This is a genomic window from Methylomonas albis, from assembly GCF_014850955.1.
Classification (GTDB): Bacteria; Pseudomonadota; Gammaproteobacteria; order Methylococcales; family Methylomonadaceae; genus Methylomonas; species Methylomonas albis.
In genome coordinates this window covers 979,299-1,094,641 of record NZ_JACXSS010000001.1, presented here as the reverse complement: position 1 = coordinate 1,094,641, position 115,343 = coordinate 979,299, and the positions used below count along the sequence as shown (strand labels likewise).

The 115,343-nt window shown below is 51.9% G+C and carries 94 protein-coding genes (2 of these 94 cut by a window edge); 49 read left to right on the top strand and 45 right to left on the bottom strand.

Annotation, left to right across the window (positions count from 1 at the left end; translation table 11 throughout):
- From EBA_RS05180 to EBA_RS05155, 6 genes are all read right to left on the bottom strand, one after another.
- Window positions 1-65 carry the start of a TonB C-terminal domain-containing protein gene (locus EBA_RS05180; protein WP_192373666.1) on the bottom strand. 610 nt of this gene lie to the left of the window's left edge, so only the first 65 of its 675 coding nucleotides appear in the window; it begins with the start codon at window positions 63-65; its stop codon lies beyond the left edge, outside the window.
- A 108-nt stretch (window positions 66-173) separates the two neighbouring features.
- Window positions 174-578, bottom strand: a complete 405-nt coding sequence (locus EBA_RS05175; protein WP_192373665.1) for an ExbD/TolR family protein — start codon at window positions 576-578, stop codon at window positions 174-176.
- A gap of 3 nt (window positions 579-581) precedes the next feature.
- On the bottom strand, window positions 582-2,357 hold the full coding sequence (locus tag EBA_RS05170) for a DUF2341 domain-containing protein (RefSeq protein ID WP_192373664.1): 1,776 nt from the start codon (window positions 2,355-2,357) through the stop codon (window positions 582-584).
- 41 nt (window positions 2,358-2,398) lie between these two features.
- The gene (locus tag EBA_RS05165; protein ID WP_192373663.1) at window positions 2,399-2,923 is read right to left on the bottom strand and encodes an aspartate carbamoyltransferase; all 525 of its coding nucleotides are present in this window, start codon (window positions 2,921-2,923) and stop codon (window positions 2,399-2,401) included.
- A gap of 433 nt (window positions 2,924-3,356) precedes the next feature.
- Window positions 3,357-4,988, bottom strand: a complete 1,632-nt coding sequence (locus EBA_RS05160) for a hypothetical protein (protein ID WP_192373662.1) — start codon at window positions 4,986-4,988, stop codon at window positions 3,357-3,359.
- A 32-nt stretch (window positions 4,989-5,020) separates the two neighbouring features.
- Window positions 5,021-5,875: a hypothetical protein gene (locus tag EBA_RS05155; RefSeq protein ID WP_192373661.1), complete on the bottom strand. Its 855-nt coding sequence runs from the start codon at window positions 5,873-5,875 to the stop codon at window positions 5,021-5,023.
- A gap of 366 nt (window positions 5,876-6,241) precedes the next feature.
- Here EBA_RS05155 and EBA_RS05150 point away from each other — a divergent pair, with 366 nt between their 5' ends.
- The 6 genes from EBA_RS05150 to EBA_RS05125 all read left to right on the top strand — a co-directional run bounded on the left by EBA_RS05150 (window position 6,242) and on the right by EBA_RS05125 (window position 21,827).
- Window positions 6,242-16,612, top strand: a complete 10,371-nt coding sequence (locus EBA_RS05150; RefSeq protein ID WP_192373660.1) for a filamentous haemagglutinin family protein — start codon at window positions 6,242-6,244, stop codon at window positions 16,610-16,612.
- Window positions 16,613-16,800: 188 nt separating this feature from the next.
- Window positions 16,801-17,604: a sulfite exporter TauE/SafE family protein gene (locus EBA_RS05145; RefSeq protein WP_225615921.1), complete on the top strand. Its 804-nt coding sequence runs from the start codon at window positions 16,801-16,803 to the stop codon at window positions 17,602-17,604.
- Window positions 17,605-17,795: 191 nt separating this feature from the next.
- A complete protein-coding gene (locus EBA_RS05140) occupies window positions 17,796-19,295 on the top strand; it encodes an alginate export family protein (RefSeq protein WP_192373658.1) in 1,500 nt (499 codons plus the stop codon).
- A 36-nt stretch (window positions 19,296-19,331) separates the two neighbouring features.
- Window positions 19,332-20,102 carry a molybdate ABC transporter substrate-binding protein gene (gene modA / locus EBA_RS05135; protein WP_192373657.1) on the top strand — a complete coding sequence of 257 codons (771 nt, stop codon included), beginning with the start codon at window positions 19,332-19,334 and terminating at the stop codon, window positions 20,100-20,102.
- 57 nt (window positions 20,103-20,159) lie between these two features.
- Window positions 20,160-20,588, top strand: a complete 429-nt coding sequence (locus tag EBA_RS05130) for a TOBE domain-containing protein (RefSeq protein ID WP_192373656.1) — start codon at window positions 20,160-20,162, stop codon at window positions 20,586-20,588.
- A 57-nt stretch (window positions 20,589-20,645) separates the two neighbouring features.
- The gene (locus EBA_RS05125; protein ID WP_192373655.1) at window positions 20,646-21,827 is read left to right on the top strand and encodes a molybdenum ABC transporter ATP-binding protein; all 1,182 of its coding nucleotides are present in this window, start codon (window positions 20,646-20,648) and stop codon (window positions 21,825-21,827) included.
- Between the two features lie 10 nt (window positions 21,828-21,837).
- Here the strand turns inward: EBA_RS05125 and EBA_RS05120 are convergent, their stop codons facing one another.
- The 3 genes from EBA_RS05120 to EBA_RS05110 form a co-directional block, all read right to left on the bottom strand.
- Complete coding sequence (locus EBA_RS05120; protein WP_192373654.1) at window positions 21,838-22,605, bottom strand: HAD family hydrolase; 768 nt, start codon at window positions 22,603-22,605, stop codon at window positions 21,838-21,840.
- Between the two features lie 265 nt (window positions 22,606-22,870).
- The gene (locus tag EBA_RS05115) at window positions 22,871-24,685 is read right to left on the bottom strand and encodes a S8 family serine peptidase (RefSeq protein ID WP_225615918.1); all 1,815 of its coding nucleotides are present in this window, start codon (window positions 24,683-24,685) and stop codon (window positions 22,871-22,873) included.
- Between the two features lie 293 nt (window positions 24,686-24,978).
- Entirely contained in the window at window positions 24,979-25,704 is a 726-nt protein-coding gene (locus EBA_RS05110; RefSeq protein ID WP_192373653.1) for a PEP-CTERM sorting domain-containing protein, read from the bottom strand.
- A gap of 676 nt (window positions 25,705-26,380) precedes the next feature.
- Here EBA_RS05110 and EBA_RS05105 point away from each other — a divergent pair.
- Both EBA_RS05105 and EBA_RS05100 read left to right on the top strand, forming a co-directional pair.
- Complete coding sequence (locus EBA_RS05105) at window positions 26,381-26,980, top strand: RodZ family helix-turn-helix domain-containing protein (protein WP_192373652.1); 600 nt, start codon at window positions 26,381-26,383, stop codon at window positions 26,978-26,980.
- 320 nt (window positions 26,981-27,300) lie between these two features.
- Window positions 27,301-27,810 carry a glutathione peroxidase gene (locus EBA_RS05100; protein WP_192373651.1) on the top strand — a complete coding sequence of 170 codons (510 nt, stop codon included), beginning with the start codon at window positions 27,301-27,303 and terminating at the stop codon, window positions 27,808-27,810.
- On the opposite strand, the gene EBA_RS05095 is transcribed toward EBA_RS05100, so the two are convergent.
- The 5 genes from EBA_RS05095 to EBA_RS05075 all read right to left on the bottom strand — a co-directional run bounded on the left by EBA_RS05095 (window position 27,800) and on the right by EBA_RS05075 (window position 31,993).
- Entirely contained in the window at window positions 27,800-28,981 is a 1,182-nt protein-coding gene (locus EBA_RS05095; protein WP_192373650.1) for a flagella assembly protein FlgT middle domain-containing protein, read from the bottom strand. The genes EBA_RS05100 and EBA_RS05095 overlap by 11 nt on opposite strands.
- Window positions 28,971-29,657: a hypothetical protein gene (locus tag EBA_RS05090; protein ID WP_192373649.1), complete on the bottom strand. Its 687-nt coding sequence runs from the start codon at window positions 29,655-29,657 to the stop codon at window positions 28,971-28,973. Before EBA_RS05090 ends, EBA_RS05095 begins: the two co-directional genes overlap by 11 nt.
- A 114-nt stretch (window positions 29,658-29,771) precedes the next feature.
- Window positions 29,772-30,113, bottom strand: coding sequence for a ribosome silencing factor (gene rsfS / locus EBA_RS05085; RefSeq protein ID WP_192373648.1), 342 nt, complete (start codon window positions 30,111-30,113; stop codon window positions 29,772-29,774).
- Entirely contained in the window at window positions 30,114-30,755 is a 642-nt protein-coding gene (gene nadD, locus EBA_RS05080; RefSeq protein WP_192373647.1) for a nicotinate-nucleotide adenylyltransferase, read from the bottom strand.
- Window positions 30,755-31,993, bottom strand: a complete 1,239-nt coding sequence (locus tag EBA_RS05075) for a glutamate-5-semialdehyde dehydrogenase (RefSeq protein ID WP_225616472.1) — start codon at window positions 31,991-31,993, stop codon at window positions 30,755-30,757. Before EBA_RS05075 ends, nadD begins: the two co-directional genes overlap by 1 nt.
- Window positions 31,994-32,234: 241 nt before the next feature.
- Here EBA_RS05075 and EBA_RS05070 point away from each other — a divergent pair, with 241 nt between their 5' ends.
- On the top strand, window positions 32,235-33,347 hold the full coding sequence (locus EBA_RS05070) for an NADH:flavin oxidoreductase/NADH oxidase (protein ID WP_192373645.1): 1,113 nt from the start codon (window positions 32,235-32,237) through the stop codon (window positions 33,345-33,347).
- Between the two features lie 217 nt (window positions 33,348-33,564).
- Window positions 33,565-34,782 carry an MFS transporter gene (locus EBA_RS05065; protein WP_192373644.1) on the top strand — a complete coding sequence of 406 codons (1,218 nt, stop codon included), beginning with the start codon at window positions 33,565-33,567 and terminating at the stop codon, window positions 34,780-34,782.
- Between the two features lie 7 nt (window positions 34,783-34,789).
- Here the strand turns inward: EBA_RS05065 and EBA_RS05060 are convergent, their stop codons facing one another.
- A complete protein-coding gene (locus EBA_RS05060) occupies window positions 34,790-34,933 on the bottom strand; it encodes a hypothetical protein (RefSeq protein ID WP_192373643.1) in 144 nt (47 codons plus the stop codon).
- A 224-nt stretch (window positions 34,934-35,157) separates the two neighbouring features.
- Between EBA_RS05060 and EBA_RS05055 the strand changes: the two genes are divergently transcribed.
- The 6 genes from EBA_RS05055 to EBA_RS05030 all read left to right on the top strand — a co-directional run bounded on the left by EBA_RS05055 (window position 35,158) and on the right by EBA_RS05030 (window position 44,179).
- Window positions 35,158-36,327 carry an FIST signal transduction protein gene (locus tag EBA_RS05055; protein WP_192373642.1) on the top strand — a complete coding sequence of 390 codons (1,170 nt, stop codon included), beginning with the start codon at window positions 35,158-35,160 and terminating at the stop codon, window positions 36,325-36,327.
- On the top strand, window positions 36,317-38,179 hold the full coding sequence (locus EBA_RS05050) for a putative bifunctional diguanylate cyclase/phosphodiesterase (RefSeq protein WP_192373641.1): 1,863 nt from the start codon (window positions 36,317-36,319) through the stop codon (window positions 38,177-38,179). Before EBA_RS05055 ends, EBA_RS05050 begins: the two co-directional genes overlap by 11 nt.
- Before the next feature lie 312 nt (window positions 38,180-38,491).
- Window positions 38,492-39,001: a sigma-70 family RNA polymerase sigma factor gene (locus EBA_RS05045; protein ID WP_192373640.1), complete on the top strand. Its 510-nt coding sequence runs from the start codon at window positions 38,492-38,494 to the stop codon at window positions 38,999-39,001.
- Between the two features lie 6 nt (window positions 39,002-39,007).
- A complete protein-coding gene (locus EBA_RS05040) occupies window positions 39,008-39,973 on the top strand; it encodes a FecR domain-containing protein (RefSeq protein WP_192373639.1) in 966 nt (321 codons plus the stop codon).
- A gap of 218 nt (window positions 39,974-40,191) precedes the next feature.
- Window positions 40,192-42,717 (top strand): TonB-dependent siderophore receptor, encoded by a 2,526-nt coding sequence (locus EBA_RS05035; protein WP_192373638.1) that lies wholly within the window; start codon window positions 40,192-40,194, stop codon window positions 42,715-42,717.
- 19 nt (window positions 42,718-42,736) lie between these two features.
- Window positions 42,737-44,179 (top strand): PepSY-associated TM helix domain-containing protein, encoded by a 1,443-nt coding sequence (locus EBA_RS05030; protein WP_192373637.1) that lies wholly within the window; start codon window positions 42,737-42,739, stop codon window positions 44,177-44,179.
- Window positions 44,180-44,304: 125 nt separating this feature from the next.
- Here the strand turns inward: EBA_RS05030 and EBA_RS05025 are convergent, their stop codons facing one another.
- Window positions 44,305-44,712, bottom strand: coding sequence for a type II toxin-antitoxin system VapC family toxin (locus EBA_RS05025; protein ID WP_192373636.1), 408 nt, complete (start codon window positions 44,710-44,712; stop codon window positions 44,305-44,307).
- Window positions 44,709-44,981 (bottom strand): antitoxin, encoded by a 273-nt coding sequence (locus EBA_RS05020; protein ID WP_225615916.1) that lies wholly within the window; start codon window positions 44,979-44,981, stop codon window positions 44,709-44,711. Before EBA_RS05020 ends, EBA_RS05025 begins: the two co-directional genes overlap by 4 nt.
- Window positions 44,982-45,263: 282 nt before the next feature.
- On the opposite strand from EBA_RS05020, the gene EBA_RS05015 reads away from it, so the two are divergent.
- The 3 genes from EBA_RS05015 (at window position 45,264) to EBA_RS05005 (ending at window position 47,605) form a co-directional block, all read left to right on the top strand.
- The gene (locus tag EBA_RS05015; protein WP_192373635.1) at window positions 45,264-45,521 is read left to right on the top strand and encodes a sigma-70 family RNA polymerase sigma factor; all 258 of its coding nucleotides are present in this window, start codon (window positions 45,264-45,266) and stop codon (window positions 45,519-45,521) included.
- A gap of 458 nt (window positions 45,522-45,979) precedes the next feature.
- Window positions 45,980-46,501: an RNA polymerase sigma factor gene (locus EBA_RS05010; protein WP_192373634.1), complete on the top strand. Its 522-nt coding sequence runs from the start codon at window positions 45,980-45,982 to the stop codon at window positions 46,499-46,501.
- 48 nt (window positions 46,502-46,549) lie between these two features.
- Window positions 46,550-47,605 (top strand): FecR family protein, encoded by a 1,056-nt coding sequence (locus EBA_RS05005; protein WP_192373633.1) that lies wholly within the window; start codon window positions 46,550-46,552, stop codon window positions 47,603-47,605.
- Window positions 47,606-47,650: 45 nt separating this feature from the next.
- On the opposite strand, the gene EBA_RS05000 is transcribed toward EBA_RS05005, so the two are convergent.
- Window positions 47,651-47,869, bottom strand: a complete 219-nt coding sequence (locus tag EBA_RS05000; RefSeq protein WP_192373632.1) for a ribbon-helix-helix protein, CopG family — start codon at window positions 47,867-47,869, stop codon at window positions 47,651-47,653.
- A gap of 139 nt (window positions 47,870-48,008) precedes the next feature.
- Here EBA_RS05000 and EBA_RS04995 point away from each other — a divergent pair, with 139 nt between their 5' ends.
- The 4 genes from EBA_RS04995 to EBA_RS04980 all read left to right on the top strand — a co-directional run bounded on the left by EBA_RS04995 (window position 48,009) and on the right by EBA_RS04980 (window position 52,137).
- A complete protein-coding gene (locus tag EBA_RS04995) occupies window positions 48,009-48,323 on the top strand; it encodes a transposase (protein ID WP_192373631.1) in 315 nt (104 codons plus the stop codon).
- On the top strand, window positions 48,320-49,189 hold the full coding sequence (locus EBA_RS04990; RefSeq protein ID WP_192377165.1) for an IS3 family transposase: 870 nt from the start codon (window positions 48,320-48,322) through the stop codon (window positions 49,187-49,189). Before EBA_RS04995 ends, EBA_RS04990 begins: the two co-directional genes overlap by 4 nt.
- Before the next feature lie 15 nt (window positions 49,190-49,204).
- Complete coding sequence (locus EBA_RS04985) at window positions 49,205-51,349, top strand: TonB-dependent siderophore receptor (protein ID WP_192373630.1); 2,145 nt, start codon at window positions 49,205-49,207, stop codon at window positions 51,347-51,349.
- Window positions 51,350-51,636: 287 nt separating this feature from the next.
- On the top strand, window positions 51,637-52,137 hold the full coding sequence (locus tag EBA_RS04980) for an RNA polymerase sigma factor (RefSeq protein ID WP_192373629.1): 501 nt from the start codon (window positions 51,637-51,639) through the stop codon (window positions 52,135-52,137).
- Between the two features lie 28 nt (window positions 52,138-52,165).
- On the opposite strand, the gene EBA_RS04975 is transcribed toward EBA_RS04980, so the two are convergent.
- Complete coding sequence (locus EBA_RS04975) at window positions 52,166-52,393, bottom strand: DUF2835 domain-containing protein (RefSeq protein WP_192373628.1); 228 nt, start codon at window positions 52,391-52,393, stop codon at window positions 52,166-52,168.
- A 42-nt stretch (window positions 52,394-52,435) separates the two neighbouring features.
- Window positions 52,436-53,311: a protease HtpX gene (htpX, locus tag EBA_RS04970; protein WP_192373627.1), complete on the bottom strand. Its 876-nt coding sequence runs from the start codon at window positions 53,309-53,311 to the stop codon at window positions 52,436-52,438.
- 112 nt (window positions 53,312-53,423) lie between these two features.
- Here htpX and EBA_RS04965 point away from each other — a divergent pair, with 112 nt between their 5' ends.
- Entirely contained in the window at window positions 53,424-54,533 is a 1,110-nt protein-coding gene (locus tag EBA_RS04965) for a PQQ-dependent sugar dehydrogenase (RefSeq protein WP_192373626.1), read from the top strand.
- Window positions 54,530-55,138 (top strand): NUDIX domain-containing protein, encoded by a 609-nt coding sequence (locus tag EBA_RS04960; protein WP_192373625.1) that lies wholly within the window; start codon window positions 54,530-54,532, stop codon window positions 55,136-55,138. Before EBA_RS04965 ends, EBA_RS04960 begins: the two co-directional genes overlap by 4 nt.
- A 150-nt stretch (window positions 55,139-55,288) precedes the next feature.
- Here the strand turns inward: EBA_RS04960 and EBA_RS04955 are convergent, their stop codons facing one another.
- Window positions 55,289-56,524: an alpha/beta hydrolase gene (locus EBA_RS04955; RefSeq protein WP_192373624.1), complete on the bottom strand. Its 1,236-nt coding sequence runs from the start codon at window positions 56,522-56,524 to the stop codon at window positions 55,289-55,291.
- Window positions 56,525-56,758: 234 nt separating this feature from the next.
- Window positions 56,759-60,652: a PAS domain S-box protein gene (locus EBA_RS04950; protein ID WP_192373623.1), complete on the bottom strand. Its 3,894-nt coding sequence runs from the start codon at window positions 60,650-60,652 to the stop codon at window positions 56,759-56,761.
- A 500-nt stretch (window positions 60,653-61,152) separates the two neighbouring features.
- Between EBA_RS04950 and EBA_RS04945 the strand changes: the two genes are divergently transcribed.
- Both EBA_RS04945 and EBA_RS04940 read left to right on the top strand, forming a co-directional pair.
- Complete coding sequence (locus tag EBA_RS04945; protein WP_192373622.1) at window positions 61,153-61,461, top strand: ribbon-helix-helix protein, CopG family; 309 nt, start codon at window positions 61,153-61,155, stop codon at window positions 61,459-61,461.
- Window positions 61,461-61,802 (top strand): type II toxin-antitoxin system PemK/MazF family toxin, encoded by a 342-nt coding sequence (locus tag EBA_RS04940; RefSeq protein ID WP_192373621.1) that lies wholly within the window; start codon window positions 61,461-61,463, stop codon window positions 61,800-61,802. The genes EBA_RS04945 and EBA_RS04940 overlap by 1 nt, the downstream gene beginning before the upstream one ends.
- Window positions 61,803-61,869: 67 nt before the next feature.
- Here EBA_RS04940 and EBA_RS04935 read toward each other — a convergent pair whose 3' ends face one another.
- The 8 genes from EBA_RS04935 to hsdR all read right to left on the bottom strand — a co-directional run bounded on the left by EBA_RS04935 (window position 61,870) and on the right by hsdR (window position 69,777).
- Window positions 61,870-63,231: a restriction endonuclease subunit S gene (locus tag EBA_RS04935; RefSeq protein ID WP_192373620.1), complete on the bottom strand. Its 1,362-nt coding sequence runs from the start codon at window positions 63,229-63,231 to the stop codon at window positions 61,870-61,872.
- On the bottom strand, window positions 63,228-63,845 hold the full coding sequence (locus tag EBA_RS04930; protein WP_225615914.1) for an endonuclease domain-containing protein: 618 nt from the start codon (window positions 63,843-63,845) through the stop codon (window positions 63,228-63,230). Before EBA_RS04930 ends, EBA_RS04935 begins: the two co-directional genes overlap by 4 nt.
- Window positions 63,842-65,080: an HsdM family class I SAM-dependent methyltransferase gene (locus tag EBA_RS04925; RefSeq protein WP_192373619.1), complete on the bottom strand. Its 1,239-nt coding sequence runs from the start codon at window positions 65,078-65,080 to the stop codon at window positions 63,842-63,844. The genes EBA_RS04930 and EBA_RS04925 overlap by 4 nt, the downstream gene beginning before the upstream one ends.
- Window positions 65,081-65,339: 259 nt before the next feature.
- Window positions 65,340-65,558, bottom strand: a complete 219-nt coding sequence (locus tag EBA_RS04920) for a type I restriction-modification system subunit M N-terminal domain-containing protein (RefSeq protein ID WP_223146648.1) — start codon at window positions 65,556-65,558, stop codon at window positions 65,340-65,342.
- Window positions 65,555-65,989 carry a putative toxin-antitoxin system toxin component, PIN family gene (locus EBA_RS04915; RefSeq protein ID WP_192373618.1) on the bottom strand — a complete coding sequence of 145 codons (435 nt, stop codon included), beginning with the start codon at window positions 65,987-65,989 and terminating at the stop codon, window positions 65,555-65,557. The genes EBA_RS04920 and EBA_RS04915 overlap by 4 nt, the downstream gene beginning before the upstream one ends.
- A 125-nt stretch (window positions 65,990-66,114) precedes the next feature.
- Window positions 66,115-66,339 carry an AbrB/MazE/SpoVT family DNA-binding domain-containing protein gene (locus EBA_RS04910; RefSeq protein WP_192373617.1) on the bottom strand — a complete coding sequence of 75 codons (225 nt, stop codon included), beginning with the start codon at window positions 66,337-66,339 and terminating at the stop codon, window positions 66,115-66,117.
- 58 nt (window positions 66,340-66,397) lie between these two features.
- The gene (locus tag EBA_RS04905) at window positions 66,398-67,735 is read right to left on the bottom strand and encodes a type I restriction-modification enzyme R subunit C-terminal domain-containing protein (protein ID WP_223146647.1); all 1,338 of its coding nucleotides are present in this window, start codon (window positions 67,733-67,735) and stop codon (window positions 66,398-66,400) included.
- Between the two features lie 98 nt (window positions 67,736-67,833).
- Entirely contained in the window at window positions 67,834-69,777 is a 1,944-nt protein-coding gene (gene hsdR, locus EBA_RS04900; protein ID WP_223146646.1) for a type I restriction-modification system endonuclease, read from the bottom strand.
- Between the two features lie 510 nt (window positions 69,778-70,287).
- Here hsdR and EBA_RS04895 point away from each other — a divergent pair.
- From EBA_RS04895 to EBA_RS04885, 3 genes are all read left to right on the top strand, one after another.
- Entirely contained in the window at window positions 70,288-71,652 is a 1,365-nt protein-coding gene (locus EBA_RS04895; protein WP_192373616.1) for a cytochrome P450, read from the top strand.
- A gap of 82 nt (window positions 71,653-71,734) precedes the next feature.
- Window positions 71,735-72,160 carry a VOC family protein gene (locus tag EBA_RS04890; RefSeq protein ID WP_192373615.1) on the top strand — a complete coding sequence of 142 codons (426 nt, stop codon included), beginning with the start codon at window positions 71,735-71,737 and terminating at the stop codon, window positions 72,158-72,160.
- 117 nt (window positions 72,161-72,277) lie between these two features.
- Window positions 72,278-72,757, top strand: a complete 480-nt coding sequence (locus EBA_RS04885) for a hypothetical protein (RefSeq protein WP_192373614.1) — start codon at window positions 72,278-72,280, stop codon at window positions 72,755-72,757.
- A gap of 135 nt (window positions 72,758-72,892) precedes the next feature.
- On the opposite strand, the gene EBA_RS04880 is transcribed toward EBA_RS04885, so the two are convergent.
- The 3 genes from EBA_RS04880 to EBA_RS04870 form a co-directional block, all read right to left on the bottom strand.
- On the bottom strand, window positions 72,893-74,146 hold the full coding sequence (locus EBA_RS04880; RefSeq protein ID WP_192373613.1) for a glutamate-5-semialdehyde dehydrogenase: 1,254 nt from the start codon (window positions 74,144-74,146) through the stop codon (window positions 72,893-72,895).
- A 124-nt stretch (window positions 74,147-74,270) separates the two neighbouring features.
- Window positions 74,271-74,579, bottom strand: a complete 309-nt coding sequence (locus EBA_RS04875; RefSeq protein WP_192373612.1) for a hypothetical protein — start codon at window positions 74,577-74,579, stop codon at window positions 74,271-74,273.
- A 201-nt stretch (window positions 74,580-74,780) separates the two neighbouring features.
- Window positions 74,781-75,626, bottom strand: coding sequence for an HNH endonuclease (locus tag EBA_RS04870; RefSeq protein ID WP_192373611.1), 846 nt, complete (start codon window positions 75,624-75,626; stop codon window positions 74,781-74,783).
- 398 nt (window positions 75,627-76,024) lie between these two features.
- Between EBA_RS04870 and EBA_RS04865 the strand changes: the two genes are divergently transcribed.
- The 8 genes from EBA_RS04865 (at window position 76,025) to EBA_RS04830 (ending at window position 88,066) form a co-directional block, all read left to right on the top strand.
- The gene (locus EBA_RS04865) at window positions 76,025-78,253 is read left to right on the top strand and encodes a spermidine synthase (RefSeq protein ID WP_192373610.1); all 2,229 of its coding nucleotides are present in this window, start codon (window positions 76,025-76,027) and stop codon (window positions 78,251-78,253) included.
- Window positions 78,254-78,261: 8 nt separating this feature from the next.
- Window positions 78,262-79,290: a UDP-3-O-(3-hydroxymyristoyl)glucosamine N-acyltransferase gene (gene lpxD / locus EBA_RS04860; RefSeq protein WP_192373609.1), complete on the top strand. Its 1,029-nt coding sequence runs from the start codon at window positions 78,262-78,264 to the stop codon at window positions 79,288-79,290.
- 74 nt (window positions 79,291-79,364) lie between these two features.
- Entirely contained in the window at window positions 79,365-80,042 is a 678-nt protein-coding gene (rpiA, locus tag EBA_RS04855) for a ribose-5-phosphate isomerase RpiA (protein ID WP_192373608.1), read from the top strand.
- A gap of 594 nt (window positions 80,043-80,636) precedes the next feature.
- On the top strand, window positions 80,637-81,722 hold the full coding sequence (locus tag EBA_RS04850) for an efflux RND transporter periplasmic adaptor subunit (RefSeq protein WP_192373607.1): 1,086 nt from the start codon (window positions 80,637-80,639) through the stop codon (window positions 81,720-81,722).
- A 21-nt stretch (window positions 81,723-81,743) separates the two neighbouring features.
- Window positions 81,744-84,920 (top strand): efflux RND transporter permease subunit, encoded by a 3,177-nt coding sequence (locus EBA_RS04845; RefSeq protein WP_192373606.1) that lies wholly within the window; start codon window positions 81,744-81,746, stop codon window positions 84,918-84,920.
- Complete coding sequence (locus EBA_RS04840; protein ID WP_192373605.1) at window positions 84,907-86,346, top strand: TolC family protein; 1,440 nt, start codon at window positions 84,907-84,909, stop codon at window positions 86,344-86,346. Before EBA_RS04845 ends, EBA_RS04840 begins: the two co-directional genes overlap by 14 nt.
- 258 nt (window positions 86,347-86,604) lie before the next feature.
- Window positions 86,605-87,093: a peroxiredoxin gene (locus EBA_RS04835; RefSeq protein WP_192373604.1), complete on the top strand. Its 489-nt coding sequence runs from the start codon at window positions 86,605-86,607 to the stop codon at window positions 87,091-87,093.
- A 331-nt stretch (window positions 87,094-87,424) separates the two neighbouring features.
- The gene (locus EBA_RS04830) at window positions 87,425-88,066 is read left to right on the top strand and encodes a hypothetical protein (RefSeq protein WP_192373603.1); all 642 of its coding nucleotides are present in this window, start codon (window positions 87,425-87,427) and stop codon (window positions 88,064-88,066) included.
- 57 nt (window positions 88,067-88,123) lie between these two features.
- On the opposite strand, the gene EBA_RS04825 is transcribed toward EBA_RS04830, so the two are convergent.
- The 3 genes from EBA_RS04825 to EBA_RS04815 form a co-directional block, all read right to left on the bottom strand.
- Window positions 88,124-89,941 carry an ABC transporter ATP-binding protein gene (locus EBA_RS04825; RefSeq protein WP_192373602.1) on the bottom strand — a complete coding sequence of 606 codons (1,818 nt, stop codon included), beginning with the start codon at window positions 89,939-89,941 and terminating at the stop codon, window positions 88,124-88,126.
- A gap of 91 nt (window positions 89,942-90,032) precedes the next feature.
- On the bottom strand, window positions 90,033-90,791 hold the full coding sequence (locus EBA_RS04820) for a YdcF family protein (protein ID WP_192373601.1): 759 nt from the start codon (window positions 90,789-90,791) through the stop codon (window positions 90,033-90,035).
- Between the two features lie 121 nt (window positions 90,792-90,912).
- On the bottom strand, window positions 90,913-91,926 hold the full coding sequence (locus EBA_RS04815) for a tryptophan--tRNA ligase (protein ID WP_192373600.1): 1,014 nt from the start codon (window positions 91,924-91,926) through the stop codon (window positions 90,913-90,915).
- Between the two features lie 249 nt (window positions 91,927-92,175).
- Here EBA_RS04815 and EBA_RS04810 point away from each other — a divergent pair, with 249 nt between their 5' ends.
- The 3 genes from EBA_RS04810 to EBA_RS04800 are packed head-to-tail and all read left to right on the top strand — an operon-like array spanning window position 92,176 to window position 93,383.
- Window positions 92,176-92,475 carry a PilZ domain-containing protein gene (locus EBA_RS04810; protein ID WP_192373599.1) on the top strand — a complete coding sequence of 100 codons (300 nt, stop codon included), beginning with the start codon at window positions 92,176-92,178 and terminating at the stop codon, window positions 92,473-92,475.
- Between the two features lie 36 nt (window positions 92,476-92,511).
- The gene (locus EBA_RS04805) at window positions 92,512-92,916 is read left to right on the top strand and encodes a 6-pyruvoyl trahydropterin synthase family protein (protein WP_192373598.1); all 405 of its coding nucleotides are present in this window, start codon (window positions 92,512-92,514) and stop codon (window positions 92,914-92,916) included.
- A 2-nt stretch (window positions 92,917-92,918) separates the two neighbouring features.
- Window positions 92,919-93,383 (top strand): DUF1249 domain-containing protein, encoded by a 465-nt coding sequence (locus EBA_RS04800; protein WP_192373597.1) that lies wholly within the window; start codon window positions 92,919-92,921, stop codon window positions 93,381-93,383.
- Here EBA_RS04800 and recQ read toward each other — a convergent pair.
- Window positions 93,352-95,484, bottom strand: coding sequence for a DNA helicase RecQ (gene recQ, locus EBA_RS04795; protein WP_192373596.1), 2,133 nt, complete (start codon window positions 95,482-95,484; stop codon window positions 93,352-93,354). The two genes, EBA_RS04800 and recQ, sit on opposite strands and share 32 nt — an antisense overlap.
- A 245-nt stretch (window positions 95,485-95,729) precedes the next feature.
- Here recQ and gshA point away from each other — a divergent pair, with 245 nt between their 5' ends.
- From gshA to EBA_RS04780, 3 genes are read left to right on the top strand one after another with little or no spacing between them, the layout of a single operon-like run.
- Window positions 95,730-97,316: a glutamate--cysteine ligase gene (gshA, locus tag EBA_RS04790; RefSeq protein ID WP_192373595.1), complete on the top strand. Its 1,587-nt coding sequence runs from the start codon at window positions 95,730-95,732 to the stop codon at window positions 97,314-97,316.
- Between the two features lie 4 nt (window positions 97,317-97,320).
- Complete coding sequence (locus tag EBA_RS04785) at window positions 97,321-98,043, top strand: phosphoadenylyl-sulfate reductase (RefSeq protein ID WP_192373594.1); 723 nt, start codon at window positions 97,321-97,323, stop codon at window positions 98,041-98,043.
- Window positions 98,044-98,080: 37 nt separating this feature from the next.
- A complete protein-coding gene (locus EBA_RS04780) occupies window positions 98,081-99,091 on the top strand; it encodes a hypothetical protein (RefSeq protein WP_192373593.1) in 1,011 nt (336 codons plus the stop codon).
- Between the two features lie 35 nt (window positions 99,092-99,126).
- Here the strand turns inward: EBA_RS04780 and EBA_RS04775 are convergent, their stop codons facing one another.
- Window positions 99,127-100,164, bottom strand: a complete 1,038-nt coding sequence (locus EBA_RS04775) for an IS110 family RNA-guided transposase (protein ID WP_192373592.1) — start codon at window positions 100,162-100,164, stop codon at window positions 99,127-99,129.
- 692 nt (window positions 100,165-100,856) lie between these two features.
- On the opposite strand from EBA_RS04775, the gene EBA_RS04770 reads away from it, so the two are divergent.
- Together EBA_RS04770 and fae are read left to right on the top strand one after the other, a co-directional pair.
- Window positions 100,857-101,513: a pyridoxamine 5'-phosphate oxidase family protein gene (locus tag EBA_RS04770; protein ID WP_192373591.1), complete on the top strand. Its 657-nt coding sequence runs from the start codon at window positions 100,857-100,859 to the stop codon at window positions 101,511-101,513.
- A gap of 56 nt (window positions 101,514-101,569) precedes the next feature.
- Window positions 101,570-102,118, top strand: a complete 549-nt coding sequence (gene fae, locus EBA_RS04765) for a formaldehyde-activating enzyme (protein ID WP_192373590.1) — start codon at window positions 101,570-101,572, stop codon at window positions 102,116-102,118.
- 59 nt (window positions 102,119-102,177) lie between these two features.
- Here the strand turns inward: fae and EBA_RS04760 are convergent, their stop codons facing one another.
- The gene (locus EBA_RS04760) at window positions 102,178-103,044 is read right to left on the bottom strand and encodes a CvfB family protein (protein WP_324615332.1); all 867 of its coding nucleotides are present in this window, start codon (window positions 103,042-103,044) and stop codon (window positions 102,178-102,180) included.
- 231 nt (window positions 103,045-103,275) lie between these two features.
- Here EBA_RS04760 and EBA_RS04755 point away from each other — a divergent pair, with 231 nt between their 5' ends.
- Window positions 103,276-103,788, top strand: coding sequence for a hypothetical protein (locus EBA_RS04755; RefSeq protein WP_225615911.1), 513 nt, complete (start codon window positions 103,276-103,278; stop codon window positions 103,786-103,788).
- Between the two features lie 564 nt (window positions 103,789-104,352).
- Window positions 104,353-105,552: an ATP-binding protein gene (locus EBA_RS04750; protein WP_225615909.1), complete on the top strand. Its 1,200-nt coding sequence runs from the start codon at window positions 104,353-104,355 to the stop codon at window positions 105,550-105,552.
- A 378-nt stretch (window positions 105,553-105,930) separates the two neighbouring features.
- Here the strand turns inward: EBA_RS04750 and EBA_RS04745 are convergent, their stop codons facing one another.
- From EBA_RS04745 to EBA_RS04735, 3 genes are all read right to left on the bottom strand, one after another.
- On the bottom strand, window positions 105,931-106,497 hold the full coding sequence (locus tag EBA_RS04745; protein ID WP_192373589.1) for an ADP-ribosyltransferase: 567 nt from the start codon (window positions 106,495-106,497) through the stop codon (window positions 105,931-105,933).
- Window positions 106,498-106,605: 108 nt separating this feature from the next.
- Complete coding sequence (locus EBA_RS04740) at window positions 106,606-107,451, bottom strand: hypothetical protein (protein ID WP_192373588.1); 846 nt, start codon at window positions 107,449-107,451, stop codon at window positions 106,606-106,608.
- Window positions 107,452-107,746: 295 nt separating this feature from the next.
- Complete coding sequence (locus EBA_RS04735) at window positions 107,747-108,292, bottom strand: hypothetical protein (protein ID WP_192373587.1); 546 nt, start codon at window positions 108,290-108,292, stop codon at window positions 107,747-107,749.
- Between the two features lie 472 nt (window positions 108,293-108,764).
- Here EBA_RS04735 and EBA_RS04730 point away from each other — a divergent pair, with 472 nt between their 5' ends.
- Window positions 108,765-109,235, top strand: coding sequence for a hypothetical protein (locus tag EBA_RS04730; RefSeq protein WP_223146645.1), 471 nt, complete (start codon window positions 108,765-108,767; stop codon window positions 109,233-109,235).
- 653 nt (window positions 109,236-109,888) lie between these two features.
- Here the strand turns inward: EBA_RS04730 and EBA_RS04725 are convergent.
- From EBA_RS04725 to EBA_RS04715, 3 genes are all read right to left on the bottom strand, one after another.
- Window positions 109,889-110,479: an ankyrin repeat domain-containing protein gene (locus EBA_RS04725; RefSeq protein ID WP_192373586.1), complete on the bottom strand. Its 591-nt coding sequence runs from the start codon at window positions 110,477-110,479 to the stop codon at window positions 109,889-109,891.
- 229 nt (window positions 110,480-110,708) lie between these two features.
- Entirely contained in the window at window positions 110,709-114,953 is a 4,245-nt protein-coding gene (locus EBA_RS04720) for an RHS repeat-associated core domain-containing protein (RefSeq protein ID WP_192373585.1), read from the bottom strand.
- 79 nt (window positions 114,954-115,032) lie between these two features.
- Window positions 115,033-115,343, bottom strand: partial view of a hypothetical protein gene (locus EBA_RS04715; protein WP_192373584.1) — the 3' portion only. The gene runs 307 nt beyond the window's last position; the window shows 311 of its 618 coding nt (coding positions 308-618); its start codon lies off the right edge, out of view; the stop codon is at window positions 115,033-115,035.

Sequence of the window (115,343 nt, the reverse complement as noted above, 5' to 3'; positions counted from 1 at the left end):
AAAAGGCCAAAACCGATGCCAACCAACACGGGCAAACGGCGTAGCCAGGCATATTTGTTTTTCATTTCGTTATGTCTATTCGTTGTTACGCGACCCAAGCGCCCGCGATCTCAAGCCGCAGCCGGTCCGGGAACCGGCATTCAAGCAGCCTCCGCACCAGCGACACCCTTGCCCTACTTCACCAGCTTCTGCGTCACCAAGCCCAACTGACTGATCTGCAAGCGCGTCACCACATCCAACACTTCAATCACTTTTTGATACTGCACGCTGGCGTCGGCTTTGACGATGACCGGTAAATCCGGAATCGCCGCCTTGTATTGCGCCAAGCGAGTTTCCAGCTCCTGGATCGACACCGGATAGGTATCCAAATAAATGCTGCCGTCCGGCGTGATGGAGATAGCCTTGGTTTTGGGTTTGGATAAGGACGGCGTGCTACTGGCTTTGGGTAGATTGACGGTAATGCCCTGCACGGTGGCGGTGGTCATAATGATGAAAATCAACAGCAGCACATAGGCCACGTCCAGCATCGGCGTTATGTTGATGTCGTCGTAAACTTTGCCTTCTTCTTCGACTCGCATGATTTAAGCTCCACGCTGTGCTTGGGCGGCGCGCATAGCCAGCACGGCCAGAAACTCGTCGCTGAACACCCGCATGCTAGCGGTGATGTCCTTGATCCGGGTCAGCAGGTAGTTGTAGGCAAACAAAGCCGGAATCGCCACGGCCAGACCGGCCACGGTAGCCAGCAGCGCGGCGGCGATGCCGGGGGCAATGGCGTTGATGTTGACATCGCCGCTGGCGGCGATGGCGGCAAAGGTAATCATCACCCCCACCACGGTACCCAGCAGCCCAAGGAACGGGCCGCCGGCGATGGCAATGGTCAATAGCACCATATTGCTGTTCAGACGCTGGCTTTCAGTGACGATTTGCGAATCCAGCTTGACGCGCAGATAGTCCCAGGCTTCGCGGGTCACCGCTTGGCCGTCGCCACCTTGCAGTTTGCTGAGCTCGTGGATTGCCGTGTGATATAAGTGATACAAAGTCGAGCTTTGAAAATGGTCGTGTTTCCCCACCAAAGCCGTCAATAAATCGGAATCTGCCAGCGCCTGTTCCTCACTGGTTTCATCCTGATCAAGCGCGCTGAGTTTATTCGGGTCGAGCTGGCGGTATTTTTCCAGGAAAGCGCGATTGTCTTTGCTAACGCGGTTGATGACCAGGGTTTTGCTGACCATCACCAGCACAGCCACGATCAGCATGGTCAAGGTCAAGCCGATTACTACCCAGCCGTCGACGGTGACGTTCTGCACGATGACCATGAAATGCCCGTCGCCGCTGCTATTAGTTTCGTCCTGACCGTAACTCAAGACCGAAAAATCCGGGCTTTGGCTGCGAAAACTCAACTTCAGCCAATCGGCACTGCGGGCGGTGGCGGCGATTTGCACTTCGTCGAGCAAACCGACCAGGTTGCGGCCGATGACGATAGCGGGGTTAACAGCGGTTGGCGAAATGGCGGCATTACCGACCGGCACACCATCAACAAACAACAGCAATTGATCGGCTTTGACGGTGACCGCGACATGTTGCCAACGGCCCAGAGCCAGATTAACCGAGACTGGGACGGCACCGTTCGCCCATTTCGCGCTCAACGCCGAACCTTGAATACTCAGATCGATGCCGTTGCCGGCTTCGCGTGCCTCCAACAAACTTGCGCCGTTCTGCGGCTGATCGATCTTCAGCCAGGCCGAGAAAGTCCAACCTTTATCCGGGGCTATCGCCAGTTGCGGCGCAGGATTGATCAGAATCGGCCCGGCACCGCTGAACTGAGCGGCGGCACCAATCCAGCCGGCCGCTTGCACAGTGGCTTTGGAATCGGCGGCATGCGACCCATAGGCAGTGGCGTCGCGCGGCAGCGCTTCGCCGTCTTTGAAGTGATACACCAAGCCCTGCGCCACGTCGTACAAATTCTTCGGATCGGAACCGTCCGGGGCATTGGCGTTGCCGTAATACAACCAGAAGTCATCGCTGCTCACCCCGCCGCGCACCTGCGGCAACTTCACCCAGACCAAACCGATCTCGCTCAACACGTCGATTTGTTCGACGTCATAGACCAGCGGGGTTTTGTCGTCTTTTAAAAAGCGCAAATCACGGCCGTTCTCGGCCAGTTCGGCAAAAAAACCGAAGTTACCGGCATGCAGCCGTACCAACAACGGCACATCGTTTAGAGTCTCCCGAATGTCGGCACCGGTCGCAGCCGCATCCACGGCGATTTGCCGATGCGAATCCCAGTCGTCGTTCCACCAGGCATGGCAAAGCGCAGGCAACATCCACAGGCATAAGCCCAGTTTTAAAGCATTCGGCATCACGTGTTTCCGGGTAAGTTGGGGTAACAATTTTCAAGCGTTTATTGATGTTGAGGACAATGCATTGCCGTGGCATCGCCACCGTGGTCACGCAATTGCGCGTCGAACCAGTCGTGAACGGCGGCGATCAATTCAGGGACGCCGCTGGCGAAGGTCAGGCTGGCGCCGGCCGCTTCGGCTGTATAGTAAATTCGCAAGGCACCTGACTTGGCGCTACGCATTACGGCCAGACCCGGCATATCCGCGCCGTGAATCGTCTCAGGCGCGGAGAAATCGCCTCGGTTAAAACTGTCCGCCAGTTGTTCGAGATGCTGTCTGATTAACCAGACTTGTTCCAGATCCAAATCATCCCGGACAATGACCCGCTGGATGCCGCCGGTTTCGGTTTTAGTGAATTGATGTTGAGTTTGCGCCAACGAGAACGGCATGACTTTCGCGCCGCGCACGGCCACTTCCGTCTGTCGGACCTTGTCGTCGGCCAGTGCCGGCGGACTTAAAAGCCCCCACACCAACACGATCAGAACCAGGCAACACACTAGCTTTACATCTTCGTTGCTGAGTTTCATATGCTCACCGCTTTCAAGCTCATACCAGTCGAACTAGTCAAAATCAAAGCCAAAACCATTGAACGGACGCAATAAGCTTTAGGATCGAACATGAATGACACCTCGGGTTTGAATGAACTACGGCCTTATCAAGCCACACCCATCGGCGGAAGGCGGCACATCCTTGTGCCTTTTCAAGCCGGCCAAATCCTTATGGCATCAACTTGAGGTTTTGCTTGTTAACGCTATCTTGTATGTTGGATAGCCTCGACAACCGCCCGCGACCTCCTGTGACTCGGCGGCATAAAACTGGTTTGCTTTGCTTGTACATCTAAGAAGGGTGCACATCCTTGTGCGATCCAAGCCCACCAAATCCTTATGGCATCAACTTGAATTTCCAGACAGTGTGGCTACCGTTGCGGTAACCGGGGACTCGCTCCTTTCATACCCATCCCTAGCGCAGCTCAACCGTGCCGTAATCCGGATTGACCACCGGAATCGCACAAGCGTCGGGCGCACCATTTAGAGAGCGCGTGTAGGGCGTAACTGGGTTAGCTGCGCTCCAGGTAGCAGGCGGGGTATGGCCGTTTGCACTCAATGCGATATAACCGGCTTGTCCCCAGCTATGGTTACTCAAGGTGCCGTTGCGGCTAACGATGGTGGAAGGCAAACTGCTGTAGTCTTTCAAAGCCACCAAAGCTTTGCCCTGATTTGCGCTGACATTGTTTTTCCAGGACAACGCATATTCGCCCACCAAGGGATAATGGCCCAGATAGACTTGTTCACCGGTCGGCAACGCGCCGTCGATTTTAATGAACCGGTAATTCGCACCGCGGCTGGCATTGCGCTCGGTAGTTTGAATACTAATTGCCCACTGATTGCCATGCGGAATGCCGGTAGCCGGCGGATTGGGATACGGCGCCGGGTTGGTGGTACCAAACCAACTGTTAGTGCCATCGTTAAAATCTTTCAGGCAGTTATCCACAGCCCCCAGGCTGGTAGCGTACTGCACATCGGAAAACACCAATCCAGGCTCAACCAATTTTGGCGATGAAGTCCCCCCCAAACACGGGGATTTCAGTACACTAGCTAATAAAGCAACTTGCTGGCCGGCGCCGTTTTCGCGGCGGCAGACATGCACGGTGCTATCCAGAGGATTGGATAGCCCGCTAACACCTGCCGTGACGCCGTCCGCTACAACTTGCGTCAAATCCTTGGCGACACCGCCGACTTTGACTTTAAGCGTACTCCAATCGGAAATCGTACCGCTGAACAAGCTGACCAGAATTTCCTTGGACAGACTGGGAACGCAAGCCGCCGTTTCGTCGCCAACCGTGCAAGTAACGGGTAACGAACCGCTCTGAATTTGCGCATATTGCAAGGCGTTACGCAGTTTCAAGGTCACCGGCGTACCGATGATATGGCCACCCAATGCAAAGCTGTTATTCAGCGTGTTGGCGTCGATATCGGTAAAACCCGGCGTTACGTTGTCCACACCGTGAAACACATCCGCCGTGACATCTGAGGTCGCCGCTGTTGCGGTAATTCCAGGCGTGGCCGTGGTGCAGGAATAATTCCATTGAAATGTCGATCCGCCGGATGATTGCGAGCCGTTGAATGCGCTACAACCCGCCGTGGTCGGGCCTTGCAGATAAGTCAAAGGCGTGCCGTTAGCGACCGCATCCAAGCCAACGAAAGAAGCGCCGAGCCGCCGCCTGGAAATCCACAACCGGGTAGTATGGTGCGCCCCGGTACCGCCGGTTAAACCGGGGATTTTGGTGTCGTCGGTATTGCAGTAAATTGCCGAATATTGGTCATTGACGGCTTTGTCGGCAGTCGAGGGGGTGTAAAAATAGATATGTGTGGTTGTGCCGGCACCGGTAGTAGTGGCGTTATCGAGACATAAGGCATTGGCAACCGTGGTGCTGCCAACCAAAAAGCCGAAGGCCGGATCGTTGGATTGCGAACCGGGAATGTACAGACTAAGTTCCGGCGCGCCGGCGGCCGGCGTCAAAGCCCAAGCCTCGGCCATCGCCGCCAGCATAAGCCCGGCAGCCACCAATCGGGTTGGAAATGATGTAGACATTTTAAACTCCTAGATATAGATAATAGATACGGTCAAACTGCAGCAACGGCGCGTTTTTGCAGCCTCAATAGGCTGACCAAACCGCCCAGGAATAACCAGACCGCACCAGGCAACGGCACGGCGGTGACCGTGGGCGTCCAAACCAGTTTGGCATCAGCTATATCGAGGCTGAACTTGCCCTCCAACTTTTCGAATATAGCTCGTGTACTGGTACCGACAGTACCGCCCGGAGAATGAACGAAGTAGAAATCCAGTGTTTCATCTTCCACACCGCTATTTCTGACCTTTGCGCTGCCGTTCCAACCGCTAATACCCATGTTTTGGGTCCAAAACGTATAACCAAAATAAGAGGATGCACCGGTCGTCGTTACCTCACTGAGGTTGGCGGCATAGTCTGTCGCGGTAGCGCCGGGGTTTTGCGCAACTTCGGCGATGTTCAGTGCATTGGCTCTATCTCTGACCCGGCTTTCCCAAGTTCCCAGAGTACTCAGCGTAATGCCGCCCGGTTCGGTGGCACCGGTTCTACGGCTTAACAAAACGCCATTGGCAGAATTTGCAAAAGGCACATACGAATTGTTACCGGCTACATTGAATATCAGCGGATCGCTGGTGGTAGCCGCCCAGTTGATAAAACGCTGATCGAGCTGCCCGAAAGTAGTTGGCAAGTTACCGCTCAAGAAATTGCCTACCGTCACGCCCAAGTCGATACTGTAAGACGTTGAGGCAGCTTGATCCCAGACGTTCAAATACAACTCGCCAGCCGAACCGGTACCGCCGGCTTGAATTGACGAGGCACCATTGTTAATCGCCGCCTGCGCATTACTGATACCGGCCATCAGACATATAGCCGCCGCCAACTGATAACCTTGCCGTTTCACATTTTTCATACATATCCTCAAATTTAATGTAGTGGGACATCTGTCCCGTTAGCCACTCATCACCCAAACGCCTCTCGACATATCCTTGTCGTTCGAACAACTCCACCCATTTCGATCAGTATTAGCCATCCAACCGTTATTTCCCTGTGGGCATAACGTAATCGAGTTTTGTGATGCAGGTCAAATTAAATCCGTAAATTTATTATTCACCAAAAGGAAACAATATTTGTAATTTAAGAGTAATTATTAGTCATAATAGCGCTACATAATTTAATATCCTTGTCAATTGGCTGTTTTAAAGCGCTTCGATGGCTTGTAATTTCGATGTAAACGAGTAACCATATCGATAGTTCCAATACATATCGGCAATTCTTGATGAATCCGCTAGCTATCAGCATACCCATCGATGAAACATCGCTTCGCGTCAGTATCCGCAGGATTTTGACAGGCAGTGTATTGCTGGTGTCCGGCGTAATGGATGCGGTGGCGGACACTAGCCTGCCGGTTTCAATAAATGCCGGGGCCGGTAATCCCGCCGCCATTGCCGACCTGACCAGCCCGGCGCTACACCCCGGCATCAATGTCGGTCATGCCTCGGCCAGCTATAGCGCTGACGGCGAAAAATTAACCATCAACCAAACCACCGACAAAACGGTTCTGGATTGGCAAAGTTTCGATATTGCCGCCGGTAAAAGCGTGCAATACGCGCAACCGAGCAGTTCGTCGGTTGCGCTGAATAACATTCACCAGCTGGATGCCAGCAAGATTTACGGCAACCTGAGCGCTAACGGCCAAGTGTATTTGGTCAATGCCAACGGCTTCGTATTCGGCAACGGCGCTTCGGTCAACACCAACAGCTTGGTGGCCACCAATCTGAAAATCGCTGACGAGGTGTTTGCCCAAGGTATCAGCAAAGTGGTCGACGCCAATGCCAGCGCCAACAACACTGAACCGGTCGCGGCACTGGCTGGCGACGGTACCGTGTATCGCAACACCGGGAACGGCAATCGCGAGAAAATCCGCATATTGGTGGAGCCCGGCGCGCAAATTGCCGCCGCCTCCGGTGGCAGGGTGATTTTGGCCGCGCCGCTAGTGGAAAATCACGGCACCATCTCAGCGTCGGATGGACAGGTGATTTTGGCGGCAGCCACCGACAAGGTGTATTTGCAGGAAACCGACGACGACAATCTGCGGGGCCTGCTAGTGGAAGTAAAAACTGGCGGTGACGTAAAAAACGTCGGTAAGATTCTCACCGAACGCGGCAATACCACGTTGATGGGATTTGCGGTGACCCAGCAAGGCGTGATCTCGGCCAGCACCTCCGTGGCATTGAACGGCAGCGTTCGCCTGCTGGCTCGAGAAGGTGCCAATTTGGAGGCCAGCAACAATCGTTATCGACTCAAGCCACTCAGCACTTCCAGAGCATCGGCCACGGACGACGGCTTGGGCATACAGGCCAGCGTGACGCTGGAATCGGGCAGTCTAACGACGGTAACACTGGACTCCAGCGCCGGTGGCGCTGTTATCGGCCAAGCCCAGCCAAAATCCAAAATAGACTTGGCAGCTGGGCAAATCCGGATGAAATCCGGTGCGCAAATCGTTGCTCACAGCGGGGACGTCAGTCTAACGGCCAGCGCTACTCCATACAATCCGCTCAACGAAAGCTCAGCCAACAATGCCAGCCGCATCATCTTGGATGCCGGCAGCAAGATCGATGTATCCGGCGTGAAAAATGTTGAATTGCCGATGTCGGCAAACATCGTGGACGTGGAACTGCGCAACAACGAACTGCGCGACGCCCCGCTGCAAAAAACCGGTTTTCTGCACGGCAAAACCGTGCAGGTGGATAGCCGTATCGGCACCACTTTGGCGGATATTTCCGGCGCACTGGAGAAAGTGCAACATAGCATCGAAGAACGCAACATAGACGCCGGTAGCGTCAAATTGCAATCGGAAGGCGAAGTCATCGTCCAACAAGGCGCGGACATCGATATTTCCGGCGGCTCCATACACTATCTGGCCGGCAAGGTAACGACCAGCAAACTGCGCTCCAATAGCGCCATCTTCGACATCGCCACAGCCGATCCCAACCGCACCTATCAACAAATCCTCAGCAGCACGTTTTACCAAAACGAATATTACCAAGGCGGCGATGCCGGCAGTCTGATTATCAAAACCCGCGACCTGGGTTTATCCGGCAATTTACTGGCCGACACCGTCAACAGCGCATACCAGCGTACCGCCGATAAATGGGCAAGCGGTGGCACCTTGAGCATAGACACCGCCTGGTCCAATCAACACCAACAAGATATCGTGTTTATTAACGGTGCCGGCTACGCCTATGGCGCCGCATTAGATACCGCTGTGCCAATGTACCTAAGTAGCGCATTGTTCGCCCAAGGCGTAAACCACTTGACCGTCAGCAGCGGCGGCAAACTAAGCATACCGCAAACCACTAGCTTAAGCCTGTCCAAGGCGGGCAGTCTGTCGCTGCAAGCCGGCGAAATAGAGGTCTTGGGAAATATCCAGGCCCAAGCCGGCAACATAGCATTGATAACCCGGCGCGGCCTGGACCCCACCCGTGAGTTGAGCGGCCGATTACATCTGGCCACCGGCAGCGTTATCGACAGCAGCGGCAGCTGGATCAACGACCTTATCGATAGCAAAAGTGCGCAAACACTTAAGCCCTTGACGATAGATGGCGGGGATGTTCTGCTGCAAGCCCAGGGTGATCTGCTGCTGGATGGCGGCTCTAAAATAAGCGCCAACGCCGGCGCGGCATTGAACGCCACCGCCAAGACCCAAAATGGCCAAGGCGGTAATATCGACTTGGTCAGCGCCGGCCTGGCGCCCAGCGTGTTAAGCCTAGGCGCGACTTTGTCCGCGTACGCATTGCAGCAAGGCGGCGTGCTGAGCATTACCACCAACGGCATCCAACTGGGCGGCACCAGTAGCGACCCGCATGTCCTAAATCTGTCGCCGGCACTATTGCAATCCGGAGGCTTCAGCGGCTATCGGCTGACCGCCAACGCCGGCGATTTAACTATTGCCGCCGGCACCCAAATCCATTTACAACAAAGCAACTGGCAACTAAAAGCCACGGCTATCAAGGCCGTCAGTGGCAGCGACTTAAGCTCGCTGGTGCAACTAGCGATCTTGCCTGACGATATCCGCGATGCCGTCGATCTCAACTTAACTCTAAGCCATAACGCCAGCATAGCCGGTGGTTACGTTGCCGACCGGGCCATTCGCATCGACAGCAATGCCGCGATCATTGGTGATCCGGGCGCCGATTTTTCGTTACTGTCGGACGCCAACATATCTATCGACGGCTCTTTGATTGCACCGGCAGGAAAAATAAGCTTACAACTAAGCAGTCCGCCCAGCGCGCTGGATACGGGTTACAACCCTAAGCAGGCAATCGCCTTGGGCCATAACGCCCTTCTGAATACCGCCGGCGCCACAATCTGGACGACCAATGCGCAAAAACTGGCGTTAGGCAATGTGCTGGCCGGCGGCACGATAGACTTAAATGCCGAGCGCGGTTATATCCTGACAGCCGCCGGCAGCCGCATGGACGTATCAGGTAGCCAGGCGACGGTAGATATTGTGAATGCCAAGGGCAAAAGTAGGCAAACCCTGGCCTCCTCCGGCGGCACGATAAATCTGACAGCCGCTGAAGGCATGCTATTGCAAGGCCAACTACTGGGACGGGCCGGCCAGGGCAGTACAGCAGCCGGAACCGGTTCGGCCGCCGCCGGCGGCACGCTAAGCCTGACATTAAACGCCCAACACCGCGGCGAACCGGAAGGTCAAATCTTCACGACGGCAGATCGGGTGATCCATTTTTCCGCCGAACTACCCGGCTTAGCGGACGCTGCGCAACTGACCGCCAACGGCATTCCCGATACTTTTGAGGGCCAGGCCTATCTATCCGTCCGGCAAATTCAGCAAGGCGGCTTTGACTCGCTAAGCTTAGCCGCGTCAGTGATAGAACCCGACCAATATGCCAATACCCCTGATCGCCCCGAGCGTGGCGAGATCCGTTTCGAAGGCGAGCTTAGCCTGACGTTGGCGCAAAATATTAAACTGGATGCGCCGTTGATTAGCCACGTCGGCAACGGCCAAGTGATTTTAAACAGCAACACCTTTAGCCTGGGCTCCAGCTGGAACCGCGCCGCTCACGGTAATCTAGGCGCCGCAATCGGCAATGCCGGCCTAAGCATCAACGCCAAGCTCATCGATTTGTTCGGCTCCAGCGAAATCGCCGGCTTTGCCCAAACCAGCCTGAACAGTAGCGGCGACATCCGCTTAACCGGCATCAATCCCAACAGCGAAGCCGACTTGATCGGCGGCCTGAGCCTCAGCGGCAATCTTAGTTTGAGCGCCCGGCAAATCTATCCCACCACGCTCAGCAAATACAGCTTGAAGCTGGATGCTGCGCTAAACCCGAACGGTCTGATCGATATTCTGCCGGGCGTCGGCGATTGGTATACGCCGCTGTCGGCAGCCGGCCAGTTAAATATCACCGCGCCTAACATCTCCAGCCGCGGCGTATTATTGGCGCCGTTCGGCAACATCGCTCTCAAGGCCGACAAGTCCTTGACCTTGGCCGCCGGCAGCGTCACATCGGTCAGCGACGACGATGGTATCGTGATTCCGTTCGGCCGTACCCAGGGCGGGCTGGATTGGATTTACCCGCTGGGCACGTACAACAACATCCAAAACGGCACGCCGCAAAAAGCCATTACCCTATCCGCACCGGACATCGATCTGGCCGGCGGCGCGCTCGTCAACTTAAACGGCGGCGGCGATTTGTCGGCTTTCGAGTTCATCGCCGGGCCGGGTGGCAGCATCGATACTTTGGATTCCGCAGCGGCGGGCTACCAACAAAATTACGCGGTGCTGCCCAGCTATCACGCTGATTTTGCCGCCTTCGATCCGCTGGAATTCGCTAAGTCCGGACTGAACCCCGGCGACAGCATTTATCTCAGCGCCGACTCCGGTTTGGCGGCCGGATATTACCTGTTGCTGCCGGCGCACTATGCCTTGCTGCCCGGCGCCTACCTGATTACCCCGCAAGCCAATACAACCGATATGGCGGCCGGCACCAAGAATTTACGTACCGACGGTGCCAGTATCGTCGCCGGCTACCGTTATTCGGCCGGGACGAATATCGCCGACAGCCGCTGGTCGGGTTTTGCCGTTGAATCCGGCGCTATCGCCCGCAGCCGTTCCGAATATCAGGAAACGACGGCCAGCAATTTCTTCGCGAACGACTCGCTACCGCAAGACGCCGGCAATCTCAGCCTGTTAGCCGGCAACAGCCTGCAAATGGCCGCGCAAATCAGTGCCACCGCCGCGCCGGGCGGACTGGGCGGCATGTTGGACATCAGCGCGGATAGATTGGCCGTGGTGAGCAGCCGAAGTGTCGGCGTCGATCCCGGCACGGTACTCTTGCTCGCTGACGAATTGAACCACCTGGGTGTAGACAGCCTGTTACTTGGCGGCCGGCGTAGTCGCGGCAGCGCGCAAACCCAACTAACAGTCAGTGCGCAAACCGTGACAATAGCGGCTGGCAGTCATTTGCAAGCCCCGGAAATTCTGCTGGCAGCGAGCGATACAATCTCGGTAGCTAGCAACGCAACGCTAGCCAGCGCAGGAACACTCGGCCGCACCGACACCGATCTAAATGTCGTCAATACCGATGGCAGCAGCGATGGCGCCTTATTAAGGGTGTCGGCGGGTAGCCAGGCCAGCGTGGTGCGCGCCGCCGACGTGTTAACCCGCCAGCGCGGCACACTGGAGATTGCCAGTGGCGCAACCCTGACCAGTGCCGGTTCGCTATTACTGGATGCCAGCAAAGACACACGTTTTTCCGGCAATATCGCCATGAGTCAAGGGGAATTAACCCTGAGTTCCAGCCGCATCTCCCTGGGTGATACCGGCGGCACCGATGGACTGCGATTGTCGGCAGACACCTTAAACAAGCTGGGCGTAGACAAGTTGACGCTGAACAGCTTCAGTACCATAGATATTGCCGGCGACTTGAATCTGCAATTAAAAGATTTGGTTTTAAATGCCACGGGGCTTTACGGCTACGGCAACACCCAGCAGATTGCCGCCATCAATGCAGATAGCATCACCCTTAAAAACAGCGGCAGTGCGGCTGCGGCGTTGGCCGCCACCGGCAGCGGCCAACTCAATATGACCGCCAACAGCCTAACATTAGGTGGCGGCGACTACGTCTGGTCCGGTTTCCAAAACGTGGCATTGACCGGCCTAAACGCCATCGTCAACAGCAGCACCGCACATATCACTGCCGACAGCGATGTGACAATCGCCGCCCCTATTTGGACCGCTACCGCCGGCGCCAATACCTCGTTAAACCTAGGCAACCATGATCTGACCACACTGGCCGCAGGAAATGCCGCGAGCAGCAACGCTCTCGGCGCCAGGTTAAGTGTCACGGCCGAACAGATCAACCACCAAGGCCACATTGAACTGGCCTCCGGTATCGTTAAACTGGAAGCCGCTCAAGATCTAACGATCTCCGGCAGCATAGACACCAGTGGCCGCAACGTCGATCTGGCCGGCCACCATGTCTATACCGGCGGCGGCAGCATTTTCTTGAAATCCGCTAGCGGCGATCTATCGTTGACTGCCGATTCGCTGCTCGATGTATCCGGTAGTCTGCTCGGCGGCGATGCAGGCAGCTTATCGCTGCTTGCCGGATTGGGACATTTAAACTTGGCCGGCGAGATACGCGGCACGGGCTATCAAGGTGCGAGCGGCGGCAATATCAACATGGACGACACAAGCGTTTCGCAGGCTAATTTCTCCGCGTTGAACAGCTATCTGGCGAATGCCGGCTTTAACGGCGACTGGAACATCCGCCAACGTAGCGGCGACCTGACTGTCGCCGCAGGCGATTACGTCAAAGCCGGCAATCTCAATCTAAGCGTCGATACCGGTAAGCTGGACGTGTTCGGCACTTTGGATGTGGGCGGCCAGCAGGCCGGCAACATGCGGTTATCGGCTGGCGACAGCGTGAATATCCTGGCCGGCGCCAAACTCAATGCGGCATCAACCGCAACCGGCAAGCAAGGTGGTTCGGTGGTTTTAACATCTTTGGATGCTGATAAGGACGGCGATCAAGGCGTGACTGTCGCCACCGGCGCCACGATCGATGTCTCCGGCGGGGCGAATGGTGCCGGCGGCAGCGTCGAAGCCGTGGTCAACCAGCTCGGTAACGATGATGCGGCGGTATCGATAGCCACCGGCAGTGTGCTGGGCGCCCATACGTTGAATATCATCGCGACCGCACACTACCAAGACATACCGCTAAGCAATAGCCAAATTGGCACATGGCGCGGAGAAACCCAGCAATACCTGAACGCGGCGGCAGGAAATGCCGACCTACAACAACGCCTGGGCGGTTTTAATTTACAGCCGGGTGTGGATATAGTCAGCAGCGGCGATTTGACCTTGGATTTGAGCGAATCGCTGACCGGCAGGAGCTGGACGCAACAGTCAGGCTCGATATGGACAAGCTCGCTACAGGATGCAGCCGGCGTGGTGAGCGCCCTACAGCAAACCGGCAGTAACGGTGTGGTCCGCAATTTAACCGCAGCCACCAGCAGTTTGTTAACGGTGGATGGCAGTTATTATTTCGATGCCAACCCGCAATCAGCCACTTTCCGTACTCTATTTGTGCGGATTTTTCCGAACGCCGGCCCGGCCAATGGCAGATACAACCCCGGCAATATTGCCGGCAGCCTGATTTCTCATAACGGCTGGGACCTGGCCTTTCCTGACTCGCAAGGCCAAAGTTGGCATTTCGATAACGGTAGTCATGTCGGCGCACTCTCTCTGCGGGCTGCCGGCAATTTGCAGATAAACCAAACGCTCAGCGATGGCTTTGCCTTGTACGACGCCAGCCAGCTGGCCAACATGCTGGGTGTGAACGGCAATTGGCTGCGAACACTGGTATTGCAAACCGGCCAATCGTGGAATTACAACCTGGTGGCCGGCGCCGATCTAAGCAGCGCCGATCCGTTGGCCACGCAAACGTCGGCCGAGGCCGGTTCGTTAACCGTCGCGGCAAATACCAGCATCCGTACCGGCACCGGCGACATCGCTAGCGCCGCAGCCGGCGATATTACCCTGAGCGATGCCACATCGACCATTTACACCGCCGGCCGCGCCACCGACACCGAGCGCTGGGGCAGTTTCAGCAATGCCTTGGTCGCCGCGGCGTTTTTTGTGGAATATCCGTTCGATGGTGGCGACGTCAGCTTGAATGCCGGCGGCAATATCGTCGGCGCGGCCAGTCCGCAATTCATGTCCGACTGGCTGCAACGTACCGGGAACTGGGATCCCAGTAATGGGATTACCAGCCAAGACAGAGCCACAGCCTGGGGGATAATGTTCGACGGACTGGTCGTGCAAAATAGCGCAAACGCCCGCATTCAAAACTTGAAATTCGGTTTTAGAGAGAACATCGGCGCGTTGGGCGGCGGTAATGTCAGTATCAAGGCCGGCGCGGACATTCAAGATTTATCGGTGATGCTGCCCACCTCGGCAAAACCGGTCGGCGCTACGGAAAACGGTTTGATCGTCGAAAATCGTTGGCAACTGCAAGGTGGCGGCAATTTGGAGGTACGCGCCGACGGCGACATTTCCGGAGGGGTGTTTTACGTCGATAAAGGCACTGCCGATATACAAGCCGGCGGTGCCATCACCGGGGGTAGCCAATACACGGCCGGCCCGGTGTTTGCGTTGGGTGACGCCCAATTCAAGGTCCATGCCGGCAGCGGTATCGACGTGGGGACGGTGCTGAATCCGTTTTCATTACCGGCAGCCAAATTCCTGGACAAAACATCGTACTTCAGCAGTTATAGCGCCGACAGCGCCATCGAGTTGCAAACCCTGGCCGGTAATTTGGTATTGCATAACGATGTAGAGCCACTTGCTGAAGCCTACCAAATATTCGACCAGGCATCGCCCACCGGCCGGGCAATCTCGACGAGCGAGGACTATCCGCTGCTGAGCTTATACCCAGGCAATCTTAGCGCTACGGCGCTGAGCGGCGGTTTAAACATCATCAACTCGATGACCCTATATCCGGCTGCCGAGAGCAGCCTGGATTTACTGGCGAATAGCGATATTACCATCGGTAACGACAATAGCGGCACCCGCGTCAATCAATTGGATGTCGATCCGGCGCGATTACTGTCTGCCGCCCAACCAACCACGACAGTCTCCGGTGCAACCCGTTATCTATTTACCACGCCTTTCGGTGGCGATGCTGCCACCGTACACGCCACCCAAGCGATCCACCGTAACGACACCAGTCGCAACCGCATCATTGCGGCAAACGGCAACATTACCGGGATTGGCGACACGTTAGTAGCGGCATCCAAGGCTACCGAGATTTGGGCCGGACAGGATTTGTACAACCTGAGCCTGGCTATCCAGAATATCAATGCCGGCGATGTCACGACTATCAGCGCTGGCCGCGACATTGTGTTTCCGATTTTGCGCGATCCTGTCACTGGCGCGGTGCAAGGCTCTCCCGGCGGCATTCAGTTGGCGGGTCCGGGTTTGCTGAATATCTGGGCGGGACGCAATGTCGATCTAGGTAGCTCCGAGGGCATTACCACGGTCGGGCCTTTATTGAACTCGGCCCTACCGCAAACCGGCGCCGACGTGATTGTCCTGGCCGGCAGCCGCTTGCAGCGCGACAACCGGCCCTTGGAGGATTTTCTGAATGTCTATGTCGCCAACGGCGCTTACCGGGATCGCCTGGCCGAACTGAACGGGCAAACCAGCACAGCCGGCCGGCTGGCGCTGGCATTAGATATTTTGTTCACGGAAATTAGGGCCACGGCCGTCACCGCCGCCAGCTTGCCGGACAACGAAAAAGCCGCCGCCTACCAACGCGGTTACGCTGCCATCGCCCGCCTGTTTCCGAACAGCCCGTCGGGCGATATCCGGATGTTTTTTAGCCGCATCCAGACGCTGTACGGTGGCGACATCGATTTACTAGCGCCCGGCGGCATGATCAACGTGGGCTTGGCTTCGGCATTTACCGGGCAGAAAAGCGAAGATCAGTTGGGCGTAGTAGTACAAGGCGAGGGTAACGTCAATATCCTGGTCAACAACGACTTGCAAGTCAATCGATCCAGAGTGTTTACGCTGGACGGCGGCGACATCACGGCCTGGTCGTCGGAGGGAAATATCGACGCCGGCCGCGGTGCAAAATCGGCTATTTCAACACCCAAACCGACCATCAGCCTGGACGCCAACGGCAATCTGGTCGTGGTATTTCCGGCCACGGTGTCGGGCAGCGGGATTCGCGCGCAATCCGGATTTAATCGCAAACGCATCGGTAATGTTTATTTGGTGACGCCGCGCGGATACGTCGATGCCGGCGAGGCCGGAATCGGCGGCGGCAAAGTCATTTTGCCCGGTGCGGTTAGAGGCATAGATAACATTCAAATCGCCAACCCAGCGCCGGCCGCCGCTGCCCAAGTCAGCAACCCGATGATCGCCGGTGATGCCGCCGCTGCGGCTGCGGCGAAATCCGCGGCCGGCAAACCGTTTGCCGACGAGGAGGAGGAAACTATCGATAAACGCGCAAAAAAAACCGCGAAGGTGGCGGTTCTTGACAGCCAAGTGGTTGGCTTTGGCAAATGCAGCATTACCGATATACGCAACGGCGTACCAGGATGCGGCGGTTAAACCGATTTAGGCGATTTATGGAAATAAACGTACCCAAACCAAGCAATTTTCCGTTGACTGAGCGGAGCCGAAGTCAACCGTTTACTTTGGCTACTCCGGCTTCGCTCAGCACAAGTCCGCTCAGCGAACGACATATTTGGCATTACCAATGTTCTCAAAAATCACCTTATTTAAGAATGGAAGACACTATGTTGAACACAGAAGCCAAACACCCTAAACCCTATTCCGCCTTTACCGGCGGTGCGGCAATAGGCACTCTGGGCGGGTTGATAGGCCTGGGCGGCGCGGAGTTTCGCTTGCCTTTGTTAATCGGCCTGTTTGGTTTCGGTGCGCTGGAAGCGGTGATTTTAAACAAAGCCATGAGTTTAATCGTGGTCGCCAGTGCTTTGCCTTTCCGTACCGCGGATGTGCCGTTGCGCGAATTGGCTGCACACGCCGACGTGATCGTAACCTTGTTATCCGGCAGCCTGATCGGCGCCTGGCATGGCGCGAGCTGGGCCAGCCAATTGCAATCCAAATCCTTGTACCGGATCATCGCACTGGCATTGCTGGGTATAGCGGCGGCTTTGCTAAGCGCTCACGATGCATCAACGGCCACGGCTTGGTTAATTGGCTGGCAACAAACGGTAGTGGGCTGTATCGCCGGTTATGGCATCGGCATAGTCGCAGCACTACTGGGCGTGGCCGGCGGCGAATTGCTGATTCCCACTATCGTGCTGTTATTTGGGGTGGACATCAAAATTGCCGGCAGCCTGTCGTTGGTAATCAGCCTGCCGACTATGCTGGCTGGTTTCGGCCGTTACAGCCGCCATCAAAGCTTTTCGGTACTGGCGCAGCAAAAGGTTTTTATCGCACAGATGTCATTGGGTTCGATAGCGGGCGCCTTTTTCGGTAGCGAGCTATTATTCTATGTTTCCGTTAACATGCTATTACCCATATTGGCGGCCATTTTACTAATCTCGGCCTTTAAGATTTGGAGGAATGCCACATGAGGCAGACGATATATCCATGATCACACCGGACATTGTTTACCCAAACGTAATAAGCTCTTTGTCGATTTCGTTATTTACTTTTATACACAACGAATTAAACTACGTCCTTATCTACACAAATCGCCATATTCGTTTATGGAAACAGCAGCCCCGTGAATCCGATAATTTCCTGAAACGATTTGGTCATAACCATGCGAAAAAACAACTTAAGATCAGCCGGCGTTAAACGCGTATTCGGTGCCATGGCCGCCACCGGCTTTTATTTGATTGGCACCCCTATACAAGCCGCAGAAGTCAAAACCTACAGCAAGCCGTCCATGGCCGCATTTTCCAGTCAGATGCAAGATGCCCTGCTGGGCAACGACAAATACGAAAAGCCGGTCTGGAATCTGCACGACGCGCTACATCTTCCCAAATGGCTGGATGCATCTGTAGAGCAACGGACTCGTTACGAAAATATGGACGGCAACTTCAAAGCCAACGGCCGGGGCGGTGATCAGCAAATTGCCTTGCAAACTGCGCTATGGCTGCAAGCGCACATCGCTAAATTCAGAATCGGCGCAGAATTTCTCGATGCGCGCGCTTTAGGTGCTGATAGTGGTTCCGGCGTAAATAACACCCACTCCGATGAAGCGGATTTTCTGCAAGGTTACCTGGCCTGGGCAGACCAAAACCTGTTTTACAGCGGTATCGGCGCTGAAATTGTGGCCGGGCGGCAAACTCTAAACTTGGGCAGTCGCCGCTTAGTTGCCCGTAACGCGATGCGCAACGATATCAACAGTTTTACCGGGATCAAGTTGAGGCTGCTGGGCTACGATTCTTGGCAATTTACCGGCTTTGTAACAATGCCGGTCAACCGCTATCCAACCGCCGCAGCCGATATTCTTAACGAGGTCCACGAATTCGACGAAGAAGACACCCACACCTGGTTTTCCGGCGGCTTTCTCGAGCTATATAACGTGGCTTGGGGCGTCAATAGCGATATTTATCTGTATCATCTCGACGAAGGCGACAGTATCCGCAATCCTACCCGCAACCGCCGCTATTTCACACCCGGCGTGCGATTTTACCTGAAACCCAAAAAAGCCAATTTCGACTTTCAAACCGAAACCATAGGCCAACTTGGTACCGTCCGCTCAACCACTGCTGCCAATAACGGCCGCGATCTGAACCACGCTGCCTGGTACCAGCATGCCGATGTCGGCTACACCTTCGATATACCTTGGTCACCGCGTTTTGCGTTTGAATACGACTACGCCAGCGGCGACAACAATCCCAACGATAACGAAGATCAGCGCTTCGACACCTTGTATGGCGCGCGGCGTTTCGAGTTTGGCGCCACCGGCATTTACGGTGGGTTCGCCCGCGCCAACATCAACACCCCCGGCTACCGCATCACTGCCGCGCCACGCAACGATGTGCAGCTTGGCCTGAGTCACCGTTTTTATTGGCTAGCATCCAAAAAAGACAGCTGGACCGCCGCCGGTTTGCAAGATACCAGTGGCCGCAGCGGTGATTTTGTCGGTCAACAATTGGAACTGACTGCGCGTTGGGATTTCAATAGCAGCCTGAACTTCGAAACCGGCTGGGCGCATTTGTTCAAGGGCGAATTTGCTAAAAGAGCGCCATCGGCACCAACTGTTAAAGACGACGTCGATTATGTTTACGTGCAGAGCCAATTACGCTTTTAACGGCTACCGATCAGTTTATTATTAAGGAGAAATACCATGGCGTTTATCGCTTTAAACCGGATTATTTTGACCCTATCGCTGGCCGCACTGAGCGCGATAGCACAAGCCGAAACCACCTTGGTGGCGGTGGCGGCTAACTTTACCAAACCCATGACCGAGATCGCCGAGGCGTTCGAAAAAGCCAGCGGCCATAGTGCCAAGCTGTCATTCGGCTCGTCCGGTAAATTCGTCGCCCAATTTGAGAACGGTGCGCCGTTTGAGGTGTTTCTGTCGGCCGATGACAAAAGCCCACTGAAACTGGAGCAATCAGGTTTGGCCGTGACCGGCACCCGCTTTACTTATGCCATCGGTAAATTGGTACTCTGGTCCGGCAACCCAAGTTATGTGGACGAGCAAGGCCAAATTCTCAGCAAAGGAGACTTCAAGCATTTGGCTCTGGCTGATCCGAAATTGGCACCTTACGGCGCGGCAGCGGTGGAAGTCCTGAAAAACCAAGGTTTATTGGAAAAACTGCAACCCTTATTCGTACAAGGCGAAAACATCGCCCAAACTCATCAATTCATCAGTACCGGCAACGCCGAGCTGGGTTTTGTGGCTTTGTCGCAAGTGATCGAGAACGGCAAAATTGGCTCGGGCTCCGGTTGGATCGTCCCGAAAAACCTGCATAGCCCCATTCTGCAAGACGCTGTACTGCTGAAAACCGGCGCCGAAAACCCGGCAGCTCAAGCTTTGCTGGCGTTTCTAAAATCACCGCCGGCATTGGCGATCATCGAAAAATACGGTTATGCCTTACCGGCTGTAAATTAATTTTCCGTTCAATACCGTTATGATACGGACTCCCCCCACAATTCACTAGGAATTACTATGAAAACAAGTGCACGTAACCAATTTTCCGGCACCGTCAATCAAGTCATCATCGGTGCCGTCAACGCCGAGGTGCATGTTGGCTTAAAAGGCGGCGAAACCATCGTCGCCTCGATCACTAAGGACTCCGTTGAAAACTTGGCAATCGAAACCGGTAAGAAAGTCATCGCGCTGGTCAAAGCACCACAAGTGATCGTCGTCACCGATTTTGGCGGTTATCGGATTTCCGCCCGCAACCAGCTGGAAGGCACAATAACTGACGTCAAGCCCGGCGCGGTCAACACCGAAGTGGATATTGCCCTGCCCGGTGGCGACAAAATAGCGGCTACCGTCACAAACGATAGCGTGGAAACCCTGGGGCTGCGCAAAGGCCAAACCGCCACAGCGGTATTCAAGGCCGGCGCGGTGATCCTCGGCGTGCAAGGCTAATTAGAGTGTTCGACCCGGCCAAGTAGGCCGGGTTGGCTTTAACCACCGGAGGTGGTCATGCTGCTGGAAATGAATGTCAAACTGCGTCGCGGTCATTTCGACCTCAGTACGCAATTATCGGTGGGCGACATCAGCGTCGGCCTGTTCGGGCAATCCGGCGCCGGCAAAAGCACATTGCTGGGGTTGATCGCCGGTACCATCCAGCCGCAAAGCGGGCATATTGCGCTGGACGGCAAAATCTTGTTCGACAGCCGCAAAGGTATTGTGATGCCGCGCGAACAACGACCGATAGGCGCGGTATTGCAGATCGATTGCGCCGACGCCACCGAAACCGTGCGCGACAATCTAACTGCCGCCTATTACCGAACCCTCAAGCAGCGCCGACTGTTCAAACCGGACCATTTAATCAATTTATTGGAGTTGGGCACCAACCTGGATCAGCCTATCGAACGGCTCTCGGTTGGCGAACGTCAGCGCGTGGCGCTCGCCCGTTCCCTGCTGAAGTCGCCAAAACTCTTGTTATTGGATGAGACCTTTGCCGCTATCGGCCATGGTTACCGCTCGCAACTACTGCCGATTTTGAAACGCCTGCAAGACGAATTCGGCTTGCCGGTACTGTATGCCAGCCAGTCGCTGGGTGAAATTCTGGAATTGACTGACCAGTTGATCGTGCTGGAACACGGCCAGGTGCTGCGCAGCGGTTCCTTGCGCGAAGTAGCTAAACAACAAGGTATCTTGCGTTATCTCGGTATCCGCCAGATCGACAATATCCTGCCAGTCAGCATACGCAGTCACGACTACCAGGCGGGTTGCAGTATGGGGGACAGTTTCGGTCTGCCGTTGGCACTGCCGCTACGCCCGCAGTTTGCAATTGGCAGCCAAAGCCAGGTATCGATTCGTGCCAACGACATTGCGCTGTCGCGGGCTTATATCGATGGCATATCCATTCAAAATCAGCTCAAGGGCCGGATCTGCGCGATCATCCCCAGCGGCGAAAGCCTGATTGTGCAAGTCGATTGTGGTGGGACCTTATTGGTGGAAATTACGCCAGGTGCCTGTCAGAGTATGGCTTTGCGGGAAGGCGACGTAGTGTATTGCCTGATTAAAACTCACGCCATCGTCTATCTGGCCGAACTGGACACCCTACCTTACCAACGCATTGTCAGCCACGGCGACGGCTACTATTATTTGAACAATGCCGGCGTCGACACCAACAGTGTTTTGGAATACCGCTACTGAATTCGGCGGCTTATACGACACCCAAACTGTCGCTGAGAAAAGTCTCTAACTGCTGCAGCACAATTGCTTGCCCCGCTGCTGCGGAGTGGTCTGCGGCAAGGTTGTAACCCCATAGCGCAAAGAATAATTTCACATCGGCCAACTCCGGGTGTTTTTGCACACCCTCCAGAGCAGGCAGGCGATCCTCAATGAAGTAAATCGGTTGACCCGGATGCTGGGCTTTCAAACCTTTCAGGACTTCCGGCTTGCTGAGCTTGCGGTCCATCCCGAAAATCCGTTCTCCAGCCAATTCGATGTTGTTGGCACCGAGGATTTCCTTTACGAAGCGCTCTTGCTTGGTGGTAATCACACACCACAAATGCCTCTGTCCCAATCGACGCAGTTTTTCAGCAACACCCGGATATAAGGGATTCTTGGCTATCCACTCGGCACGGTCACAGGCAATCCAATTGTCGCGGGTCTCACCGAACAGTTTTTTCAAATCGTCGACGCTTAAATGTATTTCGTCCAGCATCCTTTGAACTTTTGCGGCGTAGTTGGCGTAAATAGCGGCAGTACTCTTGCCCAGATACATTAGCCGGATAATCAGAATCGCTTCGTAGCCGGTTTCGATAATCGGCCGCACCTCGCGAAATTGTTCAACGATAGCGTGTGGCGCAACGTCCGGCATATCGTGCCAAATAGTAGTGCCGGCTTTCCAGCCGGTGATCGCGGTTTCAATCGCACTGTCGCAAATCACACCGTCAAAATCCAGCGTATAAATAATAGAGTCGTTCATTGATATAGGGAGAATCGGGGTCAGGAACAGTGGCTATTGTAACGGATGACACGGCGGATAATCTTGATTGCGTCGCAAAACCTTGCAGTACGACTAGTCTCAATGATAGGCATCGAATCGCGAATAGACGTGCCGGAGTTGATTGATGCGTGTGCTTGCTCTGTATGGCAACGTGTTCGATAACAAGACAGGGGCAGAAACGCCCCTGTCTTGATTAGACTCATAACGCCGCCAACAAAACTGTTAGCAGCTTTTTATACGAAAGCTACTTACTTACTTGAATGCTCGCGGCACCCGTTTTATTGGAGGTATCGGTGGCAATCGCTTGGATAGAATGACTGCCAGTAGCCACTTTTTTGACATTCCAGCTATAACTCAAGGTTTTGCTCGTCGTAGACGACACCAATTTGCTGTCGATATAGAGCTGTACTTTAGCGATTGCAATATCGTCATTAGCAGCAGCAGAAATATTCACTACACTCCCACTCAGTTTTGCACCATTCGTTGGGTTAGAAATAGCCACGGTTGGAGGTGCTTGATCGGTTATTACAGTCGTTTGATTTTGCACACTCACCGTCACTACGGTTGATGAGCCCTGATTCCCAGATGAATCAGTAGCTACCGCTGTTAAATTGATATTGCCGTTTGCCACACTCGTTGAATCCCAGCTAAATGTGTAAGGCGCTGTGCCATCTGTTCCCACCAATTTACCGCCCACGTAAAACGAAACCTGACTAACCGCCACATTATCGCTAGCGTTCACAGCGACCGAGGTCAATCCACTTACCACAGATCCGGCACCAGGTGATGATATGGCAGCCATAGGTGCCAAAGTATCTTTAGCCACTGTATTGAGAGCCAATTGCACCGCTGCGTTAGCATTGATACGGCCATAACCATAGTTTGGATCAAAATTAACGCCAGATACTTTATCTGCAGAATTCTTTAATACTTTTTCCACATCCGCAGCGACCAAATTGGGATTCGCAGCTTGAATCAGCGCGACGACACCTGCAGTTACAGGACTAGAAAACGAAGTCCCGTTCCAATTGGCATACCCACCACCTCTTAAAAGCGTGGCGATAGAAGTGCCAGGCGCCGCGACATCAATAAACGCTCCGTAGTCAGACCAACTGGCTTTAACATCATTACCATCTGTAGCGGACACAGAAATCATGTAAGGATTATCTACATAGCCGGGGTCTACACCATCATTAGCGCCCGCGACAACCACTAATCCACCTTTGGAATTCATATACTGCGCTGCGGATGACACGGCCGAACTACCGCTCACCCCGTAACTGATATTCGCGACATCGGCCCCATTATCTGCTGCCCAACTCAAGCCACGTGCTATATCGCTCCAATAAGCGTATCCCGTGGAATCGTTGGTAATCCTTACTGGCATCACTTTGGCATTCCAGGCTACACCGGCAACCCCCACAGCGTTATCGGTGACAGCTGCTGCTGTACCAGCAACAGCTGTACCATGACCATTAATGTCAGTGGTATCAGAGCCGCCGTCCACAGCATTCCAGCCCGGAATCATATGATTCACCAAATCCGGATGCAAACCATCAACGCCGCTATCCAATACAGCTATCGTAATGCCATCAGCTTTGGAAACATCCCATGCGCCAGGCATTTGAATTTTTGCTAAATGCCACGCGCCGGCAAAGTTTGGATCATTGGGGGTAGTCGTACTCATTGGCTGAGCCATATCCAGCTCCGCGAACTCGATATGGGGATTTTTTGATAGAGCCCGCACCACCGCTTCTTCCGCTTGCTCAGGAACGCTAACGACATGAACCGGCAAATTACCGATTCTTTCGCTACTTTTACCTTGATTACCACGCAGAATTTTCTCAAATTCCGCATCGGACAGACCTGCATTGGGCTTAACTAAAATTTGCCCCGGCTTCCAGGTTTTAGCGACGTTACCAGCAGACGCAGGCAACTGTTGCATATCCTGATTTATTTGCAAAATTTCTTGTTCGCGCAAATATCTGTCAAGATAAATGATCGCAGGCACTGCCAGAAGTGCAACGCCTAAGCTTAGGTATAAATTTTTTTTGTTCATAGCTGTTCCCCTGGTTTTATTTTAAATATTCAATTCTCAAAAACCTCATCCCTAGCTTTTTGCCTTGAGGCTTTCAGACGTCAGCTGATTTTTTATCTTAAATTCAGTTGCTGAATCAGCTTTCTGTTTGGAAAAAAGTCTAAAAAAAATGGGTAGCCATTACTGTGACGTTGCTTTCATAATCACAATCGCAAAAATGGGATAACCCATATTGATCAATCTATAAAACAATTAGTGGATAAAAAAAACGCCGGTTTAACCGGCGTTTTTAAGCATGTAAAAAAACCAGACAATCAGGCTTTAGCTTTACGAGATAAGCCCATACCCAACAATCCCATGCCTAACAAAGCCACAACACTCGGTTCCGGCACACTACCTTGACCGCCACCGCCACCATCACGTGTGTAGTTACCTACCAGGAAGCCACTATCAGAACAGCCGGCGCAACCAACAGTACTCAGTGACTGCAAATGAGCGCCTAATTGACCTGCAGGTAAAGCTGCTTCCGAACTTTGCAATGCCGCTGCAGTATAGAAGTCATCTAAAGTCCAATTGCGGCTCAAGGTTGCAGTAAACAACAAATTCACGGCATTGGTTACATTCGCAGCATTTACTTGCGGTCCCGGTTGTTCAACTGGATCGAGCGCTTGAAACGAAAAAGTAGGAACGAAATTTCCACCGCCAGCGACTGTTGCCGGGGTTTGAATCTCCCAACCAGTTGGGTTGTATCCCCCAAAAGCTACACTTGCAACATTGACCGAGGACCCCAGGTTGAAATAAAACTCGTCAAGCTTTGCATTTGGATGCAGAGGCGAATTAATGTCCACTGTCCAACTGGCTACGTTGTTAACGACACTGATTCCCACGTTGATGAATAAATTATCCGGATTAGTAGTTCTCGGATCGCCTGTTAAGCTACCCGTTACGTTGAAAGACGCTGCTTGCGCAACTGCTCCAAAAATAGCTGTTGACGATAATAACCCCGCCAAAAGCATGTGTTTAATAATGTTGTTTTTCATAGCTCCCCCTAAAATAAAATTTCCGTACAACCTTTGAATGGTTTCTTTGGTTGAGTTTTCGTAAGAAAAACCACGAAACCATAAAAAAATGAAGGCAAATAAAAGGCCAAAACAAAATTTACATTAAAAAACATAATCTTGACAATGACATGCCATCTCAAAACAATCCAAAACAAAGGGAGCTGTAAATTTTTACGTCAGCATTTGATTACAACTATTACATTTCTATTAATAGCCAACCTCAACACGAAACCAATAAAATACGAATATTATCATTAAGTTGTCTACATTTATGTCAGCCACAGCTCCGCCAAATCCAAAATATAGAGACTCTTGCAAGGCAAAATCCCTTTACCATGTGGTCAAATGCTTACAGAACCATCTAAAAGTCCATTGATCCGGTAATTCGTCATTTTTGATTGTAAAAAAAACTGACAATCGCAAAACTCTAAGGCTACTGCCTATCTACCCACCGGAAACATCGACCGCATACCCCTCTCACATTACTCCATGCATCAACTATTTCAACGATCTATGGTATAAAGCGCTGCGATTTAATCGCATCGCTACCACCATTCTGCGGAATGTAAGTACTGAAAACTAAAACCTAAAAAGCCAATCGGTAACGCACAGGTGTTACTCAATTGGATTAATAACCGTATTCGGGGGACAAGTCATGATAGAACTTCTAATAATTGTAGGACTGGCAGTGTTGAGTTGGCTAGCCTGGAAAGGCAAGCTCAAACCTTTAATCAAGATGCTCGACAACAATCACGCATCGCCTTCCCAACAAGTAACGTCAAGTACTGCGGTTACGGATTCGCAAACAAATGCACCGGGCACAACCCCGACGCCTATGCCGGAACCGATTGCCGAACCCGCACCACAAGCTTCAATCGCAACTTCCGTTGTCGAAGAACCGGTAGCTCCGCTTACAGTGGAATCCACGGCCATCAATCCACCCGAAGACTCCGTATTAAAACGCCATTATCTAACTGGCTTGCAAGCAGAAAAAGACGCCATTAGCAATCCCTATCCAACCGATTCCGTGCTGCGCCGTCACCACGAAACCTTGGATAAAATTGCAACGGCCCGGCAAGAAAGTAGCGCTAAAGCAGATCTTCCTGAAGATTCGATAGTACAGACCCTCGACCAGGATCAGTTACGCAGCGAGATTGAAGCTGAACTACCCGCTCCACCTACCGATTCTGTCTTGAAACGCCACTACGACAGTTTGCTACAAGCCAAACTACAAGAAGGGCTATCCGCACAATAAGTGTTTAGAAATCACCGGCGATTTCTAAACACTGCCTGTACAGTCAAGCAACTATGGGCCCGGTCGGCCCGCAAGAGAATAACCGAGGCCCCATATTTTGCATGATATTGAAGCTCATCAAGCCTAAAACCGTTCCAAATGCCAAACGGCGCGAATAGCGTGTCTTCTGTCAAAATAATATTTTTGACAATTTCATGAACGAAGGTAAGCTCGGGTGAAATTCGCCTATCCGTCTTGAGCAGGGTACCGATACTTCAAGAAAAGCGCCTGTAACGGGTGCTCTATGAACGCAAATAATGCCATAACGGACCATAATCAGTATGAATGACATATACCAATTCTCGGCCACTAACATTAACGGCGAAACTGTATCTTTAGAAGATTATCGCGGCAAAGTGCTGCTAATCGTCAACACGGCCAGTCAGTGCGGTTTCACGCCACAATTCCGTGGATTGGAAGCCTTATATCAGACCTACAAAAGCCGCGGACTGGTGATTCTGGGGTTTCCGTGCAATCAATTTGGTCAGCAGGAGCCCGGCGACAGCCAAGAAATCGCCAGTTTTTGCGAGCTTAACTATGGCGTCAGTTTCCCGATGTTCGAAAAAATCGATGTCAACGGTAACAACGCTCACCCGCTCTTTGAGTATTTGAAAACCGCTGCGCCGGGGATTTTGGGTTTTAATGCGATTAAATGGAATTTCAGCAAATTTCTGGTCGGCCGAGATGGCAAGGTTTTCAAACGCTATGCGTCGATAGATACCCCAGCCGGCATGAGCAAGGACATCGAGCGTTTGCTTGGTTTGAGTGATGCGCCCGTCATCAAGGCGTAGCGAAACTTTTCACCCAGTCGCCCGGCCTTACCGTCCCGCTAACAGCCGTTGAATCCAAAGTACCCGCCGCAGTAGTCGCACTAACGTCGGTGATCGTCAAGATACCTTGCGATTCCCCCAAGCCCGCTCCCGCTGCACCACCGGCTGACGCAGAATAAATCATCAACTTATCGCCGATTTTGATTTTATCCTGGGCGCCAGCTGCAATCACGATCCGATTGTTGCCAGCCTGTATTACTCTAGTGGTAAAAGGATAGCAGCCGAATAGTTTATGAATGTCTTCGCTGGCTTGATGGATAATCTCGCTGATGGTATGCCCGGCCGGCGTATCATTGAAACGCTCGCTGCCAACGGTATATCCGTTGGGTAACGATACATCGCCAACAATCGATTCGGTGTAACGGTGTTGAAATAACAGCGCGCCACTGAATCCGTCGTGAACATATACATCAATCCCAACACTGCGTCGGCCAACGAAATCCCGGACCATGGATTTTAAATCCGCCAACGCGCCGCTACCGCGCACATATTCGGTAGACTCCACCCGAAAATCCCGAATCACACCGGACAACACAAACTGAGCATTCTGCTGTTTGGCGATATTCTGAATAACCGCTTCGCCGGTGCTCTCGGCAAAACGTATCTCCGGCGCCGTATCGGGGCGACTATACAACGAGATATTGGTCAAATTACGGCCGATAAAATCGCCGGTTTCCATCAAGTGGTTATTAATTTCTCTGGGGATGCCGCTATATAAATCCTGGCTTTCGGTCCCACTGATTTGATCGGAATTCATGACTGGAAAGCCGGTGGCGACGATTTTCTTCCGATACGGCGAACCGCAACGCTGCTTGTCGGACAACACGGCCAGCACTTGTACATGATAGAAATCAGCATCCTGCCATTCGTCGACCACCTTAATGTCGCTGACCAACATCGCTGAACTATTGTTGCGCTTAAGTTGCAGGGAGGCATTACTCACCGCCACGTCAATAGCGGCACGACGGGCTTCTTCAATACCACCACCCACTATTGGCGCACTGCCTTGCACACTAAGCTGCTGGCCGGATACTGCCACGCCATTTTCGTCGCCGCTCCTCTTACTGTTGCCGCTGCTGCATGCAACCAAGGAAGCGATCATTACCACGGTTAGCAAGTTTTTATAAGGCACTATAAAATCCGTTGATCAACAAATACTGAAATATCGTCCGCAAGCCGGTATTGGCAATCCATTCCACATCGTAAAGGCCGGCATCCAGCAAAGTATCGTCCACGACGTTAGGCTTTTTGGAAAAGCCAGACACGTAATATTGATCGCTACAATCGCGTGCCCCGCAAGCCAAGTTAGCCGATGTCACCGTTGCCGTTTTATAGCCCAGTCTGGTAAATGCCAGCTTGTTATCCTCCTGCAGACACTGACCAGCCAAAGCAGTATCGCCAGACATGCAACGGTAAAAACGTGGACTAAGATGCAATTCCAAAGTCGTTTTTAAACTGTCTCTGACCGTCCGATAGTCGGCAGCGCGCGCTTCGCGCAAGTAACTATCCAGGTAAACCCGGTAGACCTCGTCACGCATCACCTGAGTGCCGACAGTAGTTTGATTGCCCAATTTTTCTTGATACAGCAAATCCGCCAAACCGCGATAGGCATCCAGTTTTGCAGCTTGTTGCGCCTGTAACCAGCGTTGATTGACCGCCAGTTTACCGCTATCATCGAAACGACTGTAGCCCGTGGCGCGCAGCGTTTTTCCGGCAGACGGCACTTCGGCACTTTTACCGCCCACGGACGCGCAACCCGTCATGGCTAACACCATCAACATCAAACAGATTGATTTAAACGCTTTCATGACCACTCCTCCTACTCGCCTAAGTCATCGACTACTTAGGTGTTTTCTTGAGGGCGGATGACAAATTCTGCCCTTGGGCCGCTTGAAATTTCTTTCGGCAATTCGCGGGAAAAACTAACTATGCGTCTTATCGCCGGCCACTGACCAAAGTTTTTCCAGCTGATACAGTTCGCGGGCTTGACCGGTCATCACATGCACGATCACATCGCCCAAATCCAACAAAATCCAATCGGAACTTTGATCGCCTTCCATACCCAGCGGCTGCTGCCCCTGCTCCTTGACCTTTTCCATCACATAATCGCACAGCGATTTGGCATGCCGAGACGAGGTACCGGTGGCGATGACCATATAATCGGTAATACTGGTTTTGCCGCGCACATCGATAGTCTTGATGTTAAGGCCTTTGCGGTCGTCGAGCTCGGTTTCGACCAGCTTAAGTAATGCTTCTGTTTGCATTCAATTTCCTGTGTGATGAATGAGGGGTTGATAGAGATGATGCCTTCGAATCAATTCGATGACCCGGTCAGGCAGTAAATATTGTGGATCGCGTCCGGCCGCCACCAGTTCGCGAATAGCGGTAGCGGAAATCGCCAGCGCGGTGACTTCCTGGAAGGTTAACAGTCCGGCCATCTGCCGGCTTAATTGAGCTCGGTCTTCGGCGATTCGCTGCTGCAAAAACGCCGATAACGCCAATTCGGCATAACCGGGGCGGGTCATCACCACGATGTGCGCATAATCTAATAAGCGCTGCCATTGGTGCCAGCGCTCCAAACCTGCAAAGGCATCGGCGCCGATAAACAACAGCAAGGGCGTATTGCCTATTTCGTTGCGTAAGGAATGCAGCGTATCCACCATATACGATGGCCCCGCCCTATCCAGCTCGCGCCGATCAACGCTAAAGCCGTGCGTATCGGTGACGGCGGCTTCCAGCATTTGCAAGCGTATATGCGCCGGCACTTCAGGTTCCTCACGGTGTGGCGGAAACCGGCATGGAATCAAACGCAGCTGTTCCAATTCGAACAGCTCTTTCACTTCCAGCGCGGTGCGCAAATGGCCGTAATGGACCGGATTAAACGTGCCGCCGTAAACTCCAATCATTATTGGCGGATATGCCCGTCGCCCAACACGATGAATTTCAACGAGGTTAAACCATGTAACCCGACCGGGCCGCGCGCGTGCAGCTTGTCGGTACTAATGCCAATCTCCGCACCCAAACCGTATTCAAAACCGTCAGCAAACCGAGTCGAGGCGTTGACCATCACCGAGCTGGAATCCACTTCCCGCAAAAAGCGCCGCGCCAAGGTGTAATCCTCGGTGACAATGGCCTCGGTATGCGCGGAGCTGTAGGTATTGATATGCGCTATCGCCTCGTCGATGTCGGCAACGATCCTGATCGATAAAATCGGCGCCAGATATTCAGTATGCCAGTCTTCTTCGGTAGCCCGTACGGCGCTTTTGATCAAGGAACAGGTTTTCAAGCAACCGCGTAGTTCCACGCTTTTTGCCGCGTATTGCTCGGCCAGAATTGGCAACACCGACGCGGCAATACTTTCCGCCACCAACAAGGTTTCCATGGCATTACAAACGCCGTAGCGATGGGTTTTCGCGTTCATCGCAATTGCCACCGCTTTGTCGAGGTCGGCTTTGCCATCGATATAGACATGGCAAATGCCGTCCAGATGCTTGATCACCGGGATGGTCGCTTCGCCGCTGATGCGTGCGATCAAACTTTTGCCGCCACGCGGCACGATCACATCCACATAATCTTTCAACGTAATCAACTCACCGACCGCCGCTCTATCGGTGGTTTCCACCACTTGCACAGCCTGCTGCGGCAAACCAGCAGCGGCCAAACCGCTAGCGATACACACCGCAATGGCTCGATTAGAGTGAATCGATTCGGAACCGCCGCGCAAAATACAGGCATTACCCGACTTCAAGCACAAAGCCGCCGCATCGACAGTCACATTGGGACGCGATTCGTAAATAATGCCGATCACACCTAAGGGCACCCGCATTTGTCCAACCTGAATACCGCTGGGCTGATAGTTAAGATTGGTAATTTCTCCGACCGGATCGGGTAAGGCCGCAACCTGTTTCAGACCTTCTATCATGGCTTGGATACGGGCCGGCGTCAGCTCCAGACGATCCAACGATGCCGGATCCATACCGTTCTGTTTACCAGCATCCAAGTCTTTGCGATTTTCGCTGGCTATCTCGGCACTACCTGCGGCGATAGCCTCGGCAATTTTCAATAAAGCGCTATTTTTTCGTCCGCTCTCGGCCTTGCTGATCTCGCGGCCGGCTGCTCTGGCCTGTTGACCCAATTGCTGCATGTACTGTTTGACGTCCACAATTATCGACCCGATGAATTGGAAAAGCCGGCATTATAGCAAGCTGGGCTAACTTACAGCGAAAACAGCAATTAACGCCGTCGTTCCAAGCGATTTACCTTCATCTTCCGCCTCGTTGCAACTTCGAGTTCATCCGCATTAACCCGGCAATTGCCAAGCGCGAATTGACCTCGTAGACTGCATCTCAACAGTTGAGACCCACCCATTCCCTAAGGACATCTGTATGAGTCAGCTTTTTTCTCCGTATTTCATCGGTTCGGTGACGCTGCCCAACCGCATCGTCATTGCGCCGATGTGTCAATATTCGGCGGTTAACGGCGAAGCCAACGACTGGCATTTAATGCATCTGGGCAATTTGGCAATGTCCGGCGCCGGTTTATTGATTATCGAGGCCACGGCGGTGGAACCGGCAGGCCGGATTTCCCCGGCCGATCTTGGCTTGTGGTCGGACGCTACCGAAGGGGCGCTAGCCAGAGTTTTGCAGGCGATACGCCAATACTCAGCCATGCCTATCGCCATTCAATTGGCGCACGCCGGCCGCAAGGCCTCCACCACCGCTCCTTGGGATGGTGGCGGCTTGGTCGATGCCGAGCACGGCGGCTGGCCCACGGTTGCCCCCTCGGCACTAGCCTTTATGCCGGACGACCCGGCACCGACCGCACTGGATGCAGCCGGTTTGCAACGCATCCTGCAAGCTTTCGTTTCCGCCGCACAACGCGCACATAAATTGGGTATCGATGCTATCGAGATACACGCCGCCCATGGCTATTTGCTGCACCAATTTCTCTCGCCCTTATCGAATCAGCGTAAGGACCAATACGGCGGCTCTCTGGAAAACCGTATGCGCTTCCCGCTGGCGGTGTTCGAGGCGATGCGAGCAGCAGTGCCGGCCGAAATGCCAATCGGCGTGCGCATATCAGCAACCGACTGGGTGGATGCCGGCTGGGATTTAGCGCAAAGCGTGGCGTTTTCTCAGGCCTTACAAGCGTGCGGCTGTGCATTTATCCATGTCTCCAGCGGCGGCCTGTCGCCACTGCAAAAAATCCCGGTTGGTCCTAACTACCAAGTGCCGCTAGCGGCAAGCATTCGGGCGGAAACCGGCCTGCCCACCATCGCGGTCGGTTTGATCACCGAAGCCGAGGATGCTGAAGCCATCATCGCCGACGGCAAGGCCGATATGGTGGGCTTGGCGCGCGGCATACTCTACGATCCGCGCTGGCCCTGGCGTGCCGCCGCCAAACTGGGCGCGCAAGTCGAAGCGCCGCCGCAATACTGGCGCTGCCAACCGCGCGAGCAAAAGGCTTTATTTGGCGATATTCGCTTTCGCCAGCGCTAAGCGTATCGTTGTTAAGGAACCTCTGATTAATTCAGTTTTCAAGAAAAGCCAATGCACAAGTCATTGATTTAATTAGTCATGAAATTCATGCCAACGAATTAATCAGAGGTTCCTTAAATAACCGGCTTGCCTAATACTAATAACAGAGTCAATCGCCAGTAACACATACACCCTTACCCTGCAGCCACCAACTGTCGCATTGCGACTATGGACATTCATGCATTTTTTAAGTAATTCAAACCCGGCTTTTCTAAAACTGTTAACTTTTCGCGTATTGATCGTATTGGCCTATCAAATCGTGGCGATTGTAGTGGGATGGCATATCTACGAAATCACCCACGACACGCTGGCGCTGGGCTTAATCGGTCTGGCCGAAGTCATCCCGTATTTTTGCAGCGCACTCTTCGCCGGTTATGCTGTCGATCATTATTCGCGGCGCTGGTTTGCAATCCTGGCTTGTTTACTGTTGGCTCTTAACGCGTTGACACTGACTGCCGTGGCAGCGCAATGGATTCCCGGCAGTCCGCTGTTATTGATTTACGGCTCCGTAGCGGTGACCGGCGTGGCGCGGGCTTTTATCGGCCCATCTTATAGCGCGCTATTCGCGTTGGTATTGCAACGCGAGAATTATGCGCGAGCAGCCGGCTTAGGCAGTTCTGTGTTTCAGTTCAGTTTGGTGGCCGGCCCGGCAATCGGTGGGATTTTAGTCGGCTGGGCAGGCAAAACGACGGCTTACGGCATCGCCGGCGGTTTGTGTGTACTAGCAGCACTGGCTTTGCTGTCGTTGCGCATCAAGGAACCGCCGGCGGCGGAAAGCGCGCCCATATTCACCAGTATTGCCGAAGGCTTGCGCTTTGTGTTCGGCAACCAGATCATTCTCGGCGCCCAGTCGCTGGATATGTTTGCGGTGTTGTTCGGCGGCGCGGTTGCCATGCTACCGGCTTTCATTCACGACATATTTCATTACGGCCCGGAAGGACTGGGGATTTTACGCGCCGCGCCGGCCGTAGGCGCCGTCATCACTGGGTTATTCCTGGCCAGGTATCCGCTTAACAAGCACGCCGGACGCTGGCTACTGCTTGCCGTGGCCGGGTTTGGCCTGTGCATGATCGGCTTTGCGGTTTCGACCAACTTTTGGGTAGCGGGCCTGGCTTTGCTGGTGTCCGGCATTTGCGACGGTGTATCGGTGGTCATGCGCACCACCATTATGCAATTGGCCACGCCGGACGCCATGCGCGGCCGAGTAGCGGCCATTAACGGCATTTTCATCGGCTCGTCAAACGAACTCGGCGCCTTTGAATCCGGGCTTGCTGCAAGCGTCTTGGGCTTAGTGCCTTCGGTACTGTTCGGCGGCGGCATGACGTTGCTGGTGGTCGCGGTAACCGCCAAACTGGCGCCCAAATTACGCCGCTTGGAACTCAGCCAGCTGCAATAACACTACCTTATTCCGACTTCTTGCCGCGCAACATAAAAAAACCGGCGGCAACGGTGCCGACCGCCAACAACAACATCAAAATTGGATGCTGGTAAAACATGTCGAAAAAAGCGCCTGTGCTTTGCGATGTGCCACGATAATACGGTCCCATAATGCCCCCTGTTTTTAGATTTATCCACCCAGATTCCGCCGGCGAATCCGCGAAAACAGCTCGGCCTGCAATTTACCCTGAGAATCGGCGATGTCCAGGCTTTTAAAGAATGATAGTGCGCCAGCAATCACGTTAAATACGTCATATCCAGTAAGAATGCGAAGAGCTTTTTGCTTTTTCCCTTATGATCTGTATGCTTTCCAAAAAAGCTAAGGAGACACCAAATGAACCGGGAAAGTTGTGTGTATTTCCCCAACGTCGATCTATCGACAATCGAAAGCCTGCTTTTGTCTTGGCGCTTGTCATTCCCGGAAATGGGCGTTCTGGCCTTGCTACCGGAATCGGAAAAACTCTCAGTCGCCAATCTACAGGCGCTATGCAACCGCCTTGGTCTGCCAGTTTGTGGTGCAATTTTTCCGCAGTTGATCTACGACACGTCTTTTAAACAAGCGGGAATTTGCCTGTTACGTTTCGATTCCATGCCTTACGCCACTATTTTTACCGGTGTTGCCCCGGACTCAGCCGGAGCGGAACAAGTGGCGGAGGCGATTACCACCGAGATCGTTACCCATCTGGACGACGACACGCCGGCCACGCTGTTTTTGATGCTGGACGCGATGCTACCCAACATTAGTACCTTGTTGGACGAACTTTATTTGCGTCTGGCCAACCGCGTTCACTATGCAGGGGTCAATGCCGGCAGCGAAACCTTTCAACCCATGCCCTGCCTTTTCGATAATACCCACACGGTTGGCAACGCCATTTTGCTCATACTGCTAAAACCGCATCACGGTGCTATTTTGGAGCATGGCTATCAACACGAAATGCACTCACTGCCTGCCACATCGACCGATCGGAATCGCATTATCAACATAGATTGGCGGCCCGCATTCGAGGTATATCAAGAATTGGTACAAACTAGATTCGGTGTGAACATAACCAGGGACAATTTTTACGAATACGCCGTGCATTTCCCGTTCGGCATCCTCAGGGCCAACCACTGCACCTTGGTGCGTATCCCGGTGATGCTGGATGATGAAAATGCACTGTATTGCATAGGTGAGGTGCCCGCCCACTCGATGCTAACCCTGCTGGATGCTCCGCAAGTCAACTCGGTAAGCACCGTGGAGACCTTGCAACAAGGCTTGACACAACTGAACGGTCAGCTAACCGACAAAACCCTGCTGCTGTTTTATTGTGCCGGTCGTCGGCTACACCTGGGGGATGCGCGCGCCACTGAAGAATTGCACTTATTTAAGCAATTGAGCCAGGCGTCTTCGGTGGCTGGCGGCCTCGCGCTGGGAGAAATCGGCGATACCACTTTATGGGGTTATCCCTTGTTTCATAACGCAACATTAGTGTCCACGGTTTGGCCAAATTCCCATGAAACATGACGATGTAATTCCCATTCTTTATGAGTTGGCGATTACCATTGGTAGCGAGGTCAGTTTAGCGCCATTATTGACTCGAACACTCCAACGCTTTTTATATTTCACCTCATTTCCGGTTGGTCTGATCTGTCTGGACTTACCTTCGGCACAAGATGATGACGGCGCCTATTTATCCGTCAAAATGAACACCGCCATCGGCGATTACAAACTCATCCGGCATATCGGCGAGCAGGTCAGATTGCCCCAATCGCTGCTTTTGGGCGCAGCGGCCAGAGAAGACAATCAGGCGTCTTTGTTGGCCAGTTTGCCCGGCACGAAAACCACTTATCGCGCATTTCTGCGCTTGCCAATCGGCAAAATCGGCGTTGTTATTCTAGTAGCGCCGGTGATGCCGGATACCAACTTGCCGCTCACCCGCATGTTCGATCCCATCATGGCACATCTGGCAAGGGCGATAATGCTTTGCCGCCACCATGATCAATATACATCGCAATTGATCGAGGATAGACAGCAAGCGGATAAACGCGCCGATTTTCTAGCATTGCACGATGCCTTAACAGGCCTGCCGAATCGCGCGTTGCTACTGGACCGTGTCGAACAGACCATGGCAATAGCCACGCATAGCGGACAATATGGCGCCTTGCTGACCTTAAATGTCGATCATTTCAAGCAACTGAACGATATATACGGCTACGAAACCTGCGATAAAATTCTGATTGAAACAGCACGAAGACTGGAGCGGTGTATTCGTGAGGGAGACACTGTGGCGCGATTTGGCGGTGACGAGTTCATGCTGCTAATCTGGCCGCTACCCACCTCGCCCAAAAATGCGGCAATTCAAGCGGAAATGATCGCGCAAAAAGTGCAAGAAACGTTGCTTGTCCCGTTTCAACTGGATTCGCGTGGTCTGCTGGCGACTTTTAGTATCGGCATCAGCCTATTCCGCGCTCATGGCGAGAATATAGAAAGTTTGCTGAAAAATGCTGAAACCTCGGTATATCAAGCCAAAACCGCAGGCCGCAATACCATCCGTTTTTTCGATCCGAGCATCCAGGCCGACATCATGGAACGACTGGAATTGGAAACGGATTTACTCAACGCCATAGACCGCGATGAACTTGAACTTTACTATCAAGTTCAAGTTAACGATCAAACCCAAGCCACGGGTGCCGAGGCGCTGCTGCGCTGGCACCATCCCAACCGGGGTATGATTTCGCCGGCGATATTCATCCCACTGGCCGAAGAAACAGGCTACATCGTCAAACTCGGAGATTGGGTGCTGCGTTCAGCATGCCGGCAACTTCAAACTTGGCAACGTGATCCTACCCTGTCTCGCCTACAACTGGCGGTGAATGTCAGCGCTATCCAATTTCAGCAAGCTGACTTCACCCAAAAAGTCTGTGGCTTATTATCGGGACACGACGGTATTTCATGCATGCTGAAAATCGAACTGACCGAAAGCGTATTGTTGGATCATGCTGAGGATTCCATCCAAAAAATTCAGGCGCTGAAAAGTTTGGGCATCCAATTCTCGATGGACGATTTCGGCACAGGCTACTCGTCATTGGCTTATATAAAACGGCTGCCGCTCGATCAACTCAAAATCGATCAAAGCTTCGTCCGCGATATTGCTACCGACCCTAACGCCGCGGTAATTACCAGAACAATTATCGCCATGGCACAAACGCTGGGATTGGAAGTGATTGCCGAAGGCGTAGAAAACCAAGACCAACTAACACTTCTAAAACGCTTCGGTTGCCACCACTTTCAAGGCTACCTCATAAGCCGACCACTACCGCTTCAGGCGTTTGAAACCTTGATTTGTCAGGATACTGTGCTGTTGCCGTCACTTTAACTCCGACTCGCAATGCATTCAGTTAGCCGCCATTCAGTCAGAGTCGCCCAACAACTGTCTGCATAATTCAGCCGTTTCACACAATCAGAAGCAAAAATACGGCATATCACACAACTCATCTTCCGGATTTGGATATTAGTCCGGCAATCATAGGGGCGTAAGCCAGCCAAAGCTAAAATATAACAACATGATATTAATAAATTTTTTCCAATAAACATGCCTACCGGAAAATGGAATCCGGCCAATAAGGAGTAATTCTTGCTTGTGACTTGAATTTGGAATCAATATAAGCCGGTGAAGCAAGGTTTAAGTATGAACACGGGGTTGACAGGCCACGATGAACGGGGGCTGACCCAGCTATATCACGAGCACCACCCCTGGCTGCTGCAATGGCTGGAAAAACGGGTGCAGGACCGCCTACAGGCGGAAGATCACGCCCAAGACACGTTTTTGCGCGTCATCACGGCTAAGGAAACGCCAAACCTGAACGAACCCCGCGCTTACCTGACCACCATCGCCAAACGCCTGCTGAGCAATCACTGGCGGCGCAACAGCATCGAACAAGCTTACTTGGCACGACTCGCAGCCTATCCCGAGGAGAGTGTCATTTCGGCGGAGGATAGCGCCATCGTTCTCGAAGTCTTGCGGGAAATCGACGAATTACTCAATCAACTACCGGCAAAAGTGCGCAAGGCCTTTTTGTTGGCGCAACTCGACGACCTCACTTATGCCGAAATTGCTCGGCAATTGGGCGTTAGTGACCGGATGGTCAGAAAATACATGGCGCAAGCCATGTTTCAGTGCCTGAGCGCCGGCTATTAAACGCCGATGCAGCACACACACCACTCGGAAATCGACCCGCGCATCCTGGCCCAAGCGGCCGAGTGGTTTGCGCTATTCCGCTCCGGACAAGTGCAACCCAATGAAACCGCACAATGGCAAGCCTGGTTAGTCGCGCATCCCGACCATCAAGCCGCTTGGGCCAGAGTGGAATTTCATATTGATCGCTTCAAATCGCTGCCGCCCAAAGCCGCGTTAGCAGCCTTGACGGCACCGGATTTGCAGCGCAGACGCGCCATTAAACATTTGGCATTGCTCGGTGGCGTCGGCTTGGCGAACTGGCAGTTTTCGCGTGCCGGCTATTGGCAAGCCTGGACGGCGGATTACCATGTCGCGCAAGGCCAAATCCAAACAATCACCTTGGTGGACGGCTCGACAGTCGTCCTAGATAGCGGCAGCGCCTTGAACGTAGCATTCAGTGCTGATTTACGGCGCTTGCAACTGGTGTCTGGAACCATTTATATCGAGACAGCCAAAGATAATTCGGGTTGGCAGCGACCCTTTGTGGTCGATACCCAGGAAGGCCGGGTTCGAGCGCTGGGCACCCGTTTTAGCGTCAGCCAACAAACCGACCACAGCGAGATCACGGTGTTTGCCGACAGCGTAGAAATCCAGCCAGCCCATCCTAACAGCGCCAAACAGCGGCTACATGCCGGACAAAATACCCGGTTTGCAGCCGATCGCATCGAACCCATAAAGCCAAGCAAACTCGACAAACCCGCCTGGAGCCAGGGTGTCATCGTCGCCGACGACATCCCGCTCAGCGAGTTTCTGCTGCAACTGAATCGTTACCGGCAAGGTTACGTCACCTGCGCGCCGGAAATTGCCGACATGCGCATCATCGGCTCTTTCCCGCTCAAGCATACCGACAAAATCCTGGCTTCGTTGGCTACCAACTTGCCGGTCAAACTTTCCTATCCGCTGCCTTTCTGGGTGAAAGTGTTGCCGCGGTAGGCTCGTCCCTTTCACTAAATCCTGCCCATGCAAGTTGACGATGGTTTATGGCTTGTAGAACGGATTGCGCACAGCGTTTTCCTGACGGAATCGTCCAGCGGCGGAATTTCACTGTCATCATTGTCCGGCCTTTCAGCCAACGCATTGAGATGATGATGCGTACCATCTCAATGCCGTTATCTTCGAAGCGCACTATGCGCCGCTAAAAAAACACCATTTTGTTATTAGCAAAACTGCCACATAAAAATTATTTAAAAAAATTTTCAATCTCCGGTTCCGCTTTTTCAGTCTCGATTGACATAGGTAGTGACAACAGCCATTTTTTAAAGGAGATAAAACCGATGTCATCGACGCTACGCATCAGCAATTCAGGCTTGGCACCCTCGCGATTGCACCTAGCCATACAAGGCATTCTGCTGGCCTCCGCACTGACCGTGTTTGGTCCCGTCCATGCGGAAAGCGGTAACGACCATGCCAGCGTCAAGCGCAGTTACCATATTGCGGGCGGCTCGTTGAGTCAGGCCTTAAGGCAGTTTGCAACTAGCTCCGGCTTACTATTTTCAGCGGAAGCCAAGTTGACCGATGGCAAAACCTCTGGCGGATTGAACGGCGAGTACACTGTCGAGGAAGGTTTTAGAAAATTGCTGGCTGGCAGCGGGTTGACTTTTACGTTTACAGCGGATGATGCGGTAGCGATCAAGACAGAGATTCCGAACGACACGTCGACGAAGCAAGTAACGGAGCTACCGGAAGTAACCGTCAAAGCTTACCGCTATCTGGATGAGGAAACGAAAGACATCACCAACCTGCCACTGCCTGTCGAGAAGGTACCGCAGTCTATAAGCATATTGAACAATGATTTCGTCAAGTCGGCGGACCTAAAGACCTCGGGTGAGATTGCGCAATACACGCCAGGGGCGCTCTGGGCCAGTTTCAGTCCAAGTTATGGCAACCAGATTTGGTTGCGCGGCTTCGCTGCAAACTATGCCATCGACGGCGTAACGGTCGGCGATCAAATAACCGAACCTGACGTCGCGATGCTGGATCGGTATGAGATGGTGAAGGGACCTGCTTCCGTTGTGTACGGCCCGCAGAGCCCGGGCGGTATCGTTAACCTGGTTTCAAAAAGGGCGAACCCCGACACGCCCAGCTATATGTCCATGCAATATGGGTCATGGGACCGCTACCGGGTCGATGGGCAGATCTCCAAACCCCTCAATGACGCAGGTACGATTCGTGGCATCGGTGCCGTTGCTTATCAAAATGGCGGCAGCTTCATAGATTTCGTGCAACAAAACAAGTCAGTCGTTTACGGCGGACTTGATTTCGATCTGGCCAAAGGCATGACTGCTTACCTCCGGGCAAGCTATCAACGTACGGAGAATACGCCTTATAACGGCCTTCCCACCTACTCGAACGGGGTGCAAATACCGGTTAGTCGTTCTTTTTTTATCGGCGGCTCGAATTTGGACAATGTCGCCGATGCCATGCGCCTTAATGCAGGATGGTCGTGGGATGTGAATAACCTATGGAATGTCGGCCTGAAAGCCATCGGTCAGGACACCATTCACTCGGGGGGAAATGCCTACCCTTACAACACTATTGCCAATGATGGAAGTTTTCCCATTGGAGGGGAGGTTTTCAACAACTGGAATACTGCTGATTACTCGTTTGCAGGCTCCGCGACCCGAAAGCTCGACGACTTCGGCCTGACCGACAGCTCGATATCGGCTAACCTCCGTTACCAGCACTATCGTTATTCCATTAAAGAGGGCAATTATAACTTTGGAACAGCAAACATCTTCGACGGCGACCGAGCGGTCAGCAACGCTTTCAACGCATTAATACCCGGCCCTTCAGGGACATACCAGCAAGATCAGAAGATGGATTATTTAACCGCTTCCTCCCAGGCTGTTATTAAAGTGGCGAGTCCGTTGACCGTTGTTGGCGGCATCTCCGTTTCCAATCCCATGATCGACTTACAGGTCTACAATGGACCTTTTAAGAATTTTGATCCGGGTACTCAGGTAAATTATCGTGGCTCCCTCATCTACGAGCCGGTAAAAGGGCTAAACCTTTATGGCTCTTACAGCCAATCCTATCAACCGAACTTGCGGGTCGACGTCAATCAGAACGTGCTGGCGCCGATACAAGGCGAGCAATATGAAGTCGGAGTAAAGGCCTCTCCAACTGATCAGCTTCTGCTTACTGCAGCCCTGTTCCAAATTGATGAGCGCAATGTTGCGGTGTATGACTCGTTTGTAAACGGCGAGGCTTTGTATAAAGCTGCAAACGTTCGTCACCGCGGCGTCGAAGTTGAGGCAACCGGACGTATAACCGATAACTGGCAGATCAAGGCGGGGGGCGCCATGCTCGATCCCAAGATGATGTCAGATCCCACGAATCCATCGAGCGTCGGGCAGACGAGGACATGGTTGCCGCAGACTACCGCCAACCTGTTTTCGAGCTACGACTTTGAGAACGGCATTTCTATTGGCGGTGGCGGGCGCTACGTCGGCTCGGTCAAGACCTCCTACGACGGCTCTACAGGCCCCCTTAAATCTTATATCGTGTTCGACGGCTTCGCCAGCTATACATACGGCCCATGGCGCCTTCAGTTGAACGTGAAGAACATCCTTGACGAGCATTATGCTGTTCCGTCCCCAATCTTCCAGGCCCTGTGGGCAGGTGTATACCCCGGTGAGCCACGAAGCTTTGGGCTTTCACTGCGTAGGGACTTCTAATGAGATCGGAAAGAATGAGATGGCGATAAAGTCCCAATCCGGCGATGCCCGCCGATCCTGGCCGGACTATGCGGCGGTCTGGCGCTGGCATTTTTACGCCGGGCTGTTCTGTCTGCCATTTTTCTGTTGGCTCGCCATTACGGGTTCCGTTTATCTGTTCCGACCCGATATTGAGACGTGGCTCGATAGCCCCTACGAAGCGCTTCACATCGATGGGCCGCGCTCGGCCCCGTCTAGCGAGGTCCGGTCGGCCGTTGCCGCCGTGCCGGGCTCAACGTTTAGCCGATACGAGCCACCGGCAACAGTCACAGGCGCTGCCCAAGTCGTCGTCGCTAGAGATGGGCGACTTTTCCGGGTCTATATTCACCCAGGCACTCTACAAGCGATGAACGTAGAGCAGGACGACCATCGCCTCATGGAACTCGTCTCTCACCTGCATGGACAGCTACTACTCGGCACTGGAGGGTCGATGCTCGTGGAATTGGCGGGCTCTTGGGGAGTGGTTATGATTCTAACCGGCCTCTACCTCTGGTGGCCGCGCGGAAGCAGTGGGCTGGGCGGGTTACTCTATCCGCGGCTCGGGCTGCGTGGCCGGCTTTTCTGGCGCGAACTCCACGCGGTCACCGGCCTGTGGGTCTCGATGGTGACGCTGTTTTTGCTGTTGAGCGGAATGCCCTGGTCGGTTAATTGGGGAAACTATCTCACTTGGGTGCGTAACCACTGGGCGGTCACGGCTGGAGCGCCCGACTGGCCGATTGGCGGGCAAGATCAGCTTACCCCGGACATCGTGGCATCGGCTGCGCCAAGCAGCAGCATGCCCGGCATGTCTGCCGACGAGATGATCGCAATGTCGCCCGCCGCCACGCACGAAGGTCAACCCGAAGAACGACTGGCCGCAGATTTGCAAGCTCTCGACAAATTAATACCCGTCGCCACAGGCTTGCGCGTACCGCCCCCGATCTGGATCTCACCGCCCGCTGAGGGTCTTCGGGACTGGACGATTTCATCACATATACAGAATCGGCCTTTGCGCGTGACCTACACCGTTGCCCCTGATAGCGGTGTCGTGACCGGAACCGATGACTTTGCTGCTAAGAATATAGTCGACAAGGTGGTAAACGTCGTAATCGCAGCGCACGAAGGGCAGCTATTCGGACGGCTCAACCAGGCCATATTGCTGCTTAATGCTGCGTGTCTGATGCTAGTCACTATCAGCGCTGTGGTGATGTGGTGGCGTCGCAGGCCCGGTAATATGCTCGGAGCACCACCGCCAGCAGCTCAACCGCACCGCTCGACACCCTTCGCCGTCGCAATCGCTGCCCTTGCTCTGTTGCTTCCGCTGTTCGGATTATCGCTGCTGTTGATGCTTGCGATCGATAGAACGCTGCTGCGGCGGCTTCCCGCAGTCCGATGCTGGCTGGGACTTGCACCACGCGAGGTCCGAGAACCGAAGGTCAGGTAACGAACCCCAATATTTTCAATCGGTTTGGCCTTTGCTGGTTGCACTTGGTTTTATTGGTCGCGATCTAGGTTGGCTGGCGGCTCAACGGTTGTCGTGTTGAGGTTCCTGTCGTTACCTCAACGCTTTTACAACACCCAATCCTCCAGCCTTAAACCTTGAATGCGCTCAAACTCCCGCAAATTATGGGTTACCAAGGTGGCATTTTGGGCCAGAGCATGACAGGCATTCCAGAGGTCATTGGCGCCGATTGGCGTCCCGGCGGTTTTCAGCAAGGTGAATTGAGTGGCGTAATGTTGGCATAGCTCTGCGTTGACCGAGTAACTAACCGGTATGCTCCGCATCAATTGTCGGAGTTGAGCCAATACTTGCTCTTTCCGGGTGCTGCGCTCAGCCCCTTTCAGCAGTTCGGCATAGGTCAAAAAAGACATACTCAATTCATCCCGCTTATCCAGTGCGTTGATACGGTCTGCAATGCCGGGCGGCTTATTTTTGATCAGATAAATCAGGATATTGGTGTCCAGCATGTAAATCATAAGGTCTCGCGATCCTGCATCATGGCTTGCTCGTCGCGCTCCAACTGATCGGCAAATTCGCCATCAAAGGCAGAGAGCGCAGACATTAACGCGGCGCCCCGATCAAGCGGCAACGGATGAATGATCAGGTCACCGTTGGCATTGCGGCTGATTTGAACTTCGCTGACCTCCAAACGAAACTCTTGGGGAATGCGTACGGCCTGACTGTTGCCATTTTTAAAAATTCGGGTGGTTAAGGCGGTCATCGACGGCTCCGGATGTGTGTACATTGATGTATGTATTTTAAGCTTGCCATAGCCTTGAGGCAATATCTTCGACATGGCCGCCCGATTTCCCTTGGGCTAAGTCAGCCAGTTACTTCAGTAGAAAAGGACATTACTTTAGATGAACAACCATCCCCCACCCTTGACTGCCCGCGTATTTACGGCATCAAACCGAGCTACAACAATTTCTCTGGCGCCAAGTCCATTGCCGGGCATTTTTATACCGGGTGGCGGGCAATCTGACTACGGATTATTTACGTAGCCAAGCCCGACAACAAGCATGGGACGGTGGGCCGCGGCGAGGACTGGCAATGTCCCTGCCCGCTGCCCGAGCGGTTGGTGCAAGGCCAGCTGCAATGGTTGGCGGTCGAACGCTGGCCGCACGATTTGCCGGCAATCTGCCAGCATATATTGTGTTTGCGTCGGCTTGACGGCAAGCGCCATCAGCAAATTGCCGCTGAATCACAGATCTCGGAACGCCAGGTCGAATACATATTGTACCGAACCGGAAAAATGCTGGCCGCGACCAGTCCGGACACTTTTTGACGCCGCGAAAGGGGCTAAGAATAAGCAAAATGATGGTCTTGTGGAAAGGTCTTTAGCGCCACGAAAGTTTTAATTGGAGCTGATGCGGCGACTAAAAGCCCTATGCCGTTACGCATTGATCTGTCATGTATGGCTCCAAGCCACTGCACATTGCTGTGTGCACTTTAAACTTGATGCTGAGCGTTTAAGAGTTTTCACTTACTTTTCTAAGCAAATAAGTTATATGCCACGATTTTCGTTAAAACATTGCTTGCCAGCACTGGCCGCATTGTTCAAATATCGGCTTGACTAGCGTTTTAGCTAAATCCCAAGCACATGATTTAATTAGGCTTGTATGAAATACACATACTAAGACCAAACCCGAAACCGGTTTAATGGAATATTTTTTGCTGGCCGATAAGGTTTTCTACTAAAAATAGCCCGATTGACTGCGTTAAGTCTGCCGCGATCAAAAACGCATGAATAACTTACTGGACATACTATTCCGCAGGCATAAAAAGGAGCTTCTGGCATTCGCTGAACGCCAAAGCAATGTCAATATCGCCGAAGACATTACCCAGGAAGCTTTTTTGCGCTTAATGCAACATCCCAATCTGGCGGCTATCGAAAACCACCGCGCCTATTTATTCAAAACCGCTGCCAATCTAAGCAAGAACGCCTACGACCATGAACAGGTCAGGTCGCGTTACGCGCCAAACGAAGCAATAGATCTGGAGCAACTGATTTGCCCATTACCCCCGCTGGAATCGGCTATCGCCGCACAACAGCAAATTGAGTGCTTTCTAGCCGTTTTGACTCAACTACCGGAAGTCGTGCAGCATGCTTTTATCTTGAGCAAACTGGATGGCTTAAGTTACCCGGAAGTTGCTGAAGCGTTAGGCATTTCCGGCAAATCGGCCCAACGCTATGTGTTCAAAGCTTGGCAACATCTTATACAGCATCTAGGGAATGATTTTTTGGGTGATAATCTGACCGGATAAGCACTGCTCAACTGTCTTATTAGGTAAAGATCTAACAAACCGCGCCAGATGAAATCCAAATCTTACAAACTCACCGGTACGCCGCAGGAACAAGCAGGGTTCTGGGTATTTACTCAACATTCGGACGAGTGGACAACCGCTGCCGAACAGCAGCTACAGGATTGGCTGGCGCAACATGACAGCAACCGCCTGGAATATGAGCGCGCGCTCAAGCTTTGGCAACAGTTGGATCAACTAAAGCCTGCCTCCTTTCCGGCTCGGCAAGCGGCCCAGCAAATTCGGGCAAAGCGCATGCAACGCAAACAACTTGTCCGCAAAATTAAAGACACCGGGTTGATGGGCTTGCTGGTGCTGACCACGATTTTTGGTTTGAATGAATATCGGATGACTGATTGCTATGCCACCGCACTAGGCGAACGCAAGTCGATTGATTTGGCCGATGGCTCGCAAATCATCCTCAACACCGACACCCAACTGTCCGTGAAAATGACTGACAACCATCGGGTGCTTAGTCTGGCAAAAGGCGAAGTTTATGTGAGTGTGGCTCATGAAGTGGACCGGCCCTTCGATGTAATAGCCGGCAATGGCCGTATACATGACATTGGTACCCGCTTTAATGTCTATTCGGCCAACAACACAACACAAGTAACTGTCGCCGAAGGTAAAGTACAGATCATTCCGGACAGCAAAATAACCGGAGCGCGCTGGCTGGATCACGTCATCAGCCGATCGGCATTTTGGCTGCAACTGAGCAGCACACCGAGTAACGACGAAAGCCCTACATTGGTAGTAGGCCAGCAAATTAGCTACGACGACCAAGGCGAAGTCAATGCGCCGATTGCCAATGCCGCCAACGTCATTGCCTGGCGAAGTGGCCGGCTGGTATTTGAGATGGCGCCTTTGGAAGCCGTCTTAAGCCAGGTGCAGCGTTATCACAAAATAAGCTTCCAATACAGCGGCGAAGCAATTAAACAAATTCGCGTATCGGCCAGCTTCGAAATCGACAACCTGCCCAAAATACTCAACACCTTGCAAGCGGCATTGCCGATCAAAACCCAGCAATTGCAAGACGGCAAGATTATGGTTTCGTTTACCAGAGGCTAGCAAATAGCTCGACGTCGAATTCTCAGTAAACGGTTCGTTTCGGGATTAAAGCCCCATAGCATCCAATTCATCAAGCATTTTCAAAGCCTGTTTCGCATTGCCGCGCACCCGTGCAGCCATAAACCGTTGCTTGGCTTCATCTTCCGCCAGTGCTTGTGCAGAAAACTCAAACATCAATTTGTTAAGGCTAATGCCTCTGACTTTGGCAATATCTTTCAGTCTTTCCGCCATGTCTTCAGGTAAACGAATTGATAAGGTAGTCATGATTCTAATAACCTCAATAGCTGTTGCGGTGTAACGACTTCAAAACCAATGTGCCTAAGTTCCGCATTGGCGAAGTAAAATGGTCTAATAATCCCGGACACTTCTAAAGGCAGAATTTATACTGCTATCAGAGGTGACCATGAGTAACGACAAAAAACACAATAGACCCAAATACAGCCTGGAATTCAAACAAGATGCCGCTAGATTGGTTCTTGAAAAAGGCTACAGCCAGCAGCAAGCGGCCGATCATTTGGGAATATCGTTAAGTGCCCTGGGGCGTTGGGCACGAGCGGAACGCAAGCCATCGCCCAACGACTCGTCGACTAAAAAGTCTGGCCTGAATCTGGGGGATCATGACGAATTGATACGATTACGCAAGGAAAATGAACAACTGCGAATGGAGCGCGAAATCTTAAAAAAGGCCGCCGTCTTCTTTGCGAAAGAAACCGAATAAAGTACGGGTTTATTCGAGAGCAACAGAAGACCTATCCAGTGACCGTGCTGTGTCGAGTGATGCAGGTGAGCACCAGTGCTTATTATGCGTGGTGTAACAGCCCGCCAGACGACGATAAAAAACATCAAGATCAACAGCTTGCCGATAGCGTGCGGCAGATTTTTACCGACAACAAGCAGTGCTTCGGTTCGCGTCGTTTAGCGGATCGATTGCAGAAGCAAGGTTTAGCCGTTGGCCGCTTTAAAACGCGGCGGATCATGCAGGAGTTGAAATTAAAGGTTCGCTATCCCAAACGCTTTAAAGTGACCACGGACAGCAACCACAGTGAGGCCATATCCCCCAATCGGCTAGATCGGCAGTTTAAGGTCGCTCAGCCGAACCAGGTGTGGACGACGGATATTACCTATGTCTGGACGTTACAGGGCTGGCTGTATGTTGCGGTCGTGATCGATCTGTTCTCCCGCCAAGTAGTGGGCTGGGCCATTGATGACCATATGCGGACCTCGCTCTGTGTCCAGGCATTACAAATGGCCTTCTGGCGTCGTAAACCGCCGCCTGGACTGTTGCATCATTCCGACCGTGGCAGCCAGTATGCCAGCCGGGAATATCGGCAACATCTGGCGGTGATGAAGATGGAGCAGAGCATGAGCCGCAAAGGCAATTGTTGGGATAATTCGCCGACGGAACGATTTTTTCGTAGTCTGAAACATGAACAGCTCAACTACGAAAAATTCAAAACCCAAGAGGCGGCGAAACTGAGCGTGATCGATTATTTGGCTTTTTACAATGGCCGTCGATCACACTCAACATTGGGCTATCAATCCCCGATCGAATTCGAGCGGAAGTTTTCAAGAGACGCTGCCTAAACAGGTGTCCGGTTTTTGTTGACCATTACAGATGCGGTGGCGATAAAGGCGGCGGAAACAGGAAGCAATGCAGCATCGACTTTGCCGGCTGTTACGGTGTTGGGCCAGGCGATCTACGACACCACCGATCCTTACAACGAAGACTACCGGCTAGCCAACGCTAACACGGCCACCAAAACCGATACACCGATTATGGAAACGCCGTATTCGGTCAAGGCGGTGCCGAAACAGGTCATGGAAGATCAGCAAGTGGTCAGGATCGAGAAAGCCTTAGAAAACGTCGCTGGAGTGGTGCAAGAACCCTCGAGCGCGGGTTTACGCGATAGTTTTAATATCCGGGGGTTCTCGACCGGCAACGACATTCTGTTTTACCGCGACGGCAATCCGGTTCCGCAAAACGGCGGCAACGCATTTTCCAGTAAGCGCGATACCGCCAATCTGGAACGAATCGAAGTATTGAAGGGGCCGGGATCGCTGTTGTTCGGCCGGGTCGAACCGGGCGGCATCGTGAATTTGGTTACAAAACAGCCCTTGGCAACCCCGTATTATTCCTTGCAGCAACAATTCGGCTCGTTCGACTTTTACCGGACCACGATCGACGCCACAGGCCCTATTAGCAAAGGCGGCGATGTGTTGTATCGCCTGAACGCCGCCTACGAAGGGGCAGGCTCCTTTGCCGATTTTGTTGATAGCGACCGCTTCTTCGTCGCGCCCACCTTAAAATGGCTTATCGGCCCGCGCACGCAACTGACTGCGGAAATGGAATACCAACGTTTCGATGAAACGCCGGGGGCCGTCGTCACCGCGCTTTCCAATGGCACGTCCGCTTATCTCCCAAAGTTTTCCCGAAATTTGACGGCCAGGGAGCCCGGTTGGAATTCGAATAAAGGTGACCGCATTCTGGCTGGATTCAATTGGTCGCACGGTTTTAACGACAACTGGACGCTATCTCACCGCTTTTATTACACCGGCATTAACGCCGATGTTCGTGACGCTTGGTTAAGAGGGTTCGCTGATGCCGACGGCAATGTATCGCGCGGTTACGAACGCCAGCTGGCCTCGACCGACAACTACTTTACCTCAATGAATTTAAGCGGTAAGTTCGATATTTGGGGTTTGAAAAACACCCTGCTCCTGGGCGGCGATTATTACCGGTCTGACGCCAAGGATCCTTTCGACGTGCGCTTCATTCCGGGCACCTTTAACTTATTTAATCCGGCTTATAACACGGTCGGTTTTGACGGTATCGATGTGAATAATCGGGTCACCTTCGGGGTCGATAACACCACATCCTGGCACGGCTTGTATTTTCAGGACCAAATCGAATTGCCACTTAACGTGTTTGCCTTGGGCGGGTTTCGTTACGACCAAGCCGACCAGTTCGATCATCTGACCCATGCCAAAGCCGGCAACGAAAATCGGGTGAGTCCGCGCGGTGGCCTGCTCTGGCGACCGATTCCGGAATTATCGTTTTACGGCAGTTACACCGAAAACTTCGGCGCTCAAAACGGGATTAACGGCATGGGCGGCATTCTGCCGGCGCAAACCGCGCAGCAGTGGGAACTAGGAACAAAAACCGAACTGCTGGACGGAAAATTTAGCGCCACGGTAGCGTATTTTGATTTGACCAAGCAAAACATGGCGACGCCGGATCCCAATAACGCCTTGTTGATGCAATCGATAGGCGAAGCGCAAAGCCGCGGCGTGGAATTGGATACTTCCGGCGAATTGTTGCCCGGTTGGCGGGTGATCGGCGGCTACAGCCACTTGTTTTTCGCCAATACCACGCGCGACATTGGTTGGGACGGCGGCACGGGCTTTCAGGGCAAACGCATGCCCAACGCGCCGCACAACATGGGCAGTTTGTTCAGTTCTTACGAGTTTCTCGACGGCGATTTGAAAGGCTTTAAATTCGGCGGCGGCATTACCGCTTTGAGCGAGCGCCAGGGTAATTGGGCCAACGGCTACCAAATACCGGGTTATGTGCTGGTCAATCTAATGACTAGTTATTCGATGAAGGTGGGCAAGGCTAAACTAACCACGCAACTGAATATCGATAACCTGACAGACAACTATTACTTTGCCGGCAGCAATACCGGAAACGCTGTTTCAATTGGGGCTCCGCGGTCGTTTTTAGGATCGGTCCGAATCGAGTATTGAGCTGATAATAAAGGACCGTTGGGGTGAGATAACGAACCCCAACATTTTTGACCGGTTTGGCCCCTGACTACCATTGACCCGAATATCTCGCTTTCACGGTCGGTTGGTGGCTGGGCGCTTGTCGTGTTGGGGTTCGTGCCTCACCCCAACCTACGTTCGTCCAAAAGGGATTATTTTTAAATCATTGCTGCATTGCCGATGACTTGCACTCCAGCCGAATGGTTTGTTCCGCGTTCACAACTGCTGAGGCACAGCTTTAAAAGCGGCAAATTTTTTGATACAAGCCGATGAACAACCATTCCCAGCCCTTAACCGCCGCGTACTTGCGCCACCAAACCGAGCTACAACAATTTCTATGGCGCCAAGTCCATTGCCGGGAAGCGGCAGCGGACTTGCTACAAGATACTTTTCTGCACATCGCCGACTATCCGGGGCAAGATACCATTGCCAACTGCCGGGCGTTTTTATACCGGGTGGCCGTTAATCTGGCCTTGGATTATTTGCGCAGCCAAGCCCGGCAGCAACTGCGCGATGGCGGCACTGTGGAGGAAGACTTGCAATGTCCCTGCCCGCTGCCCGAGCGGTTGGTGCAAGGCCAGCAGCAATGGTCAGCGGTCGAACGCTGGCTGCACGATTTGCCGGCAATCAGCCAGCAGATATTGTGTTTGCGTCGGCTAGACGGCAAGCGCCATCAGCAAATTGCCGCTGAATTACAGATCTCGGAACGCCAGGTCGAACGCATATTGTACCGAACCGGAAAAATGCTGGCTGGCGCGAACTTGACCTGATGGCGAGTTACCGGAAAGATTTAAGCGCTCACACTAGCTTTTTGATGCCAATAAACTTATTCCCAGCCCCCAGTTCCATTTCAAAATAGCCTTGTATGCCGGTCTTGGTCAGATAACGTTGAATATTGCCGGCCGGGAACACCAGACGGCGACCGTCGTCAGCAAGAGTAACCACGTTTTTGGCGACGCCTTGATAGACGGCCAGATATTGGTCGTAACTCAGATTGAGTTTGAAGCGGATGAATTGATTAGCCATAAAAAAGCCGCGCCGGTTGATCCGGCACGGCAAGGGAGCGTCCTAACGAGCGTTTTGCAAAGCGGCGATGCGTTCGTCCAAGGGCGGGTGACTCATAAACAAGCGTTGTACGCCGCCGCCGTTGATACCAAATGCCGCCAGTTCGCCGGGCAATTCGGCCGGTTCATGCGAACGCTGTAATGCGCGCAAGGCGCCTATCATTTTCTGGCGACCGGCCAAGTTGGCGCCGCCGGCATCGGCGCGGAATTCGCGGTAACGCGAGAACCACATCACTAGCATCGAAGCCAATATCGACAAGGCGATTTGCGCGACCATCTGCGTCACGTAATAGGCCGGGCCGTAACCGCGTTCGGTTTTAAAGACCAACCGGTCCACCAGGTGACCGATAATCGTCGCGAAAAAATAAACGAAGGTGTTTACCACGCCTTGCATCAAGGCCATGGTGATCATATCGCCGTTGGCGACGTGACTGATCTCGTGGCCGACCACGGCTTCCACTTCATCCGCATTCATGCTGCGCAACAGACCGGTGCTGACTGCCACCAAGGCGCTGTTGCGGCTGGCGCCGGTGGCGAAGGCGTTGGCTTCCGGCGCATCGAAAATACCGACTTCCGGCATGCCGATACCCGCTTGTTTAGCTTGTTGGGCAACGATGCCAAGCAACCATTGTTCGGTTTGATTTTGCGGCTGTTCGATAACGTGCACGCCCATCGCGCTTTTAGCAGACCATTTCGACATAAACAACGAAATCACCGAACCGGTCATACCGATTACCGCAGACATGGCCAGCAAGCCTTCGAGATTTAAATTAACGCCTTGAGCATCTAGCGCGCCTTTCAAACCTAAGACATTAAATATGATGCTGATCGCAATCATGATGGCCACGTTGGTAGCCAGAAATAGCAATATTCTCATCATGGCGTAACTTTCCTGTGTTGTTATAAAGTGGGTTTAATTTGGGGAGTCGAAAGATTAAATTCAAGACTATAGAGTGTTAACATCTGCCAAAGTTTACTTGAGGGACATAAAAATGAGAATTATAAAGTCGCTATTGATGCTGTTTGCCGCCGCACCGCTATGCCTGGCAGCCACTCCGGAACAAGAAGCCGTGCTAAAACAATTGCGCTTGCCACCAGGTTTTAACATTAGAATTTTCGCCGACGATGTTCCCAATGCCCGACAAATGGCGCTGGGCGACAATGGCGTGGTCTATGTCGGCTCGCGGCAAGGCAGCGTCTATGCCGTTCAGGATAAAGATGGCGACGGCGTCGCCGAACAAAAGTATCTGGTCGCCCAACAACTCAATCTGCCCAATGGCGTGGCCTACAAAGACGGCACACTTTACGTTGCGGAAATTCAACGCATCATTCGTTTCGACGAGGTCGGCCAACGCTTGGCCAGCCCACCCAAGCCGGTTACAGTATTTGATCAATTCCCGTCCGACCGGCACCATGGCTGGAAGTATCTGCGTTTTGGCCCGGACGGCAAGTTATATACCGGAATAGGCGCTCCTTGTAACGTCTGCGACCCGGAGAAACCGATATACGGCTCGCTAATCCGCATGGATCCTGACGGCACCGACATGGAGATCCTGGCGCGCGGCATCCGTAACACGGTGGGTTTCGATTGGGAAACCCGTAGCGGCCATCTGTTTTTCAACGACAATGGCCGCGATTATCTAGGCGATGATGCGCCAGCCGACGAGCTGAACGAATGGAACCAAAAAGGCGAGCATTTCGGCTTCCCTTACTGCCATGCCGGCACCATACCCGACCCCGAATATCCCGGAAATAAGGAATGCTATAAATTCAAGGCACCGGCCTGGAAATATAAAGCCCACATTGCACCGCTGGGCATGCGTTTCTACACCGGCACCCAATTCCCGGACGTCTATTTCCGCCAATTATTCGTGGCCCAACACGGCTCCTGGAATCGCACGCAACCGCAAGGTTATCAGGTTAATGTGGTCAAATTCCGCGAAGGCCAAGCCTACAACGAACAGCCCTTCATCAGCGGCTGGCTGACCGCGCAAGGCACCGTCTTGGGACGCCCGAACGACATTATTCAAATGCCGGACGGCAACCTATTGATCAGCGACGACAGCTTGGGCGTCATCTACCGGGTAAGCTACGGCCGATGAGCGACAAACAATTTCAAATACTGGATACGCAGGTTGTGTATGAAGGCTTTTTCCGGCTGGAGCAATACACCCTGAAACACACGCTGTTCAACGGCGGATGGAGCCCCCCTTTAAAGCGGGAATTGTTCCGCCGCGGCAATTGCGTGGCCGTGCTGCTGTATGATCCGGACCGCGACGAAGTGGTGTTGATAGAGCAGTTCCGCGTCGGCGCGGTCTTGCAACCCGAGCGGGCCTGGCAGCTGGAAATCGTCGCCGGCGCCATCGAGGAAGGCGAAACCGCCGAAGAAGTGGCTTATCGCGAAGCCCGCGAAGAAGCCGGCTGCGAGATTGAAGAACTCATCGAAATAAAACAGTTCTTCACCACCCCCGGCGGCTCGTCGGAGTGGATTACCCTGTTCTGCGGCCGGGTAGATAGCAGCCGGGTAGGCGGCATTCATGGTCTGGCCGAGGAAGATGAAGACATCCGTGTCACAGCCGTCAAATTCGACGAGGTATTTCGAATGCTGGAAGACGACAAAATCGAATCCGGCATTCCCATCCTCGCTATTCAATGGCTGTATATTCATCGCGAGAAGTTGCGTAGCCAATGGTCGACTGGGGCTTAATAGGGCTGCTAGTTTGAAGACAAGAGAGTTGGCCTCTGGAAATAAACCCATCCCAACCGGTCGTGGGTGGGGGTTTATAGAATGTTTCAGCGATTGAGCCGGCGGCAACCAGTCTTGATAGATGCCGCCCCAAAGCACTGAATACCCCCTCTACCTGGTTTGTAAAGAACCCGCCCGATCCAGCCATTTGCTGGCTTTTTCATTCAGCCAGGCCAGAGCAAACTCGTCTTTTTTGATCAGCATATCCAGAAACGCACTGGAAACGCTGGCGATGGCCGCGACTTGTTTGTAGCCCAAGTTCGGATCGCGGCGCTCGGCTTTGCCAAACAGACCGCCGCCCGGACCGCCACCGCTCATACCTCGACGTCCACCACCATGCCCACCAGCACCGCCGCCGGCATCCATCCCGCCCATGTCCGATTCCCCGCGCCTCGATCCACTCAAGCCAAAACGCCCACCCAACTCATTGCCCGCCAACAATCGATGCCCGGCACCGCGCAGTAGCAACAAATATTTGCCGCCGGCCGGAGCCTGCTCCCAAACCGCCGTGCGCACGGCAGCCGAACTAATCGCATACGGGTCGTTGTCCTCGCTACCGGTAATCGTCAGCATCGGCAAGCGCAAGGCCTGAAACCGACTGCGAACATTGCCTTCGGCCAAATCCACCGACGGGCTTAACACTATCGCCGCGACCGGCCTGAGCTCGTCGCTATGCGGCAAACCGACACCAAAACTCTCACCCAAGGCCGCCGCCACGGTTTGCGCTCCCAAATCGTAGCCCGCCAGAATCACCTTGCTTAAATCGGCAGACCCGTACAAAGGCTGCCGCAAACCGGCGCGGGTTTGCACTTGCCGATAGGCCCAAAACAGCTGCTCCAGGCGGATTTTCAAGTTTTCGGTGGCAAAATATTGATGACCAACATAGTGCAACTCACTTTCGCGAGCGCTCCGCGATTGCCGACGCGGCTTGTCGCCGAACCAACCGCCGCGCGCCTCGTCCGGCCGTAGCGCCATATTCTCATCAGCCAGCTCGACATTCTCGTCATCCGGCATCTCCTCCGGGTCATCGAAGCGGCGTTCCGCCTCCAACGCTTTCAGTGCCCGACTAAGCACCACCGGCTGCATACTAAACACCAGATAACCGGCCTTAGCCCAGGTTTCCCGCCACAAACGCCCGGCTCCGGCGTCTTCACCCAAGCTGGGCAGATAAATAATCAAGGGGTAGCTGCCCGGCGTGTTCGGCCCGATCAGTTCCACTTCCAGTTCCGTTTGCTGATAAATCCAGACATCGTGACTCACATCGATAGCAAAATTCCGTGCGGTTTTGTAGGCACCAGAGCCCAATGCCTCGGTCAATTTTTCCTGCTGATCTTCCTGACTGGGCATTGGCGGTCTTGACGAACAGGCGGCGAACAACAGCAGCCAACAGCACAATAGCCATCGGCTCGATTTAAAGGATTTATAGCGTTGAGGCATGACTTTGCAACTCCGGCAAAAGATCGGATACAGGTTATCGATATCGCCATTATCGCCGACAGACGGCCAAACCGGCTCTAGCAAATTGTAAAATTGGGTAAACAAATCCGCGCTGGCGAAATGGCGCGCTGGAAGCCATGAAGATTAGCCGGGTTGACGCTGCAAAATTTCCAATGCTTTATCAAAAGCAAACACTTCGACATGCCGCGTCAAAAATGCCAGGCCTTCGCAGCCCAAGGCCTGCAGCAATTGCTGACGGTGATTTGCTAAATAGACTTGGGACTGAATATTGCCTTCTTCCAGCAATATCCTCAGGCCTTCGACGACTGCGTGCAGGACATCCGCAGAATATTTAGGCTGCGGATTCTCTTTGAGCACGGGCTCATTCGGCAACGCGGCGCGGATCTCGGCAATTAAAGACGCCAGTTGTTCGGTCAATTGCGTGAGCGGAAGCGCCAATGAAGCAACCGCATCGGCTGCGCCCGTTTTTAGCATCATTTCTATGCCTTCGGCGGTCTGCCGGATGTGGGTTATTCCCAAGGTCGCCGCACTACTTTTTAAGGAATGCGCGGCTCTTTGCGCTGATACCCAATCGCTAACCGCCAATAACTGCCTGATATTGTCAGCCTCGGCGGCATGCCGCTCGGCAAAATGCCGCAGCTGGCGCAGATAAAACGGCAGTTTGTTTTGCACATTGTACAAACCAGCCTTGAGATCCAGGCCGGGGATGCTCGCTAAGCGCTCATGTAACAAAACTGTGCCATCACCCCGCCCCGACGGACTGGCAACCCTAACAAGCTCACCAGCCTCCGCCTGGGGCGGCATCCAGCGTAATATCGCATCGTACAGCACCTCGGGATTGACGGGTTTGGGGATATGGTCGCTCATCCCAGCGTTAAGGCAATTTTGCCTATCCTCGTCAAATGCGTTGGCAGTCATCGCTAGTATCGGGGTTTTTTCCCGTCCCGGCATACGTCGAATCGCCAGGGTTGCGGCGATACCATCCATATCCGGCATCTGCATATCCATCAGGATTAGGTCATAAGCATTTTTGGCCGCCATCTCGCAAGCGATCCGGCCATTTTCAGCCAGATCGACTAATAAACCCGCCTCCTGCAACAGCTCCAACGCCACTTCCTGATTGATCGGATTGTCTTCGGCCAACAACACCCGCCGGCCTTTCAGGGCTGAGAGATCCGGATGCTGTAAGTCCGCAGTGGCTTTTTGCCGCCACCCCGAGAGCGCGCCAGCGATCACATCGTGTAAGGTCGATAGTGTCACCGGTTTAGCTAAATGTCCGACAACTCCCGCCTTTTGTAATTCTTCGGCGCTGTTGTCGTAACTATACGCCGTCACCAGCACAATTTTTGGTAAGGACTCGCCAAGCATTTTGCTCATCCTCTGCGCGGTTTGAATCCCGTCCATTCCCGGCATCATCCAGTCCAGCAACACCAGGTCGAACGGTGCATTGGCCAGCTGGGCATCTGCAACACTTTGTAAGGCCGCCGCGCCGGAATCGGCAGTACCAACCCGTGCCTCGAACCTGGTCAGCATGTGCGCGATGGCTTCACGGGCCTCGCTCACATCATCTACCACTAATACTTTTAAACCTTTGCGTATCTCCGGCGCAGGCAATGGTTGCGGAGAGCCCGCTGCGTAGCGGAACGGTAACTCCAGCCAAAACGTACTGCCCCGCCCCAGTTCACTTTCCGCGCCCACTGTGCCACCCATCATTTCGATAAGGCGTTTACTGATGGCTAATCCCAATCCGGTACCGCCGAAGCGCCGCGAAGTCGAAGAATCGGCCTGCTCGAAAGCTTGAAATAAACGGCTGCATTGCTCGGCATTCATGCCTATGCCGGTGTCGCTGATTTCAAATCTAGCGACAATGCCCTCCGGGTTTTTGTCTATTAATCGCGCCCGAAACACTATGTGCCCAGCATCGGTAAACTTGACCGCATTGCTGGCAAAATTAATCAGAATCTGCCCCAAGCGTAAGGCGTCGCCGCGTAACACCACGGGCAAAGCCGGATCGATACGGTTAATCACTTCCAGGCCCTTTTCAGCGGCTCGGTCGCAAATCAGGTCATTCAAAGTTTTGAAAACCTGGTCAAGATCGAAATCGTTGATGTCCAAAATCAACTTACCGGCTTCGATTTTGGAAAAGTCCAGGATGTCGTTGATGATGCCCAGCAAATGCTGCGCGGCGGCGGAAATCTTGGTCAGCTGCTCACGCTGTTTAGCATCCAACGCGGTATTTTGTAACAAATGCGTCAAACCGATGATGGCGTTCATTGGGGTACGGATTTCGTGGCTCATATTTGCCAGAAATGCACTTTTAGACACATTGGCCACTTCCGCCGCTTGCATCGCATCAGCCAACTGTTCGGTGCGATCAACCACCAATTCTTCGAGATGTTCGCGATAGTTTTCCAACTCTTCGAGCATCTGTTTCTTTTCGGTAATATCGTCCTTGATAGCCATGTAATGACTAATCCGGCCATCTTGCTCACGCATCGGCACGACGATAACCGATTCTACAAATTCACGACCATCCTTGCGTTTATTGATAAATTCGCCTTGCCAGGACCGACCACTCGTTAAATTATCCCAAAGCGCTACGAAATACTCAGGCTTGGTCTTGCCCGATTTCAAAAGACTGGCTTTTTGGCCCAATAGCTCGGCGCGCGTATAGCCGGTAGTTTGAATTACCGCTTCGTTGACGTACTCGATGCGCGCATCCAGATCGGTGATAACGATGCTCTCAGGGCTTTGCTCGACCACCAGCGATAATTTGCGCAGCTCTTCCTCCGCATGCTTACGCTCAGTGATGTCCATCAGCGATGCCAGTAAATTGTCGCCCATCGTAATACCGGTGATGATAGCGGTGCGCACCTCGCCATTTTTACAGGTCACCTGATATTCCTGCGATTCTATAGGGACATTCTCTTCGGCCGCGCGCCGCTGCAAGCCTTGCCAGACTTCGAAAACTGCTTGCCGGTAAACCGGATCGGGATAGGCATTGCGCCACCAATCGGCCACGGTCGGGATGTCCGACAAGGTATAACCAAAAGTGCGGGTAATAGACTGGTTCAAGGCCAGCATGGTGCCGTCGGCGTCGATCAGTCCCATTGGTACCGGCGCCACATCGAACAACTTGCGGAAATTAGCTTCGCTTTCCCGCAACGCCGCCTTGACACGTTTGCGCTCGGTAATGTCACGTACTATTTTCGAAGCACCGATGACCTTGCCGTCGCGATCTTTTATCGCCGAAATCGTCATGGCAACCTCGATTCGGCTACCATCCTTATGCAGCCGTTGCGTTTCGTAATTGCTTATCCGCTCGCCACTGACAATACGCTGCAGCAGGTTAGCTTCGGTTTCAAATAGTTCGGATGGAAGCAGCGACGTAATCGGCTGGCCGATAATTTCAGCTGCGTTATAACCGAACATGCGTTCGGCCGCGGCATTCCAACTGGTAACCATCCCATCCAGGTTTTTGCCGATAATGGCATCGTCGGAAGAATTGACTAGTGCCGCCAACTGAGTACGTTCCGCCACCAAACCCTGCTCCAGCAACTCATTCGCCGCTTTCAGAGCCTGCTCGACCCGTGCGCGTTCGGTTACTTGCTGTTGCAACTGTTCGTTGGCGGCGCGCAATTGCGCGGGGCTGGGTAATTGCAGCGCCTTGGGAATCAACGGAATCAACACCGCCACCGTCACCACCGAGACTATCGCCGTCACCACTTTGGTGAACGCATCCAGGCTGTAAAGCGGCTCCCAGATCACCACCACATCCATCAAATGCGTCGTGCCGCAGGCCAGAATGAACACCACAAACAGCCAAAGCACCCGGATGTACGGAAAATCCTGCCGACGCCGCGCGAAATAACCCAAGGCAACCGGCAGCAAAAAGTAGCACAGGAATATCAAGCCATCGCTAATCACGAACGTCCACAACAAACCCGGCGACCAGCTTAGGCAATAACCATGCGGCATGAAATTATTGTCGGTCAAGAATTTGAGAGTTTCATTCATAGCAGCGGTGTCGGTTAAGAGTTAAATCGGCAAGTCGACGTCCTGAACCGCATGCCACCAATAAACCACCTCTTCCCGATGTAAGAGACGGCTAGAGCGTTCTCGATAAAAACCTGTACATGCAAAAATAGCAGCTAGCCAAAACAGCGTAAGATTAAAGACTTTAACTCTATCAATTAAATTCCGTAGACCAGCGATGTAACAGCAGTGGCAATCGCTGCAGCGAGGGCTGCCGGAGTCCGTGCGCCACTGTCGGCACAAAGCTTTTCACAGCCCTGTAACCTGGTTTCCGCAGCCTTTAAAGTACTTATTGAATCCGGGCCGGGGTAGGCCAGACGCGGGCAACACGGGTATTCGTTAATCATCCGCGCCGGCAATAAGGGCATGTCGCCGGATAGTTCCGGGAAAGGCAGTGGTAGTTCCAGTTGTATGGGGGGCGCTCGTTATCGGTCATTTTGTAATTCACTTTGTCATCATATTTGCATTACCTGGAGCCAGCCATGCCCGCTATCAGCTTACGCTTACCCGACGATGTGGAAGCCAAGCTCAAAGCCGAAGCCCAATTGGAAGGCAAAAGCCAATCCGAAATTGCCCGTTTGGCCATCACCGAATACCTGGCCCGCCGCGAACGCAAGCGGTTTATGGCGAAAATGGTGGCGGAAGTGCGCACGGCCTATGCCGATCCGGAAATCCGCCGCGAAGCCTTGGCCATTGTCGAAGAATTCGATGCGGCCGACGCGGGCCTGGAGCGTTTGATTGCCGAAGAACGCGCCGCCGGCATCGACCCCGACGAAAAATGGTGGGAATGATGAAGCGCGGTGAAATTTGGGTCGGTAACCTCAACCCGCCGCGCGGGCGGGAAATCGGCACAGCCCGGCCGGTGCTGATTATCCAAACCGACGAATTGAACAAAAGCATCACGCCTATGGTTGTGGTGCTGCCGTTGACCACGCAAGTTTATCCGCTGTTTAAACGCTGGCGCGTCACCTTGCCGCCGCGCGGGCGTCGGCTGAAATCGTGCCAAATCATTACCGACCAACCGCGCGCGTTGCACCGAGACCGCATCGGCGAAGGGCCGCTGGCCACCGTCAGCGCCGAGGAACTGGCGGCGGTGGAGAAGAGTTTAAGAGCGGTGATGGGCTTGTGGTGAGGGCTCGCTGGCGCAACGCCTTGTCGGCCAGCGCCGACGCGGCTTTAGGTCAAGGCACCGATCAATGTTATGCCGTGGATTTCGACATTTTTCCCGCACGCTTTTTGGCAAGAGCATCGATTTTCCGGGCGGCAATGCGCGCCAGCAATTCGCTGGCCGGTTCGTCGTTGGGGTCTTGCGGGACCAGTTCGCCGCGAAAGGCTTTGGCTAACAGGGCTGGGGTGAGTTTTTCGACTTGGGTGCGGGCGGCTTGGTAGCGGGCTTCCAGGCGGTCGGCGTAGGCGAATAGGGATTCGACGCGGCGGACGATTTCGATTTGTTCATCAAGTTTAGGTATCGCCACTGGAAGTGTTCGCAAATCTTCAAGGTTAATACCCGTATATGCAACCCCTCTTTCAACACCGCTCAACCATCTCTGGCTTCTATCAGCTCCAATCCACAAAGCCAAAAATTGAGGGTTAACTGTTGTAATGTTTCCAGGAATGACTGCGACCTCCCTGGAAACATTCCAGCCAGCCATATCTGAAGTTGCGACTGCCACACCGCCTAGTGTACCTCGAACATTTACTAAAACTTCGTTCCCCTGAAGAATTGTGCGGCTATATTCGTTTGATAAGCTCTGAGCAATTTTTTTCATTCCATCATTTTCAAATTTCAACCAACGGACATTGCTAGTTCGTAGACACGGAACGCCATTGGCAATGTCATCCCCCAGTTTTATAACTCCATAAGTAATCACTCGATCTCGATAACACAGATCTTGTAGATTAGTCTCTGCAATGAGCTTATCAGCACACCCATATTTCTGAGTTCGCCAATCTTCAGTTAAGCCTCCATCAGTCGCATATGAAACAACAGACTGGCGAAAACGCTTGATGATGGCTGGAATTCGGTCAAGGCGGTCGCGGCAGGTATCTACTCGAGCCAGCACGGCATCGAGTTTGTCGGCGATGCGTTTTTGTTCGTTGTGGGGAGCGAATACGAATGGAGCGGCACGGCCAGTTTCGGTACCCAGCCGTGGCATGTTTAACCCGTGACTTTCGGCTTCTACATAATCGAGAAAAGCCGGATGTTTTAACCAATAAAACAGAAAACGAGCACCCAAATTGTCGTTGGTTTTCAACGGTATGATTTCTGTCGAACAGTAGCCTGCTTGGTCGGCTATCAGTACCTTATTCAGGTAGGGCCGCAGCTTTCCGTACAGAACATCGCCAATTTCGAAGTGGTTTTTGGTACTTTTCGAACCGCGGTCGGAAAATTTGCATCTAGCCAAGAGTTTGGACGTATGTTTTTCAATGTCTTCCAATTCCAGCACCCAAGCCGATGATTCGATTTTGTTTGGCTCGACTTTTACGGTCTTGTCATAATCGACGACTTCGCCCAATTTGGTTATTGTCCAAGTCGAAGGCACCTCAGGCAGCCTGCTCATGATGGCTCCTTGCCGTTGTCGGTATTATTTGTATGAATCCCCCCTAGCCCCCCTTTTTCAAAGGGGGGGATTAGGTTGGAGTGGTCTGGCTTATCTCTCCCGTTTTCAAAGGAGAGGATTGAGTTGAATTGGTCGGGGGTGGCTACATCTTTACCAAGGGTGGGTATTGGCAGCGCTGAGTCTGGGGTAGCTCCATCGTTTTCATCGGGAGAATCAGAGGCGCCAGGGCCGCAGTTATCTCCCCCCTTTGAAAAAGGGGGGCCGGGGGGGATTCGACTAATCACCTCCACCACCGCATCCAGCTCCAACAACACTTGCCGGTTATCGAAGCGCAATACTCGCAAGCCCAGGTTTTGCAAATACGCATCGCGTCGCTGATCAGCGGCTTGGTGTTCGGCCTCAAAATGCTGGCTGCCGTCCAGCTCAACCACCAAGCCGGCCGCCGCACAATAAAAATCGACGATGTAAGGACCCAGCGGCTTTTGCCGGTAAAACTGCCAGCCGTTGATTTGCTTGCGGCGCAGACGGTTCCAGAGTTTTTGTTCGGCATCGGTCATATCGCCGCGCAGTTTGCGGGCGTTGGTTTTCAGACCTTGGTCATACGGCAGGATCAAAGCGCTTCCTCCATGCCCAACTCCGCCAAAATCCCCCGCAATTCCTCCATCGCCGCATCCAGTTCAGTCATCGCTTCCTGAGCCAGTTCGGCGGGTTCCGGCAAGTCCTGGGCTTCAGTGGCGCTGTCGTCTTTCAGCCAACTGATGTCCAGGCTATCGCCGCGTTCGGCAATTTGTTCGCGGCTGAAACGGCGGAAACGGCTGGTTTCGCCCTGGTCGATGCGCTTGGCCAAACTGGCAGGGCTGCCGGTTGGATCGTTACCAAACGCCGCTTCGAACTCCTCAAAGTGTTGCTCGGTGAGTTGAGTGCGCTTGCCGAATTGCGGCATGTTGGCGCTCAGGTCGTAAATCCAGGTTTCCTGGGTGTTGCCTTTGTCGCTGTCACCACGACTGAAGAACAGCACGTTGGTTTTCACGCCTTGGGCGTAAAAGATGCCGGTCGGCAGGCGCAGGATGGTGTGCAGGTTGCATTTGTCCAAGAGATCGCGGCGAATCTCGGTGCCGACGTTGGATTCGAACAGCACGTTATCGGGTAAAACCACCGCCGCCCGGCCGCCCGGTTGCAAGCCCCGGTAGATATGCTGCAGAAAGCAAAACTGTTTGTTGCTGGTGGGATAGGTAAAGTCGTCGCGGCTGGGCAAGCCACCGCCTTTTTTGGTGCCGAACGGCGGATTGGTCAGGATCAACGAGGCTTTGGGCAAGGCTTGACCTTCCAGGCTGAGGGTATCGCCGTAACGAATGCCGCCGTCGATGCCGTGCAACATCAGATTCATCAAGGCCAAGCGGTGGGTGTCTTGCACGTGCTCCATGCCGTAAAAGGTGCTGTTGCGATATTTGCGTTGCTGGCTGTCGGTGAGCGCGTCGAAGTCGTTATGGGTGCGCAGGTAATGGTTGGCGGCAATCAGGAAGCCGCCAGTGCCCGCGGCCGGGTCTTGAATGGTGTCGGTGAGCGTGGGTTGCATGACCCGCACCATGCTATTGATCAAGGCTCGTGGTGTGAAGTATTGGCCGGCACCGGACTTTTTCTCGTTGGCGTTTTTCTCCAGCAAGCCTTCGTACAAGTCGCCCAAGTCTTCGCGATGCACACTGTACCAATCCAGTTTGTCGATTTCCGCGACCAGCGAGGATAAGGTGGCGGGCTTTTTGATAAAGCTGCTGGCGTTGGCGAATATCTCTTGAACCAGGTTTGAACCGTGGCTGCCGAGGTGGATTAGCAGGATCAGGAGCGCCAGCATTTTTCGGTAAAGCTGAAATGGGTCCCATCCGATTTCAGCGCGAAAAATTTGCTGGCAGTTTATGCCTTCGGCGGCCCCGATTCGTCCGCGTCACCTCGTTTCGACCCAACAGGGGGTCGAAACATCGGCTCTCGCATGACTTGACGCCGTGTCGCGATGCCTTGCAGGTTTTCTCCGCTTCGCTGCGAAAACCCGCCCGGCGCTACGGCTATCGGGGACTAAAAATCTTCACTTCGCTTGCGCTCCGTTTCCAAGATTTTCAGCGTTTGTAAAACTCCAATCTATCTGGCGCGGCGCGGCTTTCCAAGTCCGACCAGCGGTAACCTTCCGGCAATTGCTCTTCGCTGCCGGTTTCCATCGCCATTTTTAAAAACAGCATATAGGTCAGCTCGGTGACGTATTGGTGATAGGTAACGCCGTCATCCTTGAGGATGTTGCACAGGTTCCAGAGTTTGCCGACGATGTCGTTGGTAGTCATGTATTAAGCGTTTGTAAAAATTGTTCTGCGGTGAGAATGGGACACGTAAAGCCGGCTGCCAGGCAGAGTAAATCCTGGTCGCCGGTAATCAAGGCCTGGGCCTCGCCTGCTGTAGCCAAGTCCGAGTACACCTGAGCAATACCGGCAAAATCCCCCCCTTTGAAAAAGGGGGGCCAGGGGGGATTCATAATTTGGCAATAAGGCAAGTAATCGGCGAGCAGTTCTTGCTGATCGTCTGCACTGAGTTTGAATTTGGGATATTGCAATACCCGAATCAATTCCGCTGCCGTGGTTTTGGAGAGCAAAGGTTGAATCTGCTGGTTTTGCCAGGCCCGTCGTAATGGCGTGACGCGACCTTGGGCAAATACCAGGGCCGACAGCACCAGATTGGTGTCGATAACGACGCGGGGTGCGTTGTTTTGTTCCTGCATGCGTTGATTATGAGTCAGTTGTTCCTCCCCCTTTGAAAAAACACCCGACTGGGCATAAAGGGGATCGAGGGGGATTCATTTGAATAATCTCACCTAACCCCTCTTTTACAAAGAGGGGAATGGTTTTAAGTAGTTTGTCTCGCCCAAGCCAGCGCATCATTGATGTCGGATTCCTGTAGATTCAATTCCGCCAGTTTGGCGCGCACGGCATCGCCACGTTGAATACGCACCGGGGTAAGGATGATCTGGCCGTTGCGGGTTTCCACGTCAAAGTATTCTGCGGCCCCAACGGCGGCAGTAATGCTTTTCGGCAGAGTGAGCTGGTTTTTCGATGTCATTTTGGCAAGCATGGCAATCACCGAATCTGAAAGTAAGGAAACCTTACTTTATGCTTTTAGCTGGAATTTTTCAAGCGACGCCCGATTGCCAGAGCGAGTCGTTGAACGCGTCTAAAACGTGCTGCAACTCGCCGTTGAAGAGTTTATCGAGTCGATTGAAACCGCCGCCTTCGCGTTTGAACACCAGATCGGGATCGTCCAGTGCCTCGCGGTCTACCAGCAGATTGGCTTTGGTTTGGGCGGCGATGCGCTTTAACCAGTCGCGCTGCGGAGTACTCCAGGTTTTTTGTGCCAGGATGGCTTGCAAAGCATGATCGACACGTTCGCTATACGGTAACAAGGCGTCGCCAATGGCGACTTGGCGAATGTAACCGACGATACGCGCGGCAATGTCTTGATTGGTCATTTCCCGCCAAGCGGTATCCAGATGGGTTTCGCTGAAACCGGCTTTATCCAGTTCCAGTAACAGCTCACGCAGTTGCTTACGGGTCAGCTCGCGGGGACGGGTCAAGACCGTGGTCAACGCCGGAATGTCGTTGCTGTGGCTTTGGATAAAGGCGCGAAATTCGTTTAAATAATCTTCCGGTTTTTGGGCGTTGCCATAACCACGTTCGACCTTTTTGAGCTGGTCTTCATGGTCAGATACGAAAATCGGCGGCGCAGAACCTGTGCTTTTACGATCGAGAATTTCACCCAGATCGGGATTTTGGGTAAACCAGGCGGCGACTTCGGGGAGTGGCATGGCCCGCAGTTTTTGGATGAAAGCATCGGGCTTCATGCCGGCGCGGGTTTCAAAGTCTTGTGCCGATTGTTCGGATAAATGGCGTTTTTTGCGTTGCAGCTTGGCAATGAACTGGTCGCGTACCAAACTGCGGGCGTCATCATCGCTGACAGACACCAACTCTGCGGCCAACTGGCTAAAGCTGATTTTTGGATCGACTACCACCGGCCGCATCGCAGTCATGTTTTGGATGGCAGCGAAGATTTGTACGGCATCGAAGACACGGAAGGCTTCTTTGCCAATGGCATCGCAAAGTCGCGTGGCACGTCCGAGCATTTGATCGAACAAGATACGGCTGTTGACCCGACGCAGGAACACCAGATTGCAAATTTCCGGGACATCGACGCCGGTGGTCAGCAAATCCACGGTGACCGCGACATTGGGCAGGCGCTCGTTTTTATAGCGGCGGATTTGTTGCAAAGGTCTGTCGGCGGCGCCGGTGATTTTGATGACCGCGTCGTCCTCGACACTACCGTATTCAGCGGCGAAGGCCTTTTTCAATAGATCGACCACCAGATCGGCGTGGGCATCGTTGACGCAGAAGATCAAGGTTTTCTGGCGTGAGGCAGGGTCAAGTTCTTTGGCCAGATATTCACAGACCACACGATTAAACGATTCGGTAATCACCTTGCGATTGAAGTCTTCGACATCGACTTTGATTTCATCGGGGGCTTTGAATAATTCAATCTGGTTGCGGCGTGGATCGTAGACTTTGAGTTCTTCGCCTACTTTCCAGGTAATGCCGTTGCTGGAGAGCTCGGTATGAATTTGTATCGGGGTTCGTAGTCCACCAGATAACCGTCGATCACGGCTTCCCGATAGCTGTAGGTGTAAATCGGCGCACCGAAGATTTGCGAGGTGTGTAAAGCCGGCGTGGCGGTCAGGCCGATTTTGTAGGCATCGAAGTAATCCAGCACTCGGCGATATTTGGAAATGTAATCTTCATAGCCACGGAAGGTCATTTCGGTATCGGACAGCTCGCGGTCCAGCAAATAGCCACGATGGCATTCATCAACCACGATGCAATCGTATTGATCGACAGCTGGCGGTGTGACGTTTTCGGCAGCGAACAACAAGCGTTGCACCATACCCTGTATCGTGGCGATCTGCACGGCGGTATCGTTGTCCGGGGTTTGCTCTTCCAATTCATTGATGCCGAAGGTATCGGCAAAGGTTTGCAGATTTTCCATGCGGGTGTCTTTGAAAGCGTTGGCGGCTTGTTCCCCCAATGCCGAGCGATCCACCAGAAACAGAATCCGCTTAAATCGCTGTGCCTTGAGTAAACGATAAATCAGGGCGATACAGGTTTTGGTCTTGCCCGTGCCGGTCGCCATGGCCAGCAGCATTTCGCGTTGACCGGCGCCAATGGCTTGTTCGGTCGCGAGAATGGCTTCTTGTTGGTAGTAGCGTAATTCAAAACCGTAGTTGAACGGCGTATTGGCCAGTTTTTCGTGGGCCCTAACTTCGTCGCGTTTGATCAGTTCTTTCAAACCGTCCGGCGTATACCAACCATCCAGTGCATGGCTGAGATTATCGGACAGACGTAAATCGCAAAACCACACGCCACTTTTAGTCGCCAGCTGTCGAAGGTAAGGACGGCCATTAGCGGAAAAGACGAACGGAATTCGGTAGCTGTTGTCATCGCCCCAGTTTTGTTCCGGCAAGGTAGTTTCCTCGCTGGGTTTGAAGGTTCGGCTATAGCGTTTGCCTTGTTGCAAGGCACCGGAAACGTCGACGTTTTTGCGTTTAGCTTCGACCACGGCCACCGGCGTCAGGCCAATAAACAAAACATAGTCGGCGGGACCGCTTTCGGTGGGCCACTCGGCAATCGCGCGGTTGCGGTTTTTTTCCGGGCGAGCACCTTGGTTGAATTTGAGGGTTTCCGAATCAGCTTCCCAACCGGCTTGGCGCAATTGTTGATCGATGATCTTACGGGTATCGGCTTCGTCCAATTGCACTGCTTTAGCTGCGTCGTTGGCGGCGGTGATGAATTGGACGACAGTACTTTTGGGTTGGGCGGCAGCGATGGTCTGTTGATCGGCCAAGCGTTGTTCCAGAGAAGCTTTAGCTTGTTCAGCTTCGGCAGCCAATTGCTCCCAAAAAGAACGCTCGTCTTTGGCCTCCCGCAACTGCGATTGGGCAGCCTGCAATTGTTGCGCGACGTCCTGGTGGGCGGACTGGAAATCGGTCACGGCTTGGTTCAAGCGTTCCAGCTCGGCCCGAAGTTCGGCGCTTTCGTCGGTCGGTGGCTGCGGCGGCAGGAATGGGCCGGATTTGTAACTGGAGTCCTTGAAGGCTCGATGAAACCACAATCCTAATTGCCAAGTGAATTTAAGCGTACTAAGCGCGGAACGATGATCACCGGATAAGGCATGATTGGCAGCATTGCCGGCTCGTCTGATTTCGTCGAATAGTTGAAATACTTCCCTCGGCAGCACTCCGCTATCTTGGAGACGACGGAGTAAATCGTATTGTTTTTCATCTTGGGAGGTAAATTGCCCGGTTTTTGCCGCCAACAGTTGCGCCAACAGCTCCGATAGTTGGCGTAGTTTCAGCAAGCAGGTGTTGGGATCGTCGGCGAAATAGTTCTCCGCCAGCAAGCCCAAGTTCAGCAGTTGCGAATCATGCTGCTGAAGAAAAATGAAGTTGGATCGCCGTGAGGTGATCACGACTTACTCGATCCAGTTCGTAGCATTAATGATCGCCGACCGGCATTCGTAACCGGTTGGGCAATGAGCGATTGATTTGCGGAGTCCATTCGTGGCAATCGGATAAGGTGGTTTCGTTATGCAGGCCGTTAGAAGATAGCTGATTTCGCGGCGTGCCGGCAAATTATTCCATCGACCCGAGATTATCAAAAACCCAGGCCGCCGACAGAAGCGGTTGACTGGTTAAGTATGTCCTCTCTACGGGTCATCAAATGTTACATGGGCTTACCACCAAAGTAACGATTTAGCCGGTTTTCGCGTTTGAAATTCAACGTCCCTGTTGTGTAACAACCTGGATACTTACTGATCCTGCCGTTATCATGTCTTATTGCACCGGCCCATAACTGTTTTAACCGTTTGTGTTGAGCGCTTCGGCTGCGCTCAAGACGAACGGATATTAAAACTTCACAAAGCCGGATCGATAGCTTAGAGGCATCTCCTTGGGCCCCCATTCAATACTGATTCAATGCCATGGAAAACGCGACATCAACCAACCAACAAAAAAAACCATCGCTGCCGGAGCATTCGGTAATTTTACCGATGATGCAATTGATCTGGCGACCGCTGGCGACTTTAGCCCGGATTCATAAGCAATACGGCGAGCTGGTGCTCGGACGGCTGTTGGGCAGAAAAATTCTGTTCGTCTGCGACCCGGAATATATAGAGCAGGTTTTCAATCTGGAGGGCAAGGGCCAGTTGAACCGGGATTTTCTGTATGACGCCAAGAAATCGCTGTTCGGTAACGGCTTGGTCAATAGCGAAAACCAGGTTTGGAGTAAACAGCGCCGCTTGATGCAACCTTTGTTTACCAAGGACGCGGTTAAAAATTATGAGTTGATCATGGTCGAAGAAGCGGTCGCGATGGCGGACGAGTTGAAAATGGCGGCGTCTGGCCAAGTTGATTTAAGCACAGAGATAAAGCGGCTGATTCAGCGAATTTTTATCCGCATCCTGCTGGGCAAATCCGTGGATCAGCTGAGCAACGGCGCGGAGCTGATCAAGGTCATAGAAATCATCTGTCAGGAGTTGCCGGTACAGTTGGGCAGCGAAATTGTGCTTGGCCGCCGTTTGAAACGTTTCATCCCGCTAAAATCGAAGCGTTATCTCGCCGCCGTGAACTATCTGCAAACCTTTATCGGTGGGGAAATTGCGCAGACGCGGACGAATCCGGGACAAAGTCTGATATCGCAGTTAATGCAATCCAGTGACCGGAGTACCGGTTACACGATGCCCGACAATTTGCTGCAAGACGAAGCCGTCAATCTGTTCTTCGCCGGTCAGGAAACCACCATCAATACCTTGGTGTGGTTTTTTTATTTAACCGGCAGGCACCCGGAGGTGCGAGATAAGATCGCCGCCGAAATCCGCAGCTTGCCGAACGAAACCTTAAGCTCCGCGCACTTGGGTCAGCTGAGTTATACCAAAGCGGCATTGTACGAAACCCTGCGCCTGTATCCGCCCACATCGGCGCTGTCCACGCAAACCGTTCAGGACATAGAGCTGGGGGATTACGCGATTCCCGCCGGCACCATCGTGTTATTGAGCATGCACACCACCCACCATAGCGCCAGGCTTTGGGACTGCCCGGACGCGTTTAATCCCGACAGATTTCTGGAAACCGCGACGCCCGGCGGACACAAGTACGCCTTTTTCCCGTTCGGCGGCGGTTTGCATAATTGCATTGGGCGCCATTTTGCCGAGCTGGAAATGCTGTTGGTCATAGTCAGTTTTTTCAAGGCCTTTACTTTCGAGACCGACATTACCGTCAAAGAAGCCTTCAGCGTTACGCTGAAACCGGACCGTCCGGTTGTTGGCAGAGTGGAACCAATTGGTTAAGCTTACGGTCTGCGCTGACTGTCATAGCTAGTCGGCGCCGCGCGGGCCGACTAGACGGCTTTTTTACGTAACAGGGAGCGTCATGAAACAGACCATTAGTTTTGTCACACTAGGTGTAGCCGATTTGGCTAGAAGCCGACGTTTTTATAAGGCACTGGGTTGGCAAGAATCGTCCGGCAGCCAGCAGGAAGTAGCATTCTTTCAGGTGGGGAGCCTGGCATTTGCGTTGTTTGGCCGCGAAGCATTAGCAGACGATGCGATGGTATCGGCTGACGGCTCAGGTTTTCCCGGATTTTCGCTGGCCCACAACGTCGCATCGGCGGAAGACGTCGACGCGACCTTGCTTGAAGCGGTTTCGGCCGGAGGTAAGCTGGTTCGTCCAGGCGAAAAAGCGGCTTGGGGCGGCTTCAGGGGCTATTTTTCCGACCCCGACGGCTTTCTTTGGGAAGTTTGTTTCAATCCTTTTTTTCCGCTCGACCAACACGGTTTTGTGCAACTGCCGAACTAAACCAAGATTCCAATAACCCGCCTTGCACTCGATATATCAGTTGCTCGAGCGTTATTGAGCAAAAACGCAACCATTAATATTCAATAGTGGCCGATAAGGCCGGATAATCACATCAAAATGAAATTTAGAGTTTTTCTGCAAAGACTATCTCATCCTCGCGTTAGAAGACGATTAAAAATTGGCCTGTCCGTGTGGGGCGTGGCTATTGTCATTAGCCTAGTTTTTAAACTGGCTTACGATATTGGTTATTTTAAAGCCCAATCGTTAATAAACAATAAAAACACGGCAACCCCCAATACCACCCAAATACTAACCATAGAATCCGCTCAGCGCATAGTATCCGGGGCCCTAAAAGAAGACCCTGACTATCCAAAGACGATTGTGACCCAGGTTATTGATAACAACCAAAAACTGGCGACTATTATTGTCGAAAATAATAAGCAAAGAAAAATAGGCTGGATTATCGATCTGCGCTTGTTTTTTATCGGCGATCTATTTAACGACAATGGCTATAACTTAACCGAGTCTATTGAGCATCAGCATAATATTAGTAGAGTCGATAACAGGCTAACAACGCCGGAACCCGCCACTCCTTAAAAAACACGGCATAAAAAAGGGATAGAAATAGGCAATATCTATCCCAAAAACCGATATTTATTGCCAGACTACGAATATTACGAAAACAGTAAACCCGGCGTGCTGAGCTCGCTATTGGAGCTCCGGCTGTGCGCACTAGCCGCGCAAATGCCCATCCCCATAAGCCACCCATTTGTAGGTGGTGAGTTCATCCGGCCCGACCGGGCCGCGCACATGGAGTTTGTCGGTGCTGATACCCACCACCGAGCCCAAACCGTAATCGCCGCCGCCCGACAATCTGGTCGAGGCGTTAATCATCACCGACGCCGAGTCCACTTGTTCTTCAAACTGCCGGGCCAGGCTTAGGCTTTGCGTGACGATGCCGTCGGTATGGCCGGAACCGTAGTGGTTGATATGGTCTATGGCTTGTTGAATGCCGTCCACGATCTTCACCGACAGAACGGGCGCCAGATATTCGCTATGCCAGTCTTCTTCGGTCGCGGGGACAACAGCGGGCAACAGCTCTTGGGTTTGCTCGCAGCCGCGCAGTTCGATGCGGTTTTCGGCAAATGCCGTTTGCAGCAGCGGCAATAGTTGTGCGGCGCATTTGCTATCCACCAACAAGGTTTCCAGCGCGTTACAAACCTGCACGCTTTGGCATTTGGAATTGATCGCCAAGGCAATAGCCTGCAGCGGGTCGGCATCGGCAGCGAGATACAGGTGGCAAATGCCGTCGTAATGCTTGATGACTGGAATCCGCGTGCCTTCGGCGATGCGCTTGATCAAGCCTTTGCCGCCACGCGGAATCAGCACGTCTATGTATTCGTCCATTTTCAGCAGCTCGCCGACCGCTTCATGGCCGGGGGTGCTGATGATCTGTATCGCATGTTCCGGCAGACCGGCAGCAAGCGCACCGGTTATCATCGCATCGGTGAGTATCGCGTTGGTTTTTAGCGCTTCCGAGCCACCGCGCAGGATCACCGCATTGCCGCTTTTGATGCAAACCCCGGCTGCATCGGTGGTGACGTTGGGGCGCGACTCGTAAATAATGCCGATCACGCCCAACGGCACCGATTTTTTGTAAACCCGCAGCCCGGCCGGATTGGTATGGCCGGTCAGTATCCGATTCAGCGGGTCCGGCAATTGCGCCACTTTTTGCAGTCGCGACAGCATGTAATCAAAGGTTTTGTCGTCTATTGTCAGGCGCTTGACCATTGCGTCCGATTGGCCTTCGTCGCGGGCTTTGACAATTTCCAGGGCGTTGACATCCAACACCTGCAGCCTGACCGACTCCAGCGCCTCGGCCATTTTCGCCAGCGCCAAATTGCGCGTCGATTCGGATGCAGATGCTAATTGGCGCGATGCGACGCGGCTTTGTTGGGCGATGATTTGGACTGTGTTAGTAGTCATGTTTTTTATACCGATTGTTTTTCAAACTGCTGATATTGACCGGTTTCATATGGTGTAGGAATTATTAACCAAGCCTTTAAATACCATGCAATGGATATTGGTTACCGCATCTATTTATTAACGACTAATCCAGATCAACTAGATCTTCAACATATTCCAGAGAATACAAGTCGTCAAAAAATTGTTGCAGATTTTCCATGTACTTTTTTGCAGTTTTATTCCGCTGTTTTTGAATATGTAAAGTGATGCATTTGCCGGTAATCTCTTGAAACCACAGCTCAAGATAACCACGATGCCCCCAGTCATCCTCACCAATCTCATTTGTATTCTCCGGCACAATCCCAAGATCTCTGCAAAAACGGTTAACTTGCAGACAATCGAACTGCTTGAAAAAAACTTTGAGAATATAAATTTTCGGTTCAAGAGGTTTCATTTATTTCTGTCCTAAAAATATTCCTTATTCGCAAGCTTCTACAGATGAATCAGTCTCTCATCCTCAAAATCGTCATTTCGGCATACATTCTGGGGCACTATGGGAATGTCGAAACCCAGACGGCGTGGATAGCTCAAAGCTTACCATCAGCAAGGAGCCCGCTTCTCAGTAAGTAGGCCGTGGTGAGCTTATAAAGACAATCTACGGACTGCGCGGCTTTATTGCGTAGAGTCCGGGGAATGATTGGGCTTTGGCTCCCAAAACGCTTTTGATTTTCGCGTACTCATATCCGCTTTTCTTCATATAGATGTGAACCGCCTTGTGACAGTTCGGGCAAAGAAGAGCAAAGTCTGACAGACTGACCACATAGCTCGCGGAGAAGGTGGATATTGGGACCTTGTGGTGAGCCTCTATATATTTGACTCCGTACCTGGCGAGAAAATCTTCGTCACATATATCGCATAGCCATGACTCGACGCTCTTCAACACCTTTACGACACCCTTGCATCTTTCAGCCATAAGGTGAGCAACGTATTTCCTCTCACCTTCTTGAAACAACAGTTCATCCTGCGGTGCAGAAATTTCAGCAGCAGAAGCCATACCACGATGCAGAACGACGAATTTGTTTTCTATTTCAGAAACTGAAAAATCCCCTTCGAAGTACCACCCATCATTGTGTTCGGTAAACAGGAAGATTGGATAGAGATGCTGAGGCTGCTTAACAAGGACTTCGTTGGCTTTTTCGGTATATGAGATTTCACCGTTCCTCGCTTTGAAGGAATAGTGGTATGAAGTCTTGCCATCGTCAGACCAACCATCGTCGTCGTAAGAGCCTGGGCGCGTTTTGATTATTACGGCCTGAACTTCAGGTAGCTGACCAACCCAATTTATTCCTTGCATTGGCGTATTACCAATAAAGCCCTCCGGACCAGACCAGTAGGGCGATGCCTCGACTTTCGAGAACTTTACGAGGTCGAACAGATTCCGTTTGGTAACAATGTCACCAATTGAAAGAGAAAAGAGATCCTGAGTTTTGTTCAGTTCCATATACGGCCAGTTTATAGAGAAGCCCAACAAGGTGTTACATAGTTGAACACATATCTACCACGAAACCTTTTTCACCTCAATAAAGTCATGATTCACAAGAATTCCCTCCGTTTATACATCATCTTAGTAACGAGGATTCGTTTGACAATAACCAGTTACCTGAGTTAATCAGACATTACATTAGTTACAGAATTTTGCAGAAAAGAGTCCATACAGTATAGAAAACATAGACATCCATATCTAATTTGCCACCAAACGTCGCTAGATGGCATATTTCCTCCGGCACACCAGCTCTTCTGATACCACATACCGCACCCCCGCAACCTCATCCAAAACCACTTTAAAAGCCAAATGCTTTATCATTGGGCCAGGAAAAGTACGGACCCCATATAATTACAATGAATAACACTCCGCAACCCACCGCCAAATCTTTGATTTCTCCCGTTATTTTATTCGCCGCCACCCTATTTAGCAGCGCCACGCTGATGTTCGTGCTGCAGCCTATGTTCGGCAAGCTGTTGCTGCCGCTGTTGGGCGGTACGCCGGCGGTGTGGAATACCTGCATGGTGTTTTACCAAACGCTACTGTTTCTGGGCTATTTGTATGCGCATTGGCTGAGTTCGCGGCTGGGCAGTCAACGGCAGATTCAGATTCATACCGCCCTGCTGATTTTCAGTGTAATTGCGCTGCCGGTGGCCCTGCCTGAAAATGCCGCACCACCGACCGATGGCGATCCGACCTTGTGGCTGGTCTGGACCTTGTTCCTGGCTATCGGCCTGCCGTTCTTCGTGGTCTCCACCACCGCGCCGCTGCTGCAAAAATGGTTTTCACACAGCGGTCATCATAGTAGCGACGATCCTTACTATTTATATGCCGCCAGCAACGCCGGCAGTTTGCTGGCTTTGTTGAGCTATCCGTTTTTGATCGAGCCGAATCTGGGCTTGGCGAACCAAAGACTGATTTGGAGCGGTGGCTATATTGGTTTGTGCGCATTGATTTTGGTGTGCGCGGTCAGTTTCTGGCGCAGCCAGGCCGACAACGCAGACGACGAAGTGTTAAGCGATACCGGCATCGAACCGCCATCGACACTAGAGCAATTGCGCTGGCTGGCGCTGGCTTTCGTACCCTCCAGCTTGTTGCTGGGCTTGACCCAATTCATCAGTACCGACATCGCCGCTGTACCCTTGCTGTGGATCGTGCCGCTAACCCTGTATTTGCTGACCTTCATCCTGGTGTTCAGCACCTGGGCTGAGCGCATCCGCCCTTGGATGCTGGCCGCGCAGCCGGCAGTATTGACAGTCTTTATCGCCTATTCCTTCATCAACCCCGCCACCTTGCCCTATTGGCTGGATTTGATTCTGCACTTGCTGGCCTTCTTACTGGCGGTAATGGTGTGCCACGGCGAATTGGCCAAAAGCCGGCCGCATCCGCAATACCTGACCCGCTTTTATCTGGTAATGTCGTTTGCCGGCATGCTGGGCGGTTTGTTCAATACCTTCGTCGCGCCGTTTATCTTTAATGCGGTGTACGAATATCCGATCATGATCGTCTCCGCCTTACTGCTGCGTCCAGGCTTTTTCAACGGCAAATGGTTTTTGCAACCTATTTTCCCAGTATTGGTATTAATCACCGGCCTGACGATTTATTTCACTACCGAACAATTGTTCGACTATCTGGACTTGATTGGCGGCGCACTGATTCTGCTGGCCGGGGTCAGTTATTCGCTGCGGCATAGTCCCATTGGTTTGGGCGTGTTGACGGGGGTGATTTTGTTGTTCACGCTGGGTTTGCACAGCATGGCCTCCAACACTATCTATCAGAAACGCAGCTTCTTCGGCGTGATGTCGGTCCGCGACACCGTCATCCCCGACGAAAACCAACGGCCGGAAACTGTCCGCGAGCTGTACCACGGCACCACCAAACACGGTGCCCAGCGCCTGACCGCCGCCAACGTCACCACACCCTTAACCTATTACAGCCGCCCCGGCCCCATCGGCCAAGTGTTTGCGGAGTTTGACGGCGAAAATCAGCATTGGCACATCGGCGCCGTAGGCTTGGGTGCCGGCGCATTGGCCTGCTACGCAAAAGAAGGCCAGTTGTGGAAATTCTACGAAATCGACCCGCTAGTCGTGGAAGTGGCGCAAAACCCGGCCTGGTTTACCTACCTCAGCCGCTGCAACAAGCACGCGGAAATGATCGTCGGCGACGCCCGGCAATCGCTGTTGAAAGAAGCCGACGGCAGCTTCGATTTATTAATTATGGATGCCTTCAGCTCGGATGCAGTGCCCACGCATCTGCTGACGCGCGAGGCTTTGCAGCTATACTTCAGCAAGCTGAAAGACAACGGTTTGCTGGCTTTTCATATCACCAACCGCCATCTGGCCTTGAAAAAAGTCATGGCCGACCATGTCAACCAATTGCATTTGGCGGCCTTGCTGCAGGAATTTAAACCGGAAACCGATGTCCCTCTAGTCGTTGCCACCGACTGGGTGGTGATTGCGAAACAGCCCGAGCGCCTACAACGCTTGCAACAAAGCCGGCTCGGACACTGGCAGAAATTGCCGCTGACCTTTGGTCTGCAACCCTGGACCGACGATTTCACTCATATTATTGGCATTTGGAAATAGGATAGTACATGCTCATTACGGATCTTGCCCAGCGTTGCGACGCCACCGCCCAGGGCGGCGACTCGACAACTTTTATTAATTCCGCGGCCGACATCATGTCCGCCCATCCTCACCAAGTCACCGTCCTCAGCGACGGTAAATACAAGAAATATTTGAAAGATAGCAAGGCATCAGCCTGCTTTATCACCGAACAGCTGATAGACGGCGAGATTCCGGACAATTTGACCTTGCTGGTCTGCAAAGACCCGGAAATCAGCTTTTTAAACGCCGTAAAACTGCTACATCCAGAACCAGTATTTAAACGCCAGGTGTCCGAGCACGCGGTGTTGGCTGATACCGCCACGCTGGGTTTTGACGTACACGTCGGCCCATTTGCTACGGTTGGTCAACAAAGCAGTATTGGTGACAGCAGCACTATCGAGGCCGGCGCGCGTATCGGCAATCATGTGATGATAGGCAAGCACTGTCATATCCACCCCAACGCCGTGATCTACGACCATAGCATCATCGGCAATAATGTGATTATCCACGCCGGTGCGGTCATCGGAGCAGACGGCTTTGGCTATAAATTCAGAGACAACCAACACGTTAAGGTGCCGCATGTCGGGCACGTGGAAATCGACGATAACGTCGAGATTGGTGCCAACACCTGTATTGACCGCGGCGCGTTAGGCCCGACCCGCATCGGCGCCGGCAGCAAGATCGACAATCTGGTACAACTCGGCCATAACAATATCGTCGGCCGCAATGTGATTATTTGCGGCCAGTCCGGCATCTCCGGCTCCTGCACCATCGAAGACGGCGCAATCCTGGCCGGCAGCACCGGCGTGGCGGATCATGTCAAGATCGGCGCACGCGCCGTGGTGATGGCCCGCAGCGGGATTTCCGGCGACGTCGATCCCGGCGCGCAAGTATTCGGCAGCCCGGCCAAGGATCGCAAAGTGGCCTGGAAGGAATTGGCGGCGCTGGCCAAATTGCCGGAGCTGTTGCAAAAATTTAAGGCACTGGAAGCGCGAGTTGTCAAATTGGAAGAGTAGATTCGAAAATGTAAGGGCGAATCAAATCGCCCTTACAACAAACTAATTTCTTTACCACTCAGCAGGATCGGATCATGAACGATAAACAACTCGTTGCCCAGCATGCCGTCCAACAGGTACAAAGCGGTATGATCGTCGGTTTGGGAACCGGCTCCACCGCCAATTTTTTCATCGAAGAACTGGCCAGACGTCAGCAGCAGGAAGGCTTGAAATTCAAAGCCGTCGCCAGCTCGGTAGTCAGTACCATCAAGGCCCAACAACTCGGACTGCCCTTGCTGGCAATCAACCACATCGACGGCCTGGACCTGTATGTAGACGGCGCCGATGAAGTCGCGCCAGACCTGACCTTACTAAAAGGTCGCGGTTACGATCTGGTCCGGGAAAAACTGTTGGCCAAGGCCGCCGATTCTTTTCTTGTACTGATCGACGCCAGCAAAAAGGTCAAACGCATCGGCGAAAACTTCCCCATCCCCATAGAAGTAACGCCGTTCGCCTGGAAACTGGTGCAACGCAGCGTCGCGGCCATCGGCGGCCACGGCACGTTAAGGCAAACGCCGAATCAAGACGGCCTGTCGGTCACGTCGCACGGTAGCCTGGTGCTGGACGTCGTATTCGAAGCCAGCATCGACGGCAAAACCCTGAACGAACGACTGAACGCCATACCCGGCGTCGTGGCACACGGGATTTTCTGCGGCCTGACCCGCGCGGTATTTTGCGGACGTGACGGCCAAGTTGAAGAGCATTGGGCGTAATTGCCCAACACTCGCATCGCATTCCCACTCAAATCGCCCAATGCACGGGTAACGCCGGATATTGGGCAGCTTCAGCCCTTTAGATAAAGCCCACAATAGCCCAACAATAGGGGCCGGTTTGCTATCGCACATACATGCGCCGCTGCCGGCCGAAGTCTCTGTGACTTGTCGGAAAAATCTATCTAACTGGAATTACTGTTCCTATATGCCCAGATGGGGCCAAGGAATGGGATCGATCACTCTTCGGGTTGATTGGGGCACAAACGATTGTGCAACAACGCCGTTCCAATGGTTTATTTGAACCAGCCAATTCCTCTTAAAGCCAATCTAAGCGCCACAGTTTAAATCCCCCAATAATAGTATTTAAATCGCTAGTCCGCTAAATCGCTAAGATCAAGCCCCATCACACCTCTAACTGTGCGTAATTTATTTTGGCTCAATAATGTTGGCATTGAACCTGCATATATACAAACGACTTAAATCAAATATCCGATTCTATATTCCGTCTATTTCTGGCGTATGACAAATACGCCCTGTTAAATTAAATGTCTGCTCAGGGTATTTTATAAACATTGCAAATTAGGCACTACGAAAATGAAATATAAAACTCCTTTATTTATTATATTAATAGCCACTCTGCTGAGTGGCTGCAATCAATCCGATACCGAGCATCTCGAAGAAAAACCAAAGCTGGAGGCTACTACACCCTTCCGTGAAGATACTTCGGTTACTAAAGAATATGTCTGCCAAATACACGCATTTAGACATATTGAAGTGCGCGCACTGGAAAGAGGGTATTTACAGAATATATTTGTCGATGAGGGCCAATTGGTTCACCAAGGCCAGCCTATGTTCAAGATTATGCCAAACATCTATCAAGCCGAACTACTAAAGGCTCAGGCTGAAGCTAATAATATGCATATCGAATACCTGAACACTAAGGGATTAGCCGATCAAAAAATTGTGTCGGAAAATGAACTAGCCCTGGCAAAAGCCAAGCTGGACAAGGCCAATGCCGAGGTCAAACTCGCGGAAACGCATTTGGGCTTCACCAGCATCAATGCGCCATTTGAAGGCATTATGGACCATTTGAACGCCAGAAACGGCAGCTTGGTCGAGGAGGGTGCCTTATTAACTACGCTATCGGATATTAGTAAATTGTGGGTCTATTTTAACGTGCCGGAAAGCGAGTATCTGGATTTCAAAACACAAAAATCCGACGCGGCAGTAACCAAAGTTAAATTAAGAATGGCTAACGGCAAAGTTTATAACCAAGACGGTGTTATAGAAACTATCGAAGCCGACTTCGATAATACCGCCGGCAATATCGAATTTCGCGCCACCTTCGCTAATCCGGATAAGCTACTCCGCCACGGCGAAACCGGCACCATACTCATGAAAAAACCTTATAAGCACGCGCTATTGATCCCGCAAAAAGCCACCTTCGAAATTCTCGATAAAACCTATGTGTATGTAATTAAGGAAGATGGCAAACTTGAACAGCGCCTCATAACAATCGCCGCCGAATTGCCCTATTTATTCATCATCAAAGAGGGTTTGCAAGACGGCGAAAAAATCCTGCTGGAAGGCTTAAGAAAAGTCCATGCCGGCGATGAAGTGGAAATCAATTTATTGACACCTGAAAAGGTCCGCTCTGAATTGAAACTCTATACCGAATAATACTTTGCGCAGAGATTAACTATGTTTAGTATCTTTATTAAAAGACCGGTGATGGCGATTGTATTATCGCTTAGTTTCCTGTTCATGGGATTCCTCGCCATCCGCACCCTGCCCGTTTCTCAGTTTCCGGATATTGCACCGCCGCGCGTAACGATTTCCTTGTCCTTCCCCGGCTCCAGCGCCGACGTACTGGTGAAATCGTCGTTGATTACCATCGAGCGGGCGATCAACGGCGTGCCGGGTATGAAATATATCGTCTCTGACGCCACCAGCGCCGGCGAAGCCACGATTCAAGTGCTGTTCGAACTGGGCGTCGATCCGAATATCGCCATGGTCAACGTTAAAACCCGCGTCGATCAGGTGATGAGCCGCTTGCCAAATTTGGTGCGCTTGGAAGGCGTGGTGGTCAACTTCGTCCAGCCCAGCATGCTGATGTACGTCAACTTGTACAGCAAGGATAAGAACGCCGATCAGAAATTCCTATTCAATTACGCCTACGTCAACGTCATCCCGGAAATTCAGCGCATCTACGGTATCGCCCAAGCGCAGATTTTGGGCGCCCGCCAATATGCCATGCGGATTTGGCTGAACCCGGACCGGATGCGCGCCTATAGCGTTTCCACCGAAGAAGTGATGGATGCCATCTCCAAGCAAAGCATCATCGGCCGCCCTGGCCGGATCGGCCAAAGTACCGGCATGGCGGCGCAATCCAAGGAATACGTGTTGATTTACCAAGGCTGGTACAACACGCCGGAACAATACGCCGACATCATCATCCGCGCCAACTCCGAAGGCGAAATTCTGCGCCTGAAAGACATCGCCAAAGTCGATCTGGACAGCGAGTTTTACAATATCTATTCAGACAAAGACTCGTTTCCGTCCGCATCCATCGTCTTGAAACAAAACTATGGCACCAACGCCACCAAGGTTATCGAAGACGTTAAGGCCAAATTGGAGGAGTTGAAAAAATCCTTCCCGGAAGGCATGGATTACGAGATCAACTACGACGTGTCGCGTTTTGTCGAAGCCTCGATTCATAAGGTCTTGCATACCTTGGGCGAAGCGTTTGTGCTGGTCACCCTGGTAGTATTTTTATTCCTCGGCGACTGGCGCTCGACTTTGATTCCGATTCTGGCGGTGCCGGTGTCGTTGATCGGTTCGTTCGCGGTGATGTCGGCCTTCGGTCTATCCATCAATCTGATTACGCTGTTCGCTCTGGTATTGGCGATTGGCGTGGTGGTCGACGACGCCATCGTCGTGGTCGAAGCGGTGCACGCGAAGATGGAAGCCGAACACCTCACCCCCTTCGCGGCCTCCCGCGTAGTGTTGGGTGAAATCGGCGGTGCCATCGTGGCGATTACTTTGGTCATGGTCTCGGTATTCGTGCCCATCGCCTTCATGAGCGGCCCGGTCGGCGTGTTTTATCGGCAGTTCTCAATCGCCATGGCTTCGTCCATCATCATTTCCGCCATCGTCGCCTTGTCGTTGGCGCCTGTATTGTGCGCGATGATTTTGAAAAACACCCACGGCCAGCCCAAACGTAGAACCCCCATTGCCTTGTTCATCCAGGGATTCAACTACCTATTCGAAAAAGTCACCGGACGTTACGTCAAATTATTGGAGACGGTAGTCACCCGCCGCATCGTCACTGTGCTGGTGCTGGTGGCTTTCTCGTTCGGCATCTTCACCATCGATAAAACCTTACCGGCCGGCTTCATCCCTGGCGAAGACCAAGGCATGATCTACGCGATCATTCAAACCCCGCCCGGCTCGACTATCGAAGTCACCAATAAAGTCGCGCGGCAACTGGAAGAAGTCGCCGAGAAAATCGACGGCGTGCAATCGGTGTCGTCGTTGGCCGGCTACGAGGTATTGACCGAAGGCCGCGGTTCTAACGCCGGCACCTGTATCATCAATCTAAAGGATTGGACCCAGCGCAAGGTCTCGGTGGAGGACGTGATTCGCCAATTAGAGGAGAAAACCCACGATTTCGGCGCGGTGATCGAATTCTTCCAACCGCCGGCGGTACCCGGCTACGGCGCCGCATCGGGTTTGGCCTTCCGACTGTTGGATAAAACCACCGGCACCGATTACTTCCAGTTCGACAAACTCAATCAGGAGTTCATGGCCGCGCTGCGTAAACGCCCGGAATTGACTGGTTTGTTCACCTTTTACGCTGCCAATTATCCGCAATATGAGTTGAAAATCGACAACAAATTGGCGATGCAAAAAGGCGTGAATATTGATAAGGCCATGGAGAATCTGGACATCATGATCGGCAGTACCTACGAGCAAGGCTTTATTCGCTTCAACAACTTCTTCAAGGTCTATGTGCAAGCCTTGCCCGAGTTCCGCCGCTTCCCGACCGACGTATTGAATTACTACGTCAAAAATGATGCCGGCGAAATGGTGCCTTACTCGGCTTTCATGACCGTTCAGCCGCAACAAGGCCCAAACGAGTTGACCCGTTACAACCTGTATAACTCGGCGGCAATTCGCGCCGAACCGGCACCCGGCTACACCAGCGGCGACGCCATCAAAGCGATCAAGGAAGTGGCCAAAGCGACTTTGCCGCAGGGATTTGATGTGGCCTGGGAAGGCTTGTCCTTCGATGAGGCGGCTCGGGGTAATGAAGCGCTGGTGGTCTTCGCTGTGGTCCTGGTGTTTGTGTACCTGGTGTTGGCAGCCCAGTACGAGAGCTTCGTGCTGCCCTTGGTCGTGATTTGTTCGCTACCGGCCGGGATTTTCGGTTCCTTTCTGTTACTAAAAACCATGGGCTTGGCCAATGACGTGTACTCCCAAGTCGGCTTAGTGATGTTAGTCGGCTTGCTGGGCAAAAACGCGGTATTGATCGTCGAATACGCGGTGCAAAAGCAGGAACAAGGCATGTCGGTGCGTGAAGCCGCCATCGAAGCAGCCAAAGCCCGGTTCCGGCCGATTTTAATGACCTCGTTCGCCTTCATCGCCGGTCTGGTGCCGCTGGCATTCGCTACCGGTGCTGGCGCGGTCGGCAACCGCACCATTGGCACTTCTGCCTTGGGCGGGATGCTGTTTGGCACCCTGTTCGGCGTGGTGTTGATTCCCGGGCTGTATTACATCTTCGCAAAACTGATCGAAGGTAAGCGCATGATCAAGCATGAAGACGTCAATCCATTCACCGAAACCTATCATTACGGTACTCAAGATGCTGACGAATAAAAACAATGTTTTGCTAGCAACCGCCGTGGCAATGACCCTGTTGCAAGCCTGCGGCATTCCGGACATGAGCAAAAAGACCGCGGAGACACAATTGCCCGAGCAGTTCAAACCCGGCCTAAGCGACCCGGCCAGTTCCGCGACACTGAAATGGCAGGACTTCTTCGACGACCCGCATCTGCGCAGTTTGCTCGATACCGCCGTTGCCAATAACAAGGAAATCAACATCATGCTGCAGCGGATCAGCATGGCCCAAAACGAAATCCAGGCGCGCAAAGGGGAATATATGCCCTTCGTGAAATTCGGCGCCTCGGCGGGCGGTGAGAAGACGGCGCAATACACCCGCAACGGCGCGGTCGAGGACAATCTGACCATCGGCAAAGGCCAATCTTTCCCGGCCTTCCTCGGCGATTACCAGTTCGGCTTGTTCTCCACCTGGGAAATCGACGTCTGGAAAAAGCTGCGAAACGCCACCCAAGTAGCGGTCTACGACTACATGGCATCCGGCGAAGGCCGAAATTTCCTGGTAACCAACCTGGTCGCCGAGGTGGCGCATGCCTATTACGAGTTGATCGCCTTGGATAACCAACTGGAAAACTTGCAGCAAAACATTGCGATCCAGCAAAACGGCTTGCTAGTGGTCAAGCAGTTGCAAACCTTTGCCAGAACCAACTCCCTGGCGGTCAAGCGTTACGAAGCCGAGGTCGCGAAAAACCAGGCGCGGCAATACGATATTGAGCAACAGATCACGGTGGTGGAGAACCGCATCAACACCCTGCTGGGTAGAACGCCGCAGCCCATAGAACGCACGTCGAACGGCTTTATGGACATAAAACCCAAAGCATTAAGTGTCGGCATTCCTAGCGAGTTATTGCAAAACCGACCCGACATCCGCAAAGCCGAGCTGGAATTAAAAGCTGCCGACTTGAATATTGACGTGGCCAGAGCCAATTTCTATCCGTCGTTTGGCATCAAGGCCGGCATCGGTTTCGAAGGCTTTGCCATGAAATACCTGATCAATACCCCGGAATCCTTGGCAGCGATGGTGGCTGGGGAGCTGGTAGCGCCGCTGGTCAACAAAAACGCGATCACGGCGGAATACAAAAACGCCAACGCCAAGCAAGTACAAGCGGCTTACGAATACGAGCAAAGCATCATTACCGCTTACGCCGAAGTGGCCAATCAAATGGCCAATATCGACAATCTGGACAAAAACTACCAGTTAAAGCGTCAGCAAGTGGAGGCGTTGGTGAAATCCATAGACGTTGCCAACCAATTGTTCCTCTCGGCCCGCGCCGATTATCTGGAGGTATTACTGACGCAGCGCGATGCCTTGGAAGCGAAAAAGGAACTGATCGAAACCAAGCAAAAGCAAATTAGCGCCATGGTGGAACTCTACAAAGCGCTGGGCGGCGGCTGGCAGTCATAAGCGCAAACGGCGGCGTAGGCGGAGGGCCAGGGCTAATCCCGGCCTAGGCAGGTCGGCAATGCCAACCAGCACCTTAAAGTGTTGGATGCCGTTTGCCCAAGCTCTTAATCCCACCAGATTTGTGGTAGATGCTGCCGAAAACCTGGTTCATAATCGCCGCAGGCTGCGTTTAGGGGAAGACTTATCAGTTCCCGGCGCCGCCAAACGCCACAGCCCAAGCACCGGAGCTTATCCGGCCAAAAATAAGAGGAGAATCGCATGTCACAATTACAAAAAAACCAGGAAGCGCCTTTTTTTAGATCCGCCAATCAAGACAATACATTGATCTATCTGTCCGATTACCAAGACGAGAAAAATGTCGTGTTGTACTTCTACCCCAAAGACGACACCCCAGGCTGCACCATCGAAGCCAATGACTTTACCGCGCTGGCCGGCGAATTCGACGCCCAGGACACCGTGATCATCGGCGTGAGCAAGGACGATTGCCAAAGCCATAAAGACTTCATCGCCAAATACGGCCTGAACGTGCAACTGCTGGCCGACACTTCCGGCGATGTCTGCGAGGCTTACGGCGTCTGGCAGGAAGTGGAAAAAGACGGCGTGAAAAAATGGAAAATCGTCCGTTCGACCTTCATCATCGGTAAAGACGGCAAACTGATCGAAGCCATGTATGGCGTCAACCATGAGGGGCATGCGCAGGCAGTGTTGGATATTATCAAAGGACTGAACGCGCCGGCTGCGGCATAAAAGATGACTAGGTCGGGTTTAAGGTTATGGCCTAACCCGACCTACATGATTTATCTGATTTAGCGGCGTAGGGTGCGATGAGTTTACCAACCGCACCGATTGCGAAGGATCTTAGAGTAAAGAAATTCGTTTAATTATTTAACGCATCGACGAGCTACTTTACAATTCATAATAATTTCAATTGAGCAAGCGCTAGATTGATACAGCGTCAAATTATTCATTGTATTGACTTTGAAGACCTAGAATGCGACTCTATAGCCACCCATTTTGGGCGCTATAAAAAATAGTGTTTTTCGCTTTTCTTATACCAATAATCAATTAGGACAATCTTATGAAATTTATTTCAGTAATGTCTGTGCGTTACATTACTATGGTCAGTATATTGTTTGCAGGCATGCATGATGCCACGGCATCTACTGCCACTGCCGGCGATTATCTGACCAGCCAAAACTATATTATTGATGCAGCAAATAGTACTGTTACTTACAATCCCGGCACATTAAGTTTCGATTCAAGTGGCGCAGGTGGATTCTCTCCATCAGTCACGCATAATGTATCTGGGACATTCACTTTAAATTTCAATCATTTTTCTTGGAGTAACCCTAGCGATTGGGCACAGATATCCAACGCCGTGATCATCGCGAACGGTCTTCCTGCGGAGTTCAATTTGCCGCGCTTTTATAGCGAGCTTACAACCCCAATCCAATTTTCAGGAAGTGATACTCCCTGTGCTGGTCCTAAAACAGCTGACACGTATTGTAGCGGCTTTCAAAATGGACCAAGCTCAACCTTATCTGGACAAATACAAGACGGAAAAATAACCTTAAGTGGCTATCAACCAAATGCTACCTACTACTGGGGAGGTGGTTACACCTATAGCATCGTAGCTACAGTAGTGCCAGCCCCGGCAGCTTTTTGGCTATTCGCTTCGGCGTTAGGTTTTTTTGGAATACTGAAAAGAACTAAAAGATAAACTTTAGGTGGGCAAAACATCGCTGCCCACCCTATTTTGACTCTCGGTTTTACTCAATTAAACCACCTCATCCGGCAAAAACCCACCAGCCTGCATGGTCCACAGCCGATAATAAAAGCCCTGCTTGTCCAACAACTCTTGATGACTGCCGTCCTCTACGACACGGCCTTGATCGAAGACCAGCACCCGGTCCAGATGAGCAATGGTGGACAGGCGGTGGGCGATGGCGATGACGGTTTTGCGGCCCATGACCCGCTCCAGGTTTTCCTGAATGGTTTTTTCGGTGACGGAATCCAGGCTGGAGGTGGCCTCGTCCAGGATCAGAATGGGCGCGTCTTTCAGCATCACCCTGGCGATGGCGATGCGCTGGCGTTGGCCGCCTGACAGTTTGACGCCGCGCTCGCCGACCAGGGATTCATAGCCTTCCGGCATCGCCGCGATAAACTCTTCGGAGTGGGCGAGTCTGGCGGCGAAACTGATTTGCGCGTCGTCGGCGTCCAGTTTGCCGTAGCCGATATTTTCCTTCAGGCTGCGGTGAAACAGGCTGGGATCTTGCGGTATCAGGCTGATTTGCGCATGCAAGGAATCCTGAGTCGCCAACAAAATATCCTGCCCATCGACCAGGATTTGCCCGGCTTGCGACTCGAAATTACGCAGGATCAAGTTCACAAAAGTGGATTTACCGGAGCCGGAGAAGCCGACCAAGCCCACCCGCTGCCCCGGCTCGATCACCACATTCAAGCCATCGAACACCTGCCGGCCCGGCTCGTAGCTAAAGCAAACATCTTTAAACTCGATGCGGCCCTGGCTGATATGCAGAGGTTTGGCATCCGGCAGGTCGATGATTTCGTGGCTTTGGATGATGGTGTCCACGCCGTTGGCGACGTTGCCGACGTACTCGAAAAACTCCAGAAAACGCCGGCTCAAATTGCGGGCGTCGCCGATCACCAAAATCGCCAAGCCGGTACTCATCGCAAACGCGCCGACGCTGATTTCGCCGGCTTGCCACAATTGCAAGGCATAGCCGATGGTGCCGATTTTTAAAATGGCGGCGGCGGTAAATTGAAACCAGCGTACCCGCTCCATATACCAAAAGGTGCGGCGGGCGCTTTTTAATTCGGTATCCAAAAAGCCGTCCAGATATTCGCGTTCGTGCTGCAAACGGGCGAATAACTTGGCATTGAGGATATTGGTCACCGCATCAACGATCTTGCCGTTGACCATGCTGCGGGTCGCGGCAAAATCCTGCGCGTAAGGCTGACAGCGAGTCGCCAGCCAGTAGGAGATCAGCACATACATCAACACCCAGCCAGCCACGAACAAGCCCAAGCCTTGATGCACCCCTAGCAATAGCGTGACAGACACTGTAAAGGTGACGGCAATCGGCCAAAAATCGCAGATGATGGACCAGGTGGTGTGATTGACGCTCATCGCGGTTTCGCTGATGCGATGCGCCAGCGCGCCGGCGAAATGGTTGCCAAAGTAGCGCGGCGCGTGGTTTTGCAGATAAGCAAACAAAGACCGCGCTGTACCTTGCCGCAGGCGCGGGCCCATGATAATCAGCACCGCACCGCTGCTGCGGCTGAAAATAATCTCGGCCAGATTCAGGCCGGCGAGCAGCAGCAAGGGTTGCTTGAAAGTCTCCAGCCAATCGCCCACTGGCACGGGCTGGTTGGCAACCGCGTCCATCAAGGCTTTGATCGCATATGGCACCAGAATGCTGCCGGCAGCCTGGCCGGTTTCCAGTATCAACATCAACAGTAACAGCCAGCGAAACGGCTTTAAACAGAACAGAATAAAACGCCAGGGGTTGGCAGGTAACGGCGGTGCATCCGCGGCGCGGCGGAGACCTTCCTTGGAGGGCGATTTGGACATGATGGCGTCAAGTAAGAAAGCTGCCGGCCATTATAGCCAATTGCCCGGTGACCGAGCCGTTGATGAACGGGCCAGGTAGAGCAGAGTTACATCAGTAACGAATTCGGTACCACCACATGCCGACCATTTCGTGGGCCAGCAAAAAGCTGTTAGACCAAGCGGTCGGCGATGGCAACCAATCCAGCCAGCGGGATTCGCCTGCGTGGCCGATAAAGGCCGTCGGCGCGGGCAATACCTCAAAACCGGCTTTGCGAAACTCCAAAGCAGCGCGCGGCATATGGTAGGCCTGGGTGACCAGCACAATCTTATTGATGCCAAATTCCTTTAATACCTTGCGGCTAAAGCGGGCGTTTTCGGCAGTATTGCTGCTATAGCGTTCCTGCCAGGCTACCGGGGTTTTAAACTCGCTATCCAGGGTTTGCGCCATCAGTTCCGCTTCGGAAAAATCTTCCGGGTCCAGCGTACCGCCTCCTGAAACCAGAATTGGCAGTCCCAATTCCCAGGCTAGTTTGGCGGCATAGCGCACACGCAGCAAGGTTCTGACATGTAAAGTAACCTGCTCGGGATATTCCAGCGCCGAGTATTCAATGCCGCCGCCTATCACCACCAATGCTTGCGGTTTGAACTGCTGCGCTGCGTCTGCAGACAGTGGCGGAACCCGTTCCCACAGCATGGCCCAGTGCTTAACCACAATCGGCAAACTCAATAACCACAACAGTGTCAGACAGACTATCGCCATGTTCTTTCCCCGTGTACGCTTGCCCAAAAGCAAGCCGGCCAGCGCCAGCATCGCCAACGAGGTTGGCGGCAACAACAGTAGCTTTATGATGTAAATAGCGATGATGGACATTGGGTACGATCATCCTTGAGCAAATACAGCCAACGGCCATAGACCCGCGAAAGGGAGTGATGTAGAGAAGCAAGCCTGACCGAAGTCGAAGGGATTTTGCGTCTCTACAGGCTTAGTGCCCTTATATCGCCAATCTGGAGATACCCACCGCTTCCCGCAAAGTATTGATGAACGGCCGGGTAATGGCGCGGGCTTTCTCGGCGCCTTCCTGCAATTGCTGTTCGATATGCGCCGGCGCTTCCATTAAGGCTTCGTAACGCTCGCGGGCCGGGGCGATTTCGTCGTTGATTTTCTCGAACAACACCTGCTTCATCTCACCCCAGCCTATGCCTGCGGCGTAGCGTTGGCGGATTGCATCCTGCTCATGCTGGTTGGCAAACGCCTGGTAGATGCCAAACAAGGTGCAGCCTTCCGGGTCTTTCGGTTCGCCGGGTTCCAGGGAATTGGTTTTGATTTTGTTGATCAACTTACGCAGTTTCTTTTCCGGCTCGAACAACGGAATCGTGTTGTTATAGCTCTTACTCATCTTGCGACCATCCAGACCCAGCAAGGTGGCGGCATTGTCGTCCAGCACCGCCTCCGGCAACACGAAATGCTCGCCGTAGATATGGTTAAAGCGGCTGGCGATGTCGCGGGCCATTTCGATGTGCTGGATTTGATCTTTGCCCACCGGCACTTTGTTGGCGTTGAACATCAAAATATCCGCCGCCATCAGGATCGGATAGCTGAACAAGCCCATCGTGATGCCTTTGTCCGGATCGTTGCCCTCGGTTTCTTCGTTTTCGGCCACGGCTGCTTTATAAGCATGGGCGCGGTTCATCAAGCCCTTGGCGGTAACGCAAGTCAGCATCCAGGTCAGTTCCAGGATTTCCGGCACATCGGATTGCCGGTAAAACACCGCATTGGAGGTATCCAAACCCAGCGCCAGCCAGGTCGCGGCAATTTCCAGACTGGATTGCTTAACCCGTGCCGGTTCGTTGCATTTGATCAGCGCATGGTAATCGGCCAGAAAATAAAACGGTCTGACCTGCTCGTCTTTGCTGGCATTGATCGCCGGCCGAATCGCCCCGGCGTAATTGCCGAGATGCGGCGTGCCGGTGGTGGTGATACCGGTAAGGACAATGGATTTACTCATGCTGCTGCCTGCGCTGTCTGTAATGAAAAAGTGGCGGAATTTTACACAAATAGCCTGGGATAGTCAGGCAATAAAACCGCCGGACCAGCCGTTTGCCTATATGCCAACTGCGTCACAGCCAGCCCAAAAAATCGGTTAATTCGCGCGATATAGGCCACTATTTCCTAACCAGAGGCACGGTTTTTTATAGTAAACTCCTTGCGACTGATTTTTTACCCAACCACTGCCAATCCGAATCGGGGGAACCCAATGCTGAACCATGATGAAAAACGCGATTACATCCGCATGGATGTAGACTGTGACATTACCTACAAGCTGGCCGATTCCACTGAGGTCAAAACCGGCAAATGCACTACGCTAAGCGGCGCCGGCGTATCGTTTATTGCCGATCAGCCGTTCGACCTCGGTTTGGCCATGGAAGTCAGCATTATGCCCAAAACCCAAATCACGCCGCCAATGACGGCATTTATCGAAGTGGTACGCAGCGCCAAGCAAGGCGACGGCAGTTACGAAATAGCCGCCTCCATCAAAAGCATCAAAGGCAACTAAGGACAGCATCCGTTCCTCACAAGGACGTAGCACTCTATGTATATCATCACCAAAGAAGTTTATTTTTGCTACGGCCACCGGTTAATGAATCATCCGGGCAAGTGCCGCAACTTGCATGGTCACAGCGTCAAAGCCAGCATCTCGATCAAACAAAACAACCTCAACGAGCAAGGCATGGTCTGCGATTTTTCAGACGTAAAAGACTGTGTGGACGGCTTTATCAATAAAATCCTGGATCACAATTTTTTACTGCATAAAGACGACCCTATCATCCCGGCCCTGGTCGCCAACAACGAGCAGTTTTTGGCTATCGACGAACATCCGACCGCCGAAGTGTTGAGCAAGATGATCTATCAACACGTCAAACAACAAGGCTTTAATGTCGATCAAGTGGTGTTGTGGGAAACCGCCAGCGCCAACGCTTGCTACCGGGAAGATTGACCATGAGCCTGGTGCAACCGGTCAACACCGCACTTTGTCTGGAAAAGATCTGCGAATCCAATTATCAAAAGCTATTCAGGCTGATACCCAATCTGCGCGCCTTCGATAAAACCGCCGTGGGTCTGACGCAGAATAAACCGGCGCTGTATCTGGAAGTGCTGGAGTGTAACCCCTACACCTTGACTATCGAACTCAGCCATTGTTTTGACCAACAGCTGTCGGCACAAATTGTGCCGGCGGTGAAAATTCGGATTTATCTGGATGCGCAACTGGCGGAAGTGCTGCGCGACATCGACCGGCCGACGGTGGACAAGGTTTATCAAAATCCCGGCAGCCTGGTGGAAATCAGGAATTACAAATGGCGCTTAAACTATTTCCTGCAAAAGTGGCTGGATCATTGCCTAAAGACCGAATACCGCTTCAGCAACGGCAAGCTCAGCCAAGCTGCTGTTGTAAAGCCGCTCTAACGCAACGCAAAATCCCATAACTGTAAGTGCCGCCGAGCTGTTCGTAGACCGGCTTCAACGCATTGCGTTGTTCTTCCGGCAAACTTAACAACACCGCCTCGATTTCACTAACCTCTGCCGGCGACAAACTTAACACAGCGCCCAGCGCGACCAACCCTAATTCCAGACTTTTAGCCATGTGATTGTAAATAGTGTCTTCGCTCAGACTGCGTTGCTTCGCGACTTGCTCGACGCTATAACCCAATCTAAATAAATCCAGACTTTCCGCAACCGTATCGGTCGCAGACACCGCCGATTCGTCGTCGAACTCCGCCAACACTGCCAAAAATTCATCGCCATATAACTCCAGCTTACGCTGACCAATGCCGGACAGCATGCCCAGCTGTTGATGGTTGCGCGGCCGAGCATCGACCATTGCCATCAACGTCGCATCGTGAAAAATCACATAGGGCGGCACGTCCTGCTCGTCGGCCAATTCTTTACGTTTGGCCCGCAAAGCATTCCACAAAGCGCTGTCCGCTGCCCCGCCGGGCTGGCGTTTTTCGGACTTCTCGCGCCGGGTCTTGGCGATTTGCGCATCTTTCCGCAGCATCAAGGTTTGCTCGCCGCGCAACACCGGCCGGCAGGCATCGGTGAGTTTCAGGCTGCCGTGGCCTTCGAAATCAATTTCTACCAAAGACTTGGCCACCAATTGCCGAAATACCGAGCGCCATTGTTTTTCGTCCAGCGCTTTACCAATCCCAAACGTCGACTGCTTATCGTGACCGAATTGGCGCATCCGTTCGTCACTCTTGCCCAGCAACACATCAATCAAATAGGTCACGCCAAAGCGCTGGCCGGTGCGATAAATGCAGGACAAAGCCTGCTGGGCAGCAACGCTGCCATCCCAGGTTTCCACCGGTTCCAGACAGGTATCGCAATTGCCGCAGCCCTGTTCCAGCAGGTCGCCAAAGTAAGCCAACAAGGCCTGCCGCCGGCAGCTGACCATTTCGCACAAAGCCAGCATCGCGTCCAGCTTATGCAATTCAATGCGCTTGTGCGCCTCGTCGGCATTGGAGGTGCTAAGCATTTGTCGCAGGGTCAACACGTCCTGCAAACCATAAGCCATCCAGGCATTGGCCGGCAGACCGTCGCGGCCGGCGCGGCCGGTTTCCTGGTAATACGCTTCCACGCTTTTGGGTAAATCCAGATGCGCCACGAAACGCACGTTGGGTTTGTCGATGCCCATGCCAAAGGCAATGGTGGCGACAATGATGAGGCCGTCTTCCATCAAAAACTGATGCTGATTTTTCTGCCGATCCCGATGATCCATGCCAGCGTGATACGGCAGCGCTTTCAAGCCTTTGCCATTCAACCATTCGGCAGTTTCTTCGACTTTTTTGCGGGATAGGCAATAGACGATACCGGTATCGCCGGGGTGTTCGGAGCGGATAAAGGTCAGCAGTTGCTGGCGGGCATTGTCTTTCTGAATGATTCGATAGCGAATATTAGGCCGATCAAAGCCGCTAACAAACACCTGCGCTTGCTCCAGCGCCAAGCGCGTGATGATTTCCTGGCGGGTGCGTTCGTCGGCGGTGGCAGTTAAAGCAATGCGCGGTACTTTGGGGAATTGTTCATGCAACACCGACAATAGCAAATAATCGGCACGAAAATCGTGACCCCATTGCGACACGCAATGCGCTTCGTCGATAGCAAACAAAGCAATCTTACAGCGGGAAAACAGAGCCTGGGTTCTGGCGTTGGACAGCCGCTCCGGCGCGATGTAGAGCAAGTCCAGCTCACCGTTTTGCAGTTGCTGCTCGATCTCGCGAACTTGTTCCAAAGCCAGCGTGGAATTTAAATAGGCCGCCTTCACCCCTACCTGATGCAAGGCGCTGACCTGATCCTGCATCAACGCGATCAGCGGCGAAATCACGATGCCCACGCCGTCCATCACCAAGGCAGGAATCTGGTAGCACAAAGACTTGCCGCCACCGGTCGGCATTAGCACCAACACATCCTGGCCGCCGATCAACTGCTCGATAATCTGTTTCTGCTGGCCGCGAAAACTATCGTAGCCGAACACGCTACGCAGGGTTTGCAGGGCGGGGTTATTGGTCATAAATCATTCAGTGCTAAATCGATGTCTCGAAACGGTCTGGCAAAAAGTCACGCCGCTATTAGATCACAGATCAGTGCTACAACCTCAAGCTACCCACGCAAAACCCATTTAGCCACCAAACACCTTGAAATAGCAGCGAACACCCCCTATCTCGTCTATTCCACCGCACGCCAATTTAAATAAATCAAAAGCGAACCTATATAATGCCGTGCTTACCCAAGCCGCAGCAGGCACCCAAATCTTCTATGAACATGACTTACTGCCGACTACCTGATCGCCTCAAATACCTGATTGATAACGATCAACAATACTTATTAAAACAAGGTCTAAAAGGCATCGAGAAAGAGAGCCTGCGCATCACCGAGCACGGTGAGATCGCGCAAACCCCGCATCCCAAAGCCCTCGGCTCGGCGTTGACTCACCCTTATATCACTACCGACTACTCAGAAGCGCTGCTGGAATTTATCACCCCACCGTTTGCCGACATCAGACAAACCCTGGACTACATGCATCAACTCCACCAGTTCGTCTATCCGCACCTGGGCGAGGAAATGCTGCTGGCGACTAGCATGCCCTGCGGTATCGACGGCGACTTGAGCATTCCCATTGCCGAGTATGGCAGTTCAAACATCGGCAAGATGAAACATGTTTACCGCAAAGGCTTGTGGCACCGTTACGGCCGCACCATGCAAGCCATTGCCGGTATTCATTTCAATTATTCGGTGCCGGAAGACTTGTGGCCTGCGCTGCATCGGCAACGGGCCAGTGAGTCCAGCCTGGAAAGCTTTATCTCGGATGCCTATTTTGGCTTGATCCGTAATTTCCACCGCCAAGGCTGGCTGATTCTGTATCTGTTCGGCGCCTCGCCGGCTATTTGCAAAACCTTTTTCAAAAGCCGCCCGCAATTGATGGAGCAATTCAAGGAGTTCGACGAACATACCCTGTTCCACCCCTACGCCACCTCGCTGCGAATGAGCGACATCGGCTACAAGAGTAAAAATCAAGCGGGCTTGAAGATCGATTACAACTCGCTGGACGGTTACGTGGAGAGTCTGGGCGCCGCAATCAACACCCCGTATCCGGACTATGAAGCGATTGGTGTGAAAGTGAACGGCGAGTATCAACAGCTGAATGCCAACATCCTGCAAATCGAAAACGAGTTTTACAGCACCATGCGCCCCAAGCAGATCGCCAAGTCAGGCGAGAAGCCGACAGCGGCACTGAAACGGCGCGGCGTGCTGTACGTGGAAATGCGCTCGCTGGATTTGAATCTGTTAAATCCTATCGGTATTGACGAAAGTACCGCGCGCTTTGTTGAGGCGTTTTTGTTGTATTGCCTGTTGCAAGACAGCCCATTGCAAGAACCCGACGAATTTCAGGTAAACAACAGCAACCAATTACTGGTCGCCAATCAAGGCCGCAAACCTGGTTTACAGTTAAACCGCAACGGCGAAACCGTCACCCTGCAGCAATGGGCACACAGCATTTTGTACGCCATGCAACCGATTTGCGCGGTGCTAGATAGAGGCAGCCTGGACCGCCCTTATCAATTGGCCTTGCAACAGCAACTGGCGGTAGTCGACAACCCGGCATTGACGCCATCGGCGCGGATTCTGGCTTGCATGCGCGAAAACGGCCAGGAGTTTGGCTGCTTCGCCAGTAACACCTCGGCCTTACACAAGCATTATTTCAACGCCGAACCACTGGACGATGAAACGCAACGGCAGTTCGAGGACATGGCTGCCGCATCGTTGCAAAAACAAGCCGACATCGAAGCCAACGACAAGTTGGACTTTGACGAGTATTTATCCCGCTACTTTGCCCAGAGCTAAATCCATGACTGAATTCGACTTAAGCACCGCCCAAACCGAGTTGCAAGGCAAAAATCCGCGCACCATCTTAAAGGCCGCATTGGCTCAATTCGATAACATTGCCATCTCCTTCAGCGGTGCCGAAGACGTCGTGCTGATCGACATGGCCTTGCAGATCAGAAAAGACATTCAAGTGTTTTCGCTGGACACCGGCCGCCTACATCCGGAAACCTACCGCTTTATCGAACAAGTGCGTAAGCATTACGGCATTAGCATCGACATATTGAGTCCGGATCGCGAAGCGCTTGATGCCTTTGTGAAAGAAAAAGGCTTGTTTAGCTTCTACGAAGACAGCCACCAACAATGCTGCGGTATCCGTAAAGTGGAACCTTTAAAACGCAAGCTGGCGACGCTGGACGCTTGGATCACCGGCCAACGCAAAGACCAAAGCCTGGACACCCGGGGCGACATCCCGGAAGTACAATTGGATGCCGGCTTTTCCGGCCCCGGCAAACAGCTCATCAAATTCAACCCGCTGCTGAACTGGTCATCAGCGCAAGTATGGGATTACATCGAGGCGTATCAGGTGCCGTTTAACGAACTACACCAGCACGGCTACATCAGCATCGGCTGCGAGCCTTGCACCCGGCCGGTTTTACCGAATCAGCATGAACGCGCCGGGCGCTGGTGGTGGGAGGATGCGGCGAAGAAGGAATGTGGGTTGCATGGGGGGAATGTTAAGAAATAGACAAGATTGACTAAAGTTAAACTTTAAATCGAGTTATATGTCTTTAACCAGAGAACTTGCAAAGAAAAACAGTCTGATAAGAAAATTCTTTGCTGAGCACGAATTAAAAAGTGGATTACACGATTGTCTTAAATTATTACAAAGCGACACTCCTTTAATACTCCCGGAAACTCCTCATTCGTCAGCTATTGTTTATGCATGGATTGGTACGACTGTCGATTATTTAATTCGATATACTGCTAATGGAAATAAATTAAATATTGCTGCTACCATTGCCGCAGAAGTTGTGCAAAGATATAAACTAAAACCAAAAAGTTATCTTAATCAGCCACATGTTTACCATTCACAAAATTTATTCAAAATAGGTAAAAAAGGATTAGATGGCCGAAACGGGGCAAGTCAAACGGCAATTTATGCAGCGACCGCATTGTCTATTTTAGATCATTCGTATAGAGCATTTAGATTACCAGAAGTGTTTGAAACAGAGTTGATACCTGGTTTCACGCCAGAACAAAAAGAAATTATCAGAGCTACTGAAGGTAAAACCCTTAAGGAGAAAACAACAAACTATTTGATTGGTGAATTCGTAACTCAGCTTGGTGGTCATCAATATTTAAATGATCTCTCAAAAATAATCCAAATATTCATTGATGAGAAAAACAACCGCAACAGTGCCCTGTATCAATCTGAGTTTATAGTATTTAACCAAGCCCTGAAAAATTCTATCTATGTTGGCGGCGCCGACTTCGATTGCGTGATTAAAGTTGGAGAATATATAGTTCTTACGGAAATTAAAACTTCTATAAAAAAAATCACAACACTCCACTTATACCAGTTGATTAGTTATGCGCTGCTTCTCGATGAAAAAAATGATGGTTTTGAGATGAATTCAATTGGATTTTATCACTCTCGATCAGGTTCATTTCGCTATTTGCCGATTGATATTGTGATTGATGCAGTCTTGCCAGGCTTCCGGTCTCTTGAGCAATTAAGAGAGTATTTTTTAAGAAGAATTACGCCGGAATATCTTAAAAATCCAATTGCGTAGATACTCTGTTCAAAAGCAACAAATTTCATCATCTTTTACTCAGCGATGATCGATTCAGGGATGGCATAAAACCGTGTGTTATCGAACGGTTGATCGTGCGTCAACATGCCATGGATCGCATGCAGTAATTTACGCATGACGGCGCAGACGGCTTGCAAAGGTTTCTTGCCGTTGTCGATCAGGTGCTGGAAATACGCCCGCACATGCGGATCATGCTGTTTGGCGCTCAAAGCCGGCATATACAACGCGGAGCGAATATGCCGGTTGCCGGCCTTGGATAGCCGCATTTTCTTGTGTACGCTTTTGCCGGATTCAAACGCCTTGGGATCGAGTCCGGCAAATTTGACCCATTCGCGATGCGACAGATTGGGCGGCAATAACAGCAGCTCGCCCATCAAGGCAATGGTGCTGGTTTGGGCAATGCCCTTGATGCCGGTCAGTAATTCAAAAACCCGTTTGAGCGTCTGATGATCGTTGATCAAGTGCATCGCTTCGGCAGCCAGGGTATCGATGCGTTTTTCCAATTGACTGATCGCCAGCTTGGCATCGCGCAGCAAGGCCTTCGGAGTTTCCTCTGTCGCACTCAGCGCATGCAGATGATTTTTCGCGGCGGCTTTCTGACCGGTCAGTGCGTCGATACGGCGAGCATAGCCGCGCAAAGCCAGCGATTGATTCGAAGGACGAGTCCAGGCGACGAAATCCATACGCTCGACGTATTCGGCCAGGGTGTTGGCATCGACGGCGTCGGTTTTACTGTTTTTCATCAACACCTTGGCGAAGTTATGCGAGGCCTTGGGATTGACCACCATCACCGGAATACCGGCGTCATGCAGCGCAATCGCCAGATCGAAATGGTAAATGCCGGTGGCTTCCAGGCAGACCTTGATGCCGGATAATTTGATCAGTTTATTCACCAGACGAGTACGGCCGCTACGGGTATTGGCATATTTTTGCGGATCGAACGGCTTGCCGTTCTTGCGGATCACCAATACCAATTCATCGGCCCCCACATCCACGCCGGCAAACAGGCGAGAAGTGGATTGAGTGGCGGTGTTGACGGGGCTATTGGTCATAATCGTTTTTGAATACAGTTAAAGGGAAGTACACTATTCAACGGTTCCCGACCCTGCACATGCACCTACCATCCTTGTGTATGCAGGCGCTAAGCCTCGGATACTCCACGGTATGGGTGAATAGGGCGGGGGCCAATCTACTAGACAGGCTCTGGTAAACTACCAGTCCTCAGGGTGGGACGGCCTCCCAATGAACAATGACAGCTTAATCGGTTTTTCTGCGCCATCGGTTGTTAAAATTCATCATACAAGGGTGGGCACGGTTTTTTGTGCCCACGCGGGGTTCGGGTTTTGTGTCGCTATCGCGACGAGTTTTAAATGTCGGTTCTCGGACCGACAACCGAGATACTTTCTTTTGCGTCGCCAAAAGAAAGTATCCAAAGAAAAGGCGACCCGGATGCCGCTTGATTCCTGCGCTCCTCGCTTTTGAACGGGGTTGCCGAAAGGGGCTTCCTGCCCCTTCGTCAACGCGATGCATCCCTGCATCGCCCCTAACGGGCTTATCCGTTCAAAAGCTGCGGTGCTCGGCGCGGCATACGGGAGCAAACCCTTCGCCAGACGTAGGGTGGGCACGGTTTTTGTGCCCACGCGGTTTTGGAAACGCAGCCCAGCGCCCTCGTCATCCAATCGTAAATCTGCCTTCTCGCCATTCCTGTTAGAATCGCCGCACCACCCAACCAGGAGCGCCACCCATGAGCGACTTTTACAGCCCGCAGCACCGCCAATTGCAAGAACAGCACGACACCCTTAATCTAGCTGACAGATTGGAACAAATCATTGTTGAACAGCAGGTAAGCGAGCAGCATCAGCCATTTATCGAGAGCCGGGATTTTTTCTTTCTGACCACGATAGACCAGCGCGGTTACCCGACTTGCTCTTACAAGGGCGGCAATCCCGGCTTGGTGAAGGTGGTTAATCCGCTGGAACTGGCGTTTCCGAGTTACGACGGCAACGGCATGTTTTTGTCGATGGGCAATATCAACGGCAATTCTAAGATCGGCATGTTGTTTATCGACTTCGAAACGCCGCACCGGATTCGGGTGCATGGCGATGCCCGCATTGAAGCCAACGATCCGTTGCTGGTGGATTACCCTGGCGCGGAGCTGATCGTGCGGGTGGCGATTAGCGAGATATTCATCAACTGTCCGCGTTATATCCACCGGATGAGCCGGGTTGCCAGCTCGAAATGCGTGCCGCAAGCCGATCAAGACACTCCGTTACCGCAATGGAAGCGTATTGATGCGGTGCAGGATGTGTTGCCGGCTTGCGATAGTCACGTCGCGAAAAGTCTGGGCGGCATAATCACACCGGAAGAATACGGGGCGATGGTGTTGAGCGGTGATGCTTAGCTCATACCCCCTCCCCCAGAAAAATTACTAACCTCAACATACATTTAGAGACCCTCATGAGCGAAAGAATCATTATGCGTACCGGCGAAGCCCTGGTAGCGGGCGGCCCGGCCGGCACGGCAGCGGAACCGGAAATCATCATCGGCGAGCTGGACGGACCGGTTGGCACCGCGATTGCCACCTTAACCGGTGATCAGGTGCAAGGCCACACTCGGGTATTTGCGATTTTAAACACCGACATTCAAGTAAGGCCGGTGACCTTGATGGTGAGTAAAGTCACCGTCAAAAACAGCCGCTATACCAATATCTTGATGGGCACGGTACAGGCGGCGATTGCCAATGGCGTGCTGGATGCGGTGCGGGCCGGCGACATTCCCAAGGAAAAGGCCAACGATTTGGGGATTATTTGCTCGGTGTGGCTGAATCCCAGCGTTATCAAAGACGACAATCTGGATCATCAAATTTTGTTCAACATCCACCGCGAGGCCATGGCCAAAGCCATTCATAAAGCCATGACCAACACGCCGGACATCGATTGGTTGCTAGAAAACCAGGATAAAATTACCCACAAGTATTTCCAGATGGGTTTGGACGGCAAGATTTAATTGCCTGGGTTTCACGACAGTCAGAGACACAAGTGTTGTGTCTCTAGCTATTGTCTTAACTAAGCCTGCTCAACCAAGCGGATGCCCGCTTCTTCAATCACAATCCGCCGTTGTTTGTATAAACCGCCTATCGCTTGCTTGAAGACTTTTTTACTAACGCCAAAGGTATCGTAAATAATCTCCGGCGCGCTTTTATCGGTTAGCGCCACATAACCTCCGCGCTTTACTAGTACGGCCAGAATCTTCTCTGAAGTTGCATCAACTTTCTGACCATATTTTTCCTGACTTAAGATCAAATCCAGCTTATTGTCCGGACGCACTTTTTTGACGTAAGCGGTCAAGGCCTGGCCTTTTTGCAAAAGCTGAAAAGTCTCGTTTTTATACAACACACCCCAGTATTTATTGTCCACCACCGCTTTAAAGCCCAAATCGGTTTCATCGGCAATGATGATCTGCACCTCTTGTCCTTCTTTATAGTAAAACGCTTGGTCCTGAATAAAATCATCCAGCATCATCGTCGCAGCGATACGATTGTTTTCGTCTAAAAACAGGCGCACCAGGTAAGATCGGCCCTCGACGATCTTGCCCTTTTGTTCGCTGAACGGCAGCAACAAATCCTTGGGCAAGCCCCAAGCCAAAAACGCGCCGGCATGGCTGAGCGAAACACATTTTAACCAAGCCACTTGATCGACTTGGGCGAGTGGCGTTTGCAGAGTGGCGATGGTTTGATTCTTACCGTCGACGTAGACAAAAGCTGTTAGCGTATCACCCACCTTTAGATTGTCCGGTGCATCTTTATCCACCAGGGTAATTTCGCCAAGCTCCCCAGCATCCAATCCATACTGATTATCTCGTTGGCTAACGACGGTTAAAGTGTTGAATGTACCTAGTTCGATCATGGAAGGTTCCGCGGGTTGATTGGACATGAGCGTCGGCCCGCTAACAGGCCATACGCAGAGAATGGGAGGGCTATTATACAAACGAATCGACAAAACGGCAGGCCGGCTTATCCTTAAACGGCTGCGGCGGGCGAACCTTATTAAAGTAATTGCACTCACGCAAACAGTAAGTCAACACCCCATTCGGTCACCGCCGGTCTATAATGGACGGTTTTTTCGAGTCGATAAAATCTGCTTTTATCGAGCAAAAAGCCGATTATGAATCTACTACTGAAATACTTGTCCTCATGCTGGTTTCTGAACAATCCTTCAGATTTAGTCCCGCCCAGCTCCTTCATGTGGAAAAACGTGGCGTTCTATCTGATTTCCGGCATGATCGTGGAGGGTCTGATCTCCGATCCGGCGGACGGCACACTGGAGGTCTTGGGCCGTACCACCATGGCTTTCGGCTCCGTCGCGATTTTATTGCTAATGGAGAAAAAATGGGGCTGCTTCGGCCAGCTGTATACCTCAATTTTCGTCTGCGAAAATTTCATTATGACCTTAGCCGTCAGCGGAGAAGCTCTGGACTATTGGCTGGTACTCAATCATCACCCCTACCGCGAACAAATCGGCATCGGCATCGCGGTATTTTTAGTCACTTGGTATATCGCCATCGTCAGCTATATATTTCGCGCCTTCTTCCGCTACCCAACCACTATCAGCGTGATTTATGCGTTTAGTTATTTCGTGCTGACTTACGGTATACCTATGCTGTTGATGGACATCTAAAAACCGGGCTTACGGGCCGGATGACATGACGCCGCCCCGTGCTTTGCGTAGATTTCATCAGAACCTTATAAAAACCAGCGCTGTTTTCTGCATGATCCAGTGTATTTCTACCAAAAACCTATAAACTCATTTTTTGGAAAAATTTATAAAAATCATCCTTTCCTAGCTCGGCAACCTAGCAGTGCGCAAAATTAAGTACTCCTTGCGTATTCCGTTTAAACCGCCACTGATTCCGAGTTGAAAACCGCCAGTCGTTCCGATAACAAAGTCTCCACCGGTTCCGGTTCAAACCCTGTCAGATTTTGAATGCCTTGGATCGGCCAAAACCGGCCGGTGATGACGCCGACGGAATTTTTGATCCCTATCTGCAACGAATGTCGGCTTTCTGGCAAGCAACCTTGAGCTGTCTTCGGCTCGAGCCGGCCAAAACCGGCCACCGAAGATGCTGGCGGAATTTTCCATTCCTAAGTTCGGCGAATGGCGGCTTTTCGGCAAGCAAATCGACTTTATGACTGCGTCACTACGGCCATAACGAGACAATCGGAATATGCATAGCAATGGCAAGTGTACGCTTTAAAGGTATCCCCGGACACCGATAGTGGCACGGCGGAAGGCGCCCTTGAACTCATCGAGCAAATCGCCGAAAAATTAGAAAAGATGCGGCAGATTCAAGTCGAGCGTATCGACACCATGCAGGCTGATCTGAAGGCGTTTGCTGTTGAAGCACATCGACTCGCGCAAATCATTGCCGTTGAGCTCAAAGATCAGCCAGCCGAGCAAATTGCTCTCACATTAGCCAAACGTTTAGATCGAGCCCGCGAGTCTGTTGCGGAAAGTACCCGGCTCAACGAAGCCCTGCGTATTGCAAACAGCCAGGTATTGGAAGCCAAGGAATCCAGTCAAACCGCCATGGCGAGTTTGAAACCATTAATGGAAAAAGCGGGTGTCGACACAACGGTTTTGTTGAATGAAGCAATTGGTCGATCTGACGAGCAACGTCGCCTAAATGCCGAGATGGTAGAAGCTAAGGCCACTCTTCTCAATGGTGGAGATGGTCTGATACGGGAACAACTCGAAGCGGAGATTGATGCGGCTGACCTGATTCAGCTCGCCGCTGAACTTACACACATCAACGATGAGCTTTCTGATGCCGTGCAACAGCAAACAACGCTTTCGGCTGATCATGCAAACGCCTTACGGGCTTTGTCCGAAATCGGTGGATCAGACGCAGCAACACAAGCAGAGGCCCAACGCCAAGAAGCGCTTGCGCAAATGTCGGATACTGCGGAACGCTATGTAAAAGTTTTCACCGCCGGGCGCTTGCTGCGTTGGTCGATAGACCGCTATCGAGAAGAGAAGCAGGGGCCACTGTTGCAACGTGCGGGTGCGATCTTTTCGACATTAACGTCCGGATCGTTTAGCAAGCTGATTGTGGATTTTGAACGGGAGCCGATGGTGTTGGAAGGGCTGCGTTCCGATGGCAAGCTGGTCGGTATATCTGGTATGAGCGACGGCACACGAGACCAGCTTTATTTAGCACTTCGACTGGCGGCCCTGGAAATGCACCTGGAACAGGCCATGCCGTTGCCCTTCATAGCAGACGATCTATTTATCAACTACGATGATGTCCGGTCAAAAGCAGGGTTTAAAGCACTTAAGGCATTGTCAGAACAAACCCAAGTGATCTTCCTGAGCCACCACGATCACTTGATTCCGACGGTTCAAGAGGTGTTTGGCAAGCAAGTGAATGTTGTGCTTTTGTGATCCGTGCGAGGCTGTAAATGATCAACTTGGGAAGTTGGGCGCATATTTCTCCTCAAATCAGCCACCCATTCCGGTGTAAACCAGGCCATGGATTTCGATACAATTGCGCCAGTATTGAATGACAGCTTTTTGACGTGTTGAATTGTCACAATCGACCCAAACCCGTCTATCGAGCTTCTCCAAACCGGTCGTTCAGTGAAATACAGATTCTGCGAACTGCTGGAATATAAAGCAGACGCTGGTGACCTCAACCTACCGGCCAAATGCTGCCTATCGAGGTGAGTTTCTGAATGGCCGATTAATGTCGGAAATTGCCCGTTTAACGTGGAGATAAGGGGCGAAGCTTTTGCGGAGTCCCACTTGGGCGCAGGTTAGGCATCAACATTTGTACCTCAACTCGTAGACTTTAAGCGATGAGTATGCATCCACATAGGTTGGCGAGACTATGCTTGCCATCAAACTTCTGTCGGTCACCTCTTCGATGCTAACGACCTCAAACCGCGAGCCGTGTGGCAAGAGAATTTCGTGCTCGAAGCCGCCAAAGGAGGAATCAGTCTCCATGTCCAGTGCTGGCAAATTAGGCGGGCATTCGATTTTTAATAGTGCCGCTGGAAGATTTCGGAAGGAGGTCGCAAAGTGTCTCTGGACCGAAGCTTCTTCTGTCGTTGTTGACATAAACGCTGGGTATGCGATTTCATTGCCCACTAAGTATGGACTGATATAAGCATCAATCGTGGCCCGGTACAAGACCGCTGCTTGACTTAATGTTGATTGATTAATTAGCTCAGTTAGTTCAGAAGCAGCACTGTACCAAGGCTCATTGAGCGCGGTGCCTTCCCGTAGGCACTGGTTCACGTAGTCAGCAAAGCACTGCTGACCGCCAAATGGTGAATTTGCTTTGTATAGGCGGAAGACTTCATTGTTGTGCGGAGCAGATACTGGCATTGAGAGTGGCTCTTGTTGATTCCTAGCGCTCGGCTAAACGGCGAGCTACGCAGCAGCGAGTCCAGCGCACGAAGTGTGCGAGTTTGAACCGCTTGTTAGTTTTGGCGTTCATTTTACTACAATATTTTTACTTGAATTAATCACGTGATCTGGCAGATGGCTGTCGTCTTTGCTTATGCGTATGACGCCGCGCTCCATCGAGACATTTCCGCTATACCGGTCTCCAAGGCCAAGTCTGCCAACCAGCTTTAGTACCGGTATTCTCTCTTTTTTTGGGTTACTATCTTCATATTCAAGAATACTGCTTTCTTCGATCTGTAGTAACAATACCCAATGAAATGTAGCAGAACCACTCGTTTGGTCATAAGCATGAACCACATGAATACCAGATTCCGATGTGCCGAGATACTCATAACCAAACACCTCCCTGGTTTCCTCTTCCTGCACTTCCACAAACCTTTTTCCTTCAAATTCCCGCACTAAGACCTCACCAAAATACCTATTACTGGAATTTGACCCCGATATATCGATTGAAACTATTTGCCTTCCGCTATCAGAAATCCAACCAACCAAATCTTTGAGTAGCAAAGGGTTTATAAGCGTTTTGCTCTGAAAAGAGTAACCATATTTTTCCCACAGTTTTGCCGATGGCGAATCACTCTCTATAACAAATTCCGGCCGCTTGTGTATTTTAAAGATGTAAAGTGTCAATGACGATATTAAAATAAGTATGAAACCAAAGAAAATCCCAATATCATCGAACTGGTTATTTTTTATATTTATTTCATAATTTTCTGACCTGAGGGAAATGCTGTCCAAAAGAACTAGTAGCTTTGGGGCCAATATTAAACTGACACCAGATACTAACGCACCATAAATAACCCGGTTCTCAATTTTTGGGTTGATGTAGGAATCCAAGCGCCTGAGGAATATGTCTGTTATACGTCCCTTCATTTTAAATCCAGTGCAAAACTAACAAGTTATTAAGCTGTTAACCGTATATTTACCTGAAAAGAATTTTCGATACGATAATTTATTGATCTGAATTTAAGTTTCCTTTCTGTATATCATCGGCGACAGACATCTATGACTGGTCACAATCAAATCGCTGTCATTGAATCAGACAAGGCGATAGTCTGCAACGGGTCGGTTTTGCTCCTTCAATCCTGGCTGAGCAAATTCGGCCAACTCCAGATCGCCGAGTTATTGTCTTGATTGTCAATACTTGAATGAATACCAGTCTGTCAGTTTATTTTGGAGGCTTGATTGCCAGATCTGACCCCGTTGATTCTGAGTGTTGTTTCGCTTCTGTCTGTACTTCCTGTTTAGAGGCTGAGGCTTCACTTGGCTTACTTTTTATGATTTCACCTAGCTGAAAAGCCAATATTACCGCTAAAATTGCCGCCCAAAACTTAGAGGCATAATCTTGTCCTTCTTTAAGTGCTACGACCTTGGTCGAATCATCGACTTGGTCAAAGAAAAAATATCGTTCATATGAAAACCAAAGCGGGGGCGCTATTGTCCAGACAGCAAGGTGAATTGCGGCTTCTATACGACCCATATCTCCCACTAGAAGCGAAGCAATAACATAGCAAGCATAGTAAATAGCAGTAATGCTTCCAATAAAGCTAGTCCTTGCTTTCCACCAAGTCTCATAGATACTTTCAAATTTAGTGGGAGCCTCTACAAACTCAGCAGGATCAACTTTAAAATAGGCGTTGCGGGTGCTGAAGTAAATTATCGGAAGAATTATAAAACCACCTATTACCCATAATAAATACCACATTGTAGTCATTGAAATGTTCTCCAGTGTCCGCATTAGCAAGGAAAATTATTTGTCGTACATCTACCATGAAACCTAGCTCCCCTCAAGAAAATATTGGCTGATGACGAGCAAATAACAGTCATTCAAACTAATGTGGTAATTGTCAGCAAAGGGTCGATTGTGACAATTCAACACTGGCGTAATCATATCGGAATTGATGGCTTGGTTTGCATCGGAACTGGTGGCGGTTTTCAATCGGAATGGCTGGCTGATTTTGGTCGGAATACGCAACTGTTCAACGTAAGCCAACCGGATTAGGGTGAAATGCGCAGCTCTAAAAAAAGCAAAGTCGGTAATAGCTCACCATCTTCTTGTGAACTATTTGATAGGTATTTTCAAGTCATGACTCTAACCTGTCTACATCTTTACTAATTTATGTGTACCACCAGATAAACCTTCAGTTAAACGCACCCACATATTCTGTAATTTTAGGAGAAAGATGATGTTTAATTCCATATTTAAAAGCCTAGTTCTAATTTTTTCAGCCTTTATCGCTACTACATCGCTGGTTATGGCCGATCCATTTACAACGCCCCTACCGAATCAATATGTATTGCATGGCGGCAATCTGAAAGTTACCTATTCGACAACGGGGTTCGATGGTAAACCGCACTTCACATATCAGGATGGGACTCATACCCTAAACTTCAGCGGCGATCAAATTAGAACGGTCGGAACGGAAGATGGAACGCTTGTGAGTGTGACGATTCTTATGACCGTCGATACCGGATCAACCTCCTTTACGGTTCTAATTCCGCACATCAACCTGGACTCGACGCTAGAGGCCAGCATCCAGACGCAAGGCATCAGTACTCGGCATAAATTCTCAATTATTCCAGACCTGAACCGTGGACAGCTGGATACTTATAAATTTACCAAACTTGTTGGTAACGCTAGTGTCGTGAACTTCTGAAAGAGAAATTGACGTCGGATATCACCTGGATAGAGCGTCAAAATTTTCCAGCAGAATTTTTCTAACTCAACTTTAGGCACTCAGCCGCCGCGCCCGATTAGGCCGGCGGCTTTTTAGTGCCCGGAATTTGAACTCACAGTGTCGGCATAGCGGTCAGCGTAAATCCTTATTTGAGCGGCAGGTTTAGATGGCATGGGAGCCGTTCGGGATAGCGGCTATATGGGTAATCAGGAATGTTAGAGCTAAATTAACACCATTCGAGACACCTGCTTTGTTTTAAGCTCGCGTATGGGGATAACTTAAAAAATAACATTTTTCTTAAATCATATAGGTGTTGTTTACGGTAAAAACAGATCGGAGGTTTATAACGTAAAATTGACTATACAAAGATATTTCATTCTAAAAGACAGAGCACATATATCGTACCTCACTGAAAAAAACGCCGATTGGTTCGGGATAAAAGCTCGGCGAATATTTTATCCGCTAATAATGTTTGTCTTTTTCCAGAGTTTCTTGAAGCGTTTGGGACGAGTTCACAAAACCCGTTCCGCTCAACAGGGAATAGCTCTATTTAGCACCAAAACTTATATTCAACCACTAAATACGGCTCCAATTAGTCTCAAAAAAAGAGCTTCTCACCAACCTATTAGGTATTACTCATTCCATAAGCAGAGAAGAGTACGAGACCTCTTTAGCAACTTGCAATAATCTTTAGCTGTTTCACCATTGTTGTTTTGTTCGTATACATTTAGCCCCTTAGATACAAGGTAGGTACATATATCCTCAAAATCTCCTCCGGTACAAGCCCAGTGTAATGCTGTCATTCCATTTATATCTTTGGAATCAACTCGCGCACCAGCGACAACTAAATCTCTAACAATCTCTAAGTGACCACCTTTGGCTGAAGCCATAATTGGCGTTTGCCCAACTTGGTCTTTGCTATTTGGGTTTGCTCCGCTCGATAAAAGAAATTCGACAATTGGTTTATTGCCGATATAGCATGCCATTAAAAGTGCAGTACCTATGTTTTCATCACTGTCGTCAAAATTTATTAAATCGATGGCAGCACCATGCTGAATTAATAATTTAACAGCCTCAATATTTTCTGTTATGCAAGCCCAATAAAGAGCACTTTTTCCTGATATCTTCAGATTCGGACTAGCAGCATCAGATAGCAATTGAGATGTTTTTTGAACATCAAAATTCTGAATGGAATCGATTAATAACCTAGCTAAATCTGACATACTCATAAATAAATTCTGAATCCGTAACTTCAGCGGCAAAAACCGCCGCAACATTGAAAAAAAAGACAAAATACGGTTTTCATAATTCTATCCAAGTCGACAGAAAAGTAAATTATTTTCAATGACTTAAAAATTAATCCACGGATTCAGGTGAATATTTAAATATATAAGCATATCAAACATACTCCCATTAAGCGTGTATTGATATTTCTCTTAATGCATTTAACGATCATGCGCCTACTGGAGAAAGTATAATTATTATCGGGATTAGTATCCATGGCGCAATTTGGGATGGTGATGGTGGATTAGGTAAAATTACACTAGGTGAAGTGCTCTCAGGGTACACAGGCTCTGGAACCGGTCTATTTACTGTATCAAAAATACTCCTTGGAATGGAGCCAGTACCCCCATTACCCTCATCATCATCGCAACCCAACTTTCTGTACTCTGTTGTATCATTAGTGATGCCGCGCTTTAAATCATTAATCTCCTTGTAATGGCCTCCTGGTTTGGTAAATCCGCCAGGAAATGAAAATCCGCCTTTGCCGTCGGCAATAGGATCGTATTTCCGCAACTCATTCAGTAACTTAGCGTTCTTTTCAAAGATTTTTTTTCTAAGTTGATTGCAACGCTCTACATCGCATAATCCGAAGAAATCATCGTAAGTTAAAGGATTCCCGTAAGCGTAGGCGTATGAATTAACGCCCCCCGCCAATCCAATCGGATCACTCTCGATATATCGGCCTATAGCTGGGTTGTAATCCCTGAATCCGTTGTAATGCAATCCGGTACTTTTATCGTAATACTGACCAGGGAAGCGCAAATTATAGGTAAAGATATTGCTGTCGCCATCCGGGTCTTCGTTGGCCGCTGTCGTGCCGAAGGCCTCGCTATCCCAACGCCAAATGACTTTGCCGGTATTATCGCTGATGGCCCGTGGCGCGTTCAGGTGATCGGCGTAAACAAAGTACTGATTACTACCTTTGCTGACCGCGACTGGCATGTTGCCTAGCCAAATTGTTTCCTGAATCGGTGCACCGGTTTGCGTGTATTCGCCGAGCACATGCCCCGCGCCGTCATAAACAAAATAAGTACCGGCTTGCACGTATTTGCCGGGATTGGTGCGCATATCAATGATTTTGGCCTGGGTGCAGCTGGCGTCGGCCGCAGTGACTTTGCCATCATGGCTGCAATCGGCTGCTAGATTGACTGGCACCGCCCCTTGGGTCATCAAGACGATCAGACGTAAATCCGTGGTAGTGAGGCTGCCGTCCTGGTCCGCATCGCCGGCTAAATCCGGAGCGCCGCCATAGACTTTGGCGACACGCTGCCCCAGGCCATTAATCAGGTATTGTTCGACGCCGATGCCAACATTGGCCGCTTGAACTAGACGGCCCCTACCATCGTAGGTAAAGCTGTTATAACCATCGGCGGTGATATGACCGGCGGCATCGTAGCTATAATTTTTCAGAATTTGGTTTGTGTTATCGGTAATCCCTAACAACCGGTTGCTGGCGGTATCCAGACTGAAGTTTTTGATCAGCGTGCTATCCGATTGCTGCAGACGATTGCCGTTGGCATCGTAGCTGTAGCTGATTTGGCTAGCCGGATCTGAAAAATTGGTTAAGCGTCCCAGTTCGTCATAGCTAAAGCTTTGATCATGGTTGAGGTCGGTATCGGTATAGCCTGTTATGCGTCCAGCCGCATCATAGGTAAGTTGCCGCGACCGGTCACCCAGATCGTAGGCAAGCAAACGGCCATCCAGGTCAAAACTACGGGTGGTTTTAACACCATTGCCGAAGGTCCAGTCAGAGGCACCACCAAAAGGTTGATAGTGAATGTCACTCAGTATTGGCGTACCGTTGCTATCCAATGTAGCGACTTGGCCGTTGCTGTTGTAACTGACGTGCAGGGTTTGGCCGGAAGGATAAGCCAGTGATACCAGTCGGCCATCACTACCATAGCCATAACTTGTCACTAATTTCAATGAGCCGCTTTTGAAGGTTTTGCTGGTGACCCGACCGCGAGCATCGTAGGCCCAATTGGTCACCGTACTCCCTGCGCCTTCAGTCATTTGGGTCAGATGACCCAAACCGTTGGCACCTTGATCGTAGGCAAAATTAATGGGCGGTTTACTGGCATAGCGGATTTGAATGATGCGGTTGAGTGCATCGTAGCTGTAACTGACTGTTTGCCCGCGAGCATCGACGACGCTGATGGGGTTACCCGCATCATCGTAGCTAACTTGACCATGCCCGGTATCGGGGCTATCAATCGTCAAGCGTTGACCGAAACCGTCGTAGCCGTAGCCGGTTTGGTGAGTCAGTGGATCGGTTACCGCAAGCAGATTGTCATTACTGTCGTAGTTGCTGTTCGTTGTTTTGCCAAGTGGATCGACGCTGCTAATCAAACGGTTTAGCGAATCATAAGCCAGAGCGGTTTTGTTGTTCAGCGGGTCGGTGAGGCTAGTGGTATTGCCATTGGGGTCATAACCAAATTGCGTGACCTGATTCTGAGCGCCTATCGATTTTGCCAAGCGGCTAAGCCCGTCAAATACCTGTGTGCGAGTGCTTGTTAAGGTATTACTTGGATCGTTGACGGTCGTTTTAAGCTTATTGCCCATCTTATCCAAGGCGTAATCGATATGATTACCTTGAGAATCAGCGATGCTGATTAGTCGATGGGCATCATCATAACTGTAGGCAAGATAAGTGGCGTCCGGCAGGGTGAGTTTGATCAATTGACCGGCGACATCGTAGCTGTACTGGGTGGTTTCAGTGCCTACGGTTGAAGCCAGGAGCCTACCACGCGGGTCGTATTGGAAGCTGGTTACCAGTCCATTGGGGTCTTTAATCGATAACGGTTGGCCATCGGCATTGTAGCTAGCAATCGTAGTAACGTGACTCAGTGCATCGGTAATGGTGGTGAGATTGCCTTGGGCGTCATAGCTAAAACGGGTGAAGTCGCTAACATCGGTACGCGGACCGTCGATGGTAAGCGGTTGGCCGTTAGCGTTATAGGTAAAGGTCCAGGACTTAGTTTGCGCGCCGGCAGTAATGGTTTTTTGTAACAGATTCCCTTTGGCGTCGTAGCTGAATGCCATAACACGATTGGGTTCGACGATCTTGGTCGGAAGCCTAAATGTAGAATGCCAGGTGGTTGTTATGGTTCGGGCCTGAGGTTTGCCTGCCGCTTCGGTACGGGAGATTTCAAGATTGCGGGTGGTGTCGTAACTGTAATTGGTGGTGTTTGCGTTGAAATCAGTTTGGCTAATGATGTTGCCATTCGCGTCGTAACTGGTTGTGGTCTTGGTGCGGGCGTATCCGACCGGGCAACTAGGGCAGCTTTGGGTCATCAATGTTTCCAACGCCACATCATTGACATTAGTGAAAGTCGACGTGCGAGTCACACCGAGCGCATCTTTAACCGGTACATAGCCGTAGGTTAGAAAGTTATAATCCAGGGTGTATTTATTAACACCACCAGCCAGTTCGTTGGAGACATCCCTGCCCTGACTATCGTAAGCGTCGGTAGCGTAACGAACGCCTTTTTCATCAATGATACCGGTGAGCGCATGCGGATATGAGGGGTTTTCGTAAAGGTATTTACGTTGGGTGTTGTCGGGATAGGTGACGGTCGATAAATTGTTTTTGCTGTCGTAGCTATAAGCGTAGACTCCGCCATTCGGGACCTTGACGGATGACACGCGAGTATCTGTGCCGCTGTAAGCGAACGTTAGACTTCTGCCAAAGGGATTGGTGACCGTGCTTAACCGACCTTGGGAGTCGTAAGTAAGGGTTTGTGTTAACCCTTTGCGATCAGTAATGCTAATCAGCTTTCCGCTGGCGTTATAGATTTCGACTCCATCCAGTCCGGTGGTGTATTGCCAGCCAGTTGCTAGCTTAACCAGTTTGGCATTGACGTCGCTATCAGATACCCATGCAGAACCGGCCAGAATAAAGGTCAATACTTTTCCGTCATTGCGAGTGACATCGACGGTAAAGGAAGTCCCGGAGATCGAACGGTTGTAATCGCCTCGCCAACCGATGCCAAAGCTAGTAACGGCGTTATCAAAGCTGTTATAACTGCGCCTTAATGCAAGAGGCGAAGGTCCGCCGCTTAAATAATCGACCTCGTCTTCATATTTATTGCCAGTGGCAACGTTGATGGGCTCAGCAGTCAGTTTAGGCGTACAGCTGGTGTCGCAACTGTTATTTCCACCGTTATTCTTTGAGGGATTTTGGGTGATACATTCGTCACCATCAATATCTCCATCGGGCAATTCACAATTTGCAGGTTGCACAGCAAATACTGGCGCTGGAAATTGGAGTATGATTCCCAGTGCTAGTGACAAAGCAATGAAACCAATCAAGCGCCTAAATGAGCGCCGTCCGGAATCGCAACGCTCTAACGTTTGCTGATTCATAACTAAGGTGTCATGCGAGTAAGATCCCGACTTTACGATGATAGTCATATTCCTTCCTGTTAATCAGATATTGAAATCCAACTGCGCCCGCTCGAACGCAGTTGTCGATATTGCATGCTGTTGATCGTTATAGAAAACGATTGCGACGAGGGTTTAGCAGAAATGCCAAACTACCGCTCAATAGCAGCAAAAGGGCTTCCGGCTCTGGTACAGTGTTAGTGCTTGGATCACCACCGATAACGATTGCTCCGTTACGAACGGTGTATGGAATATCGGCTGCGTTTGTGTCAGTCAGTCCGTTGACCGATAGAGTAATCGGGCTTGTTCCGGCTGTTAGCGTGTTGAAAGACAATATTGCCAGTGTGAAACTGTCCGCTTGCTGAGCAAGCAGCGCAGCCGTATCGTCTAAGGAAAACTCAATCAGGTTAATCAACCCGA

Bases quoted from the DNA above. Each gene is read 5' to 3' on its own strand.
- EBA_RS05175 (WP_192373665.1), bottom strand. From the start codon at position 578: ATGCGAGTCGAAGAAGAAGGCAAAGTTTACGACGACATCAACATAACG.
- EBA_RS05170 (WP_192373664.1), bottom strand. From the start codon at position 2,357: ATGCCGAATGCTTTAAAACTGGGCTTATGCCTGTGGATGTTGCCTGCG.
- EBA_RS05165 (WP_192373663.1), bottom strand. From the start codon at position 2,923: ATGAAACTCAGCAACGAAGATGTAAAGCTAGTGTGTTGCCTGGTTCTG.
- EBA_RS05160 (WP_192373662.1), bottom strand. From the start codon at position 4,988: ATGTCTACATCATTTCCAACCCGATTGGTGGCTGCCGGGCTTATGCTG.
- EBA_RS05155 (WP_192373661.1), bottom strand. From the start codon at position 5,875: ATGAAAAATGTGAAACGGCAAGGTTATCAGTTGGCGGCGGCTATATGT.
- EBA_RS05150 (WP_192373660.1), top strand. From the start codon at position 6,242: ATGAATCCGCTAGCTATCAGCATACCCATCGATGAAACATCGCTTCGC.
- EBA_RS05145 (WP_225615921.1), top strand. From the start codon at position 16,801: ATGTTGAACACAGAAGCCAAACACCCTAAACCCTATTCCGCCTTTACC.
- EBA_RS05140 (WP_192373658.1), top strand. From the start codon at position 17,796: ATGCGAAAAAACAACTTAAGATCAGCCGGCGTTAAACGCGTATTCGGT.
- modA (WP_192373657.1), top strand. From the start codon at position 19,332: ATGGCGTTTATCGCTTTAAACCGGATTATTTTGACCCTATCGCTGGCC.
- EBA_RS05130 (WP_192373656.1), top strand. From the start codon at position 20,160: ATGAAAACAAGTGCACGTAACCAATTTTCCGGCACCGTCAATCAAGTC.
- EBA_RS05125 (WP_192373655.1), top strand. From the start codon at position 20,646: ATGCTGCTGGAAATGAATGTCAAACTGCGTCGCGGTCATTTCGACCTC.
- EBA_RS05120 (WP_192373654.1), bottom strand. From the start codon at position 22,605: ATGAACGACTCTATTATTTATACGCTGGATTTTGACGGTGTGATTTGC.
- EBA_RS05115 (WP_225615918.1), bottom strand. From the start codon at position 24,685: ATGAACAAAAAAAATTTATACCTAAGCTTAGGCGTTGCACTTCTGGCA.
- EBA_RS05110 (WP_192373653.1), bottom strand. From the start codon at position 25,704: ATGAAAAACAACATTATTAAACACATGCTTTTGGCGGGGTTATTATCG.
- EBA_RS05105 (WP_192373652.1), top strand. From the start codon at position 26,381: ATGATAGAACTTCTAATAATTGTAGGACTGGCAGTGTTGAGTTGGCTA.
- EBA_RS05100 (WP_192373651.1), top strand. From the start codon at position 27,301: ATGAATGACATATACCAATTCTCGGCCACTAACATTAACGGCGAAACT.
- EBA_RS05090 (WP_192373649.1), bottom strand. From the start codon at position 29,657: ATGAAAGCGTTTAAATCAATCTGTTTGATGTTGATGGTGTTAGCCATG.
- rsfS (WP_192373648.1), bottom strand. From the start codon at position 30,113: ATGCAAACAGAAGCATTACTTAAGCTGGTCGAAACCGAGCTCGACGAC.
- nadD (WP_192373647.1), bottom strand. From the start codon at position 30,755: ATGATTGGAGTTTACGGCGGCACGTTTAATCCGGTCCATTACGGCCAT.
- EBA_RS05075 (WP_225616472.1), bottom strand. From the start codon at position 31,993: ATGCAGCAATTGGGTCAACAGGCCAGAGCAGCCGGCCGCGAGATCAGC.
- EBA_RS05070 (WP_192373645.1), top strand. From the start codon at position 32,235: ATGAGTCAGCTTTTTTCTCCGTATTTCATCGGTTCGGTGACGCTGCCC.
- EBA_RS05065 (WP_192373644.1), top strand. From the start codon at position 33,565: ATGCATTTTTTAAGTAATTCAAACCCGGCTTTTCTAAAACTGTTAACT.
- EBA_RS05060 (WP_192373643.1), bottom strand. From the start codon at position 34,933: ATGGGACCGTATTATCGTGGCACATCGCAAAGCACAGGCGCTTTTTTC.
- EBA_RS05055 (WP_192373642.1), top strand. From the start codon at position 35,158: ATGAACCGGGAAAGTTGTGTGTATTTCCCCAACGTCGATCTATCGACA.
- EBA_RS05050 (WP_192373641.1), top strand. From the start codon at position 36,317: ATGAAACATGACGATGTAATTCCCATTCTTTATGAGTTGGCGATTACC.
- EBA_RS05045 (WP_192373640.1), top strand. From the start codon at position 38,492: ATGAACACGGGGTTGACAGGCCACGATGAACGGGGGCTGACCCAGCTA.
- EBA_RS05040 (WP_192373639.1), top strand. From the start codon at position 39,008: ATGCAGCACACACACCACTCGGAAATCGACCCGCGCATCCTGGCCCAA.
- EBA_RS05030 (WP_192373637.1), top strand. From the start codon at position 42,737: ATGGCGATAAAGTCCCAATCCGGCGATGCCCGCCGATCCTGGCCGGAC.
- EBA_RS05025 (WP_192373636.1), bottom strand. From the start codon at position 44,712: ATGATTTACATGCTGGACACCAATATCCTGATTTATCTGATCAAAAAT.
- EBA_RS05020 (WP_225615916.1), bottom strand. From the start codon at position 44,981: ATGTACACACATCCGGAGCCGTCGATGACCGCCTTAACCACCCGAATT.
- EBA_RS05010 (WP_192373634.1), top strand. From the start codon at position 45,980: ATGAATAACTTACTGGACATACTATTCCGCAGGCATAAAAAGGAGCTT.
- EBA_RS05005 (WP_192373633.1), top strand. From the start codon at position 46,550: ATGAAATCCAAATCTTACAAACTCACCGGTACGCCGCAGGAACAAGCA.
- EBA_RS05000 (WP_192373632.1), bottom strand. From the start codon at position 47,869: ATGACTACCTTATCAATTCGTTTACCTGAAGACATGGCGGAAAGACTG.
- EBA_RS04995 (WP_192373631.1), top strand. From the start codon at position 48,009: ATGAGTAACGACAAAAAACACAATAGACCCAAATACAGCCTGGAATTC.
- EBA_RS04980 (WP_192373629.1), top strand. From the start codon at position 51,637: ATGAACAACCATTCCCAGCCCTTAACCGCCGCGTACTTGCGCCACCAA.
- EBA_RS04975 (WP_192373628.1), bottom strand. From the start codon at position 52,393: ATGGCTAATCAATTCATCCGCTTCAAACTCAATCTGAGTTACGACCAA.
- htpX (WP_192373627.1), bottom strand. From the start codon at position 53,311: ATGATGAGAATATTGCTATTTCTGGCTACCAACGTGGCCATCATGATT.
- EBA_RS04965 (WP_192373626.1), top strand. From the start codon at position 53,424: ATGAGAATTATAAAGTCGCTATTGATGCTGTTTGCCGCCGCACCGCTA.
- EBA_RS04960 (WP_192373625.1), top strand. From the start codon at position 54,530: ATGAGCGACAAACAATTTCAAATACTGGATACGCAGGTTGTGTATGAA.
- EBA_RS04955 (WP_192373624.1), bottom strand. From the start codon at position 56,524: ATGCCCAGTCAGGAAGATCAGCAGGAAAAATTGACCGAGGCATTGGGC.
- EBA_RS04950 (WP_192373623.1), bottom strand. From the start codon at position 60,652: ATGAATGAAACTCTCAAATTCTTGACCGACAATAATTTCATGCCGCAT.
- EBA_RS04945 (WP_192373622.1), top strand. From the start codon at position 61,153: ATGCCCGCTATCAGCTTACGCTTACCCGACGATGTGGAAGCCAAGCTC.
- EBA_RS04940 (WP_192373621.1), top strand. From the start codon at position 61,461: ATGAAGCGCGGTGAAATTTGGGTCGGTAACCTCAACCCGCCGCGCGGG.
- EBA_RS04935 (WP_192373620.1), bottom strand. From the start codon at position 63,231: ATGAGCAGGCTGCCTGAGGTGCCTTCGACTTGGACAATAACCAAATTG.
- EBA_RS04925 (WP_192373619.1), bottom strand. From the start codon at position 65,080: ATGCTGGCGCTCCTGATCCTGCTAATCCACCTCGGCAGCCACGGTTCA.
- EBA_RS04920 (WP_223146648.1), bottom strand. From the start codon at position 65,558: ATGACTACCAACGACATCGTCGGCAAACTCTGGAACCTGTGCAACATC.
- EBA_RS04915 (WP_192373618.1), bottom strand. From the start codon at position 65,989: ATGCAGGAACAAAACAACGCACCCCGCGTCGTTATCGACACCAATCTG.
- EBA_RS04910 (WP_192373617.1), bottom strand. From the start codon at position 66,339: ATGCTTGCCAAAATGACATCGAAAAACCAGCTCACTCTGCCGAAAAGC.
- EBA_RS04895 (WP_192373616.1), top strand. From the start codon at position 70,288: ATGGAAAACGCGACATCAACCAACCAACAAAAAAAACCATCGCTGCCG.
- EBA_RS04890 (WP_192373615.1), top strand. From the start codon at position 71,735: ATGAAACAGACCATTAGTTTTGTCACACTAGGTGTAGCCGATTTGGCT.
- EBA_RS04885 (WP_192373614.1), top strand. From the start codon at position 72,278: ATGAAATTTAGAGTTTTTCTGCAAAGACTATCTCATCCTCGCGTTAGA.
- EBA_RS04880 (WP_192373613.1), bottom strand. From the start codon at position 74,146: ATGACTACTAACACAGTCCAAATCATCGCCCAACAAAGCCGCGTCGCA.
- EBA_RS04875 (WP_192373612.1), bottom strand. From the start codon at position 74,579: ATGAAACCTCTTGAACCGAAAATTTATATTCTCAAAGTTTTTTTCAAG.
- EBA_RS04870 (WP_192373611.1), bottom strand. From the start codon at position 75,626: ATGGAACTGAACAAAACTCAGGATCTCTTTTCTCTTTCAATTGGTGAC.
- EBA_RS04865 (WP_192373610.1), top strand. From the start codon at position 76,025: ATGAATAACACTCCGCAACCCACCGCCAAATCTTTGATTTCTCCCGTT.
- lpxD (WP_192373609.1), top strand. From the start codon at position 78,262: ATGCTCATTACGGATCTTGCCCAGCGTTGCGACGCCACCGCCCAGGGC.
- rpiA (WP_192373608.1), top strand. From the start codon at position 79,365: ATGAACGATAAACAACTCGTTGCCCAGCATGCCGTCCAACAGGTACAA.
- EBA_RS04850 (WP_192373607.1), top strand. From the start codon at position 80,637: ATGAAATATAAAACTCCTTTATTTATTATATTAATAGCCACTCTGCTG.
- EBA_RS04845 (WP_192373606.1), top strand. From the start codon at position 81,744: ATGTTTAGTATCTTTATTAAAAGACCGGTGATGGCGATTGTATTATCG.
- EBA_RS04840 (WP_192373605.1), top strand. From the start codon at position 84,907: ATGCTGACGAATAAAAACAATGTTTTGCTAGCAACCGCCGTGGCAATG.
- EBA_RS04835 (WP_192373604.1), top strand. From the start codon at position 86,605: ATGTCACAATTACAAAAAAACCAGGAAGCGCCTTTTTTTAGATCCGCC.
- EBA_RS04830 (WP_192373603.1), top strand. From the start codon at position 87,425: ATGAAATTTATTTCAGTAATGTCTGTGCGTTACATTACTATGGTCAGT.
- EBA_RS04825 (WP_192373602.1), bottom strand. From the start codon at position 89,941: ATGTCCAAATCGCCCTCCAAGGAAGGTCTCCGCCGCGCCGCGGATGCA.
- EBA_RS04820 (WP_192373601.1), bottom strand. From the start codon at position 90,791: ATGTCCATCATCGCTATTTACATCATAAAGCTACTGTTGTTGCCGCCA.
- EBA_RS04815 (WP_192373600.1), bottom strand. From the start codon at position 91,926: ATGAGTAAATCCATTGTCCTTACCGGTATCACCACCACCGGCACGCCG.
- EBA_RS04810 (WP_192373599.1), top strand. From the start codon at position 92,176: ATGCTGAACCATGATGAAAAACGCGATTACATCCGCATGGATGTAGAC.
- EBA_RS04805 (WP_192373598.1), top strand. From the start codon at position 92,512: ATGTATATCATCACCAAAGAAGTTTATTTTTGCTACGGCCACCGGTTA.
- EBA_RS04800 (WP_192373597.1), top strand. From the start codon at position 92,919: ATGAGCCTGGTGCAACCGGTCAACACCGCACTTTGTCTGGAAAAGATC.
- recQ (WP_192373596.1), bottom strand. From the start codon at position 95,484: ATGACCAATAACCCCGCCCTGCAAACCCTGCGTAGCGTGTTCGGCTAC.
- gshA (WP_192373595.1), top strand. From the start codon at position 95,730: ATGAACATGACTTACTGCCGACTACCTGATCGCCTCAAATACCTGATT.
- EBA_RS04785 (WP_192373594.1), top strand. From the start codon at position 97,321: ATGACTGAATTCGACTTAAGCACCGCCCAAACCGAGTTGCAAGGCAAA.
- EBA_RS04780 (WP_192373593.1), top strand. From the start codon at position 98,081: ATGTCTTTAACCAGAGAACTTGCAAAGAAAAACAGTCTGATAAGAAAA.
- EBA_RS04775 (WP_192373592.1), bottom strand. From the start codon at position 100,164: ATGACCAATAGCCCCGTCAACACCGCCACTCAATCCACTTCTCGCCTG.
- EBA_RS04770 (WP_192373591.1), top strand. From the start codon at position 100,857: ATGAGCGACTTTTACAGCCCGCAGCACCGCCAATTGCAAGAACAGCAC.
- fae (WP_192373590.1), top strand. From the start codon at position 101,570: ATGAGCGAAAGAATCATTATGCGTACCGGCGAAGCCCTGGTAGCGGGC.
- EBA_RS04760 (WP_324615332.1), bottom strand. From the start codon at position 103,044: ATGTCCAATCAACCCGCGGAACCTTCCATGATCGAACTAGGTACATTC.
- EBA_RS04755 (WP_225615911.1), top strand. From the start codon at position 103,276: ATGAATCTACTACTGAAATACTTGTCCTCATGCTGGTTTCTGAACAAT.
- EBA_RS04745 (WP_192373589.1), bottom strand. From the start codon at position 106,497: ATGCCAGTATCTGCTCCGCACAACAATGAAGTCTTCCGCCTATACAAA.
- EBA_RS04740 (WP_192373588.1), bottom strand. From the start codon at position 107,451: ATGAAGGGACGTATAACAGACATATTCCTCAGGCGCTTGGATTCCTAC.
- EBA_RS04735 (WP_192373587.1), bottom strand. From the start codon at position 108,292: ATGACTACAATGTGGTATTTATTATGGGTAATAGGTGGTTTTATAATT.
- EBA_RS04730 (WP_223146645.1), top strand. From the start codon at position 108,765: ATGTTTAATTCCATATTTAAAAGCCTAGTTCTAATTTTTTCAGCCTTT.
- EBA_RS04725 (WP_192373586.1), bottom strand. From the start codon at position 110,479: ATGTCAGATTTAGCTAGGTTATTAATCGATTCCATTCAGAATTTTGAT.
- EBA_RS04720 (WP_192373585.1), bottom strand. From the start codon at position 114,953: ATGACTATCATCGTAAAGTCGGGATCTTACTCGCATGACACCTTAGTT.